This is a genomic window from Butyricimonas sp. BSD2780061689_150309_C8, from assembly GCF_015560935.1.
In the GTDB taxonomy this organism is placed as follows: Bacteria; Bacteroidota; Bacteroidia; order Bacteroidales; family Marinifilaceae; genus Butyricimonas; species Butyricimonas paravirosa.
Map to the genome: position 1 here is coordinate 1 of NZ_JADMSV010000015.1, position 115,343 is coordinate 115,343.

General features: G+C 45.0%; 88 protein-coding genes and 1 rRNA gene (1 of these 89 running past the window's edge). 38 read left to right on the plus strand and 51 right to left on the minus strand.

Translation table 11 applies throughout. The features are described 5' to 3' along the window. Nucleotides 1-261: 261 nt before the first annotated feature. The 3 genes from rrf to I2I33_RS12050 all read left to right on the plus strand — a co-directional run bounded on the left by rrf (nucleotide 262) and on the right by I2I33_RS12050 (nucleotide 1,990). Nucleotides 262-372, plus strand: a 5S ribosomal RNA gene (gene rrf / locus I2I33_RS12040). 120 nt (nucleotides 373-492) lie between these two features. Continuing rightward, nucleotides 493-1,443, plus strand: a complete 951-nt coding sequence (gene ftsY, locus I2I33_RS12045; RefSeq protein WP_027203074.1) for a signal recognition particle-docking protein FtsY — start codon at nucleotides 493-495, stop codon at nucleotides 1,441-1,443. A 70-nt stretch (nucleotides 1,444-1,513) separates the two neighbouring features. After that, entirely contained in the window at nucleotides 1,514-1,990 is a 477-nt protein-coding gene (locus I2I33_RS12050) for a low molecular weight protein-tyrosine-phosphatase (RefSeq protein ID WP_087422090.1), read from the plus strand. A 48-nt stretch (nucleotides 1,991-2,038) separates the two neighbouring features. Here the strand turns inward: I2I33_RS12050 and I2I33_RS12055 are convergent, their stop codons facing one another. Further along, the gene (locus I2I33_RS12055; protein ID WP_087422091.1) at nucleotides 2,039-2,986 is read right to left on the minus strand and encodes a phosphoribosylaminoimidazolesuccinocarboxamide synthase; all 948 of its coding nucleotides are present in this window, start codon (nucleotides 2,984-2,986) and stop codon (nucleotides 2,039-2,041) included. Nucleotides 2,987-3,007: 21 nt separating this feature from the next. Continuing rightward, nucleotides 3,008-3,955, minus strand: coding sequence for a PhoH family protein (locus tag I2I33_RS12060; protein WP_087422244.1), 948 nt, complete (start codon nucleotides 3,953-3,955; stop codon nucleotides 3,008-3,010). 103 nt (nucleotides 3,956-4,058) lie between these two features. Between I2I33_RS12060 and mazG the strand changes: the two genes are divergently transcribed. The 5 genes from mazG to menA all read left to right on the plus strand — a co-directional run bounded on the left by mazG (nucleotide 4,059) and on the right by menA (nucleotide 10,699). After that, nucleotides 4,059-4,850, plus strand: a complete 792-nt coding sequence (gene mazG / locus I2I33_RS12065) for a nucleoside triphosphate pyrophosphohydrolase (RefSeq protein ID WP_087422092.1) — start codon at nucleotides 4,059-4,061, stop codon at nucleotides 4,848-4,850. A 99-nt stretch (nucleotides 4,851-4,949) separates the two neighbouring features. After that, entirely contained in the window at nucleotides 4,950-5,300 is a 351-nt protein-coding gene (locus I2I33_RS12070; protein ID WP_087422093.1) for a hypothetical protein, read from the plus strand. Between the two features lie 110 nt (nucleotides 5,301-5,410). Then, the gene (locus I2I33_RS12075; protein ID WP_087422094.1) at nucleotides 5,411-8,641 is read left to right on the plus strand and encodes an FAD-dependent oxidoreductase; all 3,231 of its coding nucleotides are present in this window, start codon (nucleotides 5,411-5,413) and stop codon (nucleotides 8,639-8,641) included. A 135-nt stretch (nucleotides 8,642-8,776) separates the two neighbouring features. Further along, nucleotides 8,777-9,622, plus strand: coding sequence for a S1 RNA-binding domain-containing protein (locus I2I33_RS12080; protein ID WP_087422095.1), 846 nt, complete (start codon nucleotides 8,777-8,779; stop codon nucleotides 9,620-9,622). Nucleotides 9,623-9,793: 171 nt separating this feature from the next. Continuing rightward, nucleotides 9,794-10,699, plus strand: a complete 906-nt coding sequence (gene menA / locus I2I33_RS12085) for a 1,4-dihydroxy-2-naphthoate octaprenyltransferase (protein ID WP_087422096.1) — start codon at nucleotides 9,794-9,796, stop codon at nucleotides 10,697-10,699. Nucleotides 10,700-10,761: 62 nt separating this feature from the next. Here the strand turns inward: menA and I2I33_RS12090 are convergent, their stop codons facing one another. The 5 genes from I2I33_RS12090 to I2I33_RS12110 form a co-directional block, all read right to left on the minus strand. After that, a complete protein-coding gene (locus I2I33_RS12090; RefSeq protein WP_087422097.1) occupies nucleotides 10,762-11,139 on the minus strand; it encodes a DUF3127 domain-containing protein in 378 nt (125 codons plus the stop codon). A gap of 69 nt (nucleotides 11,140-11,208) precedes the next feature. Next, nucleotides 11,209-11,913, minus strand: coding sequence for an FKBP-type peptidyl-prolyl cis-trans isomerase (locus I2I33_RS12095; RefSeq protein ID WP_087422098.1), 705 nt, complete (start codon nucleotides 11,911-11,913; stop codon nucleotides 11,209-11,211). Between the two features lie 18 nt (nucleotides 11,914-11,931). Continuing rightward, nucleotides 11,932-12,534, minus strand: coding sequence for an FKBP-type peptidyl-prolyl cis-trans isomerase (locus tag I2I33_RS12100; RefSeq protein ID WP_087422099.1), 603 nt, complete (start codon nucleotides 12,532-12,534; stop codon nucleotides 11,932-11,934). Between the two features lie 127 nt (nucleotides 12,535-12,661). Further along, entirely contained in the window at nucleotides 12,662-13,318 is a 657-nt protein-coding gene (locus tag I2I33_RS12105) for an ABC transporter ATP-binding protein (protein ID WP_087422100.1), read from the minus strand. Nucleotides 13,319-13,478: 160 nt separating this feature from the next. After that, on the minus strand, nucleotides 13,479-13,820 hold the full coding sequence (locus I2I33_RS12110; RefSeq protein ID WP_087422101.1) for a DUF3795 domain-containing protein: 342 nt from the start codon (nucleotides 13,818-13,820) through the stop codon (nucleotides 13,479-13,481). A gap of 153 nt (nucleotides 13,821-13,973) precedes the next feature. Between I2I33_RS12110 and I2I33_RS12115 the strand changes: the two genes are divergently transcribed. Both I2I33_RS12115 and I2I33_RS12120 read left to right on the plus strand, forming a co-directional pair. Next, entirely contained in the window at nucleotides 13,974-16,106 is a 2,133-nt protein-coding gene (locus I2I33_RS12115) for a Tex family protein (RefSeq protein WP_195666813.1), read from the plus strand. Between the two features lie 59 nt (nucleotides 16,107-16,165). Then, the gene (locus tag I2I33_RS12120) at nucleotides 16,166-16,399 is read left to right on the plus strand and encodes a hypothetical protein (RefSeq protein WP_118301916.1); all 234 of its coding nucleotides are present in this window, start codon (nucleotides 16,166-16,168) and stop codon (nucleotides 16,397-16,399) included. A gap of 7 nt (nucleotides 16,400-16,406) precedes the next feature. Here the strand turns inward: I2I33_RS12120 and I2I33_RS12125 are convergent, their stop codons facing one another. From I2I33_RS12125 to I2I33_RS12150, 6 genes are all read right to left on the minus strand, one after another. Next, on the minus strand, nucleotides 16,407-18,737 hold the full coding sequence (locus tag I2I33_RS12125) for an ABC transporter permease (RefSeq protein WP_087422103.1): 2,331 nt from the start codon (nucleotides 18,735-18,737) through the stop codon (nucleotides 16,407-16,409). 2 nt (nucleotides 18,738-18,739) lie between these two features. After that, complete coding sequence (locus tag I2I33_RS12130; RefSeq protein WP_087422104.1) at nucleotides 18,740-21,148, minus strand: ABC transporter permease; 2,409 nt, start codon at nucleotides 21,146-21,148, stop codon at nucleotides 18,740-18,742. 2 nt (nucleotides 21,149-21,150) lie between these two features. After that, nucleotides 21,151-23,493 (minus strand): FtsX-like permease family protein, encoded by a 2,343-nt coding sequence (locus tag I2I33_RS12135; protein ID WP_162613846.1) that lies wholly within the window; start codon nucleotides 23,491-23,493, stop codon nucleotides 21,151-21,153. 2 nt (nucleotides 23,494-23,495) lie between these two features. After that, nucleotides 23,496-25,883 (minus strand): ABC transporter permease, encoded by a 2,388-nt coding sequence (locus I2I33_RS12140; protein WP_087422106.1) that lies wholly within the window; start codon nucleotides 25,881-25,883, stop codon nucleotides 23,496-23,498. Between the two features lie 38 nt (nucleotides 25,884-25,921). Next, on the minus strand, nucleotides 25,922-27,172 hold the full coding sequence (locus I2I33_RS12145) for an efflux RND transporter periplasmic adaptor subunit (RefSeq protein ID WP_087422107.1): 1,251 nt from the start codon (nucleotides 27,170-27,172) through the stop codon (nucleotides 25,922-25,924). Between the two features lie 175 nt (nucleotides 27,173-27,347). After that, nucleotides 27,348-28,697, minus strand: a complete 1,350-nt coding sequence (locus I2I33_RS12150; RefSeq protein ID WP_162613847.1) for a TolC family protein — start codon at nucleotides 28,695-28,697, stop codon at nucleotides 27,348-27,350. A gap of 245 nt (nucleotides 28,698-28,942) precedes the next feature. Between I2I33_RS12150 and I2I33_RS12155 the strand changes: the two genes are divergently transcribed. The 4 genes from I2I33_RS12155 to I2I33_RS12170 all read left to right on the plus strand — a co-directional run bounded on the left by I2I33_RS12155 (nucleotide 28,943) and on the right by I2I33_RS12170 (nucleotide 34,088). Further along, nucleotides 28,943-29,629 (plus strand): ABC transporter ATP-binding protein, encoded by a 687-nt coding sequence (locus I2I33_RS12155; RefSeq protein WP_087422109.1) that lies wholly within the window; start codon nucleotides 28,943-28,945, stop codon nucleotides 29,627-29,629. Between the two features lie 75 nt (nucleotides 29,630-29,704). After that, a complete protein-coding gene (locus tag I2I33_RS12160) occupies nucleotides 29,705-31,375 on the plus strand; it encodes a TlpA disulfide reductase family protein (protein ID WP_087422110.1) in 1,671 nt (556 codons plus the stop codon). Nucleotides 31,376-31,388: 13 nt separating this feature from the next. Then, nucleotides 31,389-32,750, plus strand: a complete 1,362-nt coding sequence (locus tag I2I33_RS12165; RefSeq protein WP_087422111.1) for a sigma-54-dependent transcriptional regulator — start codon at nucleotides 31,389-31,391, stop codon at nucleotides 32,748-32,750. 9 nt (nucleotides 32,751-32,759) lie between these two features. After that, nucleotides 32,760-34,088 (plus strand): sensor histidine kinase, encoded by a 1,329-nt coding sequence (locus tag I2I33_RS12170; RefSeq protein WP_087422112.1) that lies wholly within the window; start codon nucleotides 32,760-32,762, stop codon nucleotides 34,086-34,088. A 631-nt stretch (nucleotides 34,089-34,719) separates the two neighbouring features. Here I2I33_RS12170 and I2I33_RS12175 read toward each other — a convergent pair. After that, nucleotides 34,720-36,132, minus strand: coding sequence for an alpha/beta hydrolase family protein (locus I2I33_RS12175; RefSeq protein ID WP_087422113.1), 1,413 nt, complete (start codon nucleotides 36,130-36,132; stop codon nucleotides 34,720-34,722). Nucleotides 36,133-36,225: 93 nt separating this feature from the next. Further along, complete coding sequence (locus tag I2I33_RS12180; RefSeq protein ID WP_087422114.1) at nucleotides 36,226-37,404, minus strand: metallophosphoesterase; 1,179 nt, start codon at nucleotides 37,402-37,404, stop codon at nucleotides 36,226-36,228. Nucleotides 37,405-37,867: 463 nt separating this feature from the next. On the opposite strand from I2I33_RS12180, the gene I2I33_RS12185 reads away from it, so the two are divergent. From I2I33_RS12185 to I2I33_RS12225, 9 genes are all read left to right on the plus strand, one after another. Continuing rightward, nucleotides 37,868-38,437: an RNA polymerase sigma-70 factor gene (locus tag I2I33_RS12185; protein WP_087422115.1), complete on the plus strand. Its 570-nt coding sequence runs from the start codon at nucleotides 37,868-37,870 to the stop codon at nucleotides 38,435-38,437. A 66-nt stretch (nucleotides 38,438-38,503) separates the two neighbouring features. Next, nucleotides 38,504-39,643: a FecR family protein gene (locus I2I33_RS12190; protein ID WP_087422116.1), complete on the plus strand. Its 1,140-nt coding sequence runs from the start codon at nucleotides 38,504-38,506 to the stop codon at nucleotides 39,641-39,643. A 142-nt stretch (nucleotides 39,644-39,785) separates the two neighbouring features. Beyond that, nucleotides 39,786-43,343 (plus strand): SusC/RagA family TonB-linked outer membrane protein, encoded by a 3,558-nt coding sequence (locus I2I33_RS12195; RefSeq protein WP_229128286.1) that lies wholly within the window; start codon nucleotides 39,786-39,788, stop codon nucleotides 43,341-43,343. A gap of 11 nt (nucleotides 43,344-43,354) precedes the next feature. After that, nucleotides 43,355-44,923: a RagB/SusD family nutrient uptake outer membrane protein gene (locus tag I2I33_RS12200; protein WP_158571866.1), complete on the plus strand. Its 1,569-nt coding sequence runs from the start codon at nucleotides 43,355-43,357 to the stop codon at nucleotides 44,921-44,923. Nucleotides 44,924-44,934: 11 nt separating this feature from the next. After that, the gene (locus I2I33_RS12205; protein ID WP_087422119.1) at nucleotides 44,935-45,846 is read left to right on the plus strand and encodes a hypothetical protein; all 912 of its coding nucleotides are present in this window, start codon (nucleotides 44,935-44,937) and stop codon (nucleotides 45,844-45,846) included. Nucleotides 45,847-45,863: 17 nt separating this feature from the next. After that, nucleotides 45,864-46,544, plus strand: coding sequence for a fibrobacter succinogenes major paralogous domain-containing protein (locus I2I33_RS12210; RefSeq protein WP_087422120.1), 681 nt, complete (start codon nucleotides 45,864-45,866; stop codon nucleotides 46,542-46,544). Nucleotides 46,545-47,274: 730 nt separating this feature from the next. Next, on the plus strand, nucleotides 47,275-48,978 hold the full coding sequence (locus tag I2I33_RS12215; protein WP_087422121.1) for a TldD/PmbA family protein: 1,704 nt from the start codon (nucleotides 47,275-47,277) through the stop codon (nucleotides 48,976-48,978). A gap of 27 nt (nucleotides 48,979-49,005) precedes the next feature. After that, a complete protein-coding gene (locus I2I33_RS12220) occupies nucleotides 49,006-50,652 on the plus strand; it encodes a metallopeptidase TldD-related protein (RefSeq protein ID WP_209279551.1) in 1,647 nt (548 codons plus the stop codon). A 139-nt stretch (nucleotides 50,653-50,791) separates the two neighbouring features. Next, entirely contained in the window at nucleotides 50,792-54,088 is a 3,297-nt protein-coding gene (locus I2I33_RS12225) for a hypothetical protein (RefSeq protein WP_140402614.1), read from the plus strand. Here the strand turns inward: I2I33_RS12225 and I2I33_RS12230 are convergent. Further along, complete coding sequence (locus I2I33_RS12230) at nucleotides 54,078-54,473, minus strand: response regulator (RefSeq protein WP_087422123.1); 396 nt, start codon at nucleotides 54,471-54,473, stop codon at nucleotides 54,078-54,080. The genes I2I33_RS12225 and I2I33_RS12230 overlap by 11 nt on opposite strands. Before the next feature lie 298 nt (nucleotides 54,474-54,771). Between I2I33_RS12230 and ybaK the strand changes: the two genes are divergently transcribed. After that, a complete protein-coding gene (gene ybaK / locus I2I33_RS12235; protein WP_027199809.1) occupies nucleotides 54,772-55,245 on the plus strand; it encodes a Cys-tRNA(Pro) deacylase in 474 nt (157 codons plus the stop codon). Nucleotides 55,246-55,310: 65 nt separating this feature from the next. On the opposite strand, the gene I2I33_RS12240 is transcribed toward ybaK, so the two are convergent. Both I2I33_RS12240 and I2I33_RS12245 read right to left on the minus strand, forming a co-directional pair. Next, on the minus strand, nucleotides 55,311-57,026 hold the full coding sequence (locus I2I33_RS12240; protein ID WP_087422124.1) for an ATP-binding protein: 1,716 nt from the start codon (nucleotides 57,024-57,026) through the stop codon (nucleotides 55,311-55,313). Nucleotides 57,027-57,076: 50 nt separating this feature from the next. Continuing rightward, nucleotides 57,077-58,201, minus strand: a complete 1,125-nt coding sequence (locus I2I33_RS12245; protein WP_087422125.1) for a histidine kinase — start codon at nucleotides 58,199-58,201, stop codon at nucleotides 57,077-57,079. A 225-nt stretch (nucleotides 58,202-58,426) separates the two neighbouring features. Here I2I33_RS12245 and I2I33_RS12250 point away from each other — a divergent pair, with 225 nt between their 5' ends. From I2I33_RS12250 to I2I33_RS12270, 5 genes are all read left to right on the plus strand, one after another. Then, nucleotides 58,427-59,221, plus strand: coding sequence for a metallophosphoesterase family protein (locus I2I33_RS12250; protein WP_087422126.1), 795 nt, complete (start codon nucleotides 58,427-58,429; stop codon nucleotides 59,219-59,221). Next, entirely contained in the window at nucleotides 59,202-59,861 is a 660-nt protein-coding gene (locus tag I2I33_RS12255) for a hypothetical protein (protein WP_087422127.1), read from the plus strand. The genes I2I33_RS12250 and I2I33_RS12255 overlap by 20 nt, the downstream gene beginning before the upstream one ends. Nucleotides 59,862-59,904: 43 nt before the next feature. Further along, nucleotides 59,905-61,284: an alpha/beta hydrolase family protein gene (locus tag I2I33_RS12260; RefSeq protein WP_087422128.1), complete on the plus strand. Its 1,380-nt coding sequence runs from the start codon at nucleotides 59,905-59,907 to the stop codon at nucleotides 61,282-61,284. 426 nt (nucleotides 61,285-61,710) lie between these two features. Then, entirely contained in the window at nucleotides 61,711-63,936 is a 2,226-nt protein-coding gene (locus I2I33_RS12265) for a patatin-like phospholipase family protein (RefSeq protein WP_229128287.1), read from the plus strand. Nucleotides 63,937-64,238: 302 nt separating this feature from the next. After that, nucleotides 64,239-65,606 carry a clostripain-related cysteine peptidase gene (locus I2I33_RS12270; RefSeq protein WP_087422129.1) on the plus strand — a complete coding sequence of 456 codons (1,368 nt, stop codon included), beginning with the start codon at nucleotides 64,239-64,241 and terminating at the stop codon, nucleotides 65,604-65,606. Between the two features lie 243 nt (nucleotides 65,607-65,849). On the opposite strand, the gene I2I33_RS12275 is transcribed toward I2I33_RS12270, so the two are convergent. Both I2I33_RS12275 and I2I33_RS12280 read right to left on the minus strand, forming a co-directional pair. After that, entirely contained in the window at nucleotides 65,850-67,427 is a 1,578-nt protein-coding gene (locus I2I33_RS12275; RefSeq protein WP_087422130.1) for an ATP-binding protein, read from the minus strand. A gap of 260 nt (nucleotides 67,428-67,687) precedes the next feature. After that, the gene (locus tag I2I33_RS12280; RefSeq protein WP_140402615.1) at nucleotides 67,688-68,479 is read right to left on the minus strand and encodes a hypothetical protein; all 792 of its coding nucleotides are present in this window, start codon (nucleotides 68,477-68,479) and stop codon (nucleotides 67,688-67,690) included. A gap of 385 nt (nucleotides 68,480-68,864) precedes the next feature. Here I2I33_RS12280 and I2I33_RS12285 point away from each other — a divergent pair, with 385 nt between their 5' ends. Continuing rightward, nucleotides 68,865-69,596: a hypothetical protein gene (locus I2I33_RS12285; RefSeq protein ID WP_140402616.1), complete on the plus strand. Its 732-nt coding sequence runs from the start codon at nucleotides 68,865-68,867 to the stop codon at nucleotides 69,594-69,596. Nucleotides 69,597-69,758: 162 nt separating this feature from the next. On the opposite strand, the gene I2I33_RS12290 is transcribed toward I2I33_RS12285, so the two are convergent. The 11 genes from I2I33_RS12290 to I2I33_RS12340 form a co-directional block, all read right to left on the minus strand. Then, on the minus strand, nucleotides 69,759-71,180 hold the full coding sequence (locus I2I33_RS12290; RefSeq protein ID WP_087422133.1) for an NADH-quinone oxidoreductase subunit N: 1,422 nt from the start codon (nucleotides 71,178-71,180) through the stop codon (nucleotides 69,759-69,761). A 440-nt stretch (nucleotides 71,181-71,620) separates the two neighbouring features. After that, nucleotides 71,621-73,111: a NuoM family protein gene (locus I2I33_RS12295; protein ID WP_087422135.1), complete on the minus strand. Its 1,491-nt coding sequence runs from the start codon at nucleotides 73,109-73,111 to the stop codon at nucleotides 71,621-71,623. Between the two features lie 178 nt (nucleotides 73,112-73,289). Continuing rightward, a complete protein-coding gene (gene nuoL / locus I2I33_RS12300) occupies nucleotides 73,290-75,194 on the minus strand; it encodes an NADH-quinone oxidoreductase subunit L (protein ID WP_087422136.1) in 1,905 nt (634 codons plus the stop codon). A gap of 198 nt (nucleotides 75,195-75,392) precedes the next feature. Further along, nucleotides 75,393-75,728, minus strand: coding sequence for an NADH-quinone oxidoreductase subunit NuoK (gene nuoK, locus I2I33_RS12305; RefSeq protein ID WP_087422248.1), 336 nt, complete (start codon nucleotides 75,726-75,728; stop codon nucleotides 75,393-75,395). A 147-nt stretch (nucleotides 75,729-75,875) separates the two neighbouring features. Next, nucleotides 75,876-76,388 carry an NADH-quinone oxidoreductase subunit J gene (locus tag I2I33_RS12310; protein ID WP_027199796.1) on the minus strand — a complete coding sequence of 171 codons (513 nt, stop codon included), beginning with the start codon at nucleotides 76,386-76,388 and terminating at the stop codon, nucleotides 75,876-75,878. A gap of 75 nt (nucleotides 76,389-76,463) precedes the next feature. After that, complete coding sequence (locus I2I33_RS12315) at nucleotides 76,464-76,958, minus strand: 4Fe-4S dicluster domain-containing protein (RefSeq protein WP_087422137.1); 495 nt, start codon at nucleotides 76,956-76,958, stop codon at nucleotides 76,464-76,466. 10 nt (nucleotides 76,959-76,968) lie between these two features. Beyond that, nucleotides 76,969-78,045 carry an NADH-quinone oxidoreductase subunit NuoH gene (gene nuoH / locus I2I33_RS12320; RefSeq protein WP_027199794.1) on the minus strand — a complete coding sequence of 359 codons (1,077 nt, stop codon included), beginning with the start codon at nucleotides 78,043-78,045 and terminating at the stop codon, nucleotides 76,969-76,971. Nucleotides 78,046-78,161: 116 nt separating this feature from the next. Beyond that, nucleotides 78,162-79,787, minus strand: coding sequence for an NADH-quinone oxidoreductase subunit C (locus I2I33_RS12325; protein ID WP_087422138.1), 1,626 nt, complete (start codon nucleotides 79,785-79,787; stop codon nucleotides 78,162-78,164). Nucleotides 79,788-79,925: 138 nt separating this feature from the next. Continuing rightward, on the minus strand, nucleotides 79,926-80,489 hold the full coding sequence (locus I2I33_RS12330; protein WP_027199792.1) for an NADH-quinone oxidoreductase subunit B: 564 nt from the start codon (nucleotides 80,487-80,489) through the stop codon (nucleotides 79,926-79,928). Further along, nucleotides 80,480-80,830 (minus strand): NADH-quinone oxidoreductase subunit A, encoded by a 351-nt coding sequence (locus tag I2I33_RS12335; RefSeq protein ID WP_087422139.1) that lies wholly within the window; start codon nucleotides 80,828-80,830, stop codon nucleotides 80,480-80,482. Before I2I33_RS12335 ends, I2I33_RS12330 begins: the two co-directional genes overlap by 10 nt. A 131-nt stretch (nucleotides 80,831-80,961) precedes the next feature. Further along, the gene (locus I2I33_RS12340; protein ID WP_087422140.1) at nucleotides 80,962-81,336 is read right to left on the minus strand and encodes a hypothetical protein; all 375 of its coding nucleotides are present in this window, start codon (nucleotides 81,334-81,336) and stop codon (nucleotides 80,962-80,964) included. 192 nt (nucleotides 81,337-81,528) lie between these two features. Between I2I33_RS12340 and I2I33_RS12345 the strand changes: the two genes are divergently transcribed. After that, a complete protein-coding gene (locus tag I2I33_RS12345) occupies nucleotides 81,529-83,415 on the plus strand; it encodes an amidophosphoribosyltransferase (protein ID WP_087422249.1) in 1,887 nt (628 codons plus the stop codon). Between the two features lie 133 nt (nucleotides 83,416-83,548). Here I2I33_RS12345 and I2I33_RS12350 read toward each other — a convergent pair whose 3' ends face one another. The 3 genes from I2I33_RS12350 to I2I33_RS12360 are packed head-to-tail and all read right to left on the minus strand — an operon-like array spanning nucleotide 83,549 to nucleotide 85,821. Next, nucleotides 83,549-84,769 (minus strand): zinc-dependent metalloproteinase lipoprotein, encoded by a 1,221-nt coding sequence (locus I2I33_RS12350; protein WP_087422141.1) that lies wholly within the window; start codon nucleotides 84,767-84,769, stop codon nucleotides 83,549-83,551. Between the two features lie 11 nt (nucleotides 84,770-84,780). Further along, nucleotides 84,781-85,230, minus strand: coding sequence for an SsrA-binding protein SmpB (gene smpB, locus I2I33_RS12355; protein ID WP_087422142.1), 450 nt, complete (start codon nucleotides 85,228-85,230; stop codon nucleotides 84,781-84,783). Nucleotides 85,231-85,242: 12 nt separating this feature from the next. Further along, complete coding sequence (locus I2I33_RS12360; RefSeq protein ID WP_087422143.1) at nucleotides 85,243-85,821, minus strand: hypothetical protein; 579 nt, start codon at nucleotides 85,819-85,821, stop codon at nucleotides 85,243-85,245. Nucleotides 85,822-86,049: 228 nt separating this feature from the next. Here I2I33_RS12360 and I2I33_RS12365 point away from each other — a divergent pair, with 228 nt between their 5' ends. The 7 genes from I2I33_RS12365 to I2I33_RS12395 all read left to right on the plus strand — a co-directional run bounded on the left by I2I33_RS12365 (nucleotide 86,050) and on the right by I2I33_RS12395 (nucleotide 91,562). Beyond that, complete coding sequence (locus I2I33_RS12365) at nucleotides 86,050-87,549, plus strand: L-lactate permease (protein WP_087422144.1); 1,500 nt, start codon at nucleotides 86,050-86,052, stop codon at nucleotides 87,547-87,549. Between the two features lie 78 nt (nucleotides 87,550-87,627). Beyond that, complete coding sequence (locus I2I33_RS12370) at nucleotides 87,628-88,365, plus strand: (Fe-S)-binding protein (RefSeq protein WP_087422145.1); 738 nt, start codon at nucleotides 87,628-87,630, stop codon at nucleotides 88,363-88,365. A 42-nt stretch (nucleotides 88,366-88,407) separates the two neighbouring features. Next, nucleotides 88,408-89,775 (plus strand): lactate utilization protein B, encoded by a 1,368-nt coding sequence (locus I2I33_RS12375; RefSeq protein ID WP_087422146.1) that lies wholly within the window; start codon nucleotides 88,408-88,410, stop codon nucleotides 89,773-89,775. Nucleotides 89,776-89,928: 153 nt separating this feature from the next. Next, nucleotides 89,929-90,507: a lactate utilization protein C gene (locus I2I33_RS12380; protein WP_087422147.1), complete on the plus strand. Its 579-nt coding sequence runs from the start codon at nucleotides 89,929-89,931 to the stop codon at nucleotides 90,505-90,507. A 139-nt stretch (nucleotides 90,508-90,646) separates the two neighbouring features. After that, on the plus strand, nucleotides 90,647-90,871 hold the full coding sequence (locus I2I33_RS12385; protein WP_087422250.1) for a DUF3791 domain-containing protein: 225 nt from the start codon (nucleotides 90,647-90,649) through the stop codon (nucleotides 90,869-90,871). Then, the gene (locus tag I2I33_RS12390; RefSeq protein WP_087422148.1) at nucleotides 90,868-91,347 is read left to right on the plus strand and encodes a DUF3990 domain-containing protein; all 480 of its coding nucleotides are present in this window, start codon (nucleotides 90,868-90,870) and stop codon (nucleotides 91,345-91,347) included. Before I2I33_RS12385 ends, I2I33_RS12390 begins: the two co-directional genes overlap by 4 nt. Further along, complete coding sequence (locus tag I2I33_RS12395; protein ID WP_087422149.1) at nucleotides 91,344-91,562, plus strand: hypothetical protein; 219 nt, start codon at nucleotides 91,344-91,346, stop codon at nucleotides 91,560-91,562. Before I2I33_RS12390 ends, I2I33_RS12395 begins: the two co-directional genes overlap by 4 nt. 34 nt (nucleotides 91,563-91,596) lie before the next feature. Here I2I33_RS12395 and I2I33_RS12400 read toward each other — a convergent pair whose 3' ends face one another. The 17 genes from I2I33_RS12400 to I2I33_RS12480 all read right to left on the minus strand — a co-directional run. Beyond that, nucleotides 91,597-91,839, minus strand: coding sequence for a hypothetical protein (locus tag I2I33_RS12400; protein ID WP_087422150.1), 243 nt, complete (start codon nucleotides 91,837-91,839; stop codon nucleotides 91,597-91,599). 106 nt (nucleotides 91,840-91,945) lie between these two features. Then, nucleotides 91,946-93,217 (minus strand): sugar MFS transporter, encoded by a 1,272-nt coding sequence (locus I2I33_RS12405; protein ID WP_229128289.1) that lies wholly within the window; start codon nucleotides 93,215-93,217, stop codon nucleotides 91,946-91,948. 235 nt (nucleotides 93,218-93,452) lie between these two features. Continuing rightward, nucleotides 93,453-94,700 carry a thioredoxin family protein gene (locus tag I2I33_RS12410; protein ID WP_087422151.1) on the minus strand — a complete coding sequence of 416 codons (1,248 nt, stop codon included), beginning with the start codon at nucleotides 94,698-94,700 and terminating at the stop codon, nucleotides 93,453-93,455. Between the two features lie 13 nt (nucleotides 94,701-94,713). Further along, nucleotides 94,714-95,886: a TlpA disulfide reductase family protein gene (locus I2I33_RS12415; RefSeq protein WP_087422152.1), complete on the minus strand. Its 1,173-nt coding sequence runs from the start codon at nucleotides 95,884-95,886 to the stop codon at nucleotides 94,714-94,716. A gap of 80 nt (nucleotides 95,887-95,966) precedes the next feature. Then, on the minus strand, nucleotides 95,967-96,692 hold the full coding sequence (locus I2I33_RS12420) for a fibrobacter succinogenes major paralogous domain-containing protein (protein WP_087422153.1): 726 nt from the start codon (nucleotides 96,690-96,692) through the stop codon (nucleotides 95,967-95,969). 6 nt (nucleotides 96,693-96,698) lie between these two features. Beyond that, nucleotides 96,699-97,625 carry a hypothetical protein gene (locus I2I33_RS12425; protein WP_087422154.1) on the minus strand — a complete coding sequence of 309 codons (927 nt, stop codon included), beginning with the start codon at nucleotides 97,623-97,625 and terminating at the stop codon, nucleotides 96,699-96,701. A gap of 31 nt (nucleotides 97,626-97,656) precedes the next feature. Further along, nucleotides 97,657-99,273 (minus strand): RagB/SusD family nutrient uptake outer membrane protein, encoded by a 1,617-nt coding sequence (locus tag I2I33_RS12430; protein WP_087422155.1) that lies wholly within the window; start codon nucleotides 99,271-99,273, stop codon nucleotides 97,657-97,659. A gap of 12 nt (nucleotides 99,274-99,285) precedes the next feature. Then, nucleotides 99,286-102,966, minus strand: coding sequence for a SusC/RagA family TonB-linked outer membrane protein (locus I2I33_RS12435; RefSeq protein WP_229128290.1), 3,681 nt, complete (start codon nucleotides 102,964-102,966; stop codon nucleotides 99,286-99,288). Between the two features lie 96 nt (nucleotides 102,967-103,062). Next, nucleotides 103,063-104,133, minus strand: coding sequence for a FecR family protein (locus tag I2I33_RS12440; protein ID WP_087422156.1), 1,071 nt, complete (start codon nucleotides 104,131-104,133; stop codon nucleotides 103,063-103,065). A 70-nt stretch (nucleotides 104,134-104,203) separates the two neighbouring features. Beyond that, nucleotides 104,204-104,791 (minus strand): RNA polymerase sigma-70 factor, encoded by a 588-nt coding sequence (locus I2I33_RS12445; protein WP_087422157.1) that lies wholly within the window; start codon nucleotides 104,789-104,791, stop codon nucleotides 104,204-104,206. 246 nt (nucleotides 104,792-105,037) lie between these two features. Beyond that, nucleotides 105,038-106,201, minus strand: coding sequence for a TlpA disulfide reductase family protein (locus I2I33_RS12450; protein ID WP_087422158.1), 1,164 nt, complete (start codon nucleotides 106,199-106,201; stop codon nucleotides 105,038-105,040). Nucleotides 106,202-106,241: 40 nt separating this feature from the next. Beyond that, a complete protein-coding gene (locus tag I2I33_RS12455) occupies nucleotides 106,242-107,477 on the minus strand; it encodes a thioredoxin domain-containing protein (protein WP_087422159.1) in 1,236 nt (411 codons plus the stop codon). Between the two features lie 45 nt (nucleotides 107,478-107,522). Next, entirely contained in the window at nucleotides 107,523-108,728 is a 1,206-nt protein-coding gene (locus I2I33_RS12460; RefSeq protein WP_087422160.1) for a TlpA disulfide reductase family protein, read from the minus strand. Nucleotides 108,729-108,796: 68 nt separating this feature from the next. After that, nucleotides 108,797-109,531, minus strand: a complete 735-nt coding sequence (locus tag I2I33_RS12465; protein ID WP_087422161.1) for a fibrobacter succinogenes major paralogous domain-containing protein — start codon at nucleotides 109,529-109,531, stop codon at nucleotides 108,797-108,799. Nucleotides 109,532-109,543: 12 nt separating this feature from the next. Then, the gene (locus I2I33_RS12470) at nucleotides 109,544-110,416 is read right to left on the minus strand and encodes a hypothetical protein (RefSeq protein ID WP_140402617.1); all 873 of its coding nucleotides are present in this window, start codon (nucleotides 110,414-110,416) and stop codon (nucleotides 109,544-109,546) included. An 11-nt stretch (nucleotides 110,417-110,427) separates the two neighbouring features. After that, nucleotides 110,428-111,990 carry a RagB/SusD family nutrient uptake outer membrane protein gene (locus I2I33_RS12475; RefSeq protein WP_087422163.1) on the minus strand — a complete coding sequence of 521 codons (1,563 nt, stop codon included), beginning with the start codon at nucleotides 111,988-111,990 and terminating at the stop codon, nucleotides 110,428-110,430. 12 nt (nucleotides 111,991-112,002) lie between these two features. Next, nucleotides 112,003-115,343: the 3' portion of a SusC/RagA family TonB-linked outer membrane protein gene (locus tag I2I33_RS12480; protein WP_087422164.1), read on the minus strand. Its footprint extends 193 nt past the window's final position; the window shows 3,341 of its 3,534 coding nt (coding positions 194-3,534); its start codon lies off the right edge, out of view; the stop codon is at nucleotides 112,003-112,005.

Consider the following 115,343-nt stretch of genomic DNA (forward strand, 5'->3'; position numbering starts at 1 on the left):
CAGGTGTAAAGCCGGTGACGGCAAAGCCGAGTGGTACTAATCACCCGAAAGTTGACGTTCGGTGGGTGAGATGATTCAGTTAACGTTCCAGGCGATTGTCAATCAAGGTGATTGACGGTCAATAGAAAGCATGAGATGAAGAAACTTTAAAGATATTGTCACGTTGGCAAGAGTGCCACGAGAAGTGACGAAAGTTGGAAAAACAGCGAGGTAAGGAAATCATATTTTTCCATTCTCCATTTTCAATTTTCAATTGCATTAAAAGGTGTCTATAGCGACGGTGATCCACCTCTTCCCATCCCGAACAGAGAAGTTAAGCCCGTTAGCGCCGATGGTACTGCCCCCGGGTGGGAGAGTAGGTCGATGCCGAATTTAGAAGAGAGGGCGAGTTCAAGTGACTCGCCCTTTTTTATTTTCTTTCATTTTCAATTCTTCATTTTCAATTTTCAATTGTTTTACCTACCTTAGCGTTCTGAATCAATTTATGTGGAAATGGCATTATTCGGTCTATTTAATAAAAAGAAAAAGGAAAGCCTTGATAAAGGTTTAGAAAAGACGAAAGAAAGTGTATTCAAGAAACTCTCTCGGGCAATTGTTGGTAAATCCAAGGTTGATGACGAGGTTCTGGATAACTTGGAAGAAGTGTTGATTTCTTCGGATGTGGGAGTTGATACAACTCTTCGTATCATTGAACGAATCGAAGAAAGAGTACAGCGGGATAAATATGTGGGTACGGATGAATTAAACCGGGTATTGAAAGAAGAAATTGTTGACTTGTTGAAAGAGAATAATTCAACGGATTACGATGCTTTGAGTTTACCGGAAGGACATGGCCCTTATGTGATCATGGTAGTCGGTGTGAATGGAGTGGGTAAGACAACGACAATTGGTAAATTGGCTCACAAATTTAAAGATGCTGGAAAATCTGTTGTTTTAGGGGCTGCAGATACCTTTAGAGCTGCCGCGGTAGATCAGTTGGTAATCTGGGCGGAACGAGTAGGAGTACCGATCGTAAAACAGGGTATGGGGGCAGATCCGGCTTCTGTGGCTTTTGATACGCTGAGTAAAGCGAAAGCGGAGAATGCAGATGTGGTGCTTATTGACACGGCGGGACGTTTACACAATAAGATAAATTTGATGAACGAATTGACGAAAATCAAGAAGGTCATGCAAAAAGTGATTCCGGATGCCCCACATGAAATTTTGTTAGTACTTGACGGTTCTACCGGGCAAAATGCTTACGAACAAGCAAAACAATTTACCTTGGCCACGGAAGTAAATGCTTTGGCGATTACAAAACTGGACGGAACGGCAAAAGGTGGCGTTGTAATTGGTATCTCTGATCAATTCAAAATTCCCGTGAAATACATTGGTATCGGTGAAAAAATTGATGATTTGCAAGTATTCAATCGTGAAGAGTTTGTAGACTCTTTATTTAATTAATAGAACATAATTTTTGAGAGCGGTTATTATGGCAAACAAGGTCATGATAACCGTTTTTTAATGTTTAGTTATGAAGAAAAGAATTCTGTTTATATGTCTCGGTAATATATGCCGCTCCCCGAGTGCCGAGGCAATTATGAAATATTACGTGAAAGATCGGGGATTGGAGGAACAATATTATATTGATTCTGCCGGGATTAGTGGTTATCATTCCGGTGATCCGGCGGATCGTCGGATGCAAAGTCACGCAATAAGAAGAGGATATGATCTGACCAGTTTATCCCGAAAATTTTATCCGGATGCAGATTTTTCTGATTTTGACATGATTATCGGTATGGATGACCAGAATATCCGTGATCTGCAAAGAATGGCTACATCCGAGGAAGAAAAGAATAAAATATTCAAGATGACTGATTTCTGCCAGCGTTTTTCCTACCGGGATAGCGTTCCCGATCCTTATTATGGCGGGGATTCCGGGTTCGAATTAGTGTTGGACTTACTGGAAGATGCTGTTGAAGGTCTGTTGGATCAGCTAGAAAATAAATAAAGCTCATAGGAAAATTCCTTATGAGCTTTATTGGAAAGTTTTGACTATTTATTTCAGGCTAGCCAAACATTCATTTACATTGTTTTCGATGCGGGCAAGAATGTTCGTGCTGTCGGCTTTTTCGAACTTCGTTCCCGTGATATGTTCGTATAATTCGATATAACGATTTGTGATGTTGGCTACCACTTCCGGAGTCATTTCTGGAACGGTTTGTCCGGCTTTCCCTTGGAAGTTATTTTCCATTAGCCATTCGCGAACGAATTCTTTGGATAGTTGACGCTGTCTTTCTCCTTTTGCTAGGCGTTCTTCGTAACCGTCGGCATAGAAATAACGGGAAGAATCCGGGGTGTGGATTTCATCGATCAAATAGATCTTTCCATCTTTTTTACCGAATTCGTATTTCGTGTCTACTAGAATTAATCCCATTTTGGCTGCAATCTCTGTTCCTCTTTGGAATAGGGCAAGAGTGTATTTTTCGATGGCCTCGTAATCTTCTTTACTAACCAGTCCGGACGAGATGATTTCTTCTTTAGAGATATTTTCATCGTGTCCTTCCATAGCTTTAGTGGTAGGAGTTACAAGAGGTGTCGGGAATTTCTGGTTTTCAACCATTCCTTCCGGTAAAGGTAAGCCGCAAAGGGTTCTCTTTCCTGATTTGTATTCTCTCCATGCACTTCCGGCCAAGTAACCGCGAATAACCATTTCTACTTTGAACGGTTCGCACCTGTGACCAACAGTCACCATCGGATCGGGTGTTGCTATTTTCCAGTTCGGAACGATATCTGACGTCGCATCCAGAAATTTAGCGGCAATTTGATTCAATATTTGTCCTTTGTAAGGTATTCCTTTCGGGAGTACCACGTCGAAAGCGGAAATTCTGTCGGATACCAACATAACGAGGTATTCGTCATTGATGTTATACACGTCACGTACTTTACCGATGTATTCATCTTTCTGTCCCGGGAATTTGAAATTTGTTTTTACAATCGCTTCCATGTTATTTGCTTTAAAGATCCGTTATTTAGTTTTTTCTTCGTTGTTGTAAGCGTTAACAATCTCTTTCACCAGCCTGTGGCGAACGATGTCACTGTTGTCGAATTCGACGAATGCAATACCTTTTATATGGTGCAGTAATTTGAAGGCATGAATTAATCCTGAATCACTTTGTTTTGGGAGGTCTATCTGGCTCATATCCCCGGTGATCACGAATTTAGCGTTGACACCCATACGGGTTAGGAACATTTTTAACTGATTTTTTGTCGTGTTCTGTGCTTCATCGAGAATCACGAATGCATCATTGAGTGTACGTCCCCTCATGTATGCTAAAGGGGCAATCTGAATGATTTCCGTTTCGAGATATTCGCTTAATTTTTTCGAGGGAATCATGTCAGAAAGAGCATCGTACAAGGGTTGCAAATAGGGATCAACTTTCTCTTTCATGTCCCCGGGTAGGAATCCAAGACTTTCACCTGCCTCTACTGCCGGACGGCTGAGAATGATCCGTTTGACCTCTTTATTGCGTAATGCTTTTACCGCAAGAGCGATTGCCGTGTAGGTTTTACCGGAGCCGGCCGAACCCGTGGCAAAAAGCAAGTCGTTTGTTTTGGCCAGATCAACGAGTTTACGTTGATTTGTCGTTCTGGCTCGTATAATTTTCCCGTTATTCCCGAAAACAATAATTGAGGCCGGGTCCTCGGGGTCTTCCACGATCTCGTCTTCCAGAATAATTCTTTTCAGATTGGCGATCGTGAGCATGTTATATTTATTGTAATGTTCCAAAAGGGCATTAATTTTGGCAACAAGGACATCAATGTCGCTTTCTTCTCCCTGAATAATGATTTCATCGCCCCTGGCGGTGATCTTCAATTTCGGGAAAAATTCTTTTAAAGTAATGAATTTTGCGTTGTTAATGCCGTAAAAGTCAATAGGATCAATGTTTCCAATACTTATTCTTCTCTCTATCATGAAACTTAAAATAAAAGCCTTATTTTTGCAGGTGCAAAGTAGGGAAAACAATTGAAAATTGAAAGTTGGAAATTGAAAATTTTTCACGAGAGTAGAGTTTGTTATGGAGAAAGATTTTACGAAACAGAAAGAAGCTTTTGCCGAGCTGTTGGATATAATGGAAACCTTGAGGGAAAAGTGTCCTTGGGATCATAAACAGACGATGGAGTCTTTGCGGACGTTATCGGTAGAGGAGGTTTATGAGCTGGGAGATGCAATTCTGAAGAATGATATGCAGGAGGTGAAAAAGGAGTTGGGAGATTTGCTTATGCATATCGTGTTTTATGCTTTGATCGGGAAGGAACAGGAGCAATTTGACATGACGGATGTTTTGAACGAGATCTGTGCCAAATTGCGCTATCGTCACCCGCATATTTACGGGGAGGTGAAGGTCGAGGATGAGAATGACGTGTTGCGTAACTGGGAACAATTGAAGTTGAAAGAGAAGGGACGTCATAATAAAGTTTTGGAAGGTGTCCCGGATGCTCTTCCGGCTTTAGTGAAAGCATACCGGATTCAAGATAAGGTGAGGGGAGTCGGGTTCGACTGGAAACAGAAAGAGGACGTGTGGCAAAAAGTACGGGAGGAGTTGGGTGAATTGGAAGTCGAGGTTACCCGGAAGGATCAGGAGCGGATGGAAGAAGAATTCGGTGATTTCATGTTTGCCATGATTAACGCGGCGCGACTATACGGTATAAATCCGGAAGATGCTTTGGAGAAATCCAACAAGAAATTTATTCGTCGTTTTTCGTACGTGGAAAAGAAAGCTCACGAAACGGAGCGCAACCTTTCGGATATGACCTTGGAGGAAATGGACGAGTATTGGAACGAGGCAAAAGCGATGGAAAAAGCTTGAGAAGATTCCGTGATAGTCGATTTGATAACTGGAAGATTCTATAATCACTTAATTGGAAATCACTAAATCACAAAATTAATCGGATTTAAAATTAGCAAGGTGGATTTAACAGGTAAATGGAAATATAAAGAGGATTATGGCTACGGGGTAGCCGAGGGCGAGTTATTCCTGAAACAAGAGGGGTATGATTTGTCCGGGCGGATTATTTTTACGGATAAGCTTGAGGGAGAGGAAGGATATATGTTGCAGGAATTTTTAGTGGGGAGGCTTGAAGAACATAAGGTAAAATTGGATGCCGAAGAGTTTGATATTATTCATTCCGAACACGAGATCGAGTACGAGTTGGATAGTTGGTTTGGTATCTTGGTTGATGCCGATACGATCGTTGGGGTGAGTAAGGATGGACAGGGAATCGAGGGAAAATTCACATTCACGAGAGAAAAGAATTAAATGTTAAAAAATAGATAAATTTGAAAAGCTGACTTTTGTCAGCTTTTTTTTGTCTCGGATCGGTTATATTGCAAAAGAATCTAATAACCTAACTAATAAAACAATAACTTATGTCGAAGATTAATTCGCATCCGATTCTGGATGTTCCGAAACGAGATAAAGTGGTGTTCACTTTTAACGGTAAGAAAATCGAAGGAGAAAAGGGTTTTACCATTGCGGCAGCCTTGCATCAGGCCGGGTACCCCGTGCATAGTCACAGTCTGGATGGCCGGGGACGTTCCCTAGCCTGTGGCATCGGGAAATGTGGGGCTTGTGAGATGTTGGTGGATGGTAAAGTCCGGCGTATTTGCGTGACAAAAGTGGATGGTGTGAAAGAGGTACGGGAGTTCGCCCAAGGGGAAATGGCCGAACAACATGCCGAACACCGGATTGATACACGGAAAGTACTTCGTACCACGGTGGTGATCGTGGGGGCAGGACCAGCCGGATTAGCCGTGCGGGAGGAATTTGAAAAGTATGGTATAGATAATATCGTGATTGATAATAACGATAAGATTGGCGGTCAGTTTAATATGCAAACCCACCAGTTCTTCTTTTTCGAGAAAGAAAAGCGTTTCGGGGGTATGCGTGGATTTGATATTGCCAAAACATTGGCGGGGGAGAATATGGAAGGTATTTACCTGAACTCTACGGTTTGGGATATATTGGAGGGAAAACGGGTGGCCGTGAAGAACTTGGAAACGGATACCGTGTTTTTCGTGGATGCCGATTATCTGGTCGTGGCCACGGGGGCTGTTCCGTTTATGCCGGCTTTCGAGAATGATGATTTACCCGGGGTATATACGGCGGCTGTCGTCCAGAAAATGATGAACAACGAACTTACGCTGTTGGGGAAAAATGTACTGACCGTGGGAGCCGGGAATATAGGTTACCTGACTTCTTACCAGTTGATGCAAGCGGGGGCCCACGTGAAGGCGATTATTGAAGGGATGCCCAAAGAAGGTGGTTTCCCCGTGCAAGCAAACCGGGTGCGCCGTTTGGCGATACCGATCATGACGTCTCACGTACTATTGAAAGCGATCCCGAATGCTGATCACACGGGAATCACGGGGGCTGTTATTGCTGAATGTGAGAATTTCAAACCGATTCCGGGTACGGAAAGAATATTGAATGGCATAGATGTCATAAATATATGTACGGGGTTGATACCGGACAATCAATTGTTGATGAAAGGAAAGGCCGTCTTTGGAGAGCATTGTTATGCCGCGGGAGATGCCGTGAGGATTGGAGAAGGGACGAGTGCCGTATTGCGGGGGAAGCAAACGGCAATTGAGATATTGATGGACTTGGGGGCTAGGGTGAGTTATGATGATTATTTGGTGGTTTCCAAAGAGTATATTGATTCACAACAACATCCGGTTCGGATTCTGGAAACTCCCTGTTTGCCGGAGGCGGAACGTATGCACAAACGGGGATTCGTGCAAATGGATTGTTTGTATGGTTTTGCGTGTAATCCTTGTTCTTTTGCCTGTCCTCACGGGGCGATAACGAAAAGTTCGACTTCTACCGTACCTCACGTAGATTACGATAAATGTATCGGGTGTATGGAGTGTGTCTATCAATGTCCGGGATTGGCCATTTTCGGTTATGATTTACGAAAAGATAACTTGTTTCTGCCGATAGAATACGAAGTAAAGGAGAAAGAAGTAGTTTACCTGGTAAATAATTATGGTGAAAGATTGGGAGAGGGGATTATCGAGAAAGTTCTGCATAAGCCGAATAAAACGAATATAGCCCGGGTGAAAGCCTTGGATGTTCACGGGGAAGATTTGGTGAAGGTAAGAGGTTTCGTGGTGAAGGAGAATTACCCGCAACCGCTGGATTTGGAACCGTTGTTGAAGGATCAACCGGGAGCCACGTTTATTTGCCATTGTGATGATGTTACTTTGGACGATGTTTTGAAAGTCGTGGGTGATCGTACCTTTATTTCGATAGACGAGATAAAACATACCACTCGCTTGGGAATGGGGCCTTGCCGGGGAAAACGTTGTATTCCTCGGTTGAAAACAGCTTTACGGGCGAAAGGGATCGAGATCGTGGGTGATGCTACACCGAGAGCGCCTCTGTCTAACCAGTTGAATCTAGGTGAATTGTACCCGCCAAAACGAGGTGACGAGCATCGTGTGGCTAATCGATCGGATTTCAAGAAGATAGAGGTCGGGGCGTTGATTGCCGGAGGTGGTATTGCCGGAAGTGCGTTGTTCCGCTATATGGCAGATTCCGGCTTGAATCCCGTGCTGGTGAATGCGGATAGAGGTTCTTCCTGGAGAAATATCGGGGGAGGGCGTACGGCATTCTCTTTACCGGAGCTGGCCGAGATCGCGGAGCATAATCATGCTATATTTAAAGAGTTACAGAAAATATCGAATATTGATTACAAGACGACGCGCTATATTAATTTGGCTCATGATGAATCCACGTTCAATGCCTTGGATGCGAGTCGTGCATGGTCGGATGCCTATATGGTTGACCCGAAGAATTTTCAGAAAGAGATTTCTCCTTATTTCAGCACGAAATCCAAGCGTTACTTGGGGGCTTTGATTACCAATGATTGCTGGCAGGCGACACCCGGTAAAGTGGTCGATTTGATTCGTAACATGGGTATTTCGGCCGGGGGGCGGATCGTGGAAGATTGCAAGGTGTTGGAAGTGATGAAAGAGGGATCAACATACAGTATTTTAGTGTTGACTCATGATAAGAAATACGTGGAATTCCGCACGGAGATATTCGTGAATGCCTTGGGAGCCGGGGCTGGAAAGATTTGCGAGGGATTGGGGATTCACGCGGGATTGTACCCGGTACGCCATCAGGCATTTATCACTCGTCGTTTACCCATGCTAGGGAAGAATGGGGATAGTCTGGATATGCTGATCGATCGGCAGGAATATAAAGGATTCTCCGCTGTCTATGGGCAACAATTAGTCCACACGGGGCAAATTATCGGTTGTGCATCCCCGCGGGTGGATGCGTTGCGGACGGATAAAAATCTGATCTTGAACACGAAGGAGTTTATGGAGATTATTAGTGAATTCTTCGTGGATTGGATGCCGGAACTGGCTGGCGTGAGTATACAGGCCACGTGGTCCGGGTATTACACGGAACCTCGCTATATCGTTGATCCCGAATTAGGTCTGTTTGTCGGTATGCGGGGGCATGGTTTCATGTTATCGCAATACTTGGCTAAGATGTATGTTGATAAATTAATGGGCCGTCCGGTACCGGAGTATTTCGATCAATTGAAGTTGAACGGACCGGGATTGTCGGAAAAAGCCTTTAAGTGATTTCGAGATTTACGATTAAATGATTTTGTGATTTCCACCTTCCTGCATTCTTGTAGGGGGTGGGAATGATTTAATCACCGAATCATAAATCATAAATCACTTAATTTCTCTATCTTTGTCACAAAATTACAGAATATGATAAAGTTAGGAGAATATAATATATTGAAGGTCGTTAAGATCGTGGATTTTGGTGTTTATTTGGATGGAGGGGAATATTGGGGAGAGATTTTACTACCGAAAGAAACGGCTCCGGCTGAATGTAAGGAAGGCGATGAATTAAAAGTTTTCATTTATTTTGATTCGGAAGACCGGGTGATTGCCACGATGACAACACCTAAAGCCGTCGTGGGTGATTTTGCCTTGATGAAGGTGGTGGGTACGAGTCGAGTGGGGGCTTTTCTAGACTGGGGATTACGTAAGGATTTGCTGGTTCCTTTTCGGGAACAGCGGGAAGAAATGATTGTGGGGCGTGAGTACTTGGTTTATGTTTACGTGGATAAAACGACGGATCGTATTGTTGCTTCCACGAGGTTAAGTCGTTTCTTGGATAAGACTCCGGCAGAGTATGAATTGGGGCAGGAAGTAGAGTTAATCGTTGCTCGTCGTACGGATTTAGGGTATAATGTCATTGTAAATAATAGTCATGAAGCGATTATCTATCGTAACGAGATATTCCAACCTATAACCATTGGGCAGCACCTGACCGGTTATATTAAGACTATCCGGGAAGACGGAAAAATCGATTGTATCCTGCAAAAAAATGATGGTCATGAACAAATTGACCGTTTGGCAGCCTTGATACTGAAAAAGCTGGAAGAGAATGGAGGTTCCTTAGCTGTATCGGATAAGAGCGATCCGGACGAGATATATCGCCTTTTCGGTTGTAGCAAAAAGAACTACAAAAAGACGGTTGGCGGTTTATTCAAACAGCATAAGGTTATTATCGGGGAGAAGGAGCTGAAGTTGAAAATGGAGAATTAAAAGTTGAAAATAAAAAATGAACTCCCTCCCCCTTCGGGTGCTCCCTCTATAAACAGAGGGAGAGTTGAATTACTTTTCGACTTTGGGAAGAGTTACCAGCTCCTCCTCTGTTTATAGAGGAGGTGGCAGCGAAGCTGACGGAGGAGTTTAATTTAAAATCTGAATGAATACATGTCTAAAGTTCGGGCATATATCACGAGTTTTCGGTTAAGAACATTACCTTTATCCTTATCGGGAGTATTACTGGGTTCTTTGTTGGCAGCAAGCGATGGGTATTTTAAAACGACGACCTTCGTGTGGGCCATGCTCACCACGGTTGCCTTGCAAATATTGTCTAATCTGGCGAATGAGGTGGGGGATTTAACCAAGGGAACGGATAATGAACATCGTTTAGGGCCTATTCGGAGCGCTCAAAGTGGAGCTTTGAGTATGCGGGAAATGGTACAGGCCATGATTGTTTTCGGAGTAATAGCGATCATCACCGGAAGTCTATTAATCTATGAGGCATTCCGGGATTTGTTGAATTGGAAAAGTATTTCTCTGTTTATTGCCGGGGGTGCATCTATCGTGGCCGCCGTGAAATACACGGTCGGGAAGAGTGCTTATGGTTACCGGGGACTGGGGGATCTTTTCGTGTTTATTTTTTTCGGGTTAGTGAGCGTGATGGGAAGTTATTTCGCCATGTCCGGTGTTTTGCCTTGGATATGTGTGTTACCGGCCGCGGCCATCGGTTTTCTCTCTTCCGGTGTCTTAAACATGAATAATATCCGCGACATCGAGAATGACTCGGTTTGTGGCAAGCGTACCATCCCGGTTATCTTGGGAATACGGGGAGCAAAGATATATCATTTCGTGATCACGCTATTGGCTGTGATTTGTCTCGTGTTGTATTCCGAGCTGCATCCTGCCGGATGGACGGGCTATCTCTTTTTGTTAACGCTACCGTTGCTGGCAATGCATCTGAAGTCTGTCTATCGGGGAGAGGGAAGAGCCTTGGATTCTCAATTGAAATTTCTTTCGATAACGACGTTGTTGATAGCGCTTTTATTAGGTTTTGGTCAATTACTGAGTTGTTAGATTATGGTATTAAAAAAGGTCTGTAATATTTGCAGACCTTTTTTAATACTGGTATTTTCCGTTTAGAAAGGAAGATCGTCGGCTTCCGGCATGGGAGGAATGTCTTCCACCTTGTATTCCGGTACCGGGGCGCCCATCATCGGGGCTTCCGCTTGAACTTTCTCAATTCTCCAACCTTCGAGGTTCGTGAAATAAGAAACCTGTCCGTTGTTCTCCCATTTGCGGCCACGCAAATTGAAATACACTTTAATATTCTCGTTCAATTGAATAGTCTCTAATAGATCACACCGGTCTTGGATCAATTGAACTTTTACGAAGTCGTTCCACTGTGGATTCTTCTCGTTTTCAACTTCTATCACGAATTCTCTCTTCTGGAAACGATCACTGATTTTTTGTGTAGCTTCTTTGTAAATTAATTTTCCGGTAACTTCGTAATTCATTGTTTTTCTGATTAGAAACAAGCCCAAGAGTCCTTGGGCTTGCTAGCTGTTTAAATATCAAATAATAAATTATTTTTGAGCGTTCGGGTCAACGATGTCGATTAATTCAACTTCGAAAATCAACGTTTCGTTCGGTCCGATAGCACCTCTGGCTCCTTGAGGTCCGTATGCCAAGTTTGACGGGATGTAAAGCGTCCATTTAGAACCAACAGGCATTAATTGTAATGCTTCCGTCCAACCTTTGATCACCCGGTTTACAGGAAATTCGGTAGGCTCGCCTCTCTTGTATGAAGAGTCGAACTCGGTTCCGTCAATCAAAGTTCCTTTGTAGTGAACTCTAACAACACTGGTATCTGCCGGGATAGCTCCGGTTCCTTCTTTTTCAATTTTGTATTGAAGTCCGCTTTCGGTAGTTTTGATACCATCTTTCTTAGCGTTTGCTGCCAAGAATTCTTCTCCGGCTTTCAATGCTTTTTCAGCTTTAGCCATCATGGCTTTTTGAGTATATTTCTGTAAAAACATATTCATTTGCATCATGTCGGCAGGAGCATCTTTTTTCTGTAAGGCACTGTTCATTCCGGCGATGATAGCGTCCATGTTGATGTCTTCAATACCGTTTCCAGTGATGTTAGAACCGTACATGTAACCAATATAGAAACTTGCTGTATCGGCCTCGTTTTTCAGCGATACATTCGTTTTTGTAGAAGTGTTGCAGCAGCTAGATAAACCGATTGCAGCAACAGATAAACCTAAAATTAGATTTTTTGCGTTCATAGTTTTTCGTAAATTAAATTATACTATATCTAATAATTCGATATCAAAAATCAAGGTCTCGTTCGGTCCGATAGCCTGTCCTGCACCGTGAGGGCCGTAAGCTAGATCAGAAGGAATGTATAGTTGCCATTTTGAACCCACGGGCATTAATTGAAGAGCCTCAACCCAACCGGCAATAACTCCGTTAACCGGGAATTCAGCAGGTTCGCCACGGCGGATGGAAGAGTCGAACACGGCACCATTAATCAGGCGTCCTTCATAGTGACATTTTACAGTATCGCTACTTTTCGGAATAGCCCCGTTTCCGGTGGAAATTACTTTATATTGTAATCCGCTTTCCAGGGTAACCACGCCTTCTTTGCTCTTGTTATCGTTTAAAAATTGTTCTCCGGCTTCCTTGGCAGCTTTACCTCTTTCATTTTGCAGTTTGTTAAAATAGTCCTGCAAAATCTGGTTAGCCTCTTCCGGTTTGATTTCCGGCATCTGGCCTGCATAGACTGTTCTGATAGCGTCAACAAAAGCTTCTGTATTAATGGTGTTCACACCTGAAGAAAGGAGATTACTTGCAATACTTAGACCGAAACAATAACTCACTTTGTCTAACTCTTCTGTATATTTCATTGAAAGGTTTAATTAATAAATAAATATTTTGTTCATTAAGATGCAAATGTAAGAACATTGTGCGAAAACACAAACAGGTTTTCGTGTTTTATTCGCGATACGAGAAAATCGTGCCGGAAGGTTCATTTTATTCATTCATTAGCATTCCGTCATTTAATTTTATTTGTCTGTCTGACATACGGGCTAGTTCCGTGTCATGCGTGACGATTACGAATGTTTGTCCAAGTTCTTTCCGTAAAGTGAAGAATAACTGGTGTAATTCATTTTTGGTACGGGTGTCCAGGTTACCGGAGGGTTCATCGGCCAGCACGACCCGTGGATGATTGACGAGAGCCCTTGCCACGGAAACTCGTTGTTGTTCCCCGCCGGATAGTTGATTGGGTTTGTGGCTCACCCGGTCTGCCAGACCGAGAAGGGTTAGTAGTTCCATTGCCCGCAGCTCCGCTTCTTTTTTTCCGGTTCCTTTGATCCATGCTGGGATGCAAACATTTTCCAAAGCCGTGAATTCCGGCAATAAGTGATGGAATTGGAATACAAACCCGATATTGTTATTTCGGAATTCCGATAGTTTGTTGGAGGATAACCGGGCAATGTTCACGGAATCATACAATAGTTCACCCTCGTCCGGGGTATCGAGTGTTCCCAAAATATGCAATAACGTACTTTTCCCGGCACCACTAGCCCCGACGATCGTTACGATCTCTTTTTCTTTTATCGTGAGATCAATTCCTTTCAGCACTTTTAGTTCGCCGTAACTTTTGATTATATTTTTAATTTCTATCACCTGACTAATTTCTTGATTTATGATTTCCGATTTAGTGATTCCAACCCGCTAACCAACATTTGTTATTTTGATGGTAAAGATAATAATTTTCAATTTCGAGTAATCCTGTTGATTATTTTTATTTTCGATGATAGATGTAAGTGCTTGTTGAGTATTATCTTTAAATTGACGATAGAAGATTTTCTTTTGCACTGGGGTTATGCTGGAAAATAAGACCGACGGTCGGGCAATGATCCAGTTCTTTACAATCGCCACAGGTATTGAATCCTTTTGCTTGAACACATTTCCGAATTTCACAATAATTGCTGCAATAGGCGAATTTAGAGCCATCGATACGGCAACCCGTGCAATTAATAGTTTCCGGAGTGATCTCCGACGTGTTGTTCATGACACTCCATTTTTGAGCGGTTTCTTCTCTTAACTTGTCATCGTTATTGATCGTGGCGATACGGGCGTCGCAGTTTTCGCAATCTAATCCACAACAGGCGATTAATTGTTTCATAATAGGGCATGTTTGATTTAAGTTTTAGACAAAGATAAGAAATATTAGATCGCTACCTAGGATTACTTCACGTGATTCGATTAATTTATTTGATGGATAGAGATAGCGATTAAATAAAGAGTGTGTATCTTAGCAATCTAAAATCAATTACGTATGGAATATTATATAGATCCGGTCACCTTCGTGACGCAAAAGAGTGGTTTTGAGAGTAGATATATTAAAAATTTGTTGGGGTTACTGGATGAAGGGGCCACGATACCTTTCATTTCCCGTTATCGGAAAGAGATGACCGGGAGTATGGACGAGGTGCAGGTGGGACAGGTGCGAGAGATTTACGAGCAGTTCAAGGAACTGGAAAAACGGAAAAAGACGGTGTTGGAAAGTATCGAGCAGCAGGAAAAGTTGACTCCGGAATTACGGAAACAGATAGAGCATTGTACTGATTTACGAGAACTGGAAGATATTTACCTGCCTTATAAACCGAAGAAACAAACACGGGCATCAAAGGCAAAAGCGAAGGGATTGGAACCTTTGGCAGCCATGTTGATGAAACAGGATAACGGGGACGTGTGGGACAAAGCGGCTCGTTTCGTGAAGAATGATGTGGAGAATGAAGAAGAGGCTTTGCAGGGTGCTAGGGATATTATTGCTGAATGGGTCAGCGAGAATGACCGGGCAAGAAACACCGTGCGTCGCTCTTTTGACCGGGTGGCCGTGGTAAAAGCGAAAGTCGTGAAGGGGAAAGAGGAAGAAGGGGAGAAGTTCACGGATTATTTCGATTATTCCGAGCCTTTGCGGAGGATTCCTTCCCACCGGATGTTAGCGATTCGTCGGGGGGAGGCTGAAGGTATTCTGAAAGTGGCGATTGAAATCCCGGAAGAGGAAACGATCGAGTCTTTGGAAAGAATATTCGTGAAAGGTCGTAACGAGAGTGCCGAGCAGGTGACCATGGCGGTGAAAGACGGGTATAAACGTTTGTTGCTTTCGTCTATCGAGACAGAGTACCTGCAAAGCGGTAAGCAGAAAGCGGATGAAGAAGCGATTAAGGTGTTTGCTGAAAATCTGCGTCAATTGCTTTTGGCACCACCTCTTGGGAATAGGCGGGTGTTGGGTATAGATCCGGGATTCCGCACGGGATGTAAGGTTGTTTGTCTGGATGAAACGGGAAATCTGGTGCATAATGAAACCATTTATCCTCATCCGCCACAAAATGAGGTGAAACAAGCGGCTAATAAGATTACCAATCTGGTCAACTCGTACCGGATCGAGGCGATTGCTATCGGTAACGGTACGGCAGGACGTGAAACCGAACGATTTATCCAGAGTTTGCGTTATGACCGGGATATACAAGTGTTTGTCGTGAGTGAAAGCGGGGCATCGATTTATTCGGCCTCTAAGATAGCTCGGGACGAGTTCCCGCAGTATGATGTAACGGTTCGCGGAGCCGTGTCGATAGGGCGTCGGTTGATGGACCCGTTGGCCGAGTTGGTAAAAATTGACCCGAAGTCTATCGGGGTGGGGCAATACCAGCATGATGTCGATCAATCCAAATTGAAAGAGAGCTTGGATCGGGTGGTCGAGTCGTGTGTGAACCGGGTTGGGGTGAACGTGAACACGGCGAGCAAGTACTTGTTGACTTACGTCTCCGGGTTGGGGCCGACTTTGGCAGAAAATGTGGTTACTTATATCAAGGAGAACGGGGCATTCCGTAGTCGCGGCGAATTGAAAAAAGTGAAACGCATGGGAGAGAAGGCATTCGAACAGTGTGCCGGATTTCTTCGTATCGAGGGGGCCGAAAATCCCTTGGATAATTCATCCGTGCATCCGGAATCATACGCAGTGGCAGAACGGATGGCAAAAGACTTGGGCATCCCGTTGAAGTCGTTGATTGGTAACGAGGAGGCTTGTAATAAGATTGAACTATCCCGTTACGTGAATGACCGGATTGGGCTACCCACGTTGAAAGACATCGTGGATGAACTCAAGAAACCGGGGCGTGACCCCCGTTCCGTGGCTAAAGTATTCAGTTTCGCTGACAACATTCATACGATCGACGATTTGGAGATCGGGATGGTTGTTCCGGGTATCGTGACTAATCTGACGAACTTCGGAGCCTTCGTGGATATTGGCGTGAAACAGGACGGGCTGGTACACATATCCGAGATTGCCGATAAATATATTTCGAACCCGGCGGATGTACTTTCTTTGAATCAGCATGTTTCAGTGAAAATCGTGCAGGTTGATAAGGTACGGAAACGTATCGGTCTTTCGATCAAGCAGGCATGATATTCGAACTTTTTTCCTTTTCCTTCGTTTCACGAGTATAAATTCAAACGAACATGGTTATGAAAGAGAAGGAAAAGAAACAAGAGAATATGGATGTGAAAAAGCATCTGACACCCGAAGATGATGAGAAATTACACGAGGCATATATAAACGCTTTAGGTGAAATTCTGGAGAATGACGATGATGATGCCCGGGATAATTTGGCTAATTACATGGACGAGGTAAAAGAAGAGTCCGATGCCTTGGGTACGGAACCGGACGAGAATGATTTGGATAGGGGAAAGAACGCTTGACTTTCCCCTATTTTATAGTATCTACCGGATTCATCCGGGAGGCTTTAAATGCTTGCCATACCACGGTCAGCGTGCCAATAATGACTGCCGCAATACCGATAAAAATAAATGATACCGGAGAAATTTCGTTTTTATAAACGAACTGAGTGAGCCACTGTGCCGAGCAGTAATAGGCAATCGGCGCCCCGATGCAAAAAGCAATCAGAATCCATTTGATAAAACGGGCGCACAGTAACACGGCGATTTGGTTTTCACTGGCCCCGTTGATTTTACGGAGGCTGATCTCTTTCCGCCTATTCTCCACGGAGAACCATGCTAATCCGAATAATCCTAAACCGGCTAGCAAAATGCTGATATAGGAAAATATTGAAAGAATTTTCATGACTTGTAACTCTTCTTCGTGAAACTCCATGTAGCGTTCAGACAGACTACAAGTTTTTATTTCGATTGCTCCGGGAGCAATTTGTTCCCAAAGTGCATTAATTTTTTCTTCAACTATTTTTCGGGTACCGGGTTGAATACGGATAATATGACGCTCGGATCCGGTATCACTGAATCGAATAAATAATGGAGTGATCTCTCGGGTGAGTTTATCTCTTGGATAATCAGCAACGACCCCGACGATCGTGTAGGTTTCATCCCCTGTTTGGAATGTTTTACCTAGGGGCTCTGTTATCCCTTGTTTTTTTAGAAAAGTCTCGTTCACGATGGCTTCATGTAATCCTTGTTTTCCCGGAGAGAAAAGTCTTCCTTCCAGAAGTTGTATATCATAAAAATCAAAGAATGCGAGATCGGCGTCCGTGCAAGCCACGTACATATTATCTAGTCCGTAAGTGCAATTTTGAGTGATAGCGCTCATCGTTCGATGCGTGATCTCCGGGATGGAAGAGAGTTGGTCATAGAAAGCTTTCGTTGTTTCATCTTCTACCGTGTAAAGTCCCCATCCTAATATCAAAATTTCATTGGCGTGTGGACGGCAATGTGTTGCGAAGTCCATCTGGTGGTGAATGTTTACCACTGTTGTCGTCAGGATAATGGATATGGTAAACTGGGTAATCACAATATTGCGAATAAGAATGGTTTTTTGTTTGTTTTCATTCTTTAGGATTTCAGATAGAGAATTTTTGTTGATTTTTAGGATCACGTATAAAGGAGGTATGATGATAATTGTACCGAGTAAAAGAATCAGCGCCAGTGGGGTATATCCGGCATATAAATCCGATAGACATAAATCGGAAGTAATGAATGTGTTGAAATAAGGAATAAGAATATGGATAATACCAATAGATACGATAAAGGAAAACATAACGAGTAATCCGGTTTCCATGATTAACTGTTTACGTATTCCTTGTTTTGATTCTCCCGAAATAAGTTGAATCCCGGTTGTTTTTAATTGTTGTATGGTGCGAGTCAGACAAATGTTGATGTGGTTGAAACAAGCGATGATAAATATGAGTATGGCAACTCCCATGCCTAAATAAACGAAAGAAGGATCACGTTTAAAGATTAATCCGTCCTCGTATAAATATTTTGCTTTTGAAAAATAAAGTTGTTCAACAGGTTTTAGATGGATCGTTCTATCCTTAAATACTTCTTCGTTCCGATCATTTATTTTTGTTAGGAAATTTGGAGCTGTAACTTTAGATGAAAGCTCGATAAAAATGTAAAAAGAGAATCCGGTAACTTTTGATATTTCTTCGTCTGGTAATCCTCGTAATATCCCAAAATGGAGAAAATTCTTTTGCGAATCGTCAATAACAGTTGTGATTGTACAAGGTTCGAATATCTTTTTGTAGATATTTTTCTCCCCGTCAAAATGAACAATATAGCGCCCTAACGTGAGAGATTTTCCAATAGGGTTAGCGATTCCGAATTGTTGGCGGGCAAAAGACCGGGTAACGGCAATTTCATTGGGGGATGAGAGTGTTTTGCGTAAATCTCCCGATAAAAGGGGAAGTTTAAAAAAGTCGGTGAAGTTGGGTGTAACAGAATAAGCATCCATGTAGTCCGATTCTTCCGCTTTTTCACTGAAAAGAAGATGTTCATTCCGGAATACACAATAGGCTTTCACTTCTGGATAAATGTTTTTTAGTTGAACCCCGCTTTCCCCGGAAATGAAAGCATCATTGGGATGGACGTCTTGTTTCCTTTGCTCCTGAACAAGATAACTATTTTTACTATTCAAGATAGAATGAGCGATATTATACTCGTGTATCACGAAAGTAACGAGCAGCGTGCAACACGTGATCCCCGTGATCAGGCTGATCAAAGAAATCAGCGTGTAGGTCTTGTTTTTTATCCAACCTCGAAATATGATTTTGAATTGAACGTTTTGCATGGTTATTCGGTTTTAAGAGTGTCTATCGGGTTTTGACGGGCGGCCTTTCGTGTCTGCCAAGTTGTGATGGCGAGGACTACAAAGACGGAAGTGAGGAAAACAAATATGAATAATCCCGCATGGATTTCTACTTTGTAAGCGAATCCTTTTAACCATTCTTTCGAGGCATAGTAAGCAACGGGCAGACCTATAAAACAAGCTAGGAGAACTCTTGCGAAGAATTGTTGATTAAAGAGTTGCATGATCTGCCATTCGGTAGCCCCGTTTACTTTACGTAGGGCGACTTCCCGAGTTTTACTTTCAACCATGAAAGTCGAGAATGCGAAAATACCCATGCCACCAATGAGGATAGTTATGAGGGCGAACAAGATGATGAGTTTTACAACGGCAATATCTTTGCCGTATAATTCTGAAAAATTATATTCTTCACATTTAAAAACGGTATTGGGGAATTTCTCTTGGAACATTGTCCGGATGTAACGATATACGTTTTGGAATTCTCCCGTTTGGTAGTGAACGATCATCGTGGAGGATATTTGAGGGAATTCGTACATGATGATTGCAGGTTCCGTGTATTTGTATAGCGGGAAATACTGGAAATCGTCCACGACCCCCACTATTTTGAGAGGGCACTCATGATCCCATAAGTTGAGAATGGTTTCCAACGGGTGTTCTAGTTGAAGAGCTTTCACGAGAGACCGGTTGACGATAGCTTCTCGGATATGGTTGGGACGGATTCTTGCAAATTCTTTCAGATCAATAGGATAGTTATACTTTTTTAGGCATCGGCCTTCTTGAAGTTGAATTTGGTATGTATCGATATAGTCAGCATCGCCGAGAATGATACGAGCTTTAATGGTTTTCTCCGGTTGGTTAGGTATTGAGATCGGCTCGGCTCTTTCGTAGCATGGGAGGGGGTACCCATTACTGGCGTTAAGTATGGCAGGGTGATGTCGCAGTTCTTGTTTTAAGGTTTCGTATCGAAATTCATTGTCCGGCCAGTAGAAATATAAGATGTTTTCTTGATTGAATCCCAAATCCATGTGTTGCATATAGTTCATTTGCCTTGATACCACGAGGGCACTGAAAAGGAGGGCGCTGAAAATTGTAATTTGTACAATTGTAAGTATTTTTTTTATATCCTTATACCCGGGAGCAGGTTGGATGGCCTGTTTGAGTCCGTTACGGTTTAATCTTCTATGAGTGTATAAGTGTAATACAAATCCGGTTAAGAACATGGCTAAGAAGACAAGTAAGAGGAATCCCGCGAATTTTTGAAAGGATAGATGGAACCTATACGGGTGTTCCGGGGAGAGAATTTCTATGATGTACGGGTGCAACACGTAAGCGAGTGCGAAAGATAGGAGTAAGGCACATAGAGTGTGAATACCAATTTCCAGCGATAACTGGTGTCGTATTGTCCGGTTGTCGGCTCCGAAACATTTTTGTATACCCATTCTGGTAATATTTTTATTTATTTGGGCCGTTTTGATCATGATGTAGTTGCCTAGTGCCAAAAATAGGATCAGTAAAATAATTCCATAGAGGAGGAGAGACAAGGATATTTGGCCTCGTAAAATGGCCTCGGGATGAAGGTGGTTTGAATGAAAATAGATGTCTGTTAGGGGTTGTAATTGGCATCTGTATTCATTGGCTTTCAAGTAAGAGTTGTTTTTTTCGATCATTTGAGGTATCATTCGCTCGATGACGGAGATGTCTGCCGTTGATGCAAGTTGAAGATAGGTATAGGAGGAACAACATCCCCAATAGAGTATATCCCTATTTTTTGAGATGACTCGACTGTCAATAAAAATGTCGGATTGAATGGAAGAATTTGCCGGTAAATCTTCGATCACAGCTACAATCCGGGCTACACATCCGTGATCTTTTTCGGAATCCAAGTCTTTGATGAATACAGTTTTATCGATAGGATTTTGGCCGCCGAAGTGCTGTCTTGCGTAATTTCGGGTGACGACGATCCAATTTAATACAGTACTGTCGATTTTCCCTTGTATAATTGGGAAATCAAACATTTGGAAGAAATTTTCATCTATAAAAAGACTTTTGGGAATGGGGATATACTCTTCCGTCTCGTTGTTTTTTATTCCGTAAGAGTTGCTGGGCATGATTCTGGTGTAATTGACAATGCCGGGGATTTCCTGTTTGGCATAAGGACCGATTAGGTGGGCAGTGAGACTTTCCCACTCCTTGGATTCTAGGTATTGGTTAGTAACCCGGTAGATATTTCCTGCATTAGAATGAAACTTGTCCATTGTCCATTCCGTGATCACGTGATTCGAGATCAATAACGTGATGGAGAAGGCTATGGCCAACCCCACGATATTGATGACGGTGTATATCTTGTTCTTTTTCCAGTTACGGAGGATAATTTTGAAATATTGCTTAAACATGGCTATTCGGTTTTAAGGGTATCTATCGGGTTTAGTGTTGCGGCATACCAAGATTGGCGAATCACGGTAATAATGCCTATCATGATTACGAGTAATATACTCGTGATAAAAATCCACGGGGATAACTCGGCCCTGTACACGAATTGCGAAATCCATGCGTTAGCCAAATACCAAGCGATTGGAATACCGAGAAGTGAGGCCCAGATCATCCATTTCACAAAACGTCCGCACACGAGCAGTACGATTTGCTTTTCGGTTGCCCCGTTAACTTTCCGCAGGCAAATTTCTTTCGTCCGACATTCCACCGAATACCACGCTAACCCGAACAATCCCATGCAAGAGAGTAGCATACTGATCCATGTGAATACGGAAACGATTCGTGCCGTCCGAAACTCTTCCTTGTGTATATCCCTGTAAATCTCGGCCAAAGAGGTAAAAACCAACGGTGATTCATCAGGAGCGATCGTTTTCCATAAGCTCTGCATCCGGGCAATCGTGGCCTCAACCTCTCCCGGTCGGGTTTTAATCACCGAGCCTCTGGCGTTTACCCAGTCATCCGTCTCCCGGATGATAATTAACGGTTCGACCTCGTTCGTGACGTGATCAATAGCGTAATCCTTGATGACTCCGCAAATCACGAAGTCCATCCCGTCATGTGAAAAAGATTGCCCGACTGGGTTTTCGATCTGTTTCTTTCTGATCAGCGATTCATTCACCAGCACCTTGTGGAGCGAAACATCGGTAGCATGACCCAAGGAATCCCCTACCACGAGTTCGGCGTGATAAAAACGGAAAAAGCGTTGATCCATCTTTAACGTGTTGGCATTAAACTCCCGGTTAGCGATGGCCCCGTTCATGAGCGGGAGGGTAGAGGTATAGTCAACAACTTCCGGCAACGTGATCACTTGCTCCTTGAATGTCTTCCACGAATGTTCGTCGGGAATATATTCGTGTTCTATGGAAACAATCGATTCCGCATCCGGGCGAATGTGTGTGATATATTCGGTCTGCCTTTTTATCGTGAGGAAAAGGGCCAGTAAAATGATCGAAATTGTGAATTGGACAACAATAATTCCGGCAATCAGCGAGCGATGAAACGTGTAATTTTTCCTTAGAATATCAGCCAGTGCCACCCGTTCCGCTTTGTACAGGATATAAATTGACGGGAACAGGATCACGGCGACAAGGGTATAGAAAATGATCGGTAGCGTTTCTCCCCGGAACAGATCTACAAAAGCCAGCTTGGAATCCATAAAGGCATTAAACGTCGGTAATACCGTGTAAATCAATACCAGTGAAATAACGAAAGCAAAGCCTACTTGGAGTGCTGTTTCTTGAATCACCTGCCACCGGATTTCGTTCCGGGAAGCCCCGTGTATCAGTTGCTGGCCGGAATAAAGCAAACGCTGGAACGACCGGGTCATGTTGATATTCACGTGATTAAAACAAGCGATAATCAGAATTAGTAGCGCGATATACAGGCTGTTTTGCAACTGTTTATAATCCCGGTACCTGAAAAGTCGGTTCTCGGAATAATCTTTCGTGTAGTACGCTTGTTCGATGGGGAGCAGGAAAAGCAGGGTGGCGTTTTCATCCTTTTCTTGCAGGGCGGATAGATCACTTCCCGCTTGCACTTGCACCACGTTATGATACCACGAAGTGCTGAAAGGTTGCCGGGCAATCTCTTCCGTGGATAACCCGAAAAGAAGCTCGTAATACAGGACACTTGGTTGGCGATCGTCAATGACTGAGGTGATCGTGTAGTCTTGGTTGACTTGTTGTTGTGAAACCCCGTAACCGTCCCCGTTCTTCACGAATACATCTTTGTAGGTTTCGAGCGAGAGAACCTCTCCCGCCGGGTTTTCCTTCCCGAACGTGCGGAGGGCAAAACTCCGGGTTATCGCGATCTCCAAGGGATGCGATAGAGTTTGTTTTAAATTCCCGCTAATCATTTCCGGTCGGAAAAGCGTGTCGAAACCGGGAGTTACTTTATAAGCGTTATCAATCTCCAGTTTGTGCTTTCTCCGGTGCATGACGACAAATTCTTGTCGAAAAGTGCAGTACCCCGTCACCTGCGGGTATTTCTCGTGTAGTTTTTGGGCAGCCCCGACCGGGGTATCGTATGTTTTCAGTTCCGAGTTGTGGTAAAAATTATCTTTCGTTTGCACCACGTAAAGCTGATCCTCTCCGGGCGTGGAATGTGCTGTTCGCTGTTCGTGCATGGCAAACCCAATCAGTAGCGTGCTGCACGTGAGACCGATAACCAGACTGAATGTCGAGATACAGGGATATATTTTGTTTTTACCCCAATGCCGGAATAATATTTTATATTGGAACATCCGCATGATCATTCGGTTTTAAGGGTATCAATCGGGTTTCGGCGTGTGGCCCGGCGTATTTGCCAGCCGGTGACGAGAACCACCAGTAGTAAAGATACCCCGATCACGCAAACGGTAATCCAAGGGCTTATCGTGACTTTGTATGCGAAACCTTGCAACCATTGTCGGCAAATCATATAGGAACAGGGAATCCCCACGACACAGGCGACCGCTACTTGCCCCGTGAAAATACGGTTCAGGTAAATCATAATTTGCCCTTCCGAGGCCCCGTTCACCTTGCGGAGAGCGATCTCTTTGGTCTTACTCTCGGCGATGAAAACGGAAAAGGCAAGTACTCCCATGCCCCCGATCAATAGGGCGATGCCCGTAAATATATACACGAGATGTCCCAGCATGATTTCTCGTTCGTATAGTTCGGAATAGGGATATTCTTGATAGCTCATCAGCGTTTCCGGGTGACGGGTTTCGTGTAATTGTCGCAGGTAACGGATCATCTCGCTTCGTTTCCCTTCCCGGTACCGGACGATGAGGGTGAACGACACCCCCGGAAGGTCACTACCGATCATGACGGGTTGAATCGGTTCGTAGAGTGAACGGTAGTGGAAGTCCTGCACGATCCCCACGATTTGCATTTTGGCGGTTCCGTCACTCAGTAGCGTTCCGATCGGGTGGCTCAATCCCATTTGCCGCACGAACTTCTGGTTCACGACAATCTCCACGACGTCCACGGGCTTACGGGAATAGATTCCCGGTGTCGTGACCTTCGTTTTGGCATCCCGTCCTTCCACGAGTTTTAACTGGTAGGTACGGAGGAAATCTTCGTCACACAAAAGCGAGTAGGATTGTATGCTTTTTTCCGGTTGTTCGGCCAAATGAATATCCCAGTGCGACCAGTTCCCGATTGGGAGTAAGGCCCCGCAACTCACGGCCAGCACGTCCGGGTGTCGCGACAACTCTTCCTTCAGAGACGTGATCTCGTAGGGATTCGGCCAATCGAAAGAAATCGTGTTCCGGTTATTGTAACCCAGCGGTTTATTTTGGAGATAATCGATTTGTCGGAGAAACACGATGGAGAAAAAAAGCAACCCGCAGAAGATTGTCAGTTGGGCAATCATCAGAATTTTCTTCAAATCCAGCGACGAGCGGGAAGAGACAATCGTGTTTTTCAGTCCGGAAGAGTTGAGTTTTCGGCTGATATGCCCGTAAGTAATTCCCCCGACGCATCCGGCAAACAGTAGGAAGATGAGTAGGAAACCGATGACTTCCGTTCCGCTCAAATAAAACGGGAAGGGATGCTTGGGCGAAATGATTTGTGCAAAATAGGGATAAAAAATAGAGGTCAGTACGACCGTCAGGGCGAAGGCCGTCACGGTATAAATGCCTATTTCCTGCAACACCTGCACGAAAATATTTCGATTACTACTCCCGAAATATTTTTGTATGGCAAACCGTTCTGCGTTTTTATCCGTTAGGGCTAGTTTGATGATGAGGTAATTACAAAATGCCAGCGACAGGATGAGCAAGAGGATTCCGAACAGAATCCAGTTAAAGGTTCCCGACCCTTGGGCAAAGGATAGATCAAAGTCCTGTATGTGATCCGAGTGCAGGTACATTTCCCGTAACGGTTGCAACTGCAATACTTCCTTTTGTTCCCGGATATAATCCGACTCCCGGTATTCAATTTGAAGTAATTGCTCTTCAACCTTTTGGACATCCGCCCCGTCGGTTAATTGAATAAACGTCTGCACGGCGTTTCCCATGTTGTACCGGTACGAATGTCCTATCACGAAAAAATCCAGAATCACGTCGGCTTGAATGGATGAACGGGGTGGCATATCCTTCATGACCCCAGCAATTCGATAAGTTGACTCTCTGCCACTCGTATACAGGTCTTCCAGATGTACCAGTTTCCCTATCGGGTTCTCATCCTTGAAGTAGCGTCGGGCAATACTTTCCGAAATTACCACCCAGCCGGGCTGTTCGAAGGCTTGAATACTCCCCGTCACAAGCGGGAACGTGAACATACTGAACAATTGTCGGTCCGCATACCCGCAGGAAATCCCGGTTTGATAATGATCGTCATTTTCCCAGCGAATTTTCATTTCCCGTGCCGTAATGATTCGGGTATAGTCAGCCACTTCCGGCAGTTCCGCTTTGGCAATCTCTCCCAGCGAGCTACAAACCTCTGCCCCCCAGTGTGTATTTCCGTCGGTTTGAACCGTGATCCGGTAAATGTGGTCAACATTCTCGTGGTACGTGTTTGTCTGCCACTCTTTTACCAGAAAAGTATAAATCAATGCGGAGGCGGTGAGAGCCACGGCCAGCCCGATCGTGTTGATCACGAAATAGCCTTTCCGTTGAAAAATCTGACGTCCTACCAGTTTGAGATGATACATATCGTGTTATTTTTAGCCGTGTTGCAAAGTACAAAAAATCACTTGAAAATAAGTCGTTCATTGTCGCCAAACATTTCGTACCCCGACGTGATGATCTTTTCACCCGGTTGAAGTCCTTCCGTCACTTGATAATAACGGGGATTCTGTTTGCCGATTTTTATTTTTCGCCGGAAAGCCTCTGTCCCGTCGGGCGACAACACGTATATCCATTGTCCCCCGGTGCTTTGGTAAAAAGTACCTCTGGGAATCAGTATCGATTCGTCCGCCGCGCCGAGTTGCAGGTTCAGATGGTACGTCTGTCCCGTCCGGATATTGGGAGGGACGGTAGTCGTGAACTCCAAGTCGGTCTTGAACTGCCCGTCCTTCACGTCGGGGTACACCTTGATCACCCCCATCTGGTAATCCTTCCCTTGTCGTTCCAACGTGGCGGTCAACCCCTTGCGTACCCGATCGATATAATGTTCGTCGATTTGTGTCATCACCTTGTAATCGTTCAGCACGTTGATCTTCCCGATCTGGCTGCCGGCTCCCACCACCTGACCGATCTCCACGTTCAGGTCGCTCAACTGCCCGTCGATCGGGGCGCACACGTTAAGCCGGGCATAGCGTTCCTGTGTCAGTCGCAGGTTACGCCGGGCATTCTCCATTTTTTGCTTGAGCATAATGACCTGCGAGTGGCGGCGAATGGAATCTTTCGTTTGTTTCTCCGTGATCAGCTCCCGGTTGTGGACGGCGTACTCGTAATCTTCTTTGGCCACGAGATACTCTTCCTTGGCGATCAAGTCTTCCTCGAAAAGTTGCTTGTTTTGCAAGTATTTTCGTTTCTTTCTTTCCACGTCAAGCTCCAGCGTTAACCGCTCCTGTTGCAGGTTCAGCTCTTCCCGTTCCAAGTCCAGCAAGCTATTCTGCACGGAGTTCTCTTCCTCGGCAAACCGATCCTTGCTATTCAGTATCTCCGTTTCCAGATTCTTACTTTCGAGTCGGATAATGACCTCTCCCGCCTTCACCATTTCTCCCTCTTCCACGAGAATCTCCTTCACGCTTCCTCCTTCCTGCACGGTTAACTGCGAGAACGTCAATGGTTCCACGTTCCCCATGATCCGGATATAGTCATGGAATATCCCTTGACTCACGTCCTCGATAGTCACTTTCTCCTTGTCCACCCGCAAAGCCGATTCGTGATTGCCGAACACGGCCCACCCGGCAAACCAAAGAATAAATATTCCCCCGATGAGGTAAGGTATATGTTTCCTCTTAATTCCTCTTTTTTGTTCTATTAGTCGATCCACGATGTTATTTTAGATTTTAGATTGAACTCCTCCGTCAGCTTCGCTGCCACCTCCTCTATAAACAGAGGAGGAGCTGGTGATTCTTCCCGAAGACAGGGAGTATTTCAACTCTCCCTCTGTTTATAGAGGGAGCACCCCGAAGGGGGGAGGGAGTTCGTTTTTTCATTTTCAATTTTCAATTCTCAATTTTCAATTGTAACGGTTTTCCTTGATAAAAATCAATCATCCTCTTCTGCATCACGTAGTCCAAGCGGGCTCGCAGCACGTCGTACTTTGCTTCAAGGAGGCTGTTGGAGGTTGTGTTCAGGTCGATGATGGTGATCAGTCCTTGCTCGTAACGTTTGCGGGCGGCGTTGTAGGAGAGGGTGCTGAAATTCTCTCGCTGCACGGCAATCCGGTAGCGCTGGGTGCAGGACTTCAAATCTTGCAGGGCTTGTTGTATCTCGTTATATAATGCTCGTTCCGTCTGTTGGTATTGTATCTTCGACGATTGATAATTGTGTTTGGCTCTTTGGAGACTGGAACGGCGGCTCAGACCGGAGTAGAAGGGAATACTCATGCCGATGCTGAACCCTTTCCCGATCTGGTTGCGGTCCGTGATCTGTGAGAAGAAATCACCCGAACGCTGGTCGCTGTAATTTCCGAAAGAGATACTTCCGCTAATACTGATCGAGGGATATAACCCGGCTCTTGCCGAGTACACGCCGAGCTGTGCGGAACGGATTTGGTAAGCGGCCAATTTGATTTCCGGCAGCGTCTGGAGTGCTTGTGTGAAAACCTCTTTTGGCTTCAATTCGTGGAGTTCCGGGTGAACTTCGGAAACCGACCGGGCATCAATCTTTAATTCCTCTTCCGCGTTATAATTCATAATATATTTAAGATTAGCCTGTGCGTTGAGACAATTATTTTGTGCCGTGATCAGCCGGAACTCCACGGAGGCTTGCTGCGCCTGCATCTCGAAAAGATCGCTTTTCGGCTTTTTCCCTAACTCGTATTCCCGTTCGATCTTTTTGAGACGCAACCGGGAGTTTTCCACCTGTTCCTGCGTGATCCGAACCTCTTCCTCGGCATACAATAACGTGAAGAAAGCATTCATCACCTGTATGGCGATCTGGTTGGCTTGGTTCTCGGTTTCTTCCCATCCCATCAGGCGGCTTAACTTGGCAGCTCGCAGGCGATTGATATTACTGAACCCGGCAAACACGGTCAGGCTACTGCCTACGCCGAATCCCCCGACCGACATATAGCGGGTATTCGTGTACGTGTTGGTTTCCGGGTCAATTCCCCGACCGAAACTGTAACTGACACCGGGAGAAATCCCGCTAACGGAGGGTAGAAGCGAGAGCGTGGCATCCCGCACGTCCAGTTTATCGTTTTTATTTTGTAGCTCCCGTTGTTGCATGGAAAGACTTTTCTCCACGCCGTAATCAATACACTCCTGAAGACTCCATTCCCGGTTTTGCCCGTTGACAAGCAAACCGGATGTTAAAATGCTCAATAGAATGGAATATTGCTTTAATATCATCATTTTTTGTTTTATCTTGCATCCAGAGGAACGAATGTCGTGCCAAAGTCGGAAAGTGTTTGTTTTCAGCTGTATAGAGGAAAATAGGGAAGAACGGGATGTCAAAAAATAAGACACGATTGTCTAATTATTTGACACGTGGTATAAAGTATATTTTGGTAATGTCTTGATAATTAGTGTAAAATGCCTTTTGGCATGATAATGGTATGTTCAACGTGAAGTTTTACTCGTAAATAGATTGAATCATGATAAGAATTGAGCATTTAAGTAAAGTATTTCGCACCGAAGAGGTCGAAACAACAGCGTTGAACGATGTGTCCCTTCACGTGAAACAGGGAGAATTTGTGGCCATTATGGGACCTTCCGGTTGTGGTAAGTCAACTTTATTAAACATCATCGGTTTGTTGGATAACCCGACATCCGGGAATTATTATTTCAACGGGCAGGAAGTCGGGCATTTAAAAGAGAAACAGCGAACGCAGGTTCGCAAGGGGAACATAGGTTTCGTGTTCCAGAGTTTTAACCTGATTGACGAGTTGAATGTCTATGAGAACGTGGAATTACCCTTGATCTACCTGAAGAAAAAGGCGTCGGAGAAAAAGGAACTAGTCACATCGATTCTCGACCGGATGAACATTAGTCACCGGGTCAAGCACTTCCCGCAGCAACTTTCCGGGGGACAACAACAGCGGGTTGCCATTGCCCGTGCCGTCGTGGCAGGGCCCAAGCTGATCCTTGCTGACGAGCCGACCGGAAACCTCGATTCCAAAAACGGGGCGGAAGTCATGAACCTATTGACCGAGCTGAATCAAGAGGGAACCACCATTGTCATGGTGACCCACTCCCAGCATGACGCCTCGTATGCCCACCGGGTGGTTCATCTTTTTGACGGACAAATCGTGACCGAACTGGAAAATCGGGAAATCCTCTGATTTAAGATAGAACGATTACTCACCGGAAAATTTTGGACGAGACGGGAAGAATTAAAAACCAAAAAATAACAACTTATGAAAGGTAAAAGCTTGCTCTTCGGATTGTGCTTGTGTCTCTGGACATCGTTGGGATGGGGACAACGAGTGATTGAAGTCCCGTGGTACGAGACCTCCAACACGTATATGTTTGATATTATAAAAATGGAGCTGACCGATGAGGCAACAGTTATCACGGGACAAGTGAAGTATTTCCCTAACGAGTGGTTTCGGGTTGTGGGACGTACGGTATTAAGAGGGGAAAGTGGTAAAGAGTACAAGCTCTTAAAAGCAGAGGGGATCAAGCTGAATGAACAGGTATTTTTACCGGAATCCGGGCAGATGACTTTTCAACTCTATTTCGAACCCGTGGCTGCCGGGGAGAAAAAGGTGGATTACGTGGAAGGGAACCATGAAACGGACTGGCGGATTGGGGGAATCGTGTTGGATGAGAAACCGCAAAAGCTGGAAAAGGAGAGCGATTGCCTGATTCGAGGGAAGGTGCTGGGACACCCGTCGAGCTATCGATTAGTGTTGATGGGGTATTATGACGACAATCGGATTCAGAAACCATACGCCATTATACCTGTTCGAAACGGGAAGTTCGAATACCTGTGCAAATTAGGAGAGAGCAAAATGTACTGGTTGGTGTTTACCGACGAACTGGCAAAATCTTCTTATCGTCCGGTAAGTTTTTTCATTGAACCGGGGGAAGTCGAGATCACGATTCAGCCGGAAGATGCCTATACGGATTCGGAAACTTGTGGAAAAGAGGTCAATGAGCTGTATCAACGTTATCAACAATTAAGAGAAGAACAATTTCATTTTAGCACGATATATCGTCAATATGATTCATTGAGAGAGCCTGCACTTTATTATACACCTAGGGCGTTGGAATTGCATGAATTGATGTCTCAAAATTACGAGAATAAACAAAAGTATGATAGTTTGGATGCTATTTACCAGCAATTAAAGAAGGAGAACAAAGAGTGTACCCCTCAAGCAATAGCGTTGAACGAAAAATATAAAAATTTAAGGAAAGAAGAGCAGAAATGGAAAGAGGGATACATGGAAAAGTATCCGTCGGTGGCGACCTACTTCCTGTTAATGGATGATTTAAGACATTGGGTAGATTACCGGGTACATGGCTTCCCCGAAGAACTTGAGATGTTGTCTTTTAAAGACTTGCCGCGTCTGGAAAATATGTATTATACCATCTATAAACCCATGTTCCCCAAACATTCATACACGGAGTTAATTGCTACCATGCTCCAGTCATTAAAACAGATAGAAGTGGGTGGACATTACATCGACTTTACTGCCCCGGACTTCGAGGGAAATCCCGTGACGTTATCCGAGCAGATAAAAGGAAAGGTGGCTTTGATAGACCTGTGGGCTTCTTGGTGTGGACCGTGTCGACGGTCGTCGAAAAGTATGATTCCCGTATATGAGAAATACAAATCCAAGGGTTTCACGATCGTCGGGGTTGCCCGTGAAAAGACAGTGCAAACAGCGAAAGCCGCGGCCCTTCAAGATGGCTACCCGTGGTTGAACCTCGTGGAACTCAACGATGCCGGGAACATTTGGTTTAAATATTGTGTCGGTAATTCCGGAGGAGGAACTTTTTTGGTGGACCAAGAGGGGAAAATTTTAGCCATCAGTCCGACAGCCGAGGACGTGGAGCGTATTTTAGAAAAGATGTTGAAGTAGAAAAACAAGATATATGGCGAAACAGGGAACCATACTGGTAGTGGACGATAACAAGGCCGTGCTGAACGCTTTGGAGATGCTGTTGGCAGGAGTGTTCCGGGAGGTAATTACGATCCGAACCCCGAATCAGATTGAGGCAATCCTCGAATCCGGTCGGGTGGACGTGGTATTGTTAGATATGAATTTCTCGGCGGGAATCAATACCGGGAACGAAGGACTTTATTGGTTGTCGAGGATCAAAGGGTATGCTGCGGAGATCCCTGTGGTTTTATTCACGGCTTATGCGGACATTGATCTGGCGGTGCGAGCCGTGAAGGAAGGAGCGACAGACTTTGTTGTCAAGCCGTGGGATAATGCCAAGCTTGTGGCAACCCTGTTGGCGGCGTATCGTCTGCATGAATCCCGACGGGAGGTGAAACAACTTAAAGCAAAGGAAGAAGTGCTGAAAGGGCAGCTTTCCCCGGAACGAACTGTCGTGTGGGGAGAGTCGGATGCCATGCGCCGGGTACGTCAATTGATTGAAAAAGTGGCGGTCACCGATGTGAACGTGCTGATTACCGGGGAAAACGGCACGGGAAAAGAGATTGTGGCAAGGGAAATTCACGCCTTGTCGGGGCGGAAAGGGGAGGTGATGATTTCGGTGGATATGGGAGCAATCACGGAAACCCTTTTCGAAAGTGAGTTGTTCGGTCACGTGAAAGGGGCTTTCACCGATGCACGGGAAGACCGTGTCGGGAAATTCGAGGCGGCAAACAAGGGTACGTTATTTCTGGATGAAATCGGAAACTTGTCATACGCTCTGCAATCCAAGCTACTGGCAACCCTGCAAAGTCGGAAGGTGATCCGCGTGGGATCGAATAAACCGATCGACGTCAACATCCGTCTGATCTGTGCCACGAATAGCGACTTACCCCGGATGGTCAAAGAAGGTACTTTCCGGGAAGATTTACTTTATCGCATCAACACGATCCACGTGGAAGTCCCCCCGTTACGGGAAAGAGGGAATGATATTCTGTTACTGGCAGAGGCCTTTTTACGGGACTACGGCAGGAAATACCGGAAACCCGATTTGTCCTTTTCCGGCGAGACCCGGCAACGGCTGTTAGGATATTCATGGCCGGGAAACGTGCGGGAATTACAGCACACCGTGGAAAAAGCCGTGATCATGTGCGATCGGCAGATACTCACCCCCGAAGATTTCCTGTTCAAAAGCGAGCCGGGCGAGATGGCTCCCTTGGAAACCCTCGAGGATATGGAACGGGAGATGATCCGCAAGGCTTTGGAACGGCACGAGGGCAATTTGTCGGCTGTCGCGTCCCGGCTGGGAATCACCCGGCAAACCCTGTATAACAAGATGAAAAAATTCAATCTGTAAGAATAAGATATGGTAAGAAACATCACCTTGCGGGTATTGGCGTATTTGTTACTTCTGATCGTTCTGGTCGTGGCGACCTGTTATTTTTTGTCGGAAGATGAGTATATTCCGGGTGTTGCCACGGCAATACTTGCCGTGGGGTGTTGCTTTCGAGTCGTGTGGAACGTCCGGTCCGTGAACCGGAAACTGGCTTATTTCTTTCAAGCCTTGGAGAACGATGATTATTCCATTCATTTCCCGGAACACGACGGTAGCCATTCCGAGCGTTTCCTGAACGGGGTGCTGAACCGGATCAAGGATATTTTGCAGAACACCCGCTTGGAGATACAGCAACGAGAGCAATTTTACGAGTTGATCATAAACAGCGTGAGTTCCGGGATAGTGGCATTGGACGAACGGGGATTCGTGACGCAGAATAATCAGGTCGCCTTAAAATTGCTAGGCTTGGAGATATTTACACACGTCAACCAGTTGGAACGAGTATCCCCGGCCTTAAAATTGTTGGTGACGGAAATCCGTCCCGGAGAGAGTCGGCGGGTGACTTTCACAAACGAGCGGGGTTCCGTGCAATTATTGGTCAGTGCCTCTCACATCCTGTTAAGAGACAAGCCCATCACCCTGTTAGTAATGAATGACATCGAGAACGAACTCGACGAGAAAGAAATTGATTCTTGGGTACGTCTGATCCGGGTGTTATCGCACGAGATCATGAACTCGATCGCTCCGGTAACCTCTTTGAGCGACACGTTACTTGTTATGCACTCTGACCCGGAAATTGCCCCCGATGACTTGAAACGTAACACGGAAAACGGGCTAAAGGTGATTAGTGAAACAGGTAAAGGACTGATCTCTTTTGTGGAATCCTATCGTAAGTTTACCCGTATCCCTCGGCCTGAACGGGAATTGATCAACTTGAACGAATTTATCCAGCGGGCGGTGATCCTGAGTAGTACGGAACCGAATTTCCCGGAAGTCACGATCGACATTTGCATTGAGCCGGAAGACTTGAAGGTTTTTGCCGATCCGAACCTCATGGGACAAGTTCTTTTGAACTTGATGAAAAATGCGTTTTACGCTTTGCGGGGTAGGGAAGATGCCCACATCACCCTCTCGGCCGAACACGGGCCGACGGGAAAGGTGTTGATCCGGGTACGGGACAACGGTCCCGGTATTCCTCCCGAAATCATGAACGAGATATTCGTCCCCTTCTTTACCACGAAAGAAGAGGGTTCGGGCATCGGGCTAAGTGTCTCCCGCCAGATCATGCGGATGCACGGCGGTAATCTAAAAGCTTCATCCATAGAAGGTAAAGAGACGGTATTCACGATTATTATCTGAAAATGATGATTTGTTTTCGTTTGAAACCTTGTCGAGAATCAATGTATATCTGTTGAATTCGACAGGAAGAACATATCGTAGGAAAAATCTTCTGATTTAAGTTCGGATTCAGAAAAATTTTAACGCTTGTTTCTCTTACAATAATTAACAAAATTTGTATTAGATAGCGATTATCTAGTTATCATATTGTAAGCCGCTCCCATTCCCCTCCCATTCTGCTCCTATTCCTGTCCAATTAAAATAGAAATGGAATAGTAAATATTTAGTAGATGTAAATGAATTTTTACATAGTTAATAACAAGTATATCGATAGAAGATAGTTTGTAGAGGTAAAAAATGGGTTGTTCAAAAAGTCTAATCCGGCATTTTCGGTTTAGTTTTTTCAAAAAGAGTTTGAAAAGTCTTGTTTGGTGCTGTTACATTAAGAGCATAGGACGGTGACACGCGCGAGGGAAAGATTATTTTTCTTTTCGAAAGTCTCTCGCGAATCACGAGATTTTTGAAAAGAAAAAGAAGCTGTGGGGGGGAAGAAAATCGCAATAAAAATACATTTTACCACGATTTTCTTCATTAAATAGTTGCAAGAGACTTAGAATTCAACCCCTTTTATCCTGTCTATAGTCTGATTATTTTACTTTCGGTCTTTTTGTACATTTTCTCGTAACCAATCCCCCATGATTTGTAGGGCCTCTTTTGAAAACACGTCTTCTAGGTCGGGAATTTCTTCCCGGGTACACTCTTTACAGCGCTGGAACATGTGGTTTAGGCCGGGGAGTTCCACTATTTTGTATTGTGTGTTTCCACCTTTATCCAGTAATTGCTTGATGGATTCCAAGTTCTCTTTGGCGGGAACCATGATGTCTTTGTCCCCGTTTAATGCCAGAACGGGTTTATGGATGCGGGGGATATAATTTTCCGGATCATAATTGATCATTTCCCTGTACCAACGTCCTTGTGCCTGATGCAGGTAACGACTGAAAAACATTTCGTCTCTCCCGTCATTAAAATTGACGGCTTTCAGCGTGGCCTCATCTTGTTGGGCTACCCATTGGTCGAAGGCTTGTCGTAAGGGTATGTCTAAGGGTTGTTCCAAGGGGACGGAGTGTACTTTGTCGAATAGCGTGTTGAAAAGGCTCATAAACTGATCCACCCGTTCCGGGGTCATTCCGGGAGTAGTACGCAAGATCGCGTCATTTTGTAATTTCAATATTTGTAAGCCATCAACACCCACTCCTGCCAGAGAAATAACAAATGACACGTCCGGGGAGTCAGCTCCCAGCATGAGTGCTACTTGTCCACCTTCGCTATGTCCGATGACCCCGATGTGCTTGGTGTCTGTTTCCGGGCGTTGTTTCAAGTAATTGATTCCGGCTTGGGCATCCCGTGCAAAATCACTCGTCGTGGCCTCTTCGTATATCCCGTTGGTTTTTCCGGTTCCTCGGTCATCGGCTCGTAGTACGATAAAGCCTTGTCGGGTGAGGTAGTCCGCTATTTTGAAAAAGGGCTTGTGGCCGGAAAAGGTTCCGTCCCGGTCTTGTTTCCCAGTTCCAGATATAATAATGGCAGCTGGAAAAGGGCCTTTACCTTGTGGAATCGTCAGTGTGCCTGCAACTTGTATCGAATCACATGACTCGTAGGTGACTTCTTCGGAACGGTAAGGATAAGGTGGGCGTGGATTTTGTGCAAAATAGACCGGTTGGAGGCTATCGACTTTACCGAGAGCGAATTCCCGAGTCTTTCCGTAGGTGGTTACTTCGGCTTGAATGGAGTCTTTGCCGGAATGGAAGGAACCTTCAAAGCGGATGTTCTCCCGGTTGAAGATGGCAAGGATACTTTCGTCTGAAAGTACGAGCGTGTCGGCTTTTGCTTTGTCAATCCATTGTTCCGGAAGTGACAGGAAGGCTTGAGATGTTCCTTCCGGTGTGGTCTCTAACTCGATGAAAACTCGTTTACTACCGGATTGTCCTTGCCAAGCATGAGGCGAAGAGGTACATCCGATCAGCGTGACGGAGGATAATAGCGCAATTGTTTTAAAGTGTAACATACAGTTTTAATTTTAGTTTTCCCTCAAAACATCCAACCGCCTGAAAAGTGTCACTTATTTTCGAATTTCTTACTGAATTTTCATTTTCAATTTTTAATTCTCCATTTTCAATTGTTTCAGCGTGATGACCGTGATCTCCGGCCATGCACCGAAACGCAAGGGCATCAGTCCGATATATCCTAATCCAACGTTGACATACAAACCTTGTTTGCCTTCCATGTAAAGCCCACTCCATTCCGGGTACATGAATCGGGACGGGGAAAGTCGTCCGACGGCAAATTGCATGGCGTGTGTGTGCCCTGCCAGCATGAGGTCGATGTCCGTGTCGAGTACTTCCCGGCGCCAGTGCGTGGGATTGTGGCTTAACAATAGTTTGAACGCGCATTGTTCCGTGCCTTTCATGGCTTTGGGGAGGTCACTGTATTGAGAGAATGGAGGTTCCCCGTTATTTTCCACGCCGATTAAGGCGATGCTGTCCGCGGCACGTTTCAAAATCACGTGATCATTGTTTAATAATTGCCAACCCATGACGGCCTGCTTGTCTTGTATATCCCGGATATTCTGATCCCGGGCCTCGGTGGTAGGCCAGTTGTGGTAAGGACCGTAGTCGTGATTCCCGAGAATGGAGAATACTCCATCCGGGGCTTTCAGTTGTGCCAGAATGTTTTCGAATGGTTCCAGTTCCGTGGCTTTCGTGTTGACGATGTCTCCCGTGAAAACAATTAAATCGGTTTGCTGGGCGTTGATCCGGTCCACGGCTTTTTGTAAGGCTGCCCGGTCTCCGTTCCAACTACCCGTGTGTATGTCGGAAATCTGGGCGATACGATACCCGTCGAAAGCGGCGGGGAGGTCCGGGGAGGCGAAAGTGACCTGTTTCACGTCAAATCGTGTTTTACCCCATATAGCCCCGTAGAGAACCATGATCATCATGCAAGCTCCCAGTACGACTCCCAGCCAGCTAAAAGGCTGGATTTGCCATTTGAGTAAGTATTTTAACGGTAAATCGAGCAGCGAGCAAACCATGAAGATCGTTTTCGGCAGGACGATGACCATGTAGGCGATTGTGAACGTACCGATGAGGCTTTGTATGGCCAGCGCATCCTTGGAGGATAGTAGAATCCAGACGAGTGTGAACACTAGGAGCACGGAAGGGAGAAACCACAGCCAACCGAACGGGCTACCGCCTGTTGATCTGGTGATATACAATTTGTAGATATAGACGTCCGGAATAATAAGTAACAAAAAGAGATAGATGGATAGTTTTCCAAGCATATATTTTCTATTTTTTATGTAAGTGATATTGACGTGTCGTTTGTTTCTTTATTTAACAAAGTTATCATTTCTTTTCACGTGGTTCTCACGTACAAGATTTTTTATCTTTCTTTGGGAAATCTTTGAGATATTGTTTGTTGCGAAAAAAAGGATTCATCAATTTATTGAGGTGTGATTAAAGGATTGTCAGTTTGTTATTCTGTTTTTATTATTTGGAGGGTGTGTTACTTTGGGGGTTACTTTTGTTTTGGGTTTGTATCTGTTATGGTATTAGGTATGTTCTGCAATCGAAATCTTTTTTGGATGGAATCCGGCAGAAAAAGTATTGAAACTGAATCCGATAAATACGATGCGGTATGAATATTTACATTGCCTGCTTAATGGCAAGTAATGTTATAAATGTGCCATTATTTTTGTGTTACCAGATATTTTTTATAGGTTTGTCTTGACCAAATGAAGATATATGAGCGATTATCTTGGTGGCGTGATAAATGGTATAAATGATAAAACGGAGGAGGCATTCAAGTATTTATATAATACTTTTTATGCATCGTTGTGTCGTTATGCTAATCGTTTTGTGGGAGAGTTTATGGATGAAGAGGATGTGGTGCAGGAGATTTTCGTGAAATTGTGGGAGAGAGAAGGAAAGTTTGAAAATATGCGGGCCGTGTCGGCTTATCTTTATCGCTCCGTACATAATGCTTGTCTGGTATATATTCGGGATCAAAAGGAAAAACGGCAGGAAGAACTTATTCAGCATTTGGGAGAAGTGATGACATTTGATTCCACGGATAACGAGCAATTATTAATTGAAGAAGAGTACTATCGTCAGATATTTACCGTGTTGAATTCCCTATCGGATCAGAGACGTGTTATTGTAGAAATGACCATGAAAGGTATGAGGAATGAAGAGATTGCTCAATCTTTGCATGTTTCGGTAAATACAGTTAAAACATTGAAAAAGAAGGCTTACGTTTATTTGCGTGAGAATCTTTCCCGGGAAGGTTGGATGTTTTTATTTACTTTTTTGTAATTTTTTCTCAAAACTATCACCCTGTTTTGTAAATCTGTGTTTCTATAGTAGAAACATAATTTAGTTATGAGCGATTTTTACAGGATAGCAAGTTTATTTCGAAAATTCCGAACGCACGCAATTCAAGAAGATGAGGTCCGGGAATTGTGGGAATGGATGAAGGCAGAAGAGAATCGAGAGTTTTTCAAGCAGATGATGGACGGTGAGAGGGAAGTGAACGTGATACAGGAGTTAAAGAAATATGATCGGGAGGCAGCATTTCGGAAATTTGCCGGTCGAACGCATTTAAGAAAACGACGTTTGATGTATTACATGCGAGTGGCAGCCGCAATCGTATTACCAATTATTTTGGGGGTGTTGCTTTATTGGTGGGTAGATACTCCCATACAGGAAAATATATCGGAGACCTTGTCTCCCGGGCAGAAAAAAGCAATTCTTACTTTGGATGATGGAACAAAAATGGCTTTGGGGAATGTTGTAAATGAGGAAATTATTGGGCGTGAAGGTGGCGGATTGAAGATTGATTCCACGGGGTTAAGGTATGATGGAGAAAAACGGGAGGAAACGATGCGGATGAATGAATTGTATGTTCCGCGGAAAGGTGAGTATGCTTTAACTTTATCCGATGGAACACGAGTATTCTTGAATTCTGATTCCAAATTAGTGTATCCGGTGACATTTGGGAATGAATGTAGGGAGGTCATTTTACAGGGTGAGGCTTATTTCGAGGTAGCGAAAGATGAAAAGCGTCCATTTATTGTGAAGACTTCAGATCTTTCCGTACAAGTGTTGGGAACAGCTTTTAATTTATCATGTTATCCGGATGACTTGCGGGTTGAAACAACATTAGTAAGGGGGAGTGTTAAAGTCGAGGAAAGCAAAAACGAGATATTATTGGAACCTGGGGAACAAGCTTGTTTTGATCGGGGAAGTGGTAAAATGGATAAATTGAAAGTGAACCCGGCCTTGTTTATTTCGTGGAAAGACGGTCTGTTTGTTTTTGAACGGGAGCGTTTGGAAGATATGTTGACTATTTTATCTCGTTGGTATGATGTCGTGGTATTTTATAAACGTACGGATGTAAAAGATGAATTGTTTACGGGTGATTTAAAAAAGTATAATAGTATTGAGGAACATTTAAAGATGTTGGAAATGACAACTGATGTACAATTTGAAATACGTGGAAACACGATTATTGTGAAATAAAAAGAGAAGGGTGTTCCCGCACCCGTTCTCTTGGTTATTCAAAATGTAATATTAACATTTTAAGCAAAACAAATGTATGAAAAAAAATCGTAATGAACGAATTCCACGGCGGGGAATTCGTTTTAGAAAAATCGTGCAAGTTATGAAATGGAGTTTTGTGTTGTTGTTTGTAAGTTGTATGCAACTTTCAGCGACAGTCTATTCCCAGCAAGAGAAAATGAGTATCTCTGTAAGGGATGTTTCTATCGAGGATTTGATTAAAACGATCAAATCTCAGGTTCCAGTGGATTTCCTGTATAATTTGAAGGAGATAGAACGTAATGGTACCGTTAGTGTAAATATGAGGAATGCGACCGTGGAGGACATATTACAAGCAGCATTTCGAGGGAAATCTTTAACTTATACTTACGTGAATGGTGTTTTTGTTATTCGTCCGATGTATGTGTCTGGAAAAGATTCTGTAAAAAGAATGTATAATGTAACAGGTTTGGTATTGGATCCCAAAAAACAACCATTACCAGGTGTGACTATTCGTTTAGATGGGACGGTTGTGGGAACTGCCTCGAATTCTTTGGGAGAATTTATTATGACAGTTCCTCAAGATACGGGAAGGCTAATATTTACTTTCGTCGGTTTTAAGCAGAAAAGAGTTGCTTTTAAAGCGGGCCAACGTCTAGTCGTAACTTTAGAAGAAGAAGTGGAGGATTTGGATGAGGTTGTCGTGACGGGTTATCAGGTTATTAACCGTAAGAAATTGACCAGTGCCATTACTTCGGTAAAAATGGAAGATATTATGATACCGGGGGCCACGTCTATAGATCAGATGCTTGAGGGGCGAATCCAGGATTTGATGTTGACAACGAACTCCGGTGAGGTTGGTGTTGTGCCACGTTTAAGGATTCGCGGAACTTCCACTTTAATCGGGAACCGGGAACCTTTGTGGGTGGTGGATGGCATTGTCGTGAATGACCCAGTTCCTTTGGATTCGGATGTTTTGAATGATCCTGACTATGTGAACCGGATAGGAAATGCAATTGCCGGATTGAATCCACAGGATATTGAACGTTTAGATGTGTTAAAGGATGCAGCCGCCACGACACTTTACGGGACTCGTGCTGCGAATGGGGTAATCGTGATAACGACAAAAAAGGGACATATCGGGAGACCTTTAGTTCGGTATAATGTTACAGCTACTTATAAACGTCGTCCCCGGTATAGTGATCGGCAAATAGATTTAATGAGTTCAAAGGAGAGGGTAGATCTGTCTCGGGAGCTGGTCGCTCAATCCTATGTTTACCCGTCGGATATGAGTGTAGTTGGGTATGAGTATTTGCTCCAACAACTTTATTCGGGAGTGCTTGATGATGAGGCGTTTGCTCGTGAAGTGAAGAAAATAGAGAATAATAATACGGATTGGTTTGCAATTTTAACGAGGGACGTGATTTCACATAACCACACGTTGAGTATTTCTGGGGGAACGGAGAGTTTACGCTACTATTCTTCTATTGGCTACTCGCGGGACAATGATGTGATTAGGGATCAAGAAATTTCCCGATACACGGGGAACTTGAGTTTGGATGCAAATCTTTATAAATGGTTGACGGCTGCAGTTGATTTTAACGCCAGCATCGGCAAACGAGCCTACGAACAGAGTGATATTGGGTCGATTAATTATGCTTATATGGCTAGCCGGACAATTTCTCCTTATGGCGAGAATGGTGAATTGAGTTATTACAAGAAGAATATAAATTCCAGTTATGGTTATGATTTTAATATTTTAAATGAGAAAAAGGAGAGTTACACGTCTCAAGATAATAATAATTTTAATTTGAGTACGCAGTTAAATTTCTTGTTTACAGATTATTTAAATGCGAATATACTTTTTAATTATGCTGTATCAAACGTGAATGCAGAAGGTTATTGGGGAGAGAAAACATGGCATGCGGCGACCCTTCGAATGTCTAACTACGGAGAAACGGCTCCAGCTAGAAGTTTAATGCCATACGGGGGAGAGCTGACAGCACAAAATACGAGAAACACCACTTATACTCTTCGTTTCCAAATAAACTTGAATAAATATTTTGGTCGGGATGATAAGCACAATCTGAACGGAACTCTTGGTTATGAGATGTCATCATCCCGTTATGAAGGGTATCAAAATGTAACCCGGGGATACTATGCAGATAGAGGTAAAAAGTTTACCAGTGATATTTCGTCTTCTGATTACGCGACTTATGCTAATTGGGTAATGTCGAATGTTCCGACAATCACGGATAATCTGACAAATTTGATCGGGGCTTATATCACGTTGACGTATAGTTATCAGAATTTGTTCAGTATCAATGCAAACACCCGTTATGATGGTTCTAATAAATTTGGTAGTCGGAGTAACGAGAAACTATTACCTGTATGGGCTATATCCGGGGCATTTAACGTGTCGGAATTACCGGGGATAGAGAATGAGTGGCTGAATTTTTTGTCATTGAAAATGTCTTATGGTTACCAAGGTAATATGTTAGACGGGCAGAGTCCTGAATTGTTGCTGATCAACAACCCGAAAGATTCCTATTATAATAAGTTCACGTCATCGGTGTCATCCTATCCGAACCCTGATTTGAAGTGGGAAAGAACCGGATCATTCAATGTTGGCTTGGAGTTGTCTATGCTTGATAATCGGATACAGATTAGTGGGGATTATTATCGGAAACGAACGAAAGATGCTTTTATGAATAAACCGATTTCTAGTGTGAACGGTCAGAATTCGTATGTTATAAATTCCGGTGAGATTTTGAATATTGGGTATAACGTTTCCTTGAATTTAGTTCCGGTGAAAACGAATAATTTTAAGTGGTCGTTTTCCACGATGATCTCTAAGACAAAAAACAAGTTGAATACGCAGCCGAATGCGGATGTTCACGAGTTGTCCGATTTCTTGACTGGAACTGCTTTGGTGAAAGGAAAAGCGGTCAGTACTTTTTATTCGTATCGTTTTGTCGGATTGAATCCTCTGGATGGAGGGCCTCTGTTTGACGATTACTCGGATCGCATTGATTTGTTGAAAAACATGGATAAGTATGACACGTACACGACGGTATTAAAGGCAACTGGTAAACGTGATCCTTCTATATCCGGAAATTTGTATAATAATTTGAGTTATAAGCGTATTCGGGCTAGCGTGGTTTTTGCGTACAGCTTGGGAGCTAGTTTACGTTTATCAAGAGTATTTTCTCAAGCGATAAAAGATTCAGATAATCGAAATATTTATTCGGAATATAATGTTGGCCGGGCGTTACTAAATCGTTGGAAAGTGCCAGGAGATGAAAAGAAAACTATAATACCTGCGATTCTTAGCGTTTCAGATCCAGGATATGGTGTGTATGGACGACATTGGTCCGTAAATAGTTCATATGAGGGCGTATTCATTGCAGATAATTATTGGGATATGTATGATTATTGCGATGCCAGGGTTGTGAGTGCCGATTATTTAAAGTGTAGTAATGTTAGTTTGTCATACGTGTTCCCGGAAAAATGGCTAAAGAAGGCTGGAATTTCTCGTTTGGAGTCGACACTTTCTGCAACGAATTTATTCACGATATGTTCTAAAAAACTGAAAGGACAGACTCCGACACAAAGTGTGTTCTCTCAGATTCAATTGTCCGAGCGTCCTACAATTTCTCTCGGATTAAATGTTTCATTTTAATGTTGACAATTATGAAATATATTATTATATATAGTATAATACTTTTCTTCCTAGGAAGTTGTAGCTTTTTGGAGGAATATTCGCAAGATACCGTCCAAGTTCGTGGTTATGAAGATTTAGAAGAGTTGTTAATCGGTGAGGGATATATGAAAGTGAATGGTTCTTATTCGTTAGAACAGGTAGCTAGTTATTACCCATATCTTCACTATATGTCGGATGAAACAGAAGAATGTGAGAAAAGTGATTTCGGTTCCAGTGGTTTTAATCGAAGAGATGCTATTTTCGGATATTATACTTGGCAAGATCGTTGTGGCGTGAATGAATACGGTTCTTCTTTTGCAGATGAAAGCGGTGATTGGACGAAACTATATTACCATGTTAATATTGTAAATAGTGTCATTGACCTTATTGATGAATATATCAAGGGAGGTGATAATGAAGTAGCAGAGGCAAACCGGGTGAAAGGGGAGGCTTATTTCCTACGAGGGGCTTATTATTTTACGTTAATAAATTTGTATGGGAAACCCTATGAAATTTCCACTGCGGAGAACGATTTAGGGGTACCTTTAAAACTTACGGGGGAGATTCAAGATGTAATTTTTCAGCGCGAGAGCGTGGCCCGGGTTTATGAACAAATAGAATCGGATTTGAAGATTGCAGAAGATTGTTTGGGAAAAGCGAATTTACTTGGTACGATATATCAGGCTGATAGTACGGCTGTACATCTGCTGATGAGTCGTTTCTACCTGTACAAACAAGATTGGAAACAAGCTTTGAAGTATGCCCGAAAAGTGATTGCTGTTAAACCTGATCTCTTGGATCTGAATGGATTTTCCGGGGGATTCCTATCCAAAAGTTCTGTGGAGACAATTTTTTCAATGGGTGGTCATGCCATTACTCATAACACAGTCAATCAGTACAAGAGTTTTCAAGTATCACGTGAAATGTATGATACTTATGATATAACAGATTTAAGGAAGTCTGTTTTCTTCTGGACGTATAATGATTTTGTTGGATATGCTAAAATTGCAGAGAGTTCTTCGTTTGCGAATGATGATCCGGCTGCTGATTATTATTATAATTACACGTTAGCTTACGAGGGACGGAAAATAGAGGTATCGGATAATTTCTTGTTTCGGAATGCAGAAGCCTATTTGAACGGGGCGGAGGCAGCGGCTTATTTGGGTGATGAGGCGACGGCTCTGGATTTGTTGGAACAATTGCGAGTAAAACGTTTTAAAAATGAAAGTTATGCGACACTTCAGAAAAGCGGAGAAGAGTTAGTGACGGAAATTCGGGAAGAACGTCGGCGGGAGTTATGTCTGGAAGGACATCGTTGGTTTGATTTGAGACGGTATATGGTATGTGAAAAATATCCTTATTCCAAAGAAATTGAAAAAGTATACTATGTTTATAAAGATGATTCTTCCGATGAAAAGATCGAGAAACGGGTCTATAAATTAGAGAAGAATGATCCGGCTTATGTTTTACCGATACCCCATGAAGTATTGGAATTTCACACGGGAATGCAAAATAATCCTCATCCGGTGAGGAGTTATAGAATAGAATCATTGAATTAATAATTTGAACTATGAATATGAAACTTGAGTATTTATATATTTTGGGGTGGCTGTGTGTATGCTTGTTGTCGAGTTGTTCGGAGAAAGAAGATGTACAGCCATTGGATCTAAAAGATAATTATTACGAGATCTCTGAAGATGCCAGTGATCCGGAGTCTTTGTTACGTAAAGAATTTGAAGAAACATTGGGAATTCATTTGCTCTTCAATGACACGTTGAGAAAGGAATATCGGGGAACCGATCGATATGGTAACGATGTTTATTTCGTACAGAAAGTAGATTTCTCTTATTATTTAACATCCATGTCGAAACAAAGGTATCTTTTTGAATATCTTGATGATATTGAATCTCAACGGGCAGCTGTAGAATTTATGAAAGAGAGAATATTAAATATGTTTAGCTCGAAACTTTATCCCTATTCGTTATTGTTGGTGAAACGGATTAATGCTTATCAGGCTAGTTTAGATGGGGATCAGTACGAATTAGTTGATGAGGATATGGATTATATCGCTGGATGGAATAGTATGGCGGTAGCTTTTAGGGATATTCTAAATATGAGTGGAGAGGAAAAAGAAGAATATGCGGCTGTTGTTTTGAGACAAATTGTTTCTAATAGTATTTCTAAAGTGGAAGATTCCGAATTTGAGGAGTTTTTCTCGTTTGCGGAAGGTTATTATGAACAATGGTCTATTTTTGCTCCGTTGAATGATATTAAAACGGTGGGATTTTTGGGGTCTAATCCACTTATGGGAACCGTGAGAGTATGGTATTCGAAAGAGGAAGATTTGGCTAGTTATGTAAATGTTTTGTTAACGATGACGGAAGAAGAATTCATGACTGAAAATGGAAGTTATCCGGCTTGTGTAACGAAATGGAATGAGATGAAGAGAGTATTGATTGATCTGGGATTAAAGTTCGATTAATGATTAAATAAAGAATTATGAATAAAGGGATATTATATGTTTTCCTTGGGTTGATTTCGATCTGGGGATGTGATAATGATAATGAGGTGATACCCGTTGTTAAACCGGATGCATCGGGAACTTATGTGGATGAACGTGATGGGAATGAATATGGTTGGGTAAGATTTGGAGACTTGGAATGGATGACCAGTAATATGCGGTACGCTCCCGAATCCGGGTTGTATGGGAAATATGAAAGCGATGGGGAGTTGGGAGGTGGATCAATGAAAGAGGAGATGTACGAGAAATATGGGTATTGGTATGATTACAATGCCGCTATTTTAGTTGCTCCGGAAGGATGGCGCTTGCCAACAGACGAGGACTGGCAGAAATTGGAAATAGCTTTGGGAATGAGTGTGAAGGATGCCGCTTGTGAAGGTTTCAGGGGATATTATGAGGGTGAACTGCTACAACAAGGCGATGAGGGTACAGGAATGCAACTAACTGCTGGAGGATTTTATTCCGAGCATACGGTGGCGTATACGGAGAACTGGCGTTTCCATGGTGTGTACGGTTTTTTCTGGACTGCAACCGAAGATCCGGATAATAGTGGTTTTATTTTTTATCGTAAAATCGCTTATAATTCGACTCAGGTTTTTCGAGCAAGTACAATGAAAACCAATTGGTTGAATGTGCGATGTTGTCGGGATGTCCGTTAGGGATATAAGATATGAAATTGTTTTGTGGAATGAAAATTCCTAATAGGTTCCATGAGCCTGTTAGGAATTTATTTTTGAGTTCTATTTTCAATGAGGATTAAGGAAGGAAAAGAGGAATGGATGAAATTCGGGTGAAAAATATAAAATATTGGAGAAATAGATATTTTCGTGGAAAATTGAAAAGACACAAATGATGTATGTAAATATAATTACTGCGTTATGATTAAAAGTGTTATGATATAATTTCAACGAAATACGGTTGAAGATTTTCGTAAAGAGGCGGAGGTTGGAATGTTAAATGCTGGCGGTATAGAATAAATAATTTTGTTCTTTTGTGGTTTATATTAAAGAAATATTTACCTTTGTCTTGTCAATTCGAGAAATAATAAGAAAGTGTATAGCACATGAAGGAATAAGCCTCCGGAAGTGTGTATACACTTTTTTTATTAAATCCGAGTTGACATTCCATTTAATGATCCGGAGGCTTTTTTGGAAAACGTTTTTTGAAAAGATATAGTTACATATAAATGTAATATTTTGAATTCTAATTTGTCGACGAGGGTGAGAGTACCGTGATGGGAAATCATCCTTTTTTGCATTTCTTCACTTTAAGAAAAATTTAAAACGTTTGAGTATTGTTACACAAAAGATTCGTCTTATATTTGTTAACGAAAATAGTGCGTGATCTTTCAATGATCTTTTATTATTCACATGATTAAAACAATTACACATGAGAAAAACAGTATTGGTTATTTTTAGTTGCTTTCTCTCCCTGTTGTTTGTACCCAAGACTTACGGGCAAGGACAGGATAAGTTGCTAGGACTTCTGAAAGAAGAGTTGGCACAACAGATGAAAGAACTAAAAGGTGAAGAATTTCCCCCGTATCACATGAATTACAGGGTGATTGATGTGACTTCTTCCGTAGTGTCTGCTTCTTTCGGGGCGCTGATGAACAGTCAGCAGTATCGTTCCCGGACGTTAGTTCCGCAGATTCGGTTAGGGGATGAGAAACTCGATAATTTTAGATTTAATCAAATGGGATCGGCCATGTCCCGGTTCCAAGGCCCTTCCGTGGCTCGTTTGCCGTTGGATGAGGAAAATAATGAAGATGCCGTTCGTCAGGCTATCTGGGACGAGGTGAACAATCGTTACAAGTTTGCCGTGGATATGTACCAGAAAACGAAAGCAGAAAGCTCTGTAAACGTGGAAGAAGAAGATAAGGCTCCTTATTTTTCTGAGGCGAAAGTGGAGAAATATTATGAGGCCCCGCTCCCGGCTGAAAAGATGACGATTGATATGGACCAATGGGCAGCCCGGATGAAAGAGATTTCGGCCGTGTTCAAAAACCACCCCGGGATTATGAAAGGGGATGCGATCATGATCTACACGGTGGAAAGACGTTATTTCGTGAACAACGAGGGAACGGAAGTCGTGCAGAATCTACCGTATGCCCGTATTATGGTGTTTGGGGAGACAAAAGCCGATGACGGAATGGAATTGCCGTTGAACTTGTCTTATTTTGCTTATGATCCGGCAGATCTTCCCGCCAATGATAAGATTATTGCAGATGCTAAAGAGATGGTGAAAACATTGGAAGCCTTGCGTGTGGCTCCGGTGGTTGATCCCTACACGGGACCGGCCTTGCTATCTGGCCCTGCCAGTGGTGTGTTCTTCCACGAGATTTTCGGTCACCGGATCGAGGGACAACGTATGAAGAGCGAGAGTGACGGGCAGACGTTCAAGAAAATGATCGGTCAATTCGTGTTGCCGGAGGGTATGCACGTGTATGATGACCCGACACTTCGGAAGTATGCAGGAGAGGATTTGAACGGATTTTATAAGTATGATGATCAGGGTGTAAAAGCCGAACGGGTGGATGTTGTGGTGAACGGTAAGTTGAATGACTTCCTGATGACCCGTACCCCGATCGACGGCCATCCTCGCACGAACGGACACGCCCGTGCCAGCGACGGGTTTGACCCTGTTTCCCGCCAGTCTAATTTGGTGATCGAGACTTCTAACCCGAAAACTCCCGAAGAATTACGCCAATTATTGATTGAAGAGGTAAAAAAACAAGGTAAAGAATACGGTTATTTCTTCAAGGAGGTGACGAGTGGATTTACATTCACGGGTAAAGGTGGTACCAATTCCTTCAACGTGACCCCGCTGGAGGTGTACAAAGTATTTGCTGACGGTCGTCCGGACCAGTTGGTTCGTGGCGTGGATTTGATCGGAACCCCGCTTTCCATGTTCTCTAATATTATATATGCCGGAAATGATGCCCGCGTGTTCACGGGAATGTGTGGTGCTGAATCGGGTTCAATTCCTGTAACGGCTATTTCTCCGACTATCTTGGTGAATAAGGTAGAGACGCAAAGAAAAGCGAAATCTCAAGATATTTTACCGATTTTACCGGCTCCGGGAACGAAATAAAGATGTGGAAATTATAAAACTAGAAAGATGAGATATATATTATCACTATTAATATTTTTCCTGCTGGTAGGGCCAGTGGTGGCACAGAATGAGCAAGATCAAGTGATCTTCAAGGCGATGCAGGATGAATTACAAAGAAATAAAGCTGAATTGGCATTGCCGGGGATGGATAAACCGTTTTATTTGTCTTTTTCTTTAGGTAGGTTCCGCCAGTTTGAAGTTGTTGGGGAGCTGGGAGCGATCACGAATTCACTGGAATTGCCGTGGAGAGGGGTAGGCTCGTCTCAGTTGTTGCTGGGTGATTATAATAACACGAACGATACTCGTTTCGTGGGACAATTCATGAAGGTAGGGATGCCGGCCGAGGCGGATTATGACATGATTCGTCGTAATTTTTGGTTGGTATCCGATGCAGCTTACAAGATGGCGTTGCGTGAAGCTGCTGCCAAAGAAGCGGCCTTGAAGTCAAACCCGCAAACTCCGGAGGAGGCTCAATTGCCGGACTTGGTAAAGGCAGAACCGATCACGAAGATCGTGGAAAGCAAGGTCCCCTATGAAATTGATATAAAGAAATGGGAAAACACGATTCGTGAACTTTCTGCGATATTCAAGAATTACAAGGAAATTTACAACTCATCCGTGGGTATTAGCGGTTTGGATATGGAAGTTTACAAACAGACGAGCGAGGACGTGACCATGAAACAACCGGTTACTTATGCGAATCTGTTTGCACAAGGATATGTAACCACGGAAGACGGGGTACGGATCGGGGATGCGCTTTCTATTTTGGTTGCTCGCCCGCAGGATATGCCTTCTTTGGAAGATTTGAAAAAGAAAGTAACTGCTTTTGCTGAAAATCTGATGAAGTTGAGAAATGCCCCGGTGGTTGAAGAATTCTATTCCGGGCCGGTTCTTTTTGAAGACGGGGCTTCTTCCAGTATTTTCGTGAACAACCTGTTGAATCAAGGGGGATTATTTGCTTATCGTAAGCCGATTGGTCAGGCGGGAGGCAGAACGTTGGAAGGTCGTATCGGGAGAAAGATTATTGACAACCGTTTGACCGTGAAAAATTACACTAGCTTGGAGAAATACGATGGGACCCCGTTGTTAGGTGCTTACGAGATCGACGCGGAAGGTGTTATTCCGGAAAAGGAGATGACGCTGGTTGACAAGGGGATCTTGCGCCAAATGTTGAATGGTCGGGTACCTTCTTTGAAAACTCAGCACTCCACGGGTAGCTCTCGTTTCGTGATGACCGGAAGTGATATAGTTTATGCCACGGCTCCGGGAACTATTCATATCCAAGTAGATAAGGGAACGAAACAGGACAAGATGAAAAAAGCATTAATCAAGGCTGCCAAGGATGAAGGGTTGGATTATGCTTACATCGTGCGCAGTATTGCCGGACCGGCATCCCGTATTTACAAGGTTGACGTGAAAGATGGTAGTGAAACACAGGTTCGTTTCGGTGATGTTTCTGCCATTAATTTGGCGAAGATCAAACGGGTACTGGACATTTCAAGTAAAGAAAACGTGTCTAACTACATCCTGAATCGTCAAGTGCTTTCTTCTTTGATTTATCCGGCCTCGGTTTTGATCGAGGACGTGGAAATCAACAAGTCTGAACCGAAGAAAGAGAAAGAACCGGTGTTGAAATTCCCGTTGCAGAGATAATGTAGCCGAGTGGCTAATTTTATAAACTTTACAAACTAGGGGTATGTCGAGAAAGACATACCCCTTTTTATTGTAATGTTCACTGGGAATGAATACCTTTGTTCAGTAGGTTGGTTGTTACTTTTTTAAGATAATAGGTATGACATTTGAAAATATACGTCTGGTGGCCCGTTACGAGCGAAACCTGATCATAAGAAATAAGTTGTTTTGGATATTCGCTTGTTGTGTCGTTGCGGGAATCTCTCTTTCGCACTGGCTATGGCAAGGCGACTCATTAGGTGGGCTTAGGTGGTTAAACAGGGCTTTGCCTTCGTTTATTCCTTTTTGGAATGCTTGGTTTTATAATTTGGTGCAAGGGATTATCGTGATTTTTATCGGTATCGATTTCGTGTGGCGGGATCGACGTTTGGAGACAAATGCCGTGTTCTCTGCCCGTCCGGTGACTAATTTGGCTTATCAAACGGGAAAGGTGTTGGGGATCGTGGAGGTTTGCCTCGTGCTGAACTTGATAACAATGGGATTAGGGATGATTTTTCATATCTTGTTCGGGGAACCGGGAACTTTCCAGTTGAAGATTTATTTTGTTTACCTGTTCGTGATGACCTTGCCCACGCTGTTTTTCGTGTTGGGAGTCGCTTTAATCGTGGCTAACCGGGTAAAGAATCATGCCTTGGCAGTATTGGTATTGTTGGCTGTATTTGCTGCCTTTTATTTCGGGACCACGGATTTATTGTGTGGTACTATTGACCCGTGGGGGCGTGCATTGCCGCTTCTGTTCTCGGATGTGACGGGAATGACCCGTCCGGAGTGGGTTGTTTTACAACGGGGAATGTTTGTTTTTCTGGGATTGGGGCTTGTTGTGCTGGCCATGGGAATGATGCCGCGTTTGTCGGAACGGGCAGGTGTTACGTGGAAAGTGAGGGCCGGGGGATGGACATTCCTACTGATCGGCATCCTGTTCGGAGGGGCTTATTACGGTATATTTCACGAGCTAAATAATCGAAGAGACTTGTACCGGGAGGTATTCGAAAAGTACGCCGAAGTGAAAGGGGGACACGTTAAGGCACATAATATCTATTTTCGTCAGGAAGGGGATAAAATAACGGGGGAGAGTGATCTGGTGGTGGCAAACGTGGGAGGACAGCCCTTAGTTCGCCCCGTGCTTTACTTGAATCCGGGATTAGAGGTAACGGCCTTGACAAGCGGGCAAGGGGAGAACTTGTCTTATACCCGGGAATCCCAAGCCATCCTTTTGGAGAGAGCGTTACAACCCAGTGAAGAAATCCTTTTACACGTGGTTTACGAGGGAAAGATTGATGAGGCAATTTGTTTCCTGGATTTCACGGACGAGGAGTTTCATGATACCCGCTTGATGAGCTTTTTCCGGACGTATCATTCGATGTTCCGTCATGGAAGGTGTTTTGCTCGTGTCGGGGATGATTACACGTTGCTTTTCCCTGAATGTTTGTGGTATCCGGTTGCCGTTCCCCCGGTAAACGTGAATGCCCCGTTGGCTAGTCAGTATGATTTTACCCGTTACCGGTTGAAAGTCGGGAAAGTCGGGAAACGAGTGGCTATCTCGCAAGGAGAGATGGAGATGAGTGGGGATACTACAGTCTTTAGAAACCGGGAGCCATTACCTTCTCTAAGTCTGACTATCGGGGAGTACGAACGGAGGAGTATCGTGTTAGACTCGTTGACGTTCGAGTTGTATCATTTCCCCGGGCATGACTTCTTCATGCGGGATTACACGAGTCTGAAGGATTCCGCCGAGTTCCTTGTGGAAGAGCCGATAAGTATGATGCGGGAAGTAAAGGGGGGTGATTATCCTTTTTGTAAGTTTACTTTGGTCGAGACTCCGGTGAATTTTATTCCACACCAACGGAAAGGGGTTACGGGAAGTCAATTTGTACAGCCGGAGATACTATTTTATCCGGAGAGAATGTGCTTGGGTTATTATGCGCACGTGGGCTTTTGGCCGGGAGATGAGGATGAAAGGACTCGTTTCGAGTTGGAGGTGGAGGCGTTTCGTAATTTGTTAGCCGTGAATTTACTTGCGGGTGTTTTTGATTGTTCAGTTCTGTTTGGTGATTTCGGGGGTGTTCTACAATCGGATGAATATCCGGGTTTTGGAGGTATCGTGAACGATTTAGCCAAAGTTGACTTTTCTAACGGACCGATGGTGTACGTGGGAGAAGAGATCAGTTATTCTGAGATTGTCACTTATTGGAAGGGGAAATCCATGCGGGAGGCTTTCGTGGATCAAGAGGTGAAGGGGGAGCAATTACAGAAATTATTGAGGAAGAAATACGAGTTGATTCAAAAACATTTGCAGGCGCTTGTCGGGGAACGGGAATTATTCAATTTTATGAAACAATTTAAGCAAAGTCATTTGTTTATGCGACCTGATTTCGAAGAGCTAGAACGGGAGTTTAATGCTCGTTTTCATGTGAATCTTCGGGAGATTTTGAATTATTATTACGAGGGGAAGGAGTTACCGGCTCTATTTATCCGGGATTTGAAAGTGGAATTGTATGAAGAGGACGAGGAGACTAAAAATATAGGTAGCTGTAAAATATATAATCCTACTTCAGTTCCGGCAGTTGTGACACTGAGCGTGGCAACGTATTCCATGGGGGATAACGAGAGCGGGTCCGGGCTGCGTAACTATTTAATTCCGGGACATAGTTGTAAAGAGATTCGGGCCGATTTGGGTATGCGTGATGTTTTCGCGTTAGGAATGAATCTCAGTCAGAATCTTCCCGGGGAGAATGTCTTGGAATGGACTTCATCCAAAGATTTGTCAAAAACGAAAGATGGGAAAACGGGTATTTGGGATGTGGATAGTGCTATTTTTACTCGGAAAGTTCCGGGAATGATTGTGAATGCCGAGGACCCCGGTTTTGTGATTCATGAGAAAAAGCGGAAAGGGAAACTGGCCGCTTATTTCTCAACAGGTGAGAACGGGAAAAAGTATAGTTACGTGTATGACCACGAGCATTGGACTTTGACCACGGATAGCCATTGTTATGGGGATATCGTGAAGAGTGCTTATTATAAAATTGCCGGAACAGGGAAATCTAAGGTAGAGTGGAAAGTGAACGTGGAAAATCCCGGGAAGTACGAGGTTTTGGTTTATGTTCCGGACGTGGAGGCGACTTCGGCTCGTAAGGTTTTTATCGGGGGAGCGAGACTTTTTTATCAGGTGACATCCGCGGATGACGTCACGGACGTGGAAGTATTGTTGGATAACGAGGAACCGGGATGGATCTCTTTGGGAAAATATCATTTTGATCGTGGTGAGTATAGCGTGTTTTTGAGTGACCGGGGTGGTGATTCTTTGACGTGGGAGAATGATGGCACTTACGCGTGGGAACGGGATGCCGTGCAGTTGATTTTTGCCAATGCCGTGAAATGGATTCCCGTTAATGAATAGAAATGTGATGTTCTTTAATAGATAGCAAGAGGGAAATGGTGCTTGTCAACTTTTTGGCATCCACGGGTTTCATGATATAGGCGTTACACCCGCACGAGTAAGCTGTTTGTTTGTCCTGTTCATAAGCGTACGCGCTAACGACAATGATCGGAATGTCATGATCTATTTCTCGAATGGTTTGCATGGCTGTAAGCCCGTCCATGTGGGGCATTTTTATATCCATTAAGATTGCATCGGGAGGAAAATTCTTGAATAGTTGGATGGCTTCAATTCCATCATGTGCATGAATGATCTGGTAATCTCGTTTTAATAAAGCGAATAAAAGCAAGTAGTTACTTTCATCATCTTCTGCAATAAGAATTATAGGGCGTTTCTCTGGTTCCATAAGGTGTTTAACGCTATTCGTGTTGTAATTTTGTACATTCAATAAATGAACGTTTATTATGTCTCATTTATTGAGCTGCCAATAAAATGCGGATTGTTAATTTTTATCTTGCTTTTCATTTGATCATGAGAAATTTAAAAAATAAGCAACGTAGCTGATATGAAGTAAAAAATACTTATATTTGTACATTCAATAAACGTTCGTTTAATGATATGATTTCCATGTCAGAAATTGCATCTATTTTACTCCAATTTTCCGGCGATTCATTATTTTTGTATGGAAGTAAAATTGTGTAGATATGAAGGCTAAGATAAATAAGACGAATGCTGTTCGTTTGCTGGATAAAGCGAAGATTGACTACGAGTTGATTCCTTACGAGGTGGATGAAAATGATCTGGCCGCGGCTCACGTGGCGGCACAGTTGGGGGAGAATATCGAACAGGTGTTCAAAACGTTAGTACTGCATGGGGATCGGGGTGGTTACTTTGTTTGTGTTATTCCGGGTGATCATGAACTGGATTTGAAAGTGGCGGCTAAAGCGTCCGGGAACAAGAAAGCGGATTTGATTCCGATGAAGGAATTATTGCCTATTACCGGGTACATCCGGGGAGGTTGCTCGCCTATCGGGATGAAAAAAGAGTTCCCCACGTTTATTCATGAAAGTTGTTTAAAGTTCGAATACATTTATATCAGTGCGGGTGTTCGAGGGTTACAAATCCGGCTGAACCCGAAAGATTTAATCACTTATACCCGGGCGACGTTGATAAGTTAAAAGTTAAAAGATAAAAACTAAAAGTTGGCTCTCCTTCAACTTTTAGTTTTTACTTTTTAGTTCTTTTATCGGACTGGAAATGCGATTGTGAACTTACTTCCTTTTCCGATCTCGCTTTCAACCCAGATTTTTCCATCATGAGCTTCCACGAAATCTTTAGAAATGGCTAGTCCTAGCCCGCTACCTTGTACTTTGGTCCCCGGAACCCGGAAATAGCGGTCGAATATACTTTGGTGATATCTGGGGTCGATTCCTTTTCCAAAATCCTGCACGAATATTTGTATGGTCTGGTCCACTTCCTTGGCTCCCACGATGATCCGGGAGTTCTCTTTCGAATAATGGATAGCATTGGAGAGGAGATTCGTGATCACCCAAGCTATTTTTTCACTATCTACAAATAGTTTATGAATCTTTTCGGGGTACTCCACTTCAATATTGCATCCGAAACGTTCGGCAAGTACCCGGGTAGCTGCCACGGCATAGTTGATCAATTCGATCGGTTTCGTGATCTTCGGGCTTAAAATCAGCTTTCCGGTTTCCACTTGGGTCAATTTGAGTAGTTCTCCTGTGATATTTAACAGTCGGTCGCTATTTTCTTTTATGCTACTTGCGAGAGATTGTTGCTCGTCGTTCAAGCTGCCAATCCGTTGATCTTCCAGTAATTTCAAGCTCATCATGATAGCTGAAATCGGGGTTTTAAGCTCGTGCGAGATCGTGGAGATAAAAGTTGTTTTGGCCGAATCTAGTTCTTTGAATTCCGTGATATTCTTTAACAAAATCACGTTGCCGACCTGTTTTTCTCCCTCGGTTTCGGTCTCCGTCAATTTAATCGGCACGTAAACGGCTTGGAAAAAACTCTCCTTGTCGTCGGCGTATATCTTTAGCGGCTCGTGCTTTTCGTTTGGATGTACCAGTTCGCGAATAAGGCGGCGTAACAAGTCGTTCTTCAACGATAACTCGTCGGCAGATTGGTGAATCATCTGTTCCCGTTTGAGGTTTAACACGGTCAAAGCCTCATTGTTCACGAAAAGAATTTGTCGATCATGATCCAGACCGATAATCGGTTCATGAATACTGTTGACGATAGCCTCCAAGTATTTTTTGCTGGATAACAGGGTGGCCAGTGAACTTTGCTGGTACTCTTCCAGACGTTCGGCCATATCGTTGAAAGAAGTTGCCACTTCACTAAATTCCCGTGTAGAGTCGAAATGCAGGCGTTTACTGTAATTGCGGTGGGCAATCTCCACGATCCCGCGTGTCAACTCGCTGATCGGGCGGGTAATTTGCGTGGGAAACAACAGGAGCAGGGCAAGGGCAACCCCGACGCTGCATATCCCGATAATGGAAATCCATAACGTGGCCTGCCGGGCCGTGTCTTCGGCAATCACGCTATTGCGTTGAATCGAGGCCATGTTCAGGCTCATGATCTGGTTCAGATCCAGCCGGAGTTGCCGGATGTTCTGTTCGCTAGGATTCTCGTCCAGCAATTTGAAATGGCGAGCCAAGCGGTCGGTGGCTTCCGACTCGTTGATTTCCGTGATATTCAGTCTCTGTTTTTCGAGGTTCTCCATGAATATATCTAACGCTTCCCGGTCCGTTTCAAGATTATCGAGGGCATAAAGCATACCTTTTGCGTAATCGAGCGAATTGTAGTTATCGGACAGGATATTTTTCGTGTCGTCGGCCAGTTTATCAATGTAACTGATCGCCAGAACACCAAGTAGCACGATGATCATGAAAAGGAGACCGATTCCCGATGTTAATTTCGTTTTTATTTTCATACCCCTAAACTTAATTCGATTTAATGATATTTTCAAGAATTCTTCCGTGTTTATGAACCGAGAATGATTAAATCTACATTTAATATCGCCAGATTATTCAATAACCTCTTGTATCGAAGGGCAGAACGCACGTACGAGAACAACTGGATGTTGGGTTTTCCCACGCAAACCGTGCTAATCTGCCTTTCCCGGCAAACATTGATGATGGTTCCGATAATGTCGTCCGATTGAATTTGAAGTACCTCTCCGCCCAGTTCTGATGCCAGCTTGAAATGATTGATCAGGTAACGTTGCTTGGCCAGTGGGATGCGGTCAGCACTTTCGTGGCGGGTTTGCACGTGGAGGACCACGAATTTGCTATTGTAATGGGTGGCTAGGCGTGCCACTTTCCGGATGAGTTTGCGCGGTGTTTTTTCCTGACTACTGATACAGGCTAAGAAGCGTTCATGGCGCAGGCCGATATTTTCCACCACCTCGTTTTCCACCTTTTTCTCCACCCGTAGGGCGACCTCTTTCAAGGCTAGTTCCCGGAGTTGAAGGATGTTTTCCGATTTGAAGAAGTTACGCAAGGCCAGTTCAATTTTATCCGGTTTGTAAATCTTTCCGGCTTTTAACCGGGAGATCAATTCTTCAGCGGTCAAGTCGATGTTCACCACCTCGTCGGCCTGTCCTAACACGCTATCGGGGACTCGTTCTTTTACCTCGATCCCGGAAATGTCCTGTACCTCCCCGTTCAGGCTTTCGATGTGCTGGATATTCACGGCCGTGATAACATTAATCCCCGCGTCCAGCAAGTCAAGCACGTCCTGCCAGCGTTTCTCGTTCACGCAACCTTCGATATTCGTGTGGGCCAGCTCATCGACAATCACCACTTCCGGGTGTATTTGTAAAATTGCCTGTAAATCCATCTCTTCGACTTCCTTGCCCTTGTAAAATAGTTTTTTACGGGGAATGACGGGAAGGCCTTCCAGTTTGGCTGCCGTGTCGACACGACCGTGTGTTTCTGCGTAACCTACTTGTACATCAACTCCTGCGGTAAGCAAATCATGTGCTTCCCGTAACATCCGATAAGTTTTTCCAACCCCGGCAATCATGCCGATATATATCTTTAAATGACCTCTCTTAGCCTTTCTTATAAGACTGAGGAAGTGTTCAACGTTCTGTTCCTTGTCCATAACGACCAACAAGATAGCAAAAAATATGCAAGATGATTGTTGTCTGGTTTATTTACTTGTTAATCAGTGTTTTGTTGTGACTTTGCCGGATTGGTAAATGATAAAACCTTTTCATTTTGGTAGGGTATCTTCCCAAAATGGTAACCGTGTCGGTTTTATATTAATAATCATTCTAAATAATTTGGTCTGCTTTTTGCATTATCGGGACTATAAACTGGTATTGCAATGAAAAGAGTAATTTTATATGGAATAGTGCTACTTCTATGCGGGTGTGATTTAATCGAGTATCATCCGTACGATGTGCGTTTGCACGGGGAAACGGGTATAAATGCGAAGAATATAGCTCGTATAGAAGAAATCTGCGAGGGGAAAGACACCTTGCGGTTCGTGTTAATGGGTGATAGTCAGCGTTGGTATGATGAAACGGAAGATTTCGTGAAAGCGCTCAACAAGCGGGACGACGTGGACTTCGTGATTCACGGGGGAGATATATCCGATTTCGGCTTGACGAAGGAGTTCCTGTGGGTGCGGGATATTATGGGAAAGCTGAAGGTGCCTTACGTGGCCTTGTTGGGGAATCACGATATTCTCGGAAACGGGATGGATGTTTTCCTGAAGGTATACGGGGATGAGAATTTCTCCTTCCGGGCGGGGAATACTAAATTTGTTTGCATGAACACGAATGCCTTGGAATTCGACTACTCACACCCGGTGCCGGACTTCACCTTCATGTACAATGAATTGCAGGACACGGTGGGATGTCCCCGGACGGTTCCGGTGATGCACGTGCAACCTTTCAACGTGGAGTTCAACAATAACGTGGCCCGTGGTTTTCATGCCTTGTTGCTGGAATTTCCGGGGGTGGAGTTCTGTTTGCACGCACACAGTCACACGCTACTTCATGAAGAGTTGTTCGAGGACGGGATTCCGTATATCGGTTGTGCCGCGATGAAAGATAAGAATTATTTGTTATTCACCTTAACGCCGGGAGGATACGAGTATGAAGTGGTCTATTATTAGAGTCGGCATCGTGGCCATGTTCATGGGTATGGCTACAATCGTGTTGGGTATGACGGATGATGACCGGGAGCAACGCCGGGCAGAACGGCATCAGCGCAAGTTGCAGCAATATAAATCCGGGTGGAACCGTCTGATCCCGAAGTACCAGAACGTGCAATATGCCGGTTCTATGGGATTGCTCTCCCTTGGCGTAGGCTGGGATTACGGGCGGAAAAAACAGTGGGAAACGGAGATCATGTTCGGCTTGATTCCTCGTTTTTCTTCCAACAAGGCAAAAGTAACGTTCACGTTGAAACAAAATTACGCACCGTGGGAGGTTAGTCTCGGTGGCAAGTGGTGGTTGGAACCACTGGTGACGGGACTGTACATGAACACGGTGTTATCCGATGATTTCTGGGTGAAGGAACCGGAAAAATACCCGAATAACTATTATAAGTTTTCCACCCGTGTACGCTTTCATATCTTTACCGGGCAGCGAATTGCTTTTGATCTGGGGCCTCATTCTCCCTTTCGTCGAATCACGGCATTTTATGAGTTGAGTACCTGTGATCTTTACATCATCAGTAGTGCCACGAATAAATACGTGAGAACATGGGACATCCTGAGCCTCTCGTTTGGCGTGAAATTGCATATCTTGTAATTATTTCTCGTATATTTGTTGAATAATGTAAACGAGAAATAGCATGAAAAGAGTATTTGTATCCGTATTTTTTGTCCTCGTGGCGATGATCGTGAACGCGCAGGATATTGCCGGACATTGGGGTGGAACCTTGAATATTCAGGGCGTGAAATTAAGGCTTGTTTTTCATGTTTCCCGTTCCGGGGATTCATGGACGACGACGATGGATAGCCCTGATCAGGGGGCAAAGGGAATTCCCACGGGGAAAACGGAGTACGCAGATAACGTGTTGACCATCACGGCTCCGGCCCTTGGAATGAAATTCTCCGGGAAATGGCAGGGATCCGATAGGATACAAGGAACTTTCGTACAGGGCGGGTTGACGCTGCCGTTGGAATTAATGCGGGGCAACGAGGAAAAGCCTCTCTTGCGTCCACAGGAACCCAAGCCACCCTATCCATACCGGGTAGAGGAAGTGACCTTTGAAAACACGAAAGCGGGCGTGACCTTGGCGGGTACGCTGACTTTACCGGAAAAGGGCGATCATTACCCGGTTGTCGTGTTGATTTCCGGTAGCGGGCCGCAAAACCGGGATGAGGAACTGATGGCACATAAGCCTTTTCTTGTGCTTGCCGACTATCTTACTCGGCAAGGGGTCGGGGTGTTGCGCTTTGATGACCGGGGAGTGGGACAATCAACCGGGAATTTCGAGACGGCAACCACGCTTGATTTCGCCGATGACGTGGAGGCTGCTGTAAACTTTTTGAAGAATGATCGAAAGATACGAAATATAGGACTTGTCGGGCATAGTGAAGGCGGGATGATCGCCCCCCTCGTGGCCAGTCGTTCCGGGGACGTGGCTTTTATCGTCCTGTTGGCAGGGCCCGGGCTACGGGGTGATCATATATTACTGGAACAGCAAAAAGAGATGGGACGGGTGACGGGAGCGACTGCCGGGGAGCTGGATTACTCGGCTGCCGTGAATCGCCGATGTTTTGACATCGTGCTGGCGAGCGCGTCGAGTCGGGAGGCCGAACCGCTTTTGAAAGCGTACATGGATAGTTTGAACCAAGCGGGGAAATTGCCGGCAAACATGAAAGACGAGCGGGGTGCCGAACTTTGGCGTCGACAAGTGCTGTCCCCGTGGATGTATTTCTTCGTGAAATACGACCCTGTTCCCGTTTTGAGGGATGTGAAATGTCCGGTGCTGGTTTTGAACGGGAGTAATGACCTGCAAGTCTTGCCGGAAAACTTGGGGATCATCAAGAAAGGTTTGGAGACTGGGAAAAACCGGAGCGTGACCGTGAAGGAGTTACCCGGTTTAAATCATCTTTTCCAGACTTGCGAATCGGGTTCACCCGCTTTATACGGCACGATAGAGGAAACTTTTTCGCCCGTGGCCTTGAAAGAGATCGGGGATTGGATCAAGGGGAAAGGATTTTAGATCCTATTGATTAAGTGATTTCCGATTCAGTGATTTAATGATTTTAGATTCAGTGATTTAATGATTTTAGATTTTAGATTCCAGCCGCACGGGGCCGGCGCTTTAACTACCCCCTCCGGCTCCCCCTTACACAGGGGGAGAGACGGACGCAAGAAGACGTTTCAATATAACAATGCAGCCTGTCGGGGCTTTCCCAAAAAGTCATTTAATTTCAAAAAACTCCTCCGTCACTTCGTGCCACCTCCTCTATAAACAGAGGAGGAGCTGGTGACTCTTCCCGAAGACAGAGGGTATTTCAACTCTCCCTCTGTTTATAGAGGGAGTACCCCGAAGGGGGGAGGGAGTTTGAAAATGACTTTTGAACACCCCTTCGAAGGGGAGCATTCTAAATTCTAAACTCTAAATTTTAAATTAAAAATATATACCATGCAATACCCGCAACTTTCCCGATACCCGAAATTCCATGCCCCGGTTGCCCGACGCCTGTTCGTGATAGGCTTGTTATTGCTGTTGATGCTCCCGACTGTGGAGGCGCAACGGAAAAAAGTGGGAGTCGTGTTAAGCGGAGGGGGAGCGAAGGGCGTGGCACACATCGGCGTGTTGAAAGTGTTGGAAAAAGCGGGGATCCCCGTGGATGTCATCGTGGGAACCAGCATGGGTTCCATCGTGGGCGGTCTGTATGCCATTGGTTATTCGGCCGATCAACTCGATAGCCTCGTGCGGGTGCAGGATTGGATGTTCCTTCTAAGTGATAAAGTGAACCGTTATGACCTACCTTTCGGGGAGAAGGAACAGGATGGCAAGTACCTGCTTTCCGTCCCTTTTGACCGGGGGAAAAAGCGTCCGTCAGGTTTTATCAGCGGGCAGAACGTGTATAATCTCTTTTCCGATCTCACGATTGGTTATCATGATTCCCTTGATTTCCTGCAATTACCGATCCCGTTTGCCTGCGTGGCGGCGGATATGTTCCACCGGGAAGAGATCGTGATGAAGGGAGGAAATCTCGTGCAGGCGATGCGGGCGAGCATGGCCATTCCGGGCGTGTTTACCCCGGTGAGGACGGAGGACCGGGTACTGGTTGACGGGGGAATATTGAATAATTTTCCGACAGACGTGGCCCGTGAGTTGGGCGCGGAGATCGTGATCGGGGTTGACGTGCAGGCCGATTTGATGAAGGAGGATAAGTTGGAGTCTGTTTCCGGCGTGATCCCGCAGATCATTAACCTTCTCTGCATGAACAAGCACGAGGCGAACGTGAAGCTTGCCGATCTGGTGATTCGTCCCGATATGAAAGGATTCTCGGCCGCCAGTTTCAGCGCCCGCGCGATCGATTCGCTACTGGCCCGGGGAAAGGTGGCGGCACTGCAACAATGGTCCGAGATCATGCGGGTAAAAGAATTGATCGGGGAATCCGGGAACGTGGACAACGAAATCCCGAAAGCCCATCAACCGGAAAAAATAGCCATCCGGAATGTTATTATCCGGGGACTCTCCTTGCGGGAGGAAGGATGGGTGCGTCGGAAAATGCGGATAGAGGAAAATAGCGAGATCACCTTGAATGATATTCATCGTGAAATTGCGACCCTGTACGGCACGAAAGCATTCGTGGCGGTGAATTACCGGTTGCTAGGGACAGCTCCCTACGATTTGGAGTTAAGCCTGAAATCCAATCCCATGAGTACGCTGAATATCGGTTTCCGGTTTGATTCGGAGGATATGGCGGCCATCTTGTTGAACACGACTTTAAACAACAGGAGCCTGCGGGGGTCACAACTGGCGTTAACCGGGCGTTTGAGCAAGAATCCTTACGTGAAACTGGAATATTCACTGGAAAATACTTTCTTGCGAGGGTTTAACCTCGCTTACATGTTCCGCTACAATGACGTGGATTATTACCGGAAGGGGAAGAAAACGAATAACGTGACTTATCGTTACCACGCGGGGGAACTTGGGCTGTCCAGCCTGTACCTGCGTAATTTTAAGTTCAAGGTGGGGTTACGCTATGAGTATTTTGATTACAATTCCCTGCTTTTCTCCAACGAGGACGAGGTGATGAGCGTTCGTCCCGAGGGCTTTTTCAGTTATTACGGGGTGGCGGAACTGGACACGTACGATCGTCGGTTCTACCCCTCCCGGGGCGTTTCCTTGGAGGCCGTTTATTCGTTGTACACGGATAACTTGGCGACGTATGACGGGGGATCGCCGTTTTCCGCCCTGTCGGTTCGTTTCTGCCCGGTTGTTTCCCTTTCCGACCGTTTGAAAGTGATCCCTTCCGCGTTCGGGCGGGTGTTAATCGGGCATGATCCTGCCTATTCTTACTTTAATAATCTCGGGGGAACGGAGTTCGGACGTTACAACACGCAGCAGATGCCTTTCGTGGGAATTAACCACGTGGAGGTATTCGAGAATGCCGTGATCGTGGGGAAATTGGAATTTCGCCAACGCATGGGGCGAAAGCACTATCTTTCCGTTATCGGGAACTATGCCCTGCAAGACGATAACTTCTTTGACCTCTTCGGTCGTAAAGGTATATGGGGCGGGGGAATCGGTTATTCCCGGGATTCAATGCTGGGACCGATTGATCTGGTCTTTACTTTCTCCGACTGGTCGGAAAAGTTAGGGTGTTACTTTAATCTGGGATTTTATTTTTAAAAGCTCTCCCGCTATACTTGCGCTTTTGTTTCATAAAGGTGAAATGAATTTCGTAATTCGTGTCATACTCGTTTATTGTTTATGGAATTCGAAAATAGATGAAATGCAATTTTGCGATATTAGAAAATATTGCTAGATTGCAGCATTTTAAAATGAATATTTAATTCGTGTGTGAAGAAAGATCTGACAGAGGCAAGGTTATTCTCGATATTGCGCATACCTGTATTTTTTGCCGGGAGGAACTTGTGACCTGTGGATCTGTAATTAACAATTTTCGGAGGTAAAATAAATTTGTAAAGTCTATGAAGAATTCTGTATTTAATTTTCTGTTTCCTATTTTTCGTTGTTTCTTGTTATTAATGTTGCTGGCTGGTTGTGGTAGTGACGACAAGGACGAGCCGGAACCGGTGATCGAGCCGGAGGCGGATTACACGGTGATACTTTACGGTTGTGGTGGGGGAGATCTGGATCACGCCCTCCGGTATAATTTGGATCAGGTGGTCGCGAGCGGCTACTCGCCGAAGGTGCAGTTCACGGCTCTCGTGAAGTTTTCGGCCGACCAGCAAGAGAACGAGGGGATGGAGGGGACGATCCGGTACACGATGGAGGAAGAGGGCATGACCCACGAGAGGGTGAACGATGCGAATTTCCGGCTGGATAACCCGGACCATCTTGCCGGTTTTATCCGGGAGTCGATGGAACGTTTGCCGGCGAAAAAGTACGTGCTGGTGTTGTGGAACCACGGGAGCGGTTTTGATTTGTGGGATCAACCATTGGATTTGTCGAGTTTCGAACAGAAGGGCCGGGGGATGATTATGGATGATAATTGTGAGGAAGATGGTTATGACGCGGCAATGTCTATATTCGAGCTGGAGGAAGGACTGAAGCGCTCGGGGGTGAAGCTGGACATGATCTACTGGGATCTCTGCCTGATGAACATGATCGAGAACCTGTATCAAGTGAAGGATTACGTGCGGTACGTGCTGGGGTCGAGTCATTCAACTCCTGATCTCGGGGGAAATTATGCGCTGTTGATGAAGGCGTTGGAACATCATGCGGAGATAGAGGATGCCATGCGGGAATATATCCCGAAGGTGATGGATACGTGGAAAAGTGCATTTCAACTCGGTAATCTTGACCTGCAATTGATGGATATGAGTAAGATAGAGGCCGTGGCGAAGTGTTTTAAACCTTTCGTGGAGGGAATGATCGAGTTGAGGGAGGTTTATAGCGAGGGAGAGGAAGAAGATGCTTTGTGGTTTGATTATAATCAAAGGGAGGCGATGTACTTGTTTGATGGTGAGTTTTACTCGATCGACATGGCTCGTTTTGCGAAGTACATGGCAAACAGGACTTTTTACGGGGAATTGTCGGCGAAGGTCGTGGAATTGAACGAGGCACTGGAGGAAATGATCGTGGCACGCGAGAGATTTGATCTCCCCGCATCGGAGCAAAAACTGGAGGGGGAGGTTTCTGTCGGGATCTGTTTTTTAAAGAAAGAATGGTATCTCGGACAGTTTGATTCGATGAAAGGATATAGTGTCATTTACCCGTTACTTCATTTCGATGAGGTGACGCACTGGAGCGATTACCTGAAGATAAATGATATGAAGACTGTGATTTTTGACGGAGAGCATTTCGTGGAGGTTCCATGGGAAGAGGAAAACTAAAAGACTACCCCCTCTAACTCCCCCTTGCACAGGGGGAGAATACGCTGCATTGCAACATCATGGTATCTTCTTGCGTCCGTCTCTCCCCCTATGCAAGGGGGAGTCGGAGAGGGTAGTCAAAGCGTTAGCTTTGTGCAGTTGAACAAGAAAGATAAAAGGTAAAAACTAAAAGTTGAAGAGAGTTTAGATCTTATTAATTTTAGATTTCCACCCGCAAGGCCAACGCTTCTAAATTTCCAACTTTTAGTTTTTATCTTCTCTTTTCCACTCTCCGATATTTCTTTCTTTCGGGTCGAAGTTGATGCCGATTTTGACGAGTTTCCGGTTGTCGGCGGAGTAGGGGATGAGGTAGCCCCGGTCGTCAATCTGGGCGAGAGCCTCGTCGGCGGAGCCGTCAAGTTTGAACTCGAAGACGTAGATGTAGTCGGCGGTTTTCACGACGGCATCGGCTCGTCCCTTGGCACTTCGTATTTCTACCTCGGAGAATTGTCCCATGAGCTTGAAGACGAGGTAGAAGACGGTCTGGTAGTGGCGTTCCGTGCGGTCGTTCAGCTCGTAGGGAATCCCGGCGAAGAAGGCCCGCAGGCGGGTAAGGAAGGCATCGGGATCACCTTCTCGTAGTTCCCGGATGAATTTGCCTATATAGAAACTCGTCTCGGTTTCGGCCACGGGGGTGTAGAAGGGGGTAACGAAGTTGAGGAACCCGTATTTCACCTCGTCATTAGGGAACCCTAACGTGTATATCTGGAATTCCTCGTTGTAAGCCTTAATGGTGAGGTATCCGCTCTGGTAGATCATGGGGACGGGGTTGTTGATGTTGGCCCGGTCGTCGGAGAGTGATGCGGCAGAGACCTCTATGCCGTCGAGTTCCCGCAGATCGAAGTCGGTTTTTTTCAAAACCTCGACGAGGAAGGACGGGGTACCCGTGGCGAACCAGTAGTTGTCGAACAATCGTTTGGCCATGACGCTCAACACGCTGAAGGGGTTGAACATACGGGCAACGTTGCCCGGACTAAAACGGTACCCGTCGTAACGGCGAGTGAGTTGCTCGAGTAGTTCCTCGCGGGAAAGGCCATGATATTCCATCAAGCGCTCGCTTTCCGGCTCGAAGTTCTCTTCGATCTCTTCCCGGGTGATGCCGCAAAGTGTGGCGTAGTCAATATCGAGACTGATGTCATTAAGCTGGTTGAGGTTACTGAAAATTCCCATCTGGGCGAACTTGGTGACTCCGGTGATGAAGACGAATCGCAACCACTGGTCGGCACTTTTCAGCACGGAGTAGAAGGCGGTAAGCGTGTTGCGGAAGGAACGTTGCAGGTCCTCGTCTTGAAAACTGTTGAGCAGCGGCTTGTCGTACTCGTCGATCAAGACGACAACACCCCGCCCGGTTTTCTCGTACGCTCTTTGGATGACTTCCATGAATCGCCCGGAGTGGGTGATGCCCTTGCCTCCGGTTCCGTACGTTTCTTCCCATCCCCGGAGCTGGAATTCGAGCATGTCATGTAGCCGTTCGGACGAGTCATATTTCTCGGCGTTGAGGTCAAGATGCAGCACGGCGTGGGTGTCCCATTCCTTTTCGAGCCGTTCGATGGCGAGGCCCTTGAAGAGGTCTCGTTTGCCGAGGAAGTAGGCTTCCATCGTCGAGAGCAGCAGGCTCTTGCCAAAGCGGCGGGGACGACTCAAGAAGTACGGGTTCGAGGTGCTAACCAGCTTGTAGACTAGTTCTGTCTTGTCGACGTACACGTAGTTTCCGCGACGAAGTTTCTCGAAACTCTGTATGCCGATGGGCATTTTGCGAGGGGAGGACGATGGATTGTTCATGACCGTTGTGTTTGCTTTTATTTAGGCAAAGTTACGAAAAACTTGCTAGAACGAGAAAGCTAAAAGTTAAAAGTTAAAAACTAAAAAACTCCCCTTTGCACAGGGGGAGAATACGCTGCATTGCAACATCATGGTATCTTCTCACGTCCGTCTCTCCCCTCGTGTAAGGGGGAGTCGGAGGGGGGAGTCATAGCGTTGGCCTTGTGTGGCCGGAATCTAAAATTTAAAATTAACGGCAGCGTGAGCTGCCGTTATAATCCTCACGCCCCCAGAGTTGCGTGAACCGAGTTGGAGGTGATTTTCCCGTCGGCGGTCATGGCGAGACTGTAGACGTGGATGTTCTCGGGCTTGACGAAAGAGGGGACGACGATGGTGGTCACGCCGTTCTCACCCCTGTCGCGCAGTTGCTGGACAAGGGCGAAATGGTCTTCGGGACTGTAGATGACACCGTAAACGCGATCGTTCGTCCAGCAGTAGGCCCCCTCGTAAACGGTGGCTTCCTGCGCGAAGGTGATGCTATACATCTCGCCCTCCTCGGCGGTCACGGCGGGAGTCTCCGCGTCGGCGAGGGGCGTGACACGGGAACGGAGCCTTGTTTTCTCGGCGATGATCTGTTCGAGGTTCAAGTTGGCTTTGTTGACGGTCACGGAAGGAACGAGCAACGGACCGGCGGCGAAAAGGACTTTCGTCCAGTCGATCTTGCTGGTGTACTCCTCGTTGGCTTTTTTCTTCGGGTCTACGGGGGTATCGGGATGAATCTTCGTGGTTGTCAACACGCCCTCGCGTTTCTTGTTGACGCTCGTGAAACGGTTGGCCCACTTGGTGCCGTTCGTGTCACGGGGAAAGGTCACGTGGAGTACCGGGTTCAGGTACCGTACCTCGGCGTTAAGGGCCGAGAAGCCCGACGCGTTGATTTTCTGCTCCTCGTTCAGGGGCGCTTGCTTGCTGTTCTTGGCGCGGCAGCCGACCTCGCCGTTGCCCAGATTGGAAAATACCTCGTTAGCGACTTTCCCGCTCTTCTGGTAAAAGTTGGTTGATTTTATTCGTGCCATACTTTCGAGTATTAGATGAGTATTTCAAAACGCCTTTCCCCACGCTTCGAGGAAAGCACATGGTAAAGGTATGACCCTTTTTCGACTTGAACAAGAAAAAATGAATTTATTTTTAAGAAAAATTAACCTATTTTATACATATCCTATCTCATTCCTGTTTGCTAACTGGCGATAAGCGTGCAAAACGTTAGCTATCTTCGTGATAAGTTAACTGTGCCTTTTGTAAGTTACCGTAAAGTCACCGTAAAGTTACCGATAAGTTACCGTAGTACATCGGTGACTTGTTATTCTCGATTTGGTAATTTCCCTAAAAAAATGTAAACTTGACATTAAGGTGTGTTTAAGCATTATTGGAGGTTTATCGAATCATTTAAGAGGAGGCATCATGAGCAAGAAAAAGAAGAAGAAAAAGAAAACTGCGTTACCGGTCAAACAACTGGCGACTACCCGTTCCGGCGGCACCACCACATATTACCGTAAAGGCCGGGAATGTCATTGTGCCAGCAAGCGCCCCGCCGGATCGACAGAGGAACGTGATCGTCGCCGTGCGAAGCGATCGGAGAGACAACGACTGTTGACGAGTGTTTTCACGTTCGTCAGCAGGCTAGTGAAAATCCTCCTGCGAAAACTTGCGGATGCCAACTCGTGGGTCTCCTTCGCCAAGGATACTTCCATGACCGCTTCTAACCTGTGCCACAAGGTGAACGGCACGGCCTGCGACGAGCATGGTGTGGAGAACTTCCGGGCCTTCGTTTTTAGCGTCGGCTGGCTTGCTGTGCCGCTTTACACCCGTGTCCGCCGCGACGGGTGGACCTTTACCCTCGAATGGCGTCACCACGGCATACTCGACGAGACGAGGGACAACGATACGCTCGTCGTGGGTTACTTCTACGACTGTCTGCCCGACGCACCACGTGTGCTTTACCTTCCCGCGGTGACCCGTGCCGCCGGGACGGCCACTTTCACGCTACCCGATCCCGAGGGTCCCGGTAGAGAACCTCTCTCCCCGGAGACGGTCGTGCATATTTATCCTTATCTCGCCAGCCCGGAGACGGACGAGTACACCCGTTCCGTTTACCTGCGCGTTCCGCCCGGTGCTGATGACACTCTTGGGTGAATTTTAGATTTTAGATTTTAAATTTTAGATTCCAGCCGCAGGGGGCGGACGCTTCCAACTACCCCCTCTAACTCCCCCTTACACAGGGGGAGTTAGAGGGGGTAGTTGGAAAGTAAAAAGTTTAAAACTAAAAGTTGAACTCTAAATTCTAAACTCTAAATTCTACATTCCGAAACTGTACATCCCGATGTTCTCGTACACGACGCTAAGGATTCCCGCGAGCAGGATTCCGGCGCTACATACAACGAGACTTATACGTGAATAATTGTCAGAGTTGAATCTGGCGATCGGTTGCTCGTTCTTGTTGATAAACATGGCCTTTACTACTCTCAAGTAATAGTAGAGAGAGATAATGGTGTTCAACAGGGCGATGAAAACCAGCACGTAATATCCTTGTTGTGCTGCTGCGGCAAATATGAAGAACTTGCTGAAGAACCCGGCAAATGGCGGGATTCCAGCCAGCGAGAACAAGGCGATCATCATCACGAAGCTCAAGCGTGGATTCGTGGAGTACAACCCGTTGTAATCATCAATCGTGATCTTGCCGGAGCGATGTTCCACGACAGCGATAACCCCGAAGGCGGCTAGGTTGGATAGCATGTACACCAGCACGTAGTACACCAGTCCGGTCATACCCATGGCCGTCCCGCTGATCACTCCCAGCATGATGTACCCGGCTTGAGAGATGGAGGAATAGGCGAAGAATCGTTTCAGGTTCTGTTGCCGTATGGCGAAGATGTTGGCCAGCGTGATAGAGGCTATAATTACCCAGTAGAGGATGGCCTGCCATTCCTGAACGAGCGGGGCAAACACTTTATAGAGAATGACCATCAGCACGAATGCCGCGGAGCCTTTCGAGATCACCGATAAGTAGGCGGTGACGCTGGTCGGGGCGCCCTCGTACACGTCCGGGGTCCACTGGTGGAAAGGAACGAGTGATAACTTGAATCCCAGTCCCACGAAAAAGAACACGAAGGCCATCATCTGGAGCGGGCTACTGTTTAACCCGGCGGGGATGTCCTCGAAATACAGCGTTCCCGTGGTCCCATAAATTAACGAGATCCCGTACAACGATAAGCCGGACGCGAACACGGCGGTAAGGATGTATTTGGCACCCGCCTCGGCCGATTGTTGCTTGTATTTGTCAAAAGCGGCAAGTGTTGCCATCGGTATGGATGCCGTTTCTAGCCCGATAAAGAACATCAGGAAGTTGCCGGCCGAAATCATGAAGTACATACCTAGCAGCGTGGCCAGCGTGATCATGTAGAATTCTCCCCGGCGGATAATCGTGCGCTCGCTGGAAAGCCAGTTGTTGGCTTGCATGAACACGAGCAGTGTCCCGATGCTCAGGATGGATTTCATGACCCCACCCATTGCCGTGCTGTGATACATCCCCCCGAAAGCCGTCACGTCCGGGGCGGGCCAGATATTCAGCAGGATATGAATACCCACGAGAATACAAGCTATCGGTTGAAAATACCTCAAGCTTTTCGGGGTGCCGAATATGTCGTAAATTAAGAGTATAACGATCACCGCTACCAGTGATATTTCCTCCTTCATTAATAAGAAATTAGCGTAACCCATTTTTATTTTAGATTTTAGATTTTAAATTTTAAATTCCAGCCGCGCAAGGCTGACGCTTTTTGATTTCCTAGTTTTAGCTTTAATAACAAGATAGTATTCCAGCTCCTCCTCTGTTCTCCCTCCCCATCCCCCCTTCGGGGTACTTCCCCTCAGGCAGGGGAAGAAAGAGGTGGCTGCGAAGCAGACGGAGGAGTTTGTTGCCATGTAAACGCTTTATTTACAAGAACTCCCTCCCCCCTTCGGGGTATTGAGCCCGGAAACCGGTCTCGAATCGGCTCTCGCTCGACAGACAACGAGTGAACTCCCTGTCTGTTCTCGCTTACTCGCCGATTTCCCTCTATAAACAGAGGGAGAGCTAAAATACTCACCGTCTTCGGGAAACCTTTCATTTTTATCTTTCAACTTTTAGTTTTTATCTTTTAACTTTTATCTTCCCGTGTTCATTGTAGGGCAGCAAGCACGGAACCGAGCGATGCCCGGATCATGTCGGAGAGCCATAGAGGTGCCAGACCGATCCCGGCGATGGCAACAATCAGTATGATCGTGGAAAAACGTTCATACCAGTTGGCATCGGTGAGGGCATAGTGATGCTCGTTGACCACGCTCCCGTAGAGTAGTTTCCCGACCACTCGCAGGATGTACACGGCCGTGATCACGATGGACGTGCAAGCGATGATCGTGAATACCCGGTGGAAGGTGTCCGTCTCTTGGAACGCTCCCACGAACACGGTCATTTCTGCCACGAACCCGCTTAATCCCGGAAGACCGAGGGAGGCGAGACCGGCAATCACGTAACACACGCCGAGGTAAGGCATGATCTTCATTAAACCACCCATTTCCCGGATGTCACGAGTATGCGTGCGACCGTAGATCATTCCGATCAGGGCGAAGAACAAGGCTGTCATCAGACCGTGGGAAAGCATCTGCATCACGGCTCCCGTCATGGCCGTCTGGTTCAACATCAGGATGGCAAACAATACCAGCCCGCAGTGACTCACGGACGAGTAAGCGTTGATGTATTTCAAGTCCGTTTGCACGATGGCCGAGTAAGCCCCGTAAACAACGCTGATACCCGTGAGGATGATGAATATCCATGAAAGCTCTTTAGCGGCCTCCGGCATCAGGTAGATGGCTACCCGGAAACACCCGTAACCACCCAGTTTCATCAATACCCCGGCATGGAGCATGGAGACTGCCGTGGGGGCAGAGGCGTGACCGTCGGGTGACCATGTATGGAACGGGAATAATGCTCCAAGAACCCCGAACCCGATGAATACCAACGGGAAGAACCAGCGCTGCAGGCTTTCGGGCATGGCGTGGGCCTGCGCTATTTCTTGCAAGTTCATCGTGAGTGCCCCTGTCGTCGAGGAGTGGAAGTAGATGCCAAGAATCCCCACGAGCAGCAGGGCAGAGCCTCCCATCAGCATCAACGTCAGTTTCATGGCAGCGTATTCCTTTTTCCCGCTACCCCAGACGCCGATCAGCAGGTACATGGGGATGAGGGCCACCTCGTAAAACATGAACATGGTGAAGAGGTCCACGGAGATAAAGAACCCGAATACCCCGATGGCCAGCAGGTTAAACCACAAGAAATACTCTTTTTGCAGGAAGTCCATTTTCCATGACGCGAATGTACCCGTGAAGACGATGACGGCGGAAAGCAGCAACATGGCTACCGAGATCCCGTCAACTCCCACGGAATAATGTATGTTCAAGGGAGCGTACCAAACCGTGCTGGCGGTAAACAGCATTTCTGCCGTGTTACCGGCTCCCCGTTCTCCTAAATATGCAAATACCAACCCGACGGCTAAGGCCAGCAACAGGGAAGCACCCGTGGCTACCGCTACACGAATTTGTTGCAGGTTCTTTGAAAGAAATAACCCGCCCATCGTGAGTATTGGTATCAGAACGAATAATGATAAAAAGTTCATATCTATTTTAATTTATTAGTCTATAAAGTTCATAAGGTTCATAAAGTTCATAAGGTTCGTGGACCCCTGCGGGGCGCTTTGTCCACGGCAGCAGGAGCTGCCGATAAACACTGTCCGAAGGACACCCGTGACCTTATGGACCTTATAAACTTTATGAACTTTATAAACTCTTCCATTTTTACATTATTAATAAAACCAAGACCAGTATTAATAGCGAGCCGAACAGGATCACGTAAGCGTATTGCTGTATTTGTCCGGATTGTAATCCCCGGATAGAGTAAGACAATCGTTGCGTGGCGTTTGCCAGACCGTTCAGCGATCCGTCGATCACGTGGCGGTCAAACCAAGCGATGGGGCGGGATACGCAGTTGAAGATGATACGTTTCGTGATGAAGAGGTACAACTCGTCCATGTAGAACCGTCGGTAAGCGGCGCGATGCAACCCGCTGAACGTGGTGGCCAGACGATCCGGTACGGGGTTCGATCCTTTGTAGAACCACGTGGCAAGAGCGATGGAAGCCACGGCAACAACGATGCTGGTGCCGGCTACTGTCCAGTCTAGGTGGATGATATATTCCATCCCGTTGCTACTGACAAATTTCCCGAAAGGAATGAACCCGGCGAAAAGTGTTACCACGGCAAGGAATACGAGGGGAAGAGTCATGCTCTTCGGGGCCTCGTGCGGGGTGTGTTCATGCGCGCTTTCTTTACCCCAGAAGATGTTGTAATAGAGGCGGAACATGTAGAATGCCGTCAGGGCTGCGATGAAGCTCATCACGACACCGAGTACCGGGCTGAACATGAACGTGGCGGCCAGTATTTCGTCTTTACTGAAGAACCCGGAGAACGGGGGGATACCTGAAATAGCGAGACAAGCCACGAGGAACGTGATGTGCGTCACGGGCAGGTATTTACGAAGACCACCCATGTGGCTCATCTCGTTGCTGTGAACGGCATGGATAATGGCTCCCGCGCCGAGGAATAACAAGGCTTTAAACATGGCGTGCGTGAACAGGTGGAACATGGATGCCATGTAGCCCAAGCCTTCGTGGCCTTCCATCCCGGAGACACCGAGCGCCACCATCATGAAACCGATCTGTGAGATCGTGGAAAAGGCCAGCACTCGCTTGATGTCCGTCTGCACGCAGGCAACTACTGCCGCGTAGAGGGACGTGACCGCTCCCACGACCGCGATCAGCACGAGTACCTCGGGGGCCTCGAAGTAATACACGGGGAACAAGCGAGCCACGAGGTAAACCCCGGCAACCACCATCGTGGCCGCGTGGATCAGTGCCGACACGGGGGTAGGACCTTCCATAGCGTCCGGTAACCAGATATGTAACGGGAACATGGCCGACTTCCCGGCACCTCCCATGAAAATCAAGGCCATGGCCCAGCTCATCACGGAACATCCCATGAAGGTCGTCCCGGCAGCCCCGGCAAAGAGTGACGAGTCACCTGAAGTTAACAGGTCGAAAGAGAATGTTTTCGTGTAGAACGAGAGCAACAGGATGCCGATCAGGAAACCGAGGTCGGCGAACCGGGTGACGATAAACGCTTTCTTGGACGCGGCGACAGCCTCCGGTTTCGTGTAGTAGAAACCGATCAACAGGTAGGAAGAAACACCCACCAGCTCCCAGAAAATGTACATCTGGAAGATGTTCGTGGCTACCACGAGACCCAGCATCGAGAAACTGAAGAGGGAAAGGAAGGCGTAGTAACGCTGGAAACCTTTTTCCCCGTGCATGTATCCCAAACTGTAAACGTGTACCATCAATGATACGGTCGTGATTACTACCAGCATCATGACGGAAATCGGGTCTAGCAAGATACCCAGATCAATATGCAGGTATTGCGTGAAACGCAGCCATTCGAAGTTGAACGGGATGACCGGGAGGCGTACGCCTTCTACCCGGGGTATCGAGAAATATTGCCATGCCGTCATGTAGGCTAGCAAGGCACATATCGCCAAAGATAACGTTCCTATGCTCCCGGCCGTGGTGGGTTTCAATTTCGTACCCAACAAGCCTAGCGCTAGAAATGTCAGCAATGGTAGAATCAATATTAAAACTGTGTATTCCATGTATTGATTTCTTGATTTTAGATTTTAGATTTTAGATTTTAGATTCCAGCCGCACGGTGCGGACGCTTCCAACTACCCCCTCTAGCTCCCCCTTACACAGGGGGAGAACACGCGGCACTGTTATATCGTGTCGCCTTCTCGCATCCGTCTCTCCCCCTGTGCAAGGGGGAGTCGGAGGGGGTAGTTGGTTTTTCATTTTCAATTCTCAATTTTCAATTGTCCATTCCTTTGCTCTTCTTCTTTCAGCTCGTTCAAGTTTTTCACCTGTATATTGCGGATGTTCCGGTATATATTGATGATGATGGCTATGGCAACGGCTGTTTCGCAAGCGGAAACCCCGATGGCGAACAGGGTGAAGAAAAAGCCTTCCAGTTGTTCGGGGAAGAGATAACGGTTGAACACGGCAAAGTTGATGTCCACTGAATTCAGGATCAACTCGATTGAGATCAACACGGCGAGCAGGTTCCTCCGGGTGATGAACCCGTAAATTCCCGCGAAAAGCATGATCGTGCTGATCACCAAGTAATATTCCATGTGTAGTTCCATATACTTATTTTAGATTTATGATTTTATCGATTAAGTGATTTAGTGATTTCCGATGAAGTGATTTTAATCACTCAATCATCGAATCGGCAATCACGGAATCTTTTTCATTCTAAACTCTACATTTTAAACTTTTCTTTATCTTTTTCTCGCTATCATGATTCCACCGATGATGCAGGTCAATAGCAGGACACTGATTACCTCGAAGGGGAGTAGGTACTGGTATTTCTCCGTGCCCATCAAGGCGGTTCCGATGACTTTTTGGTTGATCTCCCCACCCACGAAGCGAGAGGGACCGAACGAGTGCATTAACGTGATGTAAACACATATTGCCGCCCCGGCGAGAGCCGTGATTAGCCCGGCAAACATCTTGCTGTTCTTCAACCTGCTCACCTTGCTTTTGTCTGCCGTGGTGAGCAATATCGAGAACACGTACAGGATAATGATACCCCCGGCGTAGATCGTTAATTGCACTGCCCCTAGGAATGAGTATTCCAACTGGAAATATATTCCGGCAGTGGCAAAAAGCACGAATAGCAGGTAGGTCGCCGATCTCAAGATTCGGTTGGTCGTCACGGTCAGGATCGAGCAGACAACGATAACCGTTGCCAGGATGAAAAAGACCGTTTCTTGTAATTCTGCTGTACTCATTATATTAATTTTAAATTTTAGATTTTAAATCCTATCGATTAAGTGATTTAATGATTTTCGATGAAGTGATTTTAATCACCCAATCATCGAATCGGCAATCACGGAATCTTTTTCATTTTCAATTGACTCGTCGTGCAGGTACTTCACCAGTTTACTGCGCGTGTAGACGGCGTGTTCGAACGTGGGTTTGAACTCGATGGCTTGTTGAGGGCACATTTTCACGCAGAGTTGGCAGAACATACAGCTACCTAAATCGTACCGGTATTTTATCAACACCTTTTTCTTCTTGCCGGTTTCATCCGTGACAAATTCGGACGTGATCTTGATGGTCCCGTTCGGGCAGTTCATCTCGCAGATACCGCAAGCGATACATTTGTGGTGATTGTTCTCGTCGTGAGGCATCACCAGTTCACCCCGGAAACGGTCAAACATTTTCAACGTGGCCCGGTTTTCCGGGTATTGCTCCGTCGTTTTCTTGGTGAAAAATTCCCGTAGCGTGACTTTCATCCCGGTCAGCAAAGAGAAAAGACCCTTGAAAAACGAGGTAATATATCTTATAATACTCTTCATAACTTCGTCTTTAAAAATGTAGTTTAAATACGACAATGATCACCATCAGGAAAAGGTTGATCAGGTTAATCGGCAACAGGTAGCGCCATTCCAAGCGGAGTAACTGGTCGATACGCAACCGCGGGAAGGTCCATTTAAACCACATGATGATGAATATAACCACGGCTGTTTTCCCGAAGAACCAGAAGATGGAAGGAATGTAATCCATGATTTGGTTGAAACTTTCCCAGCCGGGAACGTGTAACGGCATCCAACCGCCTAAGAACAGGGTGCTGGCCACGGATGCAACCACGAACATGTTCAAGTATTCGGCGAGGTAGAAGAACCCGAAGTGCATACCGGAATACTCCGTGTGGTACCCCGCGGTCAACTCCGAGTCGGCCTCTGGCAAGTCGAAGGGCCCCCGGTTCGTCTCGGCTGTCCCGGCGATGATGTAAACGATAAACGCGATACAAGCCGGGATATGTCCTTTGAATAGCAACCACCCGTCTGCCTGTCCTTCCACGATCGTGGAGAGCTGCATACTTCCGGTGAATACCACCACGGTAAGGATGGATAACCCGATGGATAACTCGTAACTGATCATCTGTGCGCCACTTCGCATGGCACCGATCAACGAGTATTTATTATTACTGGCCCACCCGGCAAGCAGGATTCCCACGATACCGATGGACGACACGGCGATCAGGAAGAAGATTCCCACGTTGAAGTCGATCACGTGTAGTCCTTTCGCGAAGGGAATACAACCAAAAGCCAGTACCGACGCGATAATCACGACGAAAGGGGCAAGGTTGAACAGGAATCGGTCGACGTGGTTGATGTCGATGATCTCCTTGGTTAACATTTTGATCATATCGGCCACACTCTGTATGGTCCCGTAAGGCCCCACCCGGTTCGGTCCGATACGACACTGGAAAAAGGCACACACTTTACGTTCCACGTAGATCAGCACGAGGGCGATCACGGCGTATCCCACGAGCAGGCAAAGCCCAATTAGGATAAACTCAACCAGCGTGGCAGCAGCGTGCGGGAGAAAACTCCTCAAGAGTTCATCTACCCATTGTGTTATAGTTGAGAAATCAAACATATACTAATTTTAGATTTAATGATTTTAGATTTTAGATTCCAGCCGCACAAGGCCGACGCTTCCTAATTTCCTACTTTCAACTTTTAGTTTTTATCTTTTAACTTTTATCTTCCAAGTTATCTGTCAATGTCCGGAACAACGTAGTCCAGCGTACCGCCGATAGCGATCAGGTCGGCGATTTTACCGCCTTTCGTGATCAGGTCGACGATGGATACCAGTGGCAGGCACGGGGAACGGAATTTTACCCGGTAAGGGTATTTGTCTCCCCGGCTTTCGAGGTAAACACCGAACTCACCCCGGCTGGCTTCCACGCTCTTGAAATAGTGACCTTCCGGCAATTTGATCAGCGGTTTGGTCTTTACGGCGTAGTCTCCCGCGGGGATGTTATCTACTAGTTGTTCCAGTATATGTAATGATTCGAGAATCTCTTCCATGCGCACCATGTAACGGGCAAACGAGTCTCCTTCCGGGTAGAGGATTTCCTTGAAATCCACCTTGTCATATACCCCGTACGGCGTGTGTTTACGCACGTCACATGACCACCCGCAGGCGCGTCCCGTCGGGCCGGATGCCCCGTAACTGATGGCGTCCTCTTTCTTGAGAACGCCGACGCCTTTCAGACGTTGTTGGGCGATCACGTTGCCCGTGAACACGTCGTGATATTCCTTGATCATCGGGGGGAGGTATTTGATGAACTCTTTGATCCGGTTGATCAGGTTCGGGTGGATGTCTGCCATCACGCCACCGATCACGTTGTAGTTCTGAATCAGTCGTCCTCCCGTGGTTTCTTCCATGATGTCCAACACCTTCTCCCGGTCACGGAAACCGTAGAAGAAAGCGGTCAGCGCTCCCATATCCATGCAGAGGCATGACCAGAACAAGAGGTGAGAGGAAAGACGGTTTAGCTCGTCCATGATGGTGCGGATGTATTTCACCCGTTCCGGGATTTCCAGGCCCATGGCTTCCTCGATGCACATACAAAGCGCGTGGCGGTTCTGGTGCGCGGCAAGGTAATCCAAACGGTCTGTCAAAGCCAGCGTTTGCGGGTAGGTGAGGCTTTCACACAATTTCTCGATGCCTCGATGGATGTACCCGCAGTTGACATCCACCTTTTTCACGATCTCTCCTTCCAGTGATACCCGGAAACGGAGTACACCATGAGTGGCGGGGTGTTGTGGCCCGATGTTCACCACGTACTCGTCTTCTTCAAACAAGATGTTCTCTTTCTCGCTGACTTCCCCGTCGTGGGAATTAGCCTCGAACGTGGGGGTTGCATCCAGCGTTTCTTCGCTTTCCAGAGGTACCGGGTTTATTTCGGGGTCTGCATTGTAGTCTTTACGTAACGGATAGCCGACCCAGTCGTTCCGCAGGAACAGACGTCGCATATCAGGATGGTTGATAAACCGTATACCGAGAAAGTCGTACACTTCACGTTCGTTCAGGTTGGCCGTGGCCCAGATGTCCGAAACTGTGGGCAGTTCCGGGTTTTCCCGGTTGGCGGTGAACGTCTTTAAAAATAATTTATGCTCGTGAGCCGTGGATTGTAACAGGCTGATCACGCCTAACGTGTCGCCCCAGTCCATTCCCGTCATGCAGATCATGAAGTCGAAAGAGAGATCCTGGTCCCCTTTTAGCCGGAGAGCCAGTTCCCTGTACTTGGCGGGCTCTACCGTCACGGTAAGGATACCGCTCTCGTCGATCTCTGCCTCGGGGACAATATTTTTTATTTTATCTACTAACATGTACTAATTTTAGATTTAATGATTTTAGATCCTATTGATTAAGTGATTTAATGATTTAATGATTAAGTGATTAAGTGATTTTAATCACCCAATCATCGAATCGGCAATCACGGAATCTTTTTCATTCTAAATTCTACATTATTCTTTGTTCTCTTTTTCCTTGTGGTTTTTGCCACCGAGGAAACGTTCCACTTTTACCTTACGTTGCAGTTGGATCATCCCGTAGAGGAGGGCCTCCGGTCGCGGGGGACATCCGGGGATGTAAACGTCAACGGGGATGATGGAGTCAACCCCCTTCACCACGTGGTAAGAGTTTTTGAACGGTCCACCGGAAATGGCACATCCCCCCACGGCAATCACGTATTTGGGTTCGGCCATCTGGTCATAGAGACGTTTCAGCACGGGGGCCATCTTGTGTACGATGGTTCCCGCCACCATGATAAAGTCGGCTTGGCGCGGGCTGGCTCGTGTTACCTCGAACCCGAATCGGGAGAAATCGTAACGTGCCGCTCCCACTGCCATGAATTCAATACCACAACAGCTTGTCGCGAAGGTAAGCGGCCAGAGGGAATTCGAGCGTCCCCAGTTGATAACATCGTCAAGGCATCCCACGATAACATTGGTGCCGGATGCCCGAAGTTGTTCAAGATATTCGTTATCATTGAACTCTTCATATTTCATGGATTTAATTTTTACTTCCATTCCAATGCTCCTTTCTTCCACGCGTAAGCCAATCCGAGAATAAGGATCAGCATGAAAAATAATACATTCAGTAAACCGTTAATTCCGGCATCCTGAACGGTGACCGCCCAAGGATAGAGAAACACGGTTTCCACGTCGAACATCAAAAACAAGATGGCGAACAGGTAGTATCCTACCTTGAACTGCATCCATGATTTTCCTCGCGTAGGCACGCCACATTCATAGGCTTCCCCCTTCTGTTTGTTGAAGGTACGGGGAGAAATGGCCCGAGCAATGCTCATAGCGATAACCACCAGCAAAATGGCTGTAATCAACACAACCACGAATAAAGTAAGATTCATAATTATAAAAAGTTTCAGGTTTTCAAGTTTCAGGTGACAAGTTTAGTTACAGGGGAAAAATACGGCAAGTTGCAAACTTGTAACTGCAATTTGCTGGGCTATCGACCAACCTGTAACTTGTTTGATCTCGGCTAAACAATGATTTCTCGCAGGGCAAAGACGTAGTATTTGGTCTTCCCGAGAGTCGAATACGGGTGAAAATACAAGTTGCGTTTGGAATGTGCTACCGCGGTGTTGTTCTTGCTATTCCTTTGCAGGAAAGAGGGAACCAATTGTGATTTGGAGTCCGGGACAACATGGGAATAACCCAGTGTGAGTTCGCAACTTTCGTGAAGAAAGAGTAATAGGGGAATCGTGGAAGCTTCACAGATTTCGTTCCGGCAGAAATTACATTCTAAGCAGGAGCCATTGAAGGACAGATTTTGCCCTTTTGCCAATATCCCGCTAGAACTTACCAGCACGAATAACACGATCAATATACTATTCTTCAGCACGTTCAACATCATTCTTTTTACTTAAGGTTCGCAAAGATAACCTAATTTTGAATTTTGGTTGAAAAATGTGTGGTAAAGAATGTTAATCGTGAGATTAACATTCGGGGCCATAAGGTTTATAAACCATATTTTTTTCTTACTTTTGTAATCTCTCCGGGAAAGGAGAATATCTCGGGGGTAATATATGAAATTAGGGAAAAAAATATGAGTGACACCATTCATCACGAGTGTGGTTTCGCGTTGATTCGATTGCTGAAACCATTGGATTATTATCAGAAGAAATACGGTTCTTACCTTTACGGGCTAAACAGGTTGTACATATTAATGGAGAAACAGCGTAACCGCGGCCAAGACGGCGCGGGAGTCGTGGGGTTGAAACTCGACATGGAACCGGGGTACAAGTATATGGACCGCGTACGTTCCTGTGACGCGAACCCGATACAGGATGTGTTCGACCGGATTCACGAACCGTTTACACCGGAGATTCTCCGGGAGAAGAATGCTGTTTGGGCAAAGCAGAACCTTCCATTTGTTTCCGAGGTTTACTTGGGGCATTTACGTTACGCGACTTTCGGAAAGAATAATATAGATTACGTTCACCCACTGAAACGGGCAAGCAACTGGCGGGCGCACAATTTAGCGCTGGCGGCGAACTTTAACCTGACGAACGTGGACGAGTTGTTCGAGAGTTTGATTCGGGCGGGACAGTACCCGCGAAATTATTCCGATACGGTGACCCTGCTTGAGAAGGTAGGCTATTTTCTGGATAGCGAGATTCAGGATTTATACCGTTTCTACAAAGAAAAGGGATTTTCGAAACAGGAGATTACCCCGTTGATTGAACGTACGGTTGATTTACCCAAGGTCCTTTCCCGGAGTAGCGAGGATTGGGACGGGGGATATGCCGTAGCGGGAGTGGTCGGGCATGGCGATGCTTTCGTGATGCGTGACCCGTGGGGGATACGTCCGGCTTATTACTACAAAGATGACGAGGTGGTCGTGGTGGCATCCGAGGCATCCGTGATCCAGACCGCTTTTCAAGGCATGAATATGGAAATTTCCGAGATCCGTCCGGGATACGCTCTGTTGATCAAGAAAGATGGAACCGTGACCGAGGAACTCGTGCGTGAACCGCGACAACGTGCCAGTTGTTCGTTCGAGCGTATCTACTTCTCCCGCGGGAATGACAGGAATATATACCGGGAACGGAAAAAATTGGGCGAGTTATTGACACCTCGTTTGGTAAAGGCCGTGGATGGCGATCTCGACAACACGGTGTTTTCCTTTATCCCTAACACGGCGGAAACTTCCTTCTACGGGATGGTGAAAGGAATTCAGCAGTACATGGTGGAGGAGAAAAAACGTTTGATCCGGGAGGGAAAGGCAACGTGGAGCGAGGAAACGCTCGACGAGATCATTTGCCGCGAACCCCGTATCGAGAAAATAGTGATCAAGGATGCCAAGCTGCGCACGTTTATTACCTCGGATTCCGGACGTGACGGGCTGGTGGGACACGTGTACGACGTGACCTACGGGGCAGTGCAGCCCACGGATAACCTCGTGGTGATTGATGACTCGATCGTGCGGGGAACTACTTTGAAAAAGAGTATTCTGCGTATTCTCGATCGTCTTGGCCCGAAACGTATCGTGGTGGTGTCTTCCGCCCCGCAGATTCGTTACCCCGATTGCTACGGGATCGACATGACCCGGATGAACGAGTTTATAGCGTTCAATGCGGCCATCGAGTTGTTGAAGGAACGAGGCATGGAGGGATTGATTGACGAGGTGTACCGGAAGTGTAAAGCACAACAAGGACTGCCCAAAGAGCAGGTGGTGAACCACGTGAAAGAGATTTACGCTCCTTTTACCGAGGAAGAGATTTCCGACAAGATTGCCGAGATGGTGCGTGACGAGCATCTGAATGCCGAGGTAAAAGTGGTTTTCCAGTCTGTCGAAGATTTGCACGTGGCTTGCCCGAATGACACGGGTGACTGGTATTTTACCGGAAATTATCCCACTCCCGGTGGTAATAAGGTGGTCAACACCGCTTATATCAACTGGGTAGAAGGGAGGAATGAAAGATCTTATTAATTTTAGATTTTAGATTTTAAATTTTAGATTGAACCCCCTCTAGCTCCCCCTTTCCAAGGGGGAGAGCTGATTACCAAATGGTATTCCCTCCAGTGTAAGGAAGGATTAGAGAAGGTAGTCGCTTCATGATGGGTTACTTGAGTATGAGTGGTTCTTCGATAATGATTTCAGCACGACTCGTGTTTTCTACCGCAATTTTCGGTCCCGGAATGAGGGGACTGTAATCAAGTACGTGTCTGATGCGGGTTCGTTGGTCGGGGGTAATACGATCACGATAGCCATAATAATAGTCCATTATGTTATATGACGTGAAGGTGGTTCCATTGCGATCTTGGCGCTGTGCTGCTTGGGCAAAAGTTAGTCGAGATACACTCGCTAACCAAGTGTCGTAAGCCGGGCGATCATAATCGGGAGTATCTTCACAGTAATCGGTTGTTTGCCCGTTGTCTCCACCGGAAAATACATGGAATAACCCGAGATAATGCCCCAGTTCATGGGCGAGTGTGGTGGGCCATACCGGTTGTGGGCCGTAAGCCCCGGTCTCTGCTTTATCTACAAATAACTTGTTTATCATCACGGCTTGTACGGAGTTGGTGGGAAGACTGGTATAATATGTATCATTTCTTCTTAAACCCGGCAGGGATTTGCCTTGCGGGGTGTACGGGGTCATGGCGATTCCCGTCACGTTTTCTTCGGTAAAGGAGCAGATGATAACGTTGATATATTTGTTGGGGTCCCATATTATTTGTGTGCCGTTGTATGTGTTGTATCTTAAATAATTATCGACATTGAACGAGGTGGATGAACTGTGAACGGTATTTATCCCGGGTTCAACCAAGGGAGTTCCTTCGGGTGTGGTGGTGGCAAGGGTGAATTGCAGGTTGAGATTCTCGCTTTTCCCGTTGTTGCCCCGGTAGAAGTTATTCACGTAATCCATACATTCCTGAATGTAGGCGGCGGTGACTTTTGCATCATTTGCGGAACCGTCCGAGTACACGTGGAAAATGACCGGAAGTTCGAAGTAGATTTCTCCCTTTTGGGTCACGGTAAGGATTTTTTGTTGGTCTGAGTTGGAGATCGTGACGGTCCCCGTGCGTTCGGTTGTGGTCGTGTTGACTTGCGTGTTGATCACAAGTGTATCTCCTTGCGGCGTACTGATTTTGCTTGCCCGGCACCAAGAGGTTGGGCTGGCAAATGACCAGTCTGAACCACTCCGAAGAGCAATGCGGATGGTTTGTTGCTCGCTGCTTACCTGTATTTCGTTGCCTGTTGATAATTCTATTCCCTCGAACTTGTCTTTCTCGCAAGAAGTGACAAGTAGGAACAGAAGGTAAATAAGAATGTATTTTTGCATGTTTATAGGTTTTATTTTTTCATGTAGCGGTCCATTTCCCGTTTGGCGTCTTTTTGTTTGAGGGTTTCCCGCTTGTCGTACTCTTTCTTTCCCCGGGCGAGGGCGATGCGAAGTTTGGCAAAGCCTTTCTCGTTAAGAAAGAGACGGACGGGGACAATGGTGAGTCCCGATTCCTTGGTCTTGCGTTCGAGCTTGACAAGCTCTTTCTTTTGTAGTAAAAGTTTACGTTCGCGGCGTTCGATGTGGTTGTAGTAGGTACCTAGTTTGTACTCGGCAATGTACATACCCTTAATCCACAGTTCGCCGTTGTGGAAGTAACAGTAGGAATCCACCAACCCGGCTTTCCCGGCTCGGATGGATTTGATTTCGGTACCGGTGAGCATGATACCGGCGGTGTATTCTTCCAAGAACTCGTAGTCGAAGGATGCTCTTCTATTTTTTATATTAATGTCGTTTTGCATAGGTCTTGATGTTTAAGCGTAAATAGTGGGTATTCTGAACATAATCATCAATAGTTGCTGGATGATGATCGGGGACACGATCACGAGTAAGCCGATGATGACGATGGCGCTTTTGCGGTATTGTACGTCGAGGGCTGTCAATTGGTTCAACCCGACGTAAAGGGTACGCAGGCACAACAGGCTACATATTGCCATGAGTTGGGATATAAATCCTTCCGAGAATCCACTGGAAAGGCAGTGGAACGGGATGAAGACGGCCGAGCTGTACACGGCAAGGCGAAGGGCCATCCGGTTGGCTTCAGCCACTTTATTAGAGAGATATTCCCGGGTCACCCGGTAGGCGATGTAGCTCCCCACGACGGAGGCCATGAACAGGATGATGCCGGTTCCAATGGCGTAGAGAGGTGAGGTTGACAATAAACGTAACAATATTGCACATACAGAAGAAAGCATGGATAAAGGCACGAGGAAATTCTTGAAAAGTTCGATTCCCTCAATGTTCTCCCGGCCGATCACCTGCCATTCCGTTTCGGGGTGAAGTAGTAGTTTCCGGGGCCTTGTGAATATGCTTTTGATGTCCAATTTCTTCATAGTAACGCGAAAATACTGTTTTTTATCGAGATTAATTCATAAGGTTCGTAAAGTTTGTAAAGTTTATAAGGTCCATGGATCTTATAAACTTTACAAACTTTTACATGAAAACGTAACCATCCTGTAACAAATCTTTCATATTTTCGTTAAAATTACGTGGAACAGAGAGTCGAGTATTTGGCTGGTGAGGTGAATGAAAAGAAGTTTAATGTTTAAAACGAAAGGTGTATGGAAACTTTTTTTGCTTCAATTCCCATTCTGGTGTTAATCGTTTTGATGGGGGTATTCAAGGTGGCGGGGGATAAGAGTAGTATTATTACTTTGTTGATCACGGCTTTTTTGGCCATTTTAGCGTTTCATAGTCCGGTTCCGGACACGGTGAATTCTTTTCTTTACGGGATGTTGAAGGCGTTGGTGCCTATTCTGTTTATTATTCTGATGGCGATATACAGTTATAACGTTCTGTTACAGACGAAGAAGATCGAGGTGTTGAAACAACAGTTTTCTTCAATTTCGACGGACAAGAGTGTACAAGTGTTGTTGATCACGTGGGGATTCGGTGGATTGTTGGAAGGTATGGCGGGATTTGGGACGGCGGTAGCTATCCCGGCGGCAATTTTGATCAGTCTCGGGTTCCGGCCCGTGTTTTCAGCGTTGGTGAGTTTGATTGCCAATAGTGTACCGACGGCTTTCGGGGCGGTGGGAGTTCCGGTGATCGTGCTGGCACAGGAAACGGGGTTACCCGTGATCCCGTTAAGTACGGCGGTGGTGTTACAGTTGTCGGTGTTGATGTTGCTCGTACCTCTGGTGATCACTTTTCTGGCTGACCCAAGAATGAAAGCATTGCCGAAAAACCTGTTGTTGAGTTTGCTGGTGGGTGGGGTGTCGCTTGCGACACAATATCTTGCAGCACGTTATATCGGGGCGGAGACTCCCGCAATCGTGGGGGCGATTGCTTCTATTATCGTGATTGTTGTTATTGGTAAGTTGACGGGAAAAGGCGGGGAGAAACCGATACCGATGACGTATTCGGGAGGGGAAGTGTTCCGGGCCTGGGCGGTGTACGTGTTGATCATGGTATTGATCCTGTTCACGAGTCCCTTGTTTCCGGCGGTGCGGGAAATGCTGTCGGGGGTTTGTAGTTCCACGATGAGTTTCATGATTGGCGGGGAGGAACGGAAGTACACGATTCAGTGGCTCACGCAGGGCGGGGTGTTGTTGTTTATCGGTTCGTTTGCGGGTGGATTGATACAAGGAGGCCGGGTAAAGGATTTGCTGGTGTTGTTGTGGAGGTCTGTGGTGCAGTTGCGGAAGACGATAGTGACGGTAATTTGCCTGGTCGGTTTTTCGTCGATCATGGAGACTTCGGGGATGATCAACCAGTTGGCGGTGGCCTTATCGGCAGCCACGGGTGCCTTGTACCCGCTGTTCGCACCCACGATCGGGGCCTTGGGTACATTCCTGACGGGAAGCGACACTTCGGCGAACATCTTGTTCGGTAAGTTGCAGGCAGGGGTGGCCGGACATATCGGGGTGGACCCGAACTGGCTGTCGGCAGCAAACACGGCGGGAGCGACAGGAGGTAAGATTATCTCACCGCAAAGTATAGCGATAGCCACGTCCGCTTGTGACGAGCAGGGAAAAGAGGGGAGTATTCTAAAAGCTGCCTTGCCATACGCTCTGGTTTACGTGGTGATTACCGGGGTGGTGGTTTATATTTTTGCCTGATGAGATGTATTTCTGATTGATTTTTTGGATAGAAACTTGTAATTTTATAAGCTGTAACTTGTAACTAATTAATATAGTATGAAAATAGGATTATTTATTCCCTGTTATATTAACGCAATTTACCCGAGTGTGGGGGTGGCCTCATACAAGTTGCTGACCTCGCTGGGATTGGATGTCGATTACCCGCTGGATCAGACTTGCTGCGGGCAACCAATGGCGAATGGTGGATTCGAGAAGGATTCGACCGAGCTGGCCAAGCGGATGGAGGGATTGTTCGAGAAGTATGATTACGTGGTGGGGCCATCGGCCAGTTGCGTGGTTTTCGTGAAGGAGCATTACCCGCGGTTGTTGAACCGGGAGGAACATGCTTGTATCAGTAGTCGTATTTACGAGATTTGCGAATTCCTGCATGATGTGGTGAAGGTAGATAAGCTGAATGCCTCTTTCCCACACAAGGTAAGTATTCATAATAGTTGCCACGGGGAGAGGTTATTGCATCTTTCTTCCCCGAGCGAGTTGATGATTCCCCGTTATTCCAAGTTGCGGGATTTGTTGTCGCTGGTGAAGGACGTGGAAGTGTTCGAGCCTAAGCGGGTGGACGAGTGTTGCGGTTTCGGGGGAATGTTCTCGGTGGAGGAACCGGCGACGTCCGTGTGCATGGGACAGAATAAGGTGCATGATCATATGTCAACCGGGGCGGAATACATCACGGGAGCGGATAGTTCTTGCCTGATGCACATGGAAGGGATTATTCGCCGGGAGAAATTGCCGATAAAGACAATACACGTGGTGGAGATATTAAGTCAAGGGTTATAAACTTTATGAACTAATTTTGAAAATAACGTAAATCAAATAAATATGAGTTCACACGCTAAAGCTGCCAAGAAATTTATAGCTGACCGGGAGAGAACAGCATGGCATGATCAAGCGCTGTTTTTCGTGCGGGAGAAACGAGACCGGATGGCCCATGATGTTCCCGAATGGGAGGCGTTGCGGGAGATGGCAAGTAATATGAAACGACACACGATTGCCAATTTGCCCTATTATCTTGAAATGTTCGAGAAGAACGCCACGGCAAACGGGATTCATGTTCACTGGGCGAAAAATGCCGAGGAACATAACCGGATTGTTTACGAGATTATCCAGAAACATGGGGGAAAGAATCTCGTGAAGAGTAAGTCGATGCTGTCGGAAGAGTGCGGGTTGAGTCCTTATCTGGAGGCTAGGGGAATTGATGCCGTGGAGTCGGATTTGGGTGAACGGATTATGCAGTTCATGGGTACACCGCCAAGTCATATTGTGTTACCTGCCATTCACGTGAAACGGGAAGAGGTAGGGAAGGTGTTTGAGAAAGAGTTGCACACGGAACCGGGGAATAGCGATCCGACTTACCTGACTCACGCGGCTCGGGCTGCCTTGCGGGAGAAGTTCCTGCACGCGGATATTGCCATGACGGGTGTTAATTTTGCCGTGGCCTCGTCAGGGGCTTTTGTGGTCTGTACGAACGAGGGGAATGCTGATATGGGAACTTCTTTTCCAAAAGTACATATCGCGATCATGGGGCTTGAGAAAGTGGTGCCGGATTATGACGCGCTGGCCCTGTACGTGCGCTTGTTGGCCCGCTCTGCCACGGGACAGCCTTCAACGACGTATACGTCCCATTACAAGAAACCGGTGGAAGGGCAGGAGATGCATATCGTGATCGTGGATAACGGGCGAAGTGATATTCTGGCTTGTACGGAACACGTGAATATGTTGAAGTGTATTCGTTGCGGGTCATGTATTAACACTTGTCCCGTGTATCGTCGGACGGGGGGGTATTCTTACTCGTATTTTATACCGGGTCCCGTGGGGATTAACTTGGGTATGTTGAAGTCGCCGGAGAAGTATTCGGGGAACGTGTCAGCTTGTTCGCTTTGTTATTCCTGTTCGAATGTTTGTCCGGTGAAGATCGATCTGGCAGAGCAGATTTACAAATGGCGGCAGAATCTGGCGCCATTGCATTTAGCTGACCCGTCGAAGAAGTTGATGGTGAAGGGAATGAAGTTTATCATGAATCATCCCGGTTTGTTCTATAATGCTATTGCTGCCGGACGTGTTGCCGAGCGTATGCCTCGATTCGTGTTGTATAATTCTCTCGACGCGTGGGGTGTCGGACGGGAACTTCCGGAGTTTGCGAAGGAGACGTTTAACGAGATGTGGAAAAAGGGATTGAAAGCCGATTAATTTACGATTTATGAATGACGATTTACGATTGAAAAGGCGTCGGCTTTGTGCGGCTGGAACTAGAAAGTTAAAAGTTAAAAGATAAAAACTAAAAGTTGAAAGTCAAAAAGTGTCGGCCTTGTGCGGCTGGAATTTAAAATTAAAAATTAGAACATGGGTAGTAAAGAAGATATTTTAGCAAGGCTGAAAAAGCATGCGGTGGATCAAGTGGAACGACCGGAGATGACGTTCGAGCCGTTGACGTTTTCTGATCCGCTGGTACAGTTCGAGAAGATCATGAAGGCTGTGGGAGGAAATTGCGTGGTGTTGGAGAAAGGGCAGGACGTGAACGAGGTAATCCGGAACGTGTTCCCCGATGCCAGGTCGATCGCGTCGAATTTACCAGAAGTTACATGTGCTACGGTGAATCCCGATATGTTGGATGATCCGCGGGAATTGAACGGTACGGATGTCGGGGTGATCCGGGGTGATTTCGGGATTCTGGAAAATGGGATGGTATGGATTAACCAGCGTACCCGTTACAAGGCTCTCTTTTTTATTTCCGAGGCCTTGGTGATCCTACTTGACCGGAATCGTCTGGTGAATAATATGCATGAGGCATACAAGCAACCCGCTTTTGATGATTTTGGGTACGGTTGTTTCATTTCCGGTCCCTCGAAGACGGCCGATATTGAACAGGCACTAGTCATCGGGGCGCACGGGGCAAGAGCCGTGACGGTGATATTGGAGTAGTTTATAACGTGACGGGTATTCTTCGGACGGTATTTATCGGCAGTTCAAGCTGCCGATAAATTAAACCTATATCTTGCAAGGGATTATGAAGTTTTTCTTTATCTTTGTTTTTAGAATTATAAGAGAGGATAGACTGCGTATGAACATGGAAATTCGCAATAAAGTGGAATTTATTATTGCCATAGTGAATGAGTTCGCTAAAGCCAAGCATTTGACGGATATTCAGGCATATCGTTATTTACAAAGGTTCAAGGCTATTAGTTTTGTTAATACACATTATAACATAGCCCACACGTTGCGCATGGAAGATGTATTGGAAGATATTTCTGCTTATTGTCGACGTCAAGGAGGGGCTATCGTATGAAATTATATCATGGTTCGACCATTGACATTCGGGAGATTGACTTGTTGAAGTCCAAGCCGAATAAAGATTTTGGTAAAGGCTTTTATCTTTCTGCTGACAAAGAGCAAGCTTATGAAATGGCTTCTTATAAGGCAGCACAGTTGGATATGGATCCAATAGTTAATGTTTACGAGTTTGACGAACGGACATTGATGGATTGTTCTTTTCATGTGAAACGGTTTGATAATTATTGCGAGGAATGGGCAGAATTTGTATTTGCCAACCGTAATAGCGGGGATGGGGAAACACCGGTTCATAGCTATGATATAGTGATTGGTCCTATAGCCAATGACCGGGTTGGGTTACAGATTCGTAATTATGTGGAACATAACATTGATTTTCCCACGTTTCTTGAACGTCTGAAGTATATGAAAGGTATTACTTTTCAATATTTCTTTGGTACAGAACGGGCCATAAAATTGTTGAAAAAGTTATGAACGAGCAAGAGTATATGATAGAATGTATGGCTAAGGATTTAGTCCTTTTGCTGATGGAACGTCGTAACCTGGATATTGAAACAGCATTACATACACTGTATACTTCCGACACGTATGCTAAATTGAAGGACAAACGTACCGGTCTCTATTTTCAAAGTCCACTATATGTGTATGACTTTTTAGAGAAAGAAATACTTACGGGAGTATTCTCCTGATCCCTCTCGGGATCGTAAAGGTCGTGAACGTGGCTTATTCTTCGTCTTTTTTCTTTAATTCTTTCGAGAAGAAGAAATAGGCAACGATACACACGATTAATGGGAAAACGTAAACCAATCCCGGAGAAAAGATAGCGAAATACCACGGCATTCCCCATTCTTCATGGGCTGATATTTCTAAGGCTTTATAGCCCACGTGTACAATTCCGATCGAGAGGAATGCAACGGCGGCAATCCCGAATAATTTTTGATTTTTGGCAGCTTTTGTTTTGTCCATAGCTTGATTCGCCTATGGCGAGTTACAGGTTAATAAGTTACAAGTTACAAAATACAAGTTTGCAGGTTAGTGATAAACTTGTAACCTGCAAACCTGAAATTTGTAACTATTTTTTATAAAGGTGTTTGATTCCAACCCGGTGTCCGGCTACCGCAAAGTACAAAATGAATAGGTAGCAAGGCAACATCATCCAGTAGGCTCCTTGGTGTCCCATAGAAGCGGTTAGCGAACCGTACAACATTGGAAGTAAGGCTCCTCCGGCGATAGCCATGATAAGCAGGGCCGATCCGGTCTTCGTGTGACGTCCCAACCCGAAGATGGCAAGCGGGAAGATGGCGGGCCACATGAGTGAGTTTGCCAGACTTAACAGCGTCAGGCACCAGATGGAGATCTCTCCCGGCAACATGACGGTACAGATTCCGAGGATAACTCCTAGGGCAGCACAGCAAGCAAGGGCTTTTTCCTGACTGATGTATTTCGGAATGGCGATGATTCCGATGATGTAACCGACAATCATGGCGATCATACCGTAAGTCGGGAATATCCGGGCGGTATCCATGTCCATTTTCATGGATTGGGCATAACCAATGATCGTGTCAATAGCAATCACTTCAACTCCCACGTACAGGAACAGGGTCACAATTCCGATCCAGAGGTGGGGAAAACTGAATATACTTGATTTCCCGCTGTGTTGCAAGCTACCTTCTTCTTCTTCCGGATCCTCGATTTGGGGAAGCGGGGAGAAACGAACGAATAGTGCCAGTACAACGAGCGATACCATGATCACGACGTAGGGTACGATGGATTTGGAGGCCAAGATGTTGAGTTCCGCAGCTTTTTGAATGGCATCCATTGTTTGTAATTTTGCCTCAAGTAAGTCGATGTCTTTCAGCATGATTGATCCGAGGATCAGCGGGCTGATAGCTCCGGCCACCTTGTTACAGATACCCATGATGCTCACGCGCTGGGCGGCACTCTCGGCGGGGCCAAGCTCGATTACGTAAGGGTTAGAAGCTGTCTGAAGTACGGATAGTCCCGTACCCATGATGAATAACCCAAGCAGGAATAACCCGTAGGTGCGAGTCATGGCGGCCGGGATGAACAGTAATGCACCGACGGCCATTACGAGAAGGCCAAGCATCATACCGTTCTTGTATCCTGTTTTCCGCAGTACCCAGGATGAGGGCAGTGCCATGACAAAGTAGGCAATGTAGAACGCGAAGGTCACAAGGTACCCTTGCCATTCATGTTGCAGCTCGCAGGCGATTTTAAGATAAGGGATCAAGGTGGCGTTCAACCACGTGACGAACCCGAAGATAAAGAAGAGGATACCGATAATGATAATCCCCATACTGTAAGAATTTTTCTTTTGTTCCATCATCTTTTCGTTAAAATATACATAAACACGTAAACACTTTCAAGAATCTACAAAGTTATTAATTTTTGATAATGATGAATGAAATTGGGAAAAATTATTCGTGCGGCCGCAGGGAAGGTGTATATAGAGACCGGAGTACAGTGATAAGTTCCTGTACCCCGGTCATCCAAACTAGAAATAGTAATCAATAATCAACTTATTATTAGAAATGTTTTATCTGGCTTTACGTTTCGTGTTAAGGTTTTTTGAGAGAGAGTTTCCGGTATTTGTCGAATGTACTCTGGATGTACTTCTTTTCCTGACTGTCGGGTAAATTCGGGATGACTTTTTCCCCGATGGCGGCTAGACGGGAATAGTTGTCCTTACTCATGGTGTCTTGCAGGGACATCAAGATAATCGGGTATTCCTGTAAATCACTCGCTGTGAGAGAGGCTTGCCTGTTTTCCATGGAGGCGATAACTAAGTCTGTTAATTTACGGCCTGTTTCCTGAAATTGGGGTTGAGCATCAGCGTCTTTTGTTTGCCAGCGTATTGCCCTGTAAGCGAAAATGTACATTTTTAGTTCTTGTGTGCCGGCTGTTGGTATCTTTGATTCGATAACGGAGGCCAGTGTTTTAACATTGCGGTCCGATACCATCTCGGCGAGAGGTAACATCGTGTTTAATGATTGCTGTTGTTTGATGTTTAGTCCCGGGATTTGTTGTTTTAACAGGCTTACCGGAACAGCATCTTTTTTTTGATAACCAAGGATATAATCCTCCAGTATTTTGCAGTATTTACGGAATAGGTAATTGTCAACTTTTTCCGTTCCCACGTTTTCCCGGATGGAGGGTAGATTTGCCAACAGGAAGTCGAATACCGGGGAACCGATTTGGCAACTTTCATCTTCATAGATCGGCCAGAATTCTTTTTTTACCTTGTCTTTGTCTGTCAGGCGGGAGAGTAGTTTGTTATATACTTTTCCGGCTTTTTCATCCTCTCCGGCTTCGGACAAGATTTCCTTGTAGGTCATTAATTCCTGTTTGTTCATTTTGCCTCTTTCATACCGGTCGCTCAGGTAGGGGAGGGATGTTTTTTCATTTAGTCCTCTCTCTACCCGTTGAATGAAAGTTTCCAGCTCATCACCACCAACTACTCTGTGCTGTATGGTTCCGTCAGGTCGGAAGATGATGAAAGTCGGGTAAGCGTGTACCTCGAATTTGTTGGCCAACTCTTTGCCTTCTCCTTTTTCCATGTCATATTTCACGCAGACAAAACGGGAATTGAAGTAGTCGCCGGCTGCTTTTTGTGGGAACACGTTGTTGGTCATGTTTTTGCATGGCCCGCACCAAGAGGTGTAGCAGTCCATGAATACCATCTTTTTCTCGGCTTTGGCTTGTGCTAATGCCTCGTTAAATGTTAGGTCCCGAAAATTGACACCATCTTGTGCGAACGCTACATATTGCACTAAAATGCAGGTAATAAATAGGTATATTGTTTTCATTCTGATACTTGTTTTAGATGTTACATTTTGTTTCCAGTGTTGTTTCAAGTTCCCCGCTGTTGTGTCCTGAGAATATGATTTTGCCTTCCGGGTCAATGACCAAGAAAGTAGGAATACTTGTTAAATTATAGGCATCACGGGTATTTTTACTTAGTTCCGGGGTAGCGAGGTATTGATTCCAGGGTAATTTCTCTTCCCCAAGGGCCTTTTGCCAGTCCTTTTCATTTTTATCTACCGACAGGCTGATAAAGGTCACTTTTTCCCCGTATGTTTTGTACATTTCCCGCAAGTGGGGAAAGCTGGCACGACATGGCCCACACCAAGATGCCCAGAAATCGATTACCGTGTAGCGGTCTTTTTTCAGTTGGGAAAGAAGCGATTCCTTTTTCCCGTCCGGAGTAATTATTTCTCCTTCTTGTAACGCTTTACCTTGCACGAATACTTTGGCTTTTTGCAGGTCTTGACGGAATTGTTTCAGCGCGGCACAGGTGTCCTGATAAGAGACGAATAGCTCTGCCAATTCATCCAAATAGGTTTGGTCGTAAGTAAACGGCTCTTTTTTCAGTTGTTCCGCGAGGTGAAGGTTTACGGCTAGATTCCGGTTGTTTTTAATGAATTCCTTGGTTAAGTTTTCCAATTTTATTTGTTGTTCCTGTAACGTCTTAAAATCTTCTATACGTGAGTTCTCCATGTAAGCCCGGTCAAGTGTCCGGATATTGTGGCGCAGGGGAATGGTTTGTTGCTGATACCGGGAAAAAATGTCTTGTGTGGTGGAACCTTTCAGCATGTAGTTCTTTTCTTTACGGATGTCATAGCGCCAGAAAGATTCCGGTAAGCTGTCGATGTGAGGAGTTTGAAATGTTAGTTCCCCGTTTTCCACGAAAAAGTCGATTTCCGCATATTTCGTCAGATTCTCGTTTCGTAACCCTTTCCGGTCGATGATATCCTGATTGTTCATGCTCAAACGACAATATACGGGTTCATGGGCCTTCCCTTGGAGTTCAAATTTCCCGTTAATAACATATCCCGTGGCAATTCTGTTATTATATCTCCCGTTAGGGGCTAAAATAATTTCCGTGCTATCCATGGCTCCCGGAATCGTTCCGCGAATCACGAAATGATCCATCGGCTTATAGTTACAGGCTACGATTGTCGCGAGTAATATAAATAGTGATAAATATCTCATAACTTGTGATTTAAATTGTAATACGACGTTTTTTTTGAAAATGGAGAAATCCCTTTTTTGTCATTCTCCATTTTCTATTTTCAATTATTTTGTGCGTCCCGTACGCAGCGAATTCGCATGAGTTTATCCAAAGGTGTCGTTCCCCGGTAAACGGTAGAATAAGAATAAAATAATTTGCGGAAATAAACGGTTGTTTCTTCCAGGCCGTTGTTTTTCTTTTCGGTTGCCGTCCAGTAATATCCGGATTCTTCCACGCTATTTAGATATAAAGACGGGGAATAGGGACCTGTTAAGCAGGCACACCCGCAGATTTGTAATGCCATACCCAAACCTTCTGTTCCTTGACGGAGTAAGGTTGCTTGGTGATTTCCTCGCCATCCTTCCTCGCCGACTTCTTTTGTTGACATACCTAATGCGATTTCAAGATTCTGCCAATCTTCGTCGGTAGGCAGTCGCCATCCTTCCGGACAGACTTCTAATGCTTCTTCCCAAGTATACAGGTTACCGTATTTTTTATAATCGGATTCGAAATCAAAATCGGCATACCATGAAACAACACTCCGGGGATTTCCATAATTATCCATCAGGGGACCTCCATATTCATTTTCATAATACGGGCTACCGTATTTTAAATTTGAGGTCATCCAATCTAAATTTCCCAGACGAATCCATCCGTAAGTGGTGTTATCTCGACTATCGGTCCATTCACCGGAATCTTTGGGCGAGATTTTGGGTAAGTTATCATCATCATTACAAGAAATGACTATACCCCACAGCATACATATATAAATCAAGTATTTTTTCATAACATCTTAGAATTGAATGTTGGTTGCGTCAACCAATGGTTTGATTATTTCATACTTTTTCATCACTGCCTCGTAACTGCCATAGCGACTGCGGAATTCTTCATCTGTTATGGTCAAACAGGCTTTGATGTAGGAAATTGCGTCTTCTTCTGTTGTCGGAGTCTTGGTTTCATTGGTATTCTCCAAGAATCCGACTTCGTAGAATAATTCAATATCCTCATCCCCTAAACCATACGGGAAATCATAATACGCTTTGTCATCATTGTAATATACCCAGTAGGGACGTTTTCTTGTTACATTGAAGAATTCTTCAGCTAGACCACCGTAATAATAGTAACTCGGGTCGCCTCCCCAACTGGCAAGAATGATGTTGTAACAGATGGATTGAGCGTATGTTGTTTTATCAATACCTTCTTTCCATAGAGAGCTGACATTTAAGGCCAGACAACGCATGTTCGAATAGCTTGACGGGGAAGATTGATATTGATAGACGCCTGATTTTTCGTCATATTGATCAATTTTGTTCACGGCAAGAATAGAATAGGGTAAAATATTTTGCACGTAAGGAATCAGATAAGTTTGTAAAAAGTCCGCTGTTTGTTGTTTTTGGTTTTGTGTCTCTAAATAATCGAAAATAAATCGTGAACCCTGCACGCTTGTCATCGACCATTCCAGACCGATTAATTCTGTTTCGTAATAGGGGTTACCGTAGGCGTCCAGTCCCTTGTATTCATGTCTTAGTGTATCGTTGAACAGGAGATAGCATCCGGTGTTTTCATAAAAACTCCGTCGCAAAACAGATTCTTCGTCCGTGGCTTTGGGGTCCGGGGCAAAAGGATCACGGGTTCCACTAAGTGTTAAGTTATCTTCTTTCTGACAAGCTGTTATGCTTAGTAGGATGGCAAATAGCCATAAATATATTTTGTTCTTCATATTCGTCTGTTTTATACATACTTTTTTATATCTATTCTTGAACGGGTGGAGTTACATCATCCGGTTCTTCGGGTGTGTAATCTGTGCTTGTTCGAGTGGGACGATGATTTGTTCCCAAGTTATTTTGGAAGTCCAGAACTTCTTTGGGTAAGGCTAACGTGTAAGCCGGATCATTGGTTTCAAGCATGTAACGTTTCGTGTACAGCGGACCGTTGTAATCAAAGCTCGTGTAATAGTGGGTAATCGTTTTCGAGTAAGGATATTTTTCACATACCAGATAGCGACGCAGATCGTACCAGCGATGTCCTTCCAGGCAAAGCTCACATTGGCGCTCTTCCCGGATCAGGGTTACCAATGATTCCCCGCTTTCTGTGGGCATTGTGCTGTTTATTAGTCGTTTATCCCGTAATGCTTTCAACAGGGTTCTGGCTGTTCCCTCTTCTCCCATGTAGGCCGCGGCCTCGGCGGCATTTAAATACGCTTCTGCAGTTCTGAACAAGAACTGATCGGAAACTTCTTTGTAGCCTAAATTTTCCCATCCGGCAACTTTTTTGAATACCCAGGCGTTCATGTAACCTGTGAAATTCCATCCGCCACCGATGATGTCTTTCATGATATAGTATTGCATCCTCAAATCATTTTCCCCTTCCCTGAAAGCGGAGACAAGATCGTCAGAGATCGTGTATACCGGGCAAGCCACCCATTTGCCGTAACTGAATCTGCGTTGTTGGTAGATGGAAGAGGCTAACAGGTGTCCACCCATGGAAAATATGGTTTCCGGGGAAGATTTGGTTAACACGTCTCCGCTCTCGGAAGATAAGGTGTTTAAATCTAGTAGATTATCATTTTTTGCCAGTGCTTTTTGAGCATATTCATAAGCTTTTTTCCAATTTTGCATGTACAGGTATGTCCGACTTTTCAACAAATACACGGCGGTAATGTCGGCTCGGTAGGGACGATTTTTAATTGTAGTATTGATCAAACACGTGTCGGCTTCATCCAGATCTTTTAAAATTTGATTGTATGTTTCGCCCACGGTGTTTGTCGTGTATTCTTTGTCTTCCACGACGGGGCTTAGTTTTATGGGAATACTTGGTGCTGATAGATTTTCCGGGGAATAAGGTTTCCCGTACATATTTACCAGCGTGAAGTAGTATAAGGCTCTTAAAAAATGGGCCTCTCCCTTGATTCTGCTTTTTTCCAATTTCTGTTCTTCGTTTGCAGCGTGTTGTTCGTCAATGGCGTCTATGACCATGTTACAGATGTTTATACAGTGATAAGCTTTGTTCCAGTCTTCATCTTCTGCGTTACGAGAACTGCCTTCTGCATTTAAACCGACGTCCTGTTGCCACGTGTGCCAGCCGAACATTTCGTCTTGAACACCGTTAATATCTCCCCGGTCATCCCAGCTGAATACGGTTAACTCGTCAGACATATAATGAGCAGTTTGGAAATATTTATTTTCAACTTGTAGCATACTGTTGGCACTCCAGATTCTTCCCACCGGCAGGTAAGCCTCTCCTAACAGGACTTCATCCAAATCAGTGTAACTTTCCACCTTGGAAAGATCCTGAGAATATTCTTCCAAGAAACTGGAACAGGAGCCAAGTAATAAAGTTATACAAAATATACCTAATATCTTTTTCATATCTCAATAGCTTTAAAATGAAACGGTTAATCCAAATGAATAATTGGGTCGGTCACTTAATTGTATGGTGGCAAAACCGCTTTGGGTTGGTGTTTGGCCTTTTAACTTGGAAGAGCAAATCGTGAATAGGTTGGCTCCCGATAAAGTTAAGGCAAGACGAGATAGATTTAATTTCTTCAAGATAGGGTCTGCAAATTCATACGTGACGCTTAGATTGGAACATTTCAAGTAATTCCCGCTTACAACCCGGTGATCCCCGTAATCATACATATTCCACACGGAATTGGCAATGGTTTGTATATCTGAATAATCAGATTTGTCGCTCCAATGACGATTGTATTTCCAGTACGCATCACTTCCTTGGCTAATAATTGCCGGTATGTCTGTATGAAGTTCATCCCCGGACTTTTTCCAGCGTTTTAGGTAATCTTTGCTGACGTTATTTTCTGCCCGGATTTCGTCGGCACTCATTGTCGCGTCGGCCTTGGGGGAATACATGGCGAATAAACGGATTTTATTACCCATGCTGTAAGCAAAAGAACCGCTCAGACGAATATTTTTCCAGCGAACACTTGTGTTCAAACTACCGGAAATTGTCGGTTCTCGATTGCCGGATGCTTTCAAGACACGAGTATAAGTGTCGTATTTGCTTAACCCGCGAAGTTCTTCTTTGTTGTCTTCTCCGTCATCGAAAATGGGGCCTCCGTCAACAGGGCTTAATCCCATGAATTTGTAAGAGTAGAATGTTCCGATGGCTTTTCCCTTTACCAGTGCGGTTCCTTCCAGGAAATTGTTAAGTTCGTATTGGTTGGCATCCGGATCACTTTCCATTTTGTTGAACGTCTTGGAGAATGAAGTGGATAATGTCCAGCGAAAATCCTTCGTGTTGATCGGTGATACGGTTAAAGCCACGCTATAACCGCTGTTGTCCACGTCACCCCCGTTTACGACGTAGGAGTTTCCATCCACCCCGTTCATGGATGCAATCTTTTTGGTCATGAAGGCATCTTCCGTGTGTTTCCAGTAATAGGAACCCTCGATTTGTAATTTATTTTTAAATAAAGAGAATTCCAATCCTAAGTTATATGATCGGGTGGTTTCCCATTTTAAGTCTGGGTTCGGGTAACGTTCCACGGTGGCAACATTCTCGTTATAATATGCGTTTGTCGGTTTTTTGGAAATAATCATTAGCGGAGTCTGGTCACTCAACATATTTCCTTGATACCCGAAAGAGGCTTTTACCCGTAGAAAGTCGATCCATGAAAATTGTTGAATCCATTCATGTTCTGATAAATTCCACATGGCAGAGGCAGACCAGATGGGTAATAATTTGTCATTACTTTGATCCCCGAAACCGTTAGAGCCGTCAACACGTGCATTTGCATTTACCGTGAAGAAGTTGAAATAACTATAAGATACGGATGCATAGAACGAAATCGTGTTACTTATCTCGTTTGTGATTGTCGGGACATTACCGGCTAACCAAGTTCCGTAATCCGGGTAGTCGCTCAGACTGATATTGTCCACGAAACTCATTCCCCGGTCTTTGAAATACCCGCGGGTGACATTGCCATATCCTTTGTAATGTGAAGAACTCATTTCGAAACCGACAGAGCCATTAATATTGTGTTTGTCATTAGCACCAAAATATTTGTTGGCATTTAATTGCAGGCGGATCGTGTAAGAGTTATTATTTGATTCTTTCCGGCTGAGTTCGCCCCCGTATGGTAGTTCGCTACTACCTCCTTCACTAACATATTCCTCGTAATAATCATCCCAGACTTCGGTGTAAGGCTTGGGTAAAATCCCGTATTCTGTTCCTCTCAATAATGCTGCGTGAAAGGTTTTCTCTCCCCACCAGCCCTCGATTGTCGTGTGGGAGGTTGAGTAAGAGGCGATGGCATTGGCATTTAGCCAGCTGTTGAATTTGAATTGTAAATTCGCGTTCACCGTCAGCCCGGCTCCTTCTTGTCCGTAAGAACTGTTATCCAGTTCGTTCAGTATGTTGTAATTGAAATATTCCCAGTTACTATATTTTCTCTCGTAATAGGCGTATTCTCCGTTATCCTCGAAAGCGGGGATTGCCCGACTTGTTTTGTAGGCGTATTGCATGGGGGCGATTTCTTCCTGATAATAATCACGAGAGGATACGTTTCCATTCATGCTTAACGAGGCTGTTAACCACGGGGTTAGATTTGCATCAAGGTTTAAGGCTGCCGTGTAGCGTTCGTTGTGGTCTTTCCAGATTACGTCATTATCTCGGTTGTAGCCGATAGAGGCATAATACCGGGCCTCTTCCGAACCTCCGGAAATACTGATTGTGTGTTGGTGGGATAAACTGTTGCGCATCAGCAAGTCAAACCAATCCGTGTTGACGGTTTCCAAACGGGCCACTTCCTTGTCAAATTCCGGTATCGTCAGTTCATGGTTGTATAATTTATTTATAAGTCCCTCGTAGCCCACCATGGACATATCACTGGGAAATTGGTAGTGATTGGCAACTAATTCTCTAGAGAACTGGATGCGTTCTTTTGAGTTCATGACATTGATCTGGCGATCGGAGTAACTTGGGCGTTGTCGTAGGGTCATGGTCATGGCGTAAGTAACAATCGGGCGACCGATACGTCCTTTTTTAGTCGTGATTACAATAACCCCGTTTGCCGCTTTCGTCCCGTAGAGAGCCGTTGCCGCGGCGTCTTTTAATACGTCTATACGCTCAATATCTTGTGGGTTAATCCCCGCGATGGCATTCCCGATACGGTTGATGTAGTCCGGGTCATTTAATTCTTCGGGGGAGATCGGAACGGGATCTTGTACGACAATTCCGTCCACCACCCATAACGGTTCACGGTTTCCGATCAAGGTGGATGTACCGCGAATACGTAGCTTTGGAACGACACCGACTTCACCGGAATTACTCATGACCATCATGTCTGGTACTCGTCCTTGCAGCATCTGGTCTATGGATGAAGTTCCGGGGATCATTAGTTCATCCATGTTGAATGAGTTGACTGCGCTTGTATTTTTCCGGCGGTCAACTACTTGATAACCGGTGACAACCACCTCGTCCATTTCTTGGGAATCTTCTTCCATGACGATAATTAAATCTTTTTCTCCTTTGTAGGAAATGGTTCGAGTCTTCATTCCAACGAAAGAGACAATCAGTTCAATGTCGGCATCTTTAGACGGAGCGATAATAAAACGTCCGTCTTTATCCGTGGCGACTCCTATTGTTGTCCCTTTGATGAGAACGGTAACCCCGGGGAGTGGCATCTTATTTTTATCTGTAACAGTGCCTCGGATTTGAAGAGGATTACTCGTGTCGGTTTGTTTCGCCGGACGGATGATGATCGTGTTATTGTCAAATCGATACGTGAATTCTTTCTGTAACATCTGGTTCAGAACATCGGTAAGTTTCATTTTTAATTGAGGCATCTGTACCATTTTTCGGATGTTCAGTTCATTTTCACTGTAAAAAATATCATATTTCAGTTGTTGCGTGATGAGGTCAAATACTTGTTCCATCATCATTTGTCGTGTTGTAAATGTAACACTGTCTCCTTGGGTCAATGGGTCTGCTTTACAGGTCTGGTAACCTGTAAACAAACTTAGTGCAATGAATGTGACAAGCATGACCCCTTTTTTTAACTTTTCTTGTAGATAAAAAAATGTGATCTGACTCTTTTTTTCCATAATTTTGTAATTAAATTAATATTAGCCTTTTATTTTGCCGACTGCAAAATGGAAAATAAAAGGTGGTATTGATAAGGGAATGGGTTATTTCGGAACTCATTCCTTTTGTTTTTCTGTTTTCTTTACGGTGATCGTTCTGCCATCAATGTCAAATGTAATATTTGTTGTTTCTTCCAGATATTTTAATGTTTTTTCCAACGGGTAATGTTTATTAATAACTCCCCGGAAATGCATATCCCTGATTTCTTCTTGTTGGTAATGCATTTGGAAATCGTACCATCGTTCCAATTTTCTCACGATGTCTTCAAAACGGTAACCTTTAAAGTAGAATTTCCCGTCAAGCCATGAGGTGTAGAGTTCGGTTTCAACTGTTTTTATCTCGATCTCTCCCGTGTTGTTGTTTCGTGAATATTGTTCGGATGGTTGTAATATTTTTTCTTCATGATCAGCTATTTGTATGGCCACTTTCCCCTGTACTAAGGTTACTTGCCAGCTTGGATCTTCCGGGTAGGCTGAAACATTGAAACGGGTACCCAATACGGTAACTTTCTTGTCACCCGTGTGAACAATGAAAGGTGAATGTTCATTTTTTTTGATGTCGAAAAATGCCTCCCCTTCAAGATAAACTTCCCGACAGGCGGAGGTAAATTGAACCGGGAATTTTAACGTGGATTCCGAGTTTAGCCATACGGTTGATCCGTCTGCCAGCTTTAAAGAGAATTCTCCACCTTTCGGAATAATCAGTTGATTGTATTCGGTGGGGAGGTTTTCTTCCCCGAGAGAATCAATATTATAATATAGGGCATTACTTACAGAATCTTTCGAGATTTTTACTCCTAGATCTTTTATAGAGATATTTTGTTCCATATTTTCAAGGTAGAAATGTTCCCCCGTTGCCAGTATTAATTTTGCTTTAGGTGGAACGGACCGAATGTCTGTGTGATCGGTATCAGATGTATCGGATTGTTGAAAATACCATAAGTAAGAACCCAAGGATAATGCCAGCATGAAAACAGCTGCGTATTTAAAAATACGAAGTTTTAATGATGGCTTGGAATACCCTTTACATCTTGATTGTACGTTTTTCCATGCGGAATTAACCTCGTCATTTTCATTCTGCAAGGAATAAAAAGCTCTTCTGATCAGAAAGTATATTTGTTTATTCATGTTTTTCCAGTTTCATTTCGTTTAAGGGGATCGAAACCGGAAAATGGGTGACCCTAAAATGAAATATTTTTCATCTTTTTTTCAAGTAGCTATTAATCAATAATAAAAGGTAAGCTCTGTCGTCTAATTTTTCTCTGAATTTACGGTAAGCTTTTGATAAATGAGTTTTTACCGTGTTAACGGATATATTCAGTTCCTCTGCGATGTCTTTATACTTTTTACCATCAATGCAATTCATGATAAAAACAATTCTACATTGTTCGGGAAGTTCTTGCAGGATCTTTTTCGCTTTTTCTAATTTCACGACCTCTTCTTCTGAATATTCCGATTCTTGTAGATAAGTGATGAATTCGGCAAGACGGGGAAAATGAGTGCGTTCCATCAATTGTTTTTTCAGGTAATGTAGCGCTCCGTGTCGCACGGTAGAATAGAGGTAAGTCTGGATTGTTGTTTTGATTTCTAATGTTTTACGATTATTCCATAAATATACGAAAGCATCTTGGACAATATCTTCACTGATTTGTTTATCTATCACGATTCCTTGGCAGTAACCACGTAACGGGGCATAGTAATTTTTAAAGAGTTGCTCGAAAGCTCTTGTGTTTCCTTTAAAAATTTCACCATAATCCATTGTACTCGTGTCTTTTTTTGCCTCCATATCAGTTTGTTCTCATTCAGTTCACGTCTTTTTACATTCTTCGGGCATAAATTTATATCGACTTGGAGGGTAAATTTATGAAACAAATTTTGTAATTTGAAATATATTCCGGTTAAATATTTTGTTTAGAAAGTATAGAAAAAAGAAACCGGAATACAGAAATAGTTCTTGTACTCCGGCCATCCAAACTAGAATGATCATCAACTTATGATCAGAATTGATTTTTATATTTTGGTTTTATGAACGTTAAATTTTCTCCAGCATAATTTCTAATTCCCCACTGTTACTCCCGGAATAGATGATTTTACCTCTCGGATCGATGACTAAAAATGTCGGAATACTATTTAGGTTGTAGTTTGTTCGGGTGTCTTTACTCAATTCCGGGGTGGCGAGATACTGATTCCAAGGGAGTTTTTCTTCTTCCAGCGCTTTCTGCCAATCTTTTTCACTTTTATCCACAGACAAGCTGATAAAAGTTACTTTTTCTCCGTATGTCTTGTGCATTTCCCGCAGGTGAGGGAAACTTGCCCGACAAGGTCCGCACCATGAAGCCCAGAAATCAATCACCGTGTGATGATCTTTTTTGAGCTGGGAGAGTAGGGTGGCTTTTTTCCCGTCAGGAGTAGTCATATCTCCGTCTCGTAACGCTTTACCTTGTACGAAAGTACGGGCTGTTTGCAGGTATTGACGAAACTGTTGTAATGCGAGGCATGTGTCTTGATAGGGAGCGAAAAATTCGGTTAGTTCATCCAGGTACGCCTGATCATAAGTGAAAGGCTTTTTTTTCAATTGTTCCGCGAGATAGAGATTTACAGCCAAGTTTTGATGACTCCTTATAAATTCTTTCGTTTGGTTTTCGAGCTTGATTTGTTTGGCATACGAGGTTTTGAAGTTTTCAACATTCCCGTTTTCCATGTAGGCTTTGGTGAGGGATTCGATTTCATGGCGCGGGGATATGGTTTGTTGTTGGTATTGATAGAATATATCCTGTGCAACAGAACCTTTCAACGTGTAATTCTTCTCTTTGCGAATATCATACAGCCAAAAAGATTGTGGCAGGCTATCGATATGGGGAGTTTGAAAGGTCAGGTTGCCGTTCTCAACAAAAAAGCCGATCTCCACATATTTGTTGGGGCTTTTGTCTTTTGATTCTTTGTTTGTATTTGCGTGCTGATCGTTCATGCTTAATCGGCAATATACGGGGGCATTTACTTTTCCTTGAAGTTCAAATCTTCCATTGATGACATATCCTGAGGCAATTTTTTTATGGTATTCCTTGTAAGATGCCAAGGTCACTTCGGTACTATCAATGGCTCCGGGAACCGTACCGCGTAACACGAAATGATCTGTCGGTTTTTCGATACAGGCAGCCATCGAACCGAGAAATAAAAGTGATAATAGATATTTCATGATGATCTATATTTAAATGATTAAGAAATAAATAAGTATGTTAGCGGGAACGTTCTTTGTAAGTTTTGAATGTAGTCTCCACGAACATTTTGTATTGACTCTCCGGTAATTGGGGAATCACTTTTTCTCCGATTGCGGCAAGCCGGGTGTAGTTGGATTTGCTAATGTGTTTTTCCAGAGTCAGAAATACAAACGAGTAATCGTACAGTTCCTCAACAGTTAAGGAGGACGCTTTATTTTCTATTACGGGAATGATTTTTTTGACCAATCTTGAACCAAGTTTGGCGAGATACATTGTGTCTGGTTCTTTCATTTGCCACGTGATCGCCCGGTAGCCCATGACATACGGGATGATTTCTTTGACATCGTTTTTGGTTACATTTGCCTCGATTATTTTGGCGATCTTGTCTATTTTTTGTTGATCGACTAGTGTTGCCAGATTGGCCATTTCTGTCAATATCTCCTGTTGATTTATATTTAAAGTCGAGACTTGTCTTTTTAATTCGGAAACAGGAAGGGAATTTTCTTGCTGGAACCCGCAGATATAGTCGTTTAGAGCTTTTTGATATTTGGGGAATAAATAGTTGTCTACTTTTTCCGCTCCAACATTTTCCCGGATAGAAGTTAGATTTGACAACAGGTAATTGAAGAGAGGGGTACCGATCTGGCAGCTCCGGTCTTCGTAAATACCCCAAAATTCCTTTTGCATCTTGTCCGAGTCAGATAGTTGTTCTAGTAATTCGTTATATATTTGAGCCGCTTTTTCTTTGTCATTGGCTTCCGATAAACATTCTTTATAGGCGAGTAGCTGCTGTTTACTCATTTCTCCTTTCGCGTAAAGCTGGTGCTGGTAGGGAAGAGTATTTTCTTCTTCCAGCCCCTTTTGTACCCTTTCAATAAATCCTTCCAGATCGCTACTTCCGGTCAGTTTATGTTGTACCGTGCCATCCGTGCGAACAATTAAAAAAGTGGGATAAGCGTGAACATCAAATTTTTTACTTAATTCTTTGCCTTCCCCTTTTTCCATGTCAAACTTGACACTTACGAATCTGGGGTTGAAAAAGTCCCCGGCTGCTTTTTGAGGGAAAACCTCATTCATCATTTTTTTGCATGGGCCGCACCATTCCGTGTAGCAATCAATAAACAAGAGTTTATTTTCCAGCTTCGCTTGCTCAAGTGCTTGTTCGTAGGAGAGATCCCTAAAATTTACCCCATGCTGTGCGAGTAGCGGGAACGTGAATAAAATACAAATGGCAAAAGATATTATTTTTTTCATACGTGATTTTTTTGATTTAATACAATACGGTGATTATACGAGTTATTATTCCCTAACTAATTGTTTGAATGTTAATCGTAGGGCATCGGCATCGTTACCGCTAAAGACAACTTTACCCTCCGGGTCCACCAGCATCAGACGCGGAATGCTGAGTAAATTGTATTTAAACGACAATTCCATCATGTTTTCTCTTTGTGCGGCTCTTAATTGCGCCCACTCCATTTTTTCTTCTTTCAAGGCTTTTTGCCAGTCTGCATTTTTTTCATCTACCGATACACTGATCACATCCAGCATTTCCCGGCTGTACTCGTTGTAGAGTTTTTTTATAGAGGGAATGGCAGCCTTGCAAGGTCCGCACCAGGATGCCCAAAAATCCAGAATCGTGTAACGTCCCGGTTGGATATGCTCCGATAATTTCACGTTTTCTCCTGTCGGGGTTTCCAGCGAGAGATCGGTGTATATTACTCCTTTATATTGAAATTGTGCAAGTTCTAGCCTTTTCAAAAAACGTGGCTTGCGTACGGAATCTTCCACGTGGGCCGTGATACGTGACAATTCCTCCAACTCTTCCTTGGTGCGGGAAAATTCCGTGTTTATCAATGTTTCTGCAATGTATAGAGATAGGGGAGATGTCGGGTATTGGCGAATAAAATCCATGCGGGCCGCATCGACTTTTGCCTGACGGGAGAGCAATAACGGGTATTGTTCCTCGTAAAGTTTACTGTATTCTTCCGGAGAATATTGGTGTTTGTAGAACCTTGCCTCCAGTAATTTAGACGAGGGAATGTCTACGTCTGCCTCCAAAGGTTGTAACACTTCACGATAGTGATTGAATTCGGTTTGTAGCGGTCCGCCTGTTACCTTAGCTTTCCCTCGAGTAGAGAGAGGATGCATGAAGATAATGTAGGATAGACTATCGTAATGCTCTGCTTGTAACTCCATTTTTGAATTATCGAGAAACAAGAGTGTACCGTTATTTTTGATTTCTTTTTTATCGGTGACAAGGTCTTTGTTACTGATGGTTATTTTACAGAACACGGGAGAGGGGGTAACACCTTTTAATTCAAATTGACCGTTACGTACCGTGTCTATACTTAGGTTGATTTCGTTGAACGGGTCCTCGATCTGGTTCAATTTAACGATCATCCCGTCCTTCAAACCGGGAAAACTTCCCCGGATGACATACCCTCCCTGTTTGTCGCAGGCACCACATAATAACAGTGCCACGACAATGTAATATAATTGTCTCATTTTGTGAATGGTATTTGTGAAAATGGAGAAAGTTTTGGTTTATCATTCTCCATTTTCAATTTTCATGTTTAATTGTTTTGTGCGTCTCTCACGTAACGTACGCTCATGAATCTTTTATATACATTCTGAACGTAATCTTTTTCCTCGATGGTGGTACTCGTTCGTTCTATCTGTGAAGAATTGAAACGAATTCTCCGGTAGTACACGGCGGTTGATTGCGTGTAGCTTTCGTCAACCGTGCTGCTCCAGTAATACCCGTATTCACGGACTTGACGTAGGTATTGAAAAAGAGGAGTTCCCGGTTGTAAACTGACATATCCGGCAAGGAGTAAATGTATGCCACTTCCCGTTTCATCTTGTTGTATGAGTTCACCCTCGACAGAACCTCGCCATCCTGTATCGTCGAGTTCACCGGGAGACATTCCTAAGGCTTTTTCCAGTTTTTTCCAATCCTCATCCGTGGGTAATCGCCATCCTTCTGGTGCGTTGGCAATGGCATCCTCGTACGTGTATAGATTCCCGTACATATCGTAATCGGCAATGGCTTGATCTTTATCACTGATACTGATTAGGTCACTCCATCCCCATGAATCTTTTAATTCGTAATACGGGGTTCCGGCTTTGAAATTAGAGGTCATCCAGTCCAGACCGTCATAGCGGACCCAAGTGTATTCGTTTCCCTCGTCATCCGTGAGGGTTCCGGTGCTTTCCGGTTTCACCTGTGGCAAATGATTATCGTCATCATCACACCCGATGCAGAAAGTCATCAGGGCAAGACATATTGTATAGATTGTTTTTTTCATATCCTTCTCGTGTTAAAATTTAAATCCCATATCCATGACAATATTTTTAATGATATTGTATTTTTGAATGATGACCGGGAAATTGGCATATTTTTCCTTGAATTCCTGTTCTTTGGTATTGAATAAAGCTTGCGTGAAGGCCGTCACGTCATTGCTTCTTGACGGGAAACTGGAATAGTAGGAGGATATGAAACCGTAGGCATACAAGTCATCCCCCGTGGGCCTGCTTATTCCTAGATCCGAGTAATATTCCCCGTAATATTCACTGCAGAATGAATAAAATTCAGTGAAAACACTTGATTCCAAATTTTTTATTTTATTGCTTGCAATATCCAGAAGAATACTTTGCCGGAAAGTGTAAATTTCATCCTCGCTCATCGTGGGGATTTTGTCGCAACTAATGGCCAAACAACGCATTCCGTTATAAAAATCGTAGTATTTGTACGTGTTTTGATCCCGGTTGTACGTGTAGATTTGCCCGGCAAGTAAGATGGAGTAGGGGCGTATCTGGCTCCCTAAATGGGAAAGTATCTGATTTTCCGCGAAATCAATACCCGTTTCCTTGATCGTTTGGCCTTGCAGGTAGTTGAACTTCAGTCCACTGGTAAGGCTTGTCATGGAGTATCCCAAGTCGATGATTTCCGTGAACCAGTAGGGTGTTCCGTCTGCATTTGTACCTCTTTGTTCGTGGCGTAAAGTATCGTTGAAGAGTAGATGCACCCCGTTAGTTTCGTAAAAATTTCTACGTAATACAGATTCGGGATCGGTGGCATCGGGTGAAATGGTAAAATAATCATCACGTGCCCCCGTTGGCGCCAATGTATCTTCTTTACCGCAAGAAATAATGAATATACAAAGGGTTATAATATAATATATTTTGTTCATGGCTTTCATGTTTAATGATTAATGGTTTCCACCGGAATACGATCCGGACGTTCGTTTTTACTTAAATTGTTTTGGAAATCCAGAACTTCTTTCGGGAATGATAATGTATATGCCTTATCGTTTGCCTCTAACTCGAAAACCCGGGTGCGTATGGCAACATAGTCATAAACAGATAAACTCAGTTCATAATCCGTAAAGACGTGTTGAAAGCTTTTTGACCAAGGATATTTTTCGCATACGGTGTAACGGCGTAAATCATACCAGCGGTGGCCTTCCAAACACAATTCTCTTTGACGTTCATGACGGATTAAATCAATCAAGGCGTTACCGCTTTCGGTGATTGCCGGGGGCGTGCTGAAACGTTTCGCCTGTAATAAACCGAGAATCCGGCGAGCGGTGGGTTCGTCATCGTCGAACGCGGCAGCCTCGGCCAAATTCAGATAAGCCTCGGATGTTCGGAACATGAAATTGTCCGACACGCTACAAGCTTCGTTATAATGACTTCTTCCCCAGTATATTTTTTTGTAATAATAACCGAATGTTCCTTCCGTGATGTAAAGGGATTTTCGCAAATCGTTGTCATTATCAAATGCTTTAATCAAGTCCTCTGACACGTAAAACGGGTATTGTTCCTCGTTACTATCACTCCCGTAGATGTAGGAGGATAGTAAATGTCCCCCCATGGAGAATAGTACTTCGCTTGATTGCGAGGTGAATACATTGTCCTGTCCGGCGAACGATTTCAGATCGGTCAGGTTATCGTTTCTGTCAAGTACGTATTGTGCGTATGTCCGGGCATTTTTGTAATCTTGCATATAAAGATACACGCGACTCATTAATAAGTAGGTAGCTGTCAGGTCTGCCCGGTAGACGGACTTACGACTGGTTTGGGCAAGACATTCTTCCGCTTTTTTCAAATCCCGTATAATTTGTTCGTAAATCTCGGACACACTGCTACACGTGTAATCCTTATCCTCAATATAGGAGGTGAGTTTTAATGGGATCCCCTGTGTTTGGGCTGCTTTTGACGGGGCATAAGGTTCTGCATACAGGTTTACCAGCGAGAAATAATACAGGGCTCGCAGGAAACGAGCCTCTCCTTCTATCCGAATCTTATTTAATTCTTCCTCGTTTCCTTTTGCACTGACATTTTCCAGTTCATCCAGAATCATGTTAGTTGCATTGATGTATTGGTAGGTCGATTTCCAGAATGAATTTTCCGTTCCGATCATGGTTCCTTTAATATCAATGCCGACATTTCGTTGCCAAGTGTAATACCCGAATATACTACTGCTCATCGGGTCGAAAGCGGAACGATCTACTTGCGATCCGTTTTGCTGTAATTCGTCGGACATGAAATGAATGAAATAACTGTACGGGTCGCCGTTCATGGAACTTCCTCCGGAGCTGGTACTGCTGATCTTGCCGGCGGGGAGATAAGCGCTTCCTAGTAATAGTTCGTCAAGGTCGGTAATGTTTTCAACTCTTGCCAGATCCTGGGAGTATTCTTCCAAGAAACTCGAACAGGCACTCATGGAGAGTAATAGTAATCCGATAAATAATATATTTTTCATGGAATCCTGTTTTTAAAATGAGACACTTAAACCGAATGAATAAGTCGGACGTTCGGATAATTGTATTTCGCTGAATCCTCCTTGTGTGGGTGTTTGACCTTTTAATTTGCTGGAACAAAGCGTGAACAGGTTCGTGCCTGATAACGTCAGGGCCAACCGTGACATCCCTATTTTCGGCAAGATACGCTCCCCGAACTCGTACGTGAAACTAAGACTGGAGCATTTCAGATAGTTGGCACTGACCACTCGTGCATCCGAATAATCATACATTGTCCAAGCGTCCGAGGCAAAGGGTTGTATATCATCAAAAAGATTGGAGTAATGGGTATAGTATCTATAATACGCGGCACTTCCGTAAGACATCAAAGAGGGGATATTTGTGCTTTTCTCGTCCCCCGGCTTCTGCCAGCGTTTTAGAAAATCACGGTGAACATTGAATTCCGGTTTTATATTGTCATTAAACATTCGGAACAAACGGGTTTTGGCACCTAAGCTATACGAGAACATGGCGCTCATACGCAGGTTCTTGTATCGTAGCGTGGTACTTAATCCACCGGACATATAAGGCTCCCTGCGTCCGGATGCTTTTAACACGCGGGTAAAGGTTTCATATTTGCTTAACCCGCTTAACTCGTGTTTGTTGTTTTCCATATCGTCAAACATCGGTCCTCCATCCACGGGACTGATCCCGATAAACTTATAAGAGTAGAATGTGTTCACGGCCTTATCCTTCACGACCACGGTCCCGTTTAGAAAATCCGAGTAATTATAGGTTTGTGCGTCCGGATCGTTCTTCACTTTGTTGAAGTTTTTGGAAAATGAGGTCGATAATGTCCAGCGTACATTCTGTCTGGAAATGGGAGAAACGGTAATATCGACGCTGTAACCCTTGTTTTCCACGTCTCCACCGTTAATTACGTAAGAATCCACGCCGTTCATGTTTGCCACTTCTTTTGTCATAAAGGCATCCTTCGTGCGTTTGTAATAATACTGTCCTTCTACTTGTACACGATTGCGTAAGAGGGAAAACATTAATCCGGTATTGAATGAGCTGGTTTTTTCCCATTTCAAGTTCGGATTCGGATTCCGTGTAATTTTGGAGGTCATTTCATTATAATAAGGGTCCATTGGGTTCTTTTGGATCAACATGACCGGGGATTGATCTTCCAACATGTTTCCTTGGTAACCGAAAGAAACTTTCAGGGTAATATAGTCGATCCACTCCTTTTGCAGCATGTCATGTTCCGAGATGTTATACGCCCCGGATGCAGACCAGATAGGTAAGAATTTATTATTACTCTGGTCTCCGAACTTGTTGGAACCGTCCACGCGGGCATTCACGTTTACTGTGAAATAGTTTTGATAACTATAAGAGAGAGTAGCATACCCGGATAGCATATTCGTCAGATTATCCGTCACGCTCGGGACATTGCTTGCCAACCACGAACCGTAAGTCGGGTAATCTGAAATACTGATGTTACTGACGAACATTTTACCCCGGTCGGGATAATACCCGCGATCCACGCTTTTGAAACCGTTGTATCGAGAGGAACTTAATTCGAACCCGGCACTGGCATTGATATTATGCTGTTCGTCGGCTCCGAAATATTTGTTGGCATTAACCTGTAAACGAGCCGTGTAAGAGTTACTACGGGTTTCATTTCGAGTCAATTCACCCCCGAAAGGTAACACGCTATTACTGTCTTCGCCGGGGGTGGGAATTGTTCCGAATTCCGTTCCCCGAAGAGAGGCGGCATAGTATGTCTCTTCTCCCCAGTAACCTTCGATCTCGGCGTTGGAATTCGTGTAAGAAATGATGGCATTTGCGTTCAGCCAGTTTGTAAAATTGAATTTAAGGTTGGCATTTACGGTAATTCCGGACGTGTGTTGATCGGTATAACTGTTTTCCAGTTCGTTCAAAATGTTATAATTCCGACGTGAACTGTTGCCTGTCATTTTCTTGTAGTAAGCGTAATTCCCGTTTTCATCGTAGGCAGGGATTGCCCGGCTGGCATTGTACGCGTAATCCATCGGGTTTATGGCATCTTGATTGTATTCCCGGTGGCTGACATTCCCTTGCATCTGGAAAGAGGCTGTAAACCATTTGGTCAGTGTGGTTTCCACGTTTAATGAGGCCGTGTAACGTTGATTGTAATTCCCTTTGATAACATCGTTATCTCTGGAAAAGCCGATAGAGGAATAATAGCGGGTTTTCTCGGAGCCTCCTGAAATACTAACGGTGTGTTGATGGGAAAAGGTATCTTCAGTCAAAAGCTTGAACCAATCGGTATTCATGGTTTCAAGTTTGGCAACCTCTTGGGAAAATTGCGTATCCGTGAGTTTTCCGTTGTACAGGTCATTCAAAAGTCCCTCGTAACCTACCGGGTTTACACTCCCGTTGTACACGTAGTGCTGGTCAAATAATTCACGGGAAAGTTGGATTCTTTCTCTTGAATTCATCACGTTAATTTTCCGATCCGTGTAGCGCGGGCGTTGCCGGAAAGTGGTGGTCATGTTGTAGCTGATAATCGGGTCTCCGACACGTCCTTTTTTCGTTGTGATCACGATTACCCCGTTGGCCGCTTTCGTCCCGTACAAGGCGGTAGCGGCGGCATCTTTAAGAATATCGAGACGTTCAATGTCTTGCGGGTTTAGTCCGGCAATGGCATTACCGATCCGGTTAATATAATCGGGGTCATTTAGTTCCTCTGACGAGATGGGTACAGGGTCCTGCACGATGATTCCATCCACGACCCACAACGGTTCTCGGTTCCCGACCAATGTCGATGTTCCCCGGATTCTGATTTTTGGGGCAACACCCACTTCTCCGGAATTCGTCATTAAGATCATGTCTGAAACTCGTCCTTCCAGCATCTGGTCGATGGAGGTGGCACCCGGAATCATAATATCATCCATTTTTACTGAAGTGATGGCACTCGTGGATTTTTTCTTATTAATGACTTGATAACCGGTGACAACCACTTCTTCCATTTCCTGTGAATCTTCTTCCATCACGATGGTCAGGTCCTGTCCCTTGTAAGGAATGGTCTGGGTTTTCATTCCGATAAAAGAAACGAGTAACACGATGTTGGAATCTTTCGGCTGAACCATTTCGAATTTCCCGTTCATATCCGTGGAGACTCCTGTGGTGGTTCCCTTGATTAGCACGGTCACGCCGGGTAGGGGAACTTTCTTTTTATCTGTGATGGTACCTCGTATTTTCTTGATCTGTTCCTGTTGTTGAGGTTCAGCCTTACGAATGACGATCACTTTGTCGAGAATGGAGTAGGTGTACCCGCTATTTTTCAGGCAAGCATCGAGAATGGTTCTCACGTCGGAATCCTTCACGTTCA

Excerpts from the sequence above, each read along its gene's own strand:
- ftsY (WP_027203074.1), top strand. The coding sequence starts at position 493 with ATGGCATTATTCGGTCTATTTAATAAAAAGAAAAAGGAAAGCCTTGAT.
- I2I33_RS12050 (WP_087422090.1), top strand. The coding sequence starts at position 1,514 with ATGAAGAAAAGAATTCTGTTTATATGTCTCGGTAATATATGCCGCTCC.
- I2I33_RS12055 (WP_087422091.1), bottom strand. The coding sequence starts at position 2,986 with ATGGAAGCGATTGTAAAAACAAATTTCAAATTCCCGGGACAGAAAGAT.
- I2I33_RS12060 (WP_087422244.1), bottom strand. The coding sequence starts at position 3,955 with ATGATAGAGAGAAGAATAAGTATTGGAAACATTGATCCTATTGACTTT.
- mazG (WP_087422092.1), top strand. The coding sequence starts at position 4,059 with ATGGAGAAAGATTTTACGAAACAGAAAGAAGCTTTTGCCGAGCTGTTG.
- I2I33_RS12075 (WP_087422094.1), top strand. The coding sequence starts at position 5,411 with ATGTCGAAGATTAATTCGCATCCGATTCTGGATGTTCCGAAACGAGAT.
- I2I33_RS12080 (WP_087422095.1), top strand. The coding sequence starts at position 8,777 with ATGATAAAGTTAGGAGAATATAATATATTGAAGGTCGTTAAGATCGTG.
- menA (WP_087422096.1), top strand. The coding sequence starts at position 9,794 with ATGTCTAAAGTTCGGGCATATATCACGAGTTTTCGGTTAAGAACATTA.
- I2I33_RS12090 (WP_087422097.1), bottom strand. The coding sequence starts at position 11,139 with ATGAATTACGAAGTTACCGGAAAATTAATTTACAAAGAAGCTACACAA.
- I2I33_RS12095 (WP_087422098.1), bottom strand. The coding sequence starts at position 11,913 with ATGAACGCAAAAAATCTAATTTTAGGTTTATCTGTTGCTGCAATCGGT.
- I2I33_RS12100 (WP_087422099.1), bottom strand. The coding sequence starts at position 12,534 with ATGAAATATACAGAAGAGTTAGACAAAGTGAGTTATTGTTTCGGTCTA.
- I2I33_RS12110 (WP_087422101.1), bottom strand. The coding sequence starts at position 13,820 with ATGAAACAATTAATCGCCTGTTGTGGATTAGATTGCGAAAACTGCGAC.
- I2I33_RS12115 (WP_195666813.1), top strand. The coding sequence starts at position 13,974 with ATGGAATATTATATAGATCCGGTCACCTTCGTGACGCAAAAGAGTGGT.
- I2I33_RS12120 (WP_118301916.1), top strand. The coding sequence starts at position 16,166 with ATGAAAGAGAAGGAAAAGAAACAAGAGAATATGGATGTGAAAAAGCAT.
- I2I33_RS12125 (WP_087422103.1), bottom strand. The coding sequence starts at position 18,737 with ATGCAAAACGTTCAATTCAAAATCATATTTCGAGGTTGGATAAAAAAC.
- I2I33_RS12130 (WP_087422104.1), bottom strand. The coding sequence starts at position 21,148 with ATGTTTAAGCAATATTTCAAAATTATCCTCCGTAACTGGAAAAAGAAC.
- I2I33_RS12135 (WP_162613846.1), bottom strand. The coding sequence starts at position 23,493 with ATGCGGATGTTCCAATATAAAATATTATTCCGGCATTGGGGTAAAAAC.
- I2I33_RS12140 (WP_087422106.1), bottom strand. The coding sequence starts at position 25,883 with ATGTATCATCTCAAACTGGTAGGACGTCAGATTTTTCAACGGAAAGGC.
- I2I33_RS12150 (WP_162613847.1), bottom strand. The coding sequence starts at position 28,697 with ATGATATTAAAGCAATATTCCATTCTATTGAGCATTTTAACATCCGGT.
- I2I33_RS12155 (WP_087422109.1), top strand. The coding sequence starts at position 28,943 with ATGATAAGAATTGAGCATTTAAGTAAAGTATTTCGCACCGAAGAGGTC.
- I2I33_RS12160 (WP_087422110.1), top strand. The coding sequence starts at position 29,705 with ATGAAAGGTAAAAGCTTGCTCTTCGGATTGTGCTTGTGTCTCTGGACA.
- I2I33_RS12165 (WP_087422111.1), top strand. The coding sequence starts at position 31,389 with ATGGCGAAACAGGGAACCATACTGGTAGTGGACGATAACAAGGCCGTG.
- I2I33_RS12170 (WP_087422112.1), top strand. The coding sequence starts at position 32,760 with ATGGTAAGAAACATCACCTTGCGGGTATTGGCGTATTTGTTACTTCTG.
- I2I33_RS12175 (WP_087422113.1), bottom strand. The coding sequence starts at position 36,132 with ATGTTACACTTTAAAACAATTGCGCTATTATCCTCCGTCACGCTGATC.
- I2I33_RS12180 (WP_087422114.1), bottom strand. The coding sequence starts at position 37,404 with ATGCTTGGAAAACTATCCATCTATCTCTTTTTGTTACTTATTATTCCG.
- I2I33_RS12185 (WP_087422115.1), top strand. The coding sequence starts at position 37,868 with ATGAGCGATTATCTTGGTGGCGTGATAAATGGTATAAATGATAAAACG.
- I2I33_RS12190 (WP_087422116.1), top strand. The coding sequence starts at position 38,504 with ATGAGCGATTTTTACAGGATAGCAAGTTTATTTCGAAAATTCCGAACG.
- I2I33_RS12195 (WP_229128286.1), top strand. The coding sequence starts at position 39,786 with ATGAAATGGAGTTTTGTGTTGTTGTTTGTAAGTTGTATGCAACTTTCA.
- I2I33_RS12200 (WP_158571866.1), top strand. The coding sequence starts at position 43,355 with ATGAAATATATTATTATATATAGTATAATACTTTTCTTCCTAGGAAGT.
- I2I33_RS12205 (WP_087422119.1), top strand. The coding sequence starts at position 44,935 with ATGAATATGAAACTTGAGTATTTATATATTTTGGGGTGGCTGTGTGTA.
- I2I33_RS12210 (WP_087422120.1), top strand. The coding sequence starts at position 45,864 with ATGAATAAAGGGATATTATATGTTTTCCTTGGGTTGATTTCGATCTGG.
- I2I33_RS12215 (WP_087422121.1), top strand. The coding sequence starts at position 47,275 with ATGAGAAAAACAGTATTGGTTATTTTTAGTTGCTTTCTCTCCCTGTTG.
- I2I33_RS12220 (WP_209279551.1), top strand. The coding sequence starts at position 49,006 with ATGAGATATATATTATCACTATTAATATTTTTCCTGCTGGTAGGGCCA.
- I2I33_RS12225 (WP_140402614.1), top strand. The coding sequence starts at position 50,792 with ATGACATTTGAAAATATACGTCTGGTGGCCCGTTACGAGCGAAACCTG.
- I2I33_RS12230 (WP_087422123.1), bottom strand. The coding sequence starts at position 54,473 with ATGGAACCAGAGAAACGCCCTATAATTCTTATTGCAGAAGATGATGAA.
- ybaK (WP_027199809.1), top strand. The coding sequence starts at position 54,772 with ATGAAGGCTAAGATAAATAAGACGAATGCTGTTCGTTTGCTGGATAAA.
- I2I33_RS12240 (WP_087422124.1), bottom strand. The coding sequence starts at position 57,026 with ATGAAAATAAAAACGAAATTAACATCGGGAATCGGTCTCCTTTTCATG.
- I2I33_RS12245 (WP_087422125.1), bottom strand. The coding sequence starts at position 58,201 with ATGGACAAGGAACAGAACGTTGAACACTTCCTCAGTCTTATAAGAAAG.
- I2I33_RS12250 (WP_087422126.1), top strand. The coding sequence starts at position 58,427 with ATGAAAAGAGTAATTTTATATGGAATAGTGCTACTTCTATGCGGGTGT.
- I2I33_RS12255 (WP_087422127.1), top strand. The coding sequence starts at position 59,202 with ATGAAGTGGTCTATTATTAGAGTCGGCATCGTGGCCATGTTCATGGGT.
- I2I33_RS12260 (WP_087422128.1), top strand. The coding sequence starts at position 59,905 with ATGAAAAGAGTATTTGTATCCGTATTTTTTGTCCTCGTGGCGATGATC.
- I2I33_RS12265 (WP_229128287.1), top strand. The coding sequence starts at position 61,711 with ATGCAATACCCGCAACTTTCCCGATACCCGAAATTCCATGCCCCGGTT.
- I2I33_RS12270 (WP_087422129.1), top strand. The coding sequence starts at position 64,239 with ATGAAGAATTCTGTATTTAATTTTCTGTTTCCTATTTTTCGTTGTTTC.
- I2I33_RS12275 (WP_087422130.1), bottom strand. The coding sequence starts at position 67,427 with ATGAACAATCCATCGTCCTCCCCTCGCAAAATGCCCATCGGCATACAG.
- I2I33_RS12280 (WP_140402615.1), bottom strand. The coding sequence starts at position 68,479 with ATGGCACGAATAAAATCAACCAACTTTTACCAGAAGAGCGGGAAAGTC.
- I2I33_RS12285 (WP_140402616.1), top strand. The coding sequence starts at position 68,865 with ATGAGCAAGAAAAAGAAGAAGAAAAAGAAAACTGCGTTACCGGTCAAA.
- I2I33_RS12290 (WP_087422133.1), bottom strand. The coding sequence starts at position 71,180 with ATGGGTTACGCTAATTTCTTATTAATGAAGGAGGAAATATCACTGGTA.
- I2I33_RS12295 (WP_087422135.1), bottom strand. The coding sequence starts at position 73,111 with ATGAACTTTTTATCATTATTCGTTCTGATACCAATACTCACGATGGGC.
- nuoL (WP_087422136.1), bottom strand. The coding sequence starts at position 75,194 with ATGGAATACACAGTTTTAATATTGATTCTACCATTGCTGACATTTCTA.
- nuoK (WP_087422248.1), bottom strand. The coding sequence starts at position 75,728 with ATGGAATATTACTTGGTGATCAGCACGATCATGCTTTTCGCGGGAATT.
- I2I33_RS12310 (WP_027199796.1), bottom strand. The coding sequence starts at position 76,388 with ATGAGTACAGCAGAATTACAAGAAACGGTCTTTTTCATCCTGGCAACG.
- I2I33_RS12315 (WP_087422137.1), bottom strand. The coding sequence starts at position 76,958 with ATGAAGAGTATTATAAGATATATTACCTCGTTTTTCAAGGGTCTTTTC.
- nuoH (WP_027199794.1), bottom strand. The coding sequence starts at position 78,045 with ATGTTTGATTTCTCAACTATAACACAATGGGTAGATGAACTCTTGAGG.
- I2I33_RS12325 (WP_087422138.1), bottom strand. The coding sequence starts at position 79,787 with ATGTTAGTAGATAAAATAAAAAATATTGTCCCCGAGGCAGAGATCGAC.
- I2I33_RS12330 (WP_027199792.1), bottom strand. The coding sequence starts at position 80,489 with ATGGAAGTAAAAATTAAATCCATGAAATATGAAGAGTTCAATGATAAC.
- I2I33_RS12335 (WP_087422139.1), bottom strand. The coding sequence starts at position 80,830 with ATGAATCTTACTTTATTCGTGGTTGTGTTGATTACAGCCATTTTGCTG.
- I2I33_RS12340 (WP_087422140.1), bottom strand. The coding sequence starts at position 81,336 with ATGATGTTGAACGTGCTGAAGAATAGTATATTGATCGTGTTATTCGTG.
- I2I33_RS12345 (WP_087422249.1), top strand. The coding sequence starts at position 81,529 with ATGAGTGACACCATTCATCACGAGTGTGGTTTCGCGTTGATTCGATTG.
- I2I33_RS12350 (WP_087422141.1), bottom strand. The coding sequence starts at position 84,769 with ATGCAAAAATACATTCTTATTTACCTTCTGTTCCTACTTGTCACTTCT.
- smpB (WP_087422142.1), bottom strand. The coding sequence starts at position 85,230 with ATGCAAAACGACATTAATATAAAAAATAGAAGAGCATCCTTCGACTAC.
- I2I33_RS12360 (WP_087422143.1), bottom strand. The coding sequence starts at position 85,821 with ATGAAGAAATTGGACATCAAAAGCATATTCACAAGGCCCCGGAAACTA.
- I2I33_RS12365 (WP_087422144.1), top strand. The coding sequence starts at position 86,050 with ATGGAAACTTTTTTTGCTTCAATTCCCATTCTGGTGTTAATCGTTTTG.
- I2I33_RS12370 (WP_087422145.1), top strand. The coding sequence starts at position 87,628 with ATGAAAATAGGATTATTTATTCCCTGTTATATTAACGCAATTTACCCG.
- I2I33_RS12375 (WP_087422146.1), top strand. The coding sequence starts at position 88,408 with ATGAGTTCACACGCTAAAGCTGCCAAGAAATTTATAGCTGACCGGGAG.
- I2I33_RS12380 (WP_087422147.1), top strand. The coding sequence starts at position 89,929 with ATGGGTAGTAAAGAAGATATTTTAGCAAGGCTGAAAAAGCATGCGGTG.
- I2I33_RS12385 (WP_087422250.1), top strand. The coding sequence starts at position 90,647 with ATGAACATGGAAATTCGCAATAAAGTGGAATTTATTATTGCCATAGTG.
- I2I33_RS12390 (WP_087422148.1), top strand. The coding sequence starts at position 90,868 with ATGAAATTATATCATGGTTCGACCATTGACATTCGGGAGATTGACTTG.
- I2I33_RS12395 (WP_087422149.1), top strand. The coding sequence starts at position 91,344 with ATGAACGAGCAAGAGTATATGATAGAATGTATGGCTAAGGATTTAGTC.
- I2I33_RS12400 (WP_087422150.1), bottom strand. The coding sequence starts at position 91,839 with ATGGACAAAACAAAAGCTGCCAAAAATCAAAAATTATTCGGGATTGCC.
- I2I33_RS12405 (WP_229128289.1), bottom strand. The coding sequence starts at position 93,217 with ATGGAACAAAAGAAAAATTCTTACAGTATGGGGATTATCATTATCGGT.
- I2I33_RS12410 (WP_087422151.1), bottom strand. The coding sequence starts at position 94,700 with ATGAAAACAATATACCTATTTATTACCTGCATTTTAGTGCAATATGTA.
- I2I33_RS12415 (WP_087422152.1), bottom strand. The coding sequence starts at position 95,886 with ATGAGATATTTATCACTATTTATATTACTCGCGACAATCGTAGCCTGT.
- I2I33_RS12420 (WP_087422153.1), bottom strand. The coding sequence starts at position 96,692 with ATGAAAAAATACTTGATTTATATATGTATGCTGTGGGGTATAGTCATT.
- I2I33_RS12425 (WP_087422154.1), bottom strand. The coding sequence starts at position 97,625 with ATGAAGAACAAAATATATTTATGGCTATTTGCCATCCTACTAAGCATA.
- I2I33_RS12430 (WP_087422155.1), bottom strand. The coding sequence starts at position 99,273 with ATGAAAAAGATATTAGGTATATTTTGTATAACTTTATTACTTGGCTCC.
- I2I33_RS12435 (WP_229128290.1), bottom strand. The coding sequence starts at position 102,966 with ATGGAAAAAAAGAGTCAGATCACATTTTTTTATCTACAAGAAAAGTTA.
- I2I33_RS12440 (WP_087422156.1), bottom strand. The coding sequence starts at position 104,133 with ATGAATAAACAAATATACTTTCTGATCAGAAGAGCTTTTTATTCCTTG.
- I2I33_RS12445 (WP_087422157.1), bottom strand. The coding sequence starts at position 104,791 with ATGGAGGCAAAAAAAGACACGAGTACAATGGATTATGGTGAAATTTTT.
- I2I33_RS12450 (WP_087422158.1), bottom strand. The coding sequence starts at position 106,201 with ATGAAATATCTATTATCACTTTTATTTCTCGGTTCGATGGCTGCCTGT.
- I2I33_RS12455 (WP_087422159.1), bottom strand. The coding sequence starts at position 107,477 with ATGAAAAAAATAATATCTTTTGCCATTTGTATTTTATTCACGTTCCCG.
- I2I33_RS12460 (WP_087422160.1), bottom strand. The coding sequence starts at position 108,728 with ATGAGACAATTATATTACATTGTCGTGGCACTGTTATTATGTGGTGCC.
- I2I33_RS12465 (WP_087422161.1), bottom strand. The coding sequence starts at position 109,531 with ATGAAAAAAACAATCTATACAATATGTCTTGCCCTGATGACTTTCTGC.
- I2I33_RS12470 (WP_140402617.1), bottom strand. The coding sequence starts at position 110,416 with ATGAACAAAATATATTATATTATAACCCTTTGTATATTCATTATTTCT.
- I2I33_RS12475 (WP_087422163.1), bottom strand. The coding sequence starts at position 111,990 with ATGAAAAATATATTATTTATCGGATTACTATTACTCTCCATGAGTGCC.